Genomic DNA, 110259 nt, shown 5'->3' with positions numbered 1-110259 from the left:
AGGGCACGAAGGGCCCGTCGATCACGGTCTCGCGCACCCACCCGGCCCTCGTCCGCAAGCTCTTCGCCCTCGAGGTGCCAGAGATCGCGAACGGCGTCGTCGAGATCGTCTCGCTCGCCCGTGAGGCCGGCCACCGCACGAAGATCGCGGTGCGCGCCAACCAGCCCGGCGTGAACGCCAAGGGCGCCGCGATCGGCGAGCTCGGTCAGCGCGTGCGCGCGGTGACTGCCGAGCTCGGCGCGGAGAAGATCGACATCGTCGACTGGTCCGACGACCTGGCGACGTTCGTCGCGAGCGCGCTGAGCCCTGCGAAGGTGACGAGCGCGTACGTGATCGACGAGGCGACGCGCGCAGTGCGCGCACTCGTGCCCGATTACCAGCTCTCGCTCGCGATCGGCAAGGAGGGTCAGAACGCGCGTCTGGCCGCCAAGCTGACCGGGGCGAAGATCGACATCCAGCCCGACTCGATCCTCGAGCAGGGCTGATCCGCCGAGGGTCGTCCGCGCGACGTCCGCCCGCCGCGTCGGCGGGCCTGAGCGCAGAGTGTAAGATGGAAGCTGTCAGAACGTGCATCGGATGCCGTTCGCGTGCCCCACGATCCTCACTTCTGAGGGTCGTCTCCCAGAACTCCCACGTCGTGGCCGATGTCACGGCTGTGCTTCCGGGGCGGGGTGCGTGGTTGCATCCGACACCCGAGTGCTACCGCCTCGCCGTTCGGAAGCGCGCCTTCGGGCGTGCGCTCCGTCTGCAGGGCGAGGTGGACACCGGCAACGTAGAGAACAGGCTGAACCCACAAGTGATGACCAATGAGTGACAACTAATGAGCGGCTCGAAATGAGTCCCGTCCGCCATTGATGGTCTGCCCCTGTCCGGGCGCAGGCCCGGAACAGGAGAGAAGTGGCTGCCAAACCACGCGTACACGAGATCGCATCCGAACTCGGTGTCGACAGCAAGATCGCCCTTGAGAAGCTCAAGGAGATGGGCGAGTACGTCAAGGGACCCTCGTCGTCCATCGAACCCCCCGTCGCACGTCGCCTGAAGGCGGCGCTCGAGGCCTCCGCGCAGGCCGCGCCCGCTGCGGCGACGCCCGCCGCGCCGGCCAAGCCGACCGCGGCCAAGCCCGGTGCGAAGCCCGGCCCCAAGCCGGCTCCGAAGCCGGCCGCCGCGCCGGCTCCGGCTGCGCCCGCCCCGGCTGCGCCCGCAGCCCCGGCCGCCCCGCAGGCCGACGCACCGCTGACGGTCGCCGAGCGCCAGGCCCAGGCAGAGGAGAAGGCGGCGCAGGCCGCTGCCGCGAAGGCCGCCGAGGCTCCGGCCGAGGCGCCCGCCGCAGGCGACGCCGTCAAGCCCGGTGCCTCCGCCCCGAAGCCCGGCGGCGCGGCCCCGCGCCCCGGCGCCCCGAAGCCCGGCGCCCCGCGCCCCGGCAACAACCCGTTCTCGAGCTCGCAGGGCATGGGCTCGCGCCCCGCCCAGCCGCGCCCGGGCAACAACCCGTTCTCGAGCTCGCAGGGCATGGGCCAGCGCCCGAGCCCCGGCAACATCCCGCGTCCCCAGGCTCCGCGCCCGGGTTCGCCCCGTCCCGGCGCTCCGCGTCCGGCGGGTGCAGGCGGTCGTCCCGGCGGCGGCTTCCAGCGTCCCGGCGGCGCCCCCGGCGCACGTCCCGGCGGCGCAGGCGGCGGCTTCCAGCGTCCCGGTGGCGGTGCCCCCGGCGGCGGCTTCGGCGGCCCGCGTCCCGCGGGCGGCGGCGGCCGTGGTCGCGGCCCCGGCGGCGGCACGGCCGGTGCCTTTGGTCGCGGTGGCGGCAAGTCGAAGGCCCGCAAGTCGAAGCGGACGAAGCGCGCCGAATTCGAGATGCGGGAGGCCCCGTCGCTCGGCGGCGTGAGCGTTCCCCGCGGCGACGGCAACACCGTCATCCGACTGCGTCGCGGTTCGTCGATCTCCGACTTCGCCGACAAGATCGACGCGAACCCCGGTTCGCTCGTCACGGTGCTGTTCCACCTCGGTGAGATGGCGACCGCGACCGAGTCGCTCGACGAGGCCACCTTCGAGGTGCTCGGCGCAGAGCTCGGCTACAAGATCCAGGTCGTCTCCCCTGAAGACGAAGACCGCGAGCTCCTCGAGGGCTTCGACATCGACCTCGAGCAGGAGCTCGAGGACGAGACCGACGAAGATCTCGCGCAGCGGCCCCCGGTCGTCACCGTCATGGGCCACGTCGACCACGGTAAGACCCGACTCCTCGACGCGATCCGCAATGCGAACGTCGTCGCAGGCGAGGCCGGCGGCATCACGCAGCACATCGGTGCGTACCAGGTGCACACCGAGCACGAGGGCATCGACCGTGCGATCACCTTCATCGACACCCCGGGTCACGAGGCGTTCACCGCCATGCGTGCCCGTGGTGCGCAGGTGACCGACATCGCGATCCTCGTGGTCGCGGCCGACGACGGCATCATGCCCCAGACGATCGAGGCGCTGAACCACGCCCAGTCGGCGAACGTGCCGATCGTGGTCGCGGTCAACAAGATCGACAAGGAAGACGCGAACCCGGCCAAGGTGCGCCAGCAGCTCACCGAGTTCGGCCTCGTCGCCGAGGAGTACGGCGGCGACGTCATGTTCGTCGACGTCTCGGCCCGTCAGGGCATCGGCATCCAGGAGCTGCTCGACGCGGTCCTCCTCACCGCCGACGCCGGTCTCGACCTGCGTGCGAACCCGAACAAGGCCGCTCGCGGTGTCGCGATCGAAGCGAAGCTCGACAAGGGCCGTGGCGCCGTGGCGACCGTGCTCATCCAGTCGGGCACGCTGAAGGTCGGCGACGCGATCGTCGCGGGCACCGCCTACGGCCGCGTCCGTGCGATGGCCGACGAGAACGGCGACCCCGTGACCGCCGCGACTCCGTCGCGTCCGGTGCAGGTGCAGGGCCTCTCGAGCGTCCCGCGCGCCGGCGACACGTTCCTCGTCACCGACGAAGACCGCACCGCCCGTCAGATCGCCGAGAAGCGCGAGGCCGCCGAGCGCAACGCGCAGCTGGCGAAGGCCCGCAAGCGCATCTCGCTGGAAGACTTCACGCGTGCGCTCGAAGAGGGCAAGGTCGAGTCGCTCAACCTCATCATCAAGGGTGACGTGTCGGGTGCCGTCGAGGCGCTCGAAGAGTCGCTCATGAAGATCGAGGTCGACGACTCGGTGCAGCTGCGCATCCTCCACCGCGGTGTGGGTGCCATCACCGAGAGCGACGTCAACCTGGCGACGATCGACAACGCGATCATCGTGGGCTTCAACGTGCGTCCCGACACGAAGGCGCGCGAGCGCGCCGCTCGCGAGGGCGTCGACATCCGCTTCTACTCGGTCATCTACAACGCGATCGACGAGATCGAGGACTCCCTCAAGGGCATGCTCAAGCCCGAGTACGAAGAGGTCCAGTCGGGTGTCGCCGAGATCCGCGAGGTGTTCCGCTCCTCGAAGTTCGGCAACATCGCCGGTGTCATCGTGCGTTCGGGCACGATCACGCGCAACGCCAAGGCTCGTGTCATCCGCGAGGGCGTCGTCGTGGGCGACAACCTGGCGATCGAGTCGCTGCGTCGCTTCAAGGACGATGTCACCGAGGTCCGCACGGACTTCGAGGCGGGCATCGGCCTCGGCAAGTTCAACGACATCCAGGTCGGCGACGAGATCGAGACCATCGAGATGCGCGAGAAGCCTCGCGCGTAGCCGGAATCGGGGGCGGCGGCACGGCCGTCGCCCCCTTCTCCGTCCGTACGGAAGGGAATACCCATGGCTGATCCGGCACGCGCCAGGAAGATGGCCGACCGCATCAAGGAGATCGTCGCCCGCCGCCTCGACAAGGGTCTGCGCGACCCGCGTCTCGGCTTCGTGACGATCACCGACGTGCGCGTCACGGGCGACCTGCAGCACGCGAGCATCTTCTACACGGTGTACGGCACCGACGAGGAGCGCCGCGACTCGGCGCTCGCGCTGAAGGCCGCCACCGGGATGCTTCGCAGCGAGGTGGGACGCAACATCACGGCCCGACTCACGCCCACCCTCGAGTTCATCGCGGACGCGGTGCCCGAGAACGCGCAGCACATCGCCGAACTGCTCAACGAGGCTCGCACCCGCGACGCCGAGACGGTGGCGGCTGCGGCGAACGCGCAGTACGCGGGCGACCCCGACCCGTATGTGAAGCCCCGTGAGATCGAGGACGACGACGAGTTCGACGACGACGAGGCCGACGCCCGCTGAGGCTCGACCGCTGAACTCGCGGACGGTTCTTCGAGATCGACTGCGCACTGCCCGAGGCTTCAGGCCTCGGGCAGTGTCATTCCCTCGGGGGTCACGGCGGCCAGCCCGTCGGCGATGAGCCCGGCGATCGCACGGTCGAGCTGCGCGGCGTCGGCCCAGACCGGGTCGAGCTCCTGCCGCCCCACGGGTCGATGCGCGGCACGGAGTTCGCGCATCACGAGCCCCCGCACCTGTCGGTCCGAACCCTCGAACCGCGCCTGCTTCGCCTTGCGCGGGCCGTCGTAGGCGGGTGACCCCGCGGCGAGCCAGGCGCAGCGCTCCCGGATCGGGCACTCGTCGCAGCGCGGCGCGCGGGCGGTGCAGACGATCGCGCCGAGCTCCATCGCTGCGGCGTTGAAGGTGCGCGCCGCGACGGGCGCGTCGGGCAGCAGCGCCGACATCGCCGCGAGGTCGCGGGTGGTCGACGGGGGAGCGGGCTCCGCCTGACCGTCGACGGCGCGCGCGATCACGCGACGCGTGTTCGTGTCGACGACCGGCACGCGGACGCCGAACGCGAAGGCGGCGACGGCTCGTGCCGTGTAGGGGCCGACGCCCTGGAGTGCGAGCAGCTCGTCGACGGAGTTCGGAACCTCGCCGCCGTGGCGCTCGACGATCTCGACCGCGGCCCGGTGCAGCCAGAGCGCCCGACGGGGGTAGCCAAGGCGGTCCCAGGCGCGCACCGCCTCGGCGGCGGGTTCGGCGGCGAGGCTCGCGGGGGTGGGCCACCGGGCGATCCACGCCTCCCACCGGGGGATCACGCGGTCGACCTGCGTCTGCTGCAGCATGAACTCGCTCACGAGGACCGCCCACGGCGACACCTCGGCGGCGCGCCAGGGGAGCGGGCGCGCGGCGCCCTCGAACCACTCGTTGACGAGGGCGGCGATGGGGGCGGCGGCCGGGCGGGGCATCCGACCAGCCTATGCCGGGCCGGTTGGCCCGGGGTTATGCTCGCAGCATGCGCCTCGTCACGACGCCCCGGGTCACGTTCCTGCGCGATCTCGCGCGCGAGATCGCCGCGCACTTCGGGCGTGGGCGCATGATCGTCGCAGTCGACGGCCCCGTGCAGAGCGGCAAGACGGCGTTCGCCGACGACCTCGGGTCGGTGCTCCGCGAGCAGGGCCACTCGGTGTTCCGCGCGAGCATGGAGGGGTTCCACCGTTCGCGTGCCGCGCAGGCCGACTTCGGTGACGACACCGCCGAGCGCTACTCCCGCTACGGCTTCGACGAGTCGGCGCTGCGGCGGGTGCTCGTCGAGCCCTTCCGGCTGGGTGGGTCGACGGCGTTCGTGACGCGCGTGCTCGACCCCGCGCGCGACGCGTGGGTCGAGCCGAAGTGGATCACCGGGCCGGCCGACGCGATCCTCCTGCTCGACGGGCGGTTCGTGCTGCGCGAGCGGCTCGACGAGCTGTGGGACTTCCGCATCGCGATCGGCGGCGATCCCGTCGACCCCGCCGACCGTCTCGTGTACGCCGAACGGGATCCGCGGCTCGTCGCCGACGTGGTCGTCGATCTCGAGGATCCCTCGGAGCCTCGCCTCATCTGAGGATTTGTACCCCGGTTCGTCGCCCCATTCCGGGGGTCTTTTTGTACCCCGATCAGCGGAATCGATCGAACGACGTCGGCGCGCGCGGACATACTGGGCGGATTGCCAGCCCCCGGCAGCGCAGAACCCGACACAGCCGTCCGGAGCATCCGGAGCCGGAATCGACTGTGCGCCGACCCAGCCCAGGAGATACCAACCCGATGAGGAACACCCGTGCACTCCGTGTCGCGGCGACCGTCGTGGGCGCGCTCGCGCTGACGCTCGGCGCCGCCGCGATGCCCGCGCAGGCGGCGCAGCCGTCGTTCATCTGCGAACCGCTCGACTCCGGAAAGATCGACACGGTCGGCAGCCCGGCCACCGTCACGGCGACGGCGCCCGACGGAAAGCTGATCGACGGCTACTGCGTCAAGGCCGGCACGACCAAGTACTTCGTGCCCGTCGAGCCGCCGCAGAAGACCGTCGAGATCGACCACCCCGACAAGGACTCGGTCAGCCACTACTCGGTGAGCTACACCGACCTGCCCGGCGAGCCCGAGCCCGGCAAGCTGCCGATCCCGGCCGAACCCGCCTGGGTCGACGAATGCGGTACCGAGAGCGACGGCTACGCGAAGCTCACCGACTCCGCCGAGGTCGTGTGGACGACGTCGGAGATCGGTGAGGACGGCGAGCAGACCGTCACCGCGACCGCGCAGGGCGGCAAGGTGTTCACCGACGGCCGGACGAAGGTCGAGTTCTCGCACGTGTTCACCGACGAGGAGTGCGAGACCCCGCCGCTGCCGCAGTGCGCGGCCTTCTCGAAGCAGCACTCGACCGACCTCACGAAGTGGGACCTCTCGCAGACGCGTGCCACGGGGCACAACGAGATCGTCGCGAACGGCCTCCGCATCTGGACCGAGGGCGCGACCTCGACCGACAAGGCCGCGGGCTACTTCGACACGAAGTTCCCGCTGAGCGGCGTCGGCGCCACCTCGATCGCCGACGCGCTCGACTACACCGCGACGGTCGGCATCGAACCGGGACTGCAGCTCGTGATCGACGCCGACGGCGACGGCACGAACGACGGCATCCTCGTGGGCGAGGCCGTCTACGGCGAGAACTGGTGGCTCTCGAACAGTGCCGCGGACGTCGTGAAGGCCGGCGCCCCGAACACCGGCGGCGGCTACGGCTCCGAGTGGTTCGGCACCGCCGCCGAGTGGGTCGAGGCGTTCCCCGACGCGATCGTCGAGTCGATCGGCTACTCGCTCGGTTCGGGCGTGCACGGCGACGGCGTCATCACGAAGATCAGCCTCGGCTGCGTCGAGTACACCTTCGGGCTGAAGCCTCGCGAATCGGTCGATCCGAGCCTCGACGGCACGATCGCGGCGGGCATCTGCATCGCCGACGCTCCGTGGATCTTCTTCCACGTCGTGCTCGACGACCCCGAGGGAATCGTCGAGAGCCGCACGGTCTCGCTCGTGCTGAGCGACGGCGAGCACACCGAGACGATCGAACTCGGCGAACTCGACGAGGACGGCGTGCTCGAGGACCAGGTCCTCTGGCCGGGTGCCGACATCGACGACGAGGGCAACGCGACCGCGTGGCCCGGCTGGAAGCAGGAGGCCGACGGCACCTGGGTCGAGACCGACGGCAACTTCGCCTGGACCCGCGCGCTGACGAGTGCGAAGTTCGTGGTGAACCCCGAGGTCGAGGTCGAGCTCGCGTACCCGCCGGCCACGCCCGACTGCATCGCCGCACCGCCCGCGCCCCCCGGTGGTGAGACCCCGTCGACTCCGGCCGGCGGCACCGGAGACGGCCTCGCCGACACCGGTTTCGCGGGCGCCCCGCCGGCGATCGTCGCGGGTGCGGTGGTCGTCGCGGGTGTCGGGTTCCTCGTGATCGCGCGCCTCCGCCGCAAGCAGGCCTGATCCGCCGCAGCAGGTGAAGGGGGCCCGGTTCGCCGGGTCCCCTTCGTCGTTTTCGGGCGAGGATGCCACGTTTCACGTCCCCAATTCAGGGGACATCTGGTACCTGGTGCAGAAAGGGGTGGCGCGTCCCCCAAACGGACGACATAATGGGGGACATTGCCAAGCCCCCGGCAGTCGTGAAACCCGAAGCTCCACCCGCACCATCTGAACCCGATTTCGATCGTCGCGATCCCGAGTCCGCGATGATCGTCGCCGTGGGTTCGCCCCCTCCACACGTGTGCGCCCGTCGGCGCAGGCGCGCGGCGGAGGCGAGCACACCCCGCGATGCATGCCGATCCGCGCTGCTCGCCGCCATTCGGATTCTCCGGTTTCACCGCCGCGCCGGGCCGATCCTGGAGAACCCGAATGAGCAAGCCTCGCGCCGCCCAGGCGCACGCTGCCGACGGTGACAGCCGTCAGCGCAAGCGATTCCCGATGCCCGCCCTCCGCAAGGTCGCGGCGGCCGTCACGGCCCTCGTGCTCGGCGCCGGCCTCGCCGTCGTCGGCGTCGCCGCGCCCGCCTCGGCGCACCACAACACGATCAAGGCCACCGCGGTGTGCTCGACCGACGGCAAGACCGCCGACGTCACGTGGTCGGTGGAGAACTCCGAGAAGATCACCGAAAAGATCACGTGGTCGTCCGACGAATCCGTCGTCCCGAAGGGCACGACGCTGGACTCGCGTGAGACGAAGACCTTCGTGCAGAAGAGCGTGAAGCTCGGCACGACGGTGACGCTGAAGCTCGACGCCAAGTGGGAGAACAACCAGAAGGCGTCGAACGAGGGCAAGTTCACCGTCGGCTCGGCGGTCTGCGACGACGACAGCGGCCAGAAGAAGATCGAATTCTGCCACTCGGGCAACGGCAAGAAGTACGAGCTGATCGAGACTGCTGTCGACGCGTTCTACACTTCGGGTCACATCAAGCACGACGATGACATCTGGCCCGCGTTCAGCTTCTGGAAGCACGGCGAGCTGATCGAGGTGCCCGCGCAGGGCGACCAGTCCAGACTGCTGACGGGCGACTGCTCGAAGCCCGAGCAGATCTCGGTCGAGGGCGCACCGGCGTTCAACGACAGGTGCGGCCCCGACAACGAGGTGCTGACCGTCCCCAAGGACACGAAGAAGATCGACTGGAACTCGAGCGAGTCGAGCGGCGTCATCACGGTCACCGCGACCGCGAAGCAGGGCTACGTCTTCAAGCCCGGCCAGCAGACGGTCTGGACGTTCACGATCGACGACAAGCCGTGCCCGCCGACGGAGATTCCGGTCGGCGGCAAGCCGTCGTACACCGACACGTGCGGTCCTGACAACGAGAAGCTCGTCGTGCCGAAGAGCACCGATCGCGTCACGTGGAAGTCCGTCGAGGTCGACGGCAGGCACGTCGTCACCGCGACCGCAGCAGAGGGCTATGCCTTCCCGGTCGGTGCGAAGACCGAATGGGTCTTCCCGATCGATGACAGCGACTGCGTCATCCCCGTGATCGGTGCGCCGACGTTCCAGGACACCTGCGGCGCCGACAACGAGAAGCTCACCGTCCCCACCGACAGCGCCACGATCGACTGGGAGCACGTCGAGGTCGACGGGGTCATCACCGTCACGGCGAAGCCGCTGGGTCACAACGTGTTCCCGGCCGATGCGCAGACCGTGTGGAAGTTCGAGATCGACGACAAGCCGTGCGTGATCGAGGTCGTCGGCGCCCCGACGTTCGACGACACCTGCGGACCCCAGAACGAGGACCTCTTCGTTCCCGAAGACACCGACGCGATCGACTGGGAGTCGGTTCGTGAAGGCGACCTCATCACGGTCACCGCGACCGCCAAGGGCGGCTCCGTGTTCCCCGAGGGCGCTCAGGCGAAGTGGACCTTCACCGTCGACGACAAGCCCTGCCTCATCGAGCTGAATGGCGAGCCGACGTTCAGCGACGTCTGCGGCCCCGACAACGAGGAGTTCTCGTACCCCGAGGACACCGCGCTCATCACCTGGAGCCACGCCGAGGTCGACGGCGAGTTCGTCGTCACGGCGAAGGCCGCCGAAGGCAACACCTTCCCGCAGGGTCCGATCGCGATCTGGTCGTACCCGCTCGACGACGAGCCCTGCGTCGCCCCGACGCTCGACGGCTCGGTCGCGACGGGAATCTGCGAGGCCGACGCTCCGTGGATCTCGTACAAGGTGACGCTCACCGACCCCGACGCCCAGGTCGCGCCCGACCACCGCACCGTCTGGCTCGAGCTGAGCGACGGCGAGCACGTCGAGAAGATCGAGCTCGGCAAGCTGAACGAGGAGGGCGTCCTCGACGGGCGCACGCTCTGGCCGGGTGCGTCGGTCGACGCCGAGGGCAACGCGACCGGGTGGCCGGGCTGGAAGCAGCTCGACAACGGCACCTGGGTCCAGACGGACGACAACTTCGCATGGACCCGTGACCTCACGAGCGCGAGGTTCATCGTGAACCCCGAGTTCGACGTCGTGCTCGCGTATCCGCCCGCCACGCCCGACTGCATCGCGGCACCGACCGTGACCCCGGGCGGCGACGGTGCGACGCCGTCGACGCCGGCCGGCACCGGCCTCGCCTCGACCGGCTTCGCCGGCACGACGATCGCGATCGTCGCGGGCGTCATCGTGATCGCCGGCATCGCGTTCCTCGTGATCGCGCGCCTGCGTCGCAAGCAGTCCTGACCTCACGGTCCTGACACAGCAGAAGGGGGTCCGGTTCGCCGGGCCCCCTTCGTCGTTCCCGTGAACCTCACGGGTCGGATGCCTCGGGCAGCGAGTGCGGGCGGTCAGGAGCCGTTCAGCCCCGTGGCATCCGGCTGAGGAACCTCAGACCGGAACGGCCGCGAGCACCCGCTCGGCGGGCAGCGACGCGCCCGTGCGCTCGACCTCGTGGACGAGGGCCGTGAGCGCCCGGCTGACGGGGGCATCGAGCCCGGCCGCCTCGGCCTCGCGCACGACGGCGCCGTTCAGGAAGTCGACCTCGGTCGGCTGCCTGCGGCGAAGGCTCTGCTGCGTCGAGCCGAGGTTCGGGACCGTGCCCATGCGCACCCCCATGAGCCAGGGCAGGAGCTGGCCGACGCCGAGCGGCATCCGCGCGAAGAGCCGCAGCCGCCGGTCGCCGAGGCCCTGCAGCGCCCCGAAGCGCACGCCGCGGGCGATGCCCGTGCGCACCGCCTCGCGCATGGAGGCGGCGACGACGAGGCGCAGTCGCCGGTCGGCGAGCACCTCCTGCACGCTGCGACCGACGATCGCGGGCACGGCGTTCAGCATGTTGACGATGAGCTTCGTCCACTGCGCGCCGCGGAAACCGGGGATCGCGACGACCGGCACCGCGTCGGAGAGGATCGCCGCGAGGCGCTTCGACTCGGCGTCGGGCTCGCCGTCGCCGCGGCCGAGGTAGCTCGTCGCGGGTGTCGTCACGCGGACGACGCCGGGTTCGGTGTAGTTCGCGGCGATGATCGAGAGCAGCCCGACGACGCTCGAGCGGGGGAGCAGCCGTTCGGCGGTCGCGACGCCGTCGAGGCCGTTCTGCACGACGACGACGGGCACGCCGTCGAGGAGTGCGGCGTGCGCCGCGATCGCCGCCTCGGCGTCCTGCGCCTTGGTGGCGACGAGCACGAGCTCGGGGCGTTCGGCGAGCAGCGGGCCCGCGGCGACGTGCGCGTGGGCGTCGCCGTAGCCGCCGCTCAGCCGGATGCCCTCTGCCCTGATCGCGTCGAGCCCTGCGCCGCGCGCCGTGACCTCGAGCTCGTGCCCTGCCCGCGCGAGCAGCGCAGCGAACGTCCCGCCCAGCGCTCCGGCGCCGATGATGCCGATCTTCACCGCTCCAGCGTAGGGCCGGGCGGGCGGGCCGGGCGCCGCCGGGGGCGCCGCCCGGCTGTTAGCCTGATGGGCGTGAACAGCGGCATCCTCCTCGTCGACAAGCCGCAGGGCATCACCAGCCATGACGTCGTCGCCCGCATGCGGCGCCTCGCCGGCACGCGCAAGATCGGCCACGCCGGCACGCTCGACCCGATGGCGACGGGCCTGCTCGTGCTCGGCGTCGGCAGCGCGACGCGCCTCCTGCACTATCTCGTCGGCCTCGACAAGGAGTACTTCGCGACGATCCGGCTCGGCTGGGGCACGACGAGCGACGACGCCGAGGGCGAGCCCCTGCCGCACACCCCCGAGACGACCGCGGCGGCGCTCGCCCAGACCGAGGCGTCGCTCCGCGAGGCGATGCTCGCGTTCACGGGCGAGATCGACCAGGTGCCGAGTGCGGTGAGCGCGGTGAAGATCGACGGCAAGCGGGCCTACCAGCGGGTGCGCGACGGTGAGACCGTCGAGATCGCGCCGCGTCGGGTGACGATCTCCGCGTACGAACTGCTCGCGGTGCGTCGCCTCGAGCACGACGGATGCCTCGAGCTCGACGTGCGCGTCGAATGCTCCTCCGGCACGTACATCCGCGCGCTCGCGCGCGACCTGGGCACGGCGCTCGGCACGGCCGGGCACCTGACCGCGCTCCGCCGCAGCCGCATCGGCCGCTTCGGCGTCGACGAGGCGGGCGAGCTCGAGGGCTACGACGTGGCCGCAGAGGCCATGAGCGCGACCGCCGCCGCACGTCGTGCGCTGCCGGTCGTCGAGATCACCGAGGAGGAGGCCGTCGACCTCGGCCACGGCAAGCGCGTGGCGGTGAACGGCGACGGCGCCGTGGCATCCGCAGAGCGTCGCGGCGAACCGTTCGCGGCCGTCGCACCGGGCGAGCGTCTCGTCGCGATCGTCGAACGGCGCGCCGACAACTGGAAGGTCGTCACCGGGTTCCCGCAGGAGGGCAGCGCATGATCGAGTGGTTCGCCTGGGTGCAGTTGGCGGTCGCCGTCGCGGCCGGGCTCCTGTGCCTCGTGCTCGGCTTCGCCGGGCGCGTGCCGAGCGATCTCACGCTCGGGGCGCTCGCCGTCGTCGAGCTGCTCATCATCGTGCAGGTCGTGGTCGCGCTCCTCGCGCCCGCCTTCGGCAACGAACCGACGGGCAGCCTGCTCGAGTTCTGGGTCTACCTCGTCTCGGCGGCGCTGCTGCCGCCGGCGGCCGCGTTCTGGGCGCTGCTCGAACGCAACCGCTGGTCGACGGTCGTGCTCGGCGTCGCCGCGCTCTCGGTGGGCGTCATGGTGTACCGGATGCTCCAGATCTGGACCGTGCAGTCGGCCTGAGGCCGGTACCGCCTGAGCACCGTACTTCTGAGAGAATCGAACGACATGGAACGACTGCAGAGCGCCCCGGCCGAGACTCGCGGGCCGACGAAGATGAGCGGCATCGGGCGCGTGCTCGTCGCCGTCTACGGCGTGCTTGCGCTCGCGGCGCTCGGGCGCTCCTTCGTGCAGATCGTCTCGAAGTTCGACGAGGCGCCGCTCGCGTACGCGCTGTCGGCGCTCGCCGCGGCGGTCTACGTCGTCGCGACGATCGCCCTCGTGAAGCGGGGGCTCGTCTGGTACCGCATCGCGTGGGCGACGATCGTGTTCGAGTTCACCGGGGTCCTCGTGATCGGCACGCTGAGCATCGTCGATCCGGCCCTGTTCCCGCACGACACGGTGTGGTCGTGGTTCGGCCGCGGGTATCTGTTCATCCCGCTCGTGCTGCCCGTGCTCGGCATGTGGTGGCTCGCGAAGCACAAGCCCGAGCCGCACCGCCCCGAGGCGGGTGACGCGTGAAGACGTTCAAGGGTCTCGCCGCGGTGCCCGGGGGCTTCGGCCCCGCCGCGGTCACGATCGGCAAGTTCGACGGCGTGCATCGGGGGCACCGCGAGGTCATCGCGCGGCTCCGTGAGATCGCCGAGGCGCAGAAGCTCGCGACGACGGTCGTGACCTTCGACCGCAACCCGCTCGCGCTGCTCGCGCCCGACAAGTGCCCCGAGTCGCTCGTGAGCGTTCGGCAGAAGCTCGAACTGCTCGCGACGACGGGGGTGGACGCCACGGTGCTGCTGCCGTTCGATCGCGCCCTCGCCTCGGTGCCGGCCACCGAGTTCGTCGAGCGGGTGCTCGTCGACACCCTGCAGGCGAAGGCCGTGCTCGTCGGCAGCGACTTCCGCTACGGGGCGCGCGGTGCGGGCGATGTGGCGCTGCTCATCGATCTCGGCGCACACTTCGGGTTCACCGTCGAGGTCGTCGACGACGTCGCCGAGGGCGGCGAACGCCGGGTGTCGTCGACGTGGGTGCGCGAACTCCTCGCCGAGGGCGAGGTGCGCCGGGCGACCGAACTGCTCGGGCACACGCCGACCGTGTCGGGCATCGTCGTGCACGGTGCGGCGCGCGGCCGTGAGCTCGGGTACCCGACGGCGAACCTCACGCCCGAGTCCGAGGGGCTCATTCCCGCCGACGGCGTGTACGCGGGCTGGCTGACCGATGCGGGCACCCGGTACCCTGCGGCGATCTCGGTCGGCGACAACCCGACCTTCGAGGGCGTGCCGAAGAAGCAGGTCGAGGCGTACGTGCTCGACCGCGAGCTCGACCTGTACGACCACGTCGTCGACGTCGAGTTCGTCGAGCGCATCCGCGGCATGGTCGCGTTCACCTCGATCCCCGACCTCATCGACACGATCCGCGACGACGTCGAGCGCACGCGCGGCATCCTCGGGGTCTGATCGGGCACCCGCCCGACGCGACCCCGCCCCGCGCATGACGCCGACTCCCGTTCGACCGCTGTGGGCCGGGCGCGCCCTCGCGCTCGTCGGCATCGTGCTCGTCGCGTTCAACCTGCGCACGGCGGTCGCCTCCCTCTCGCCGGTGCTCGGCCGCATCGAGGCCGAGATCGAGTTGGCGCCCGTCGTCGTCGGGTTCCTCGGCATGCTGCCGCCGCTCTGCTACGCCGTGTTCGGCATCGCGACGCCGCGCTTCGCGAAGCGGTTCGGGCTCGAGCGCACCCTCGTCGTCGCGCTCGCGGCACTCGCGCTCGGCCTCGCGGGGCGCGGGTTCGCGGGTTCAGCGCTCGCGCTGGTCGGGGCGAGCGCACTGGCGTTCGCGGCGATCGGCGTCGGCAACGTCCTGCTGCCGCCGCTCGTGAAGCGGTACTTCCCCGACCGCATCGGGCTCGTCACGACGCTGTACGTCACCGCCATGTCGGTGAGCACCTTCATTCCCCCGCTCATCGCGGTGCCGGTGGCGGATGCCGCGGGGTGGCGCGTCTCGATCGGCGAGTGGGCGATCGTGGCGGGCCTGGCGCTCGTGCCGTGGCTCGTGATGCTCGTGCGCCCGGCAGGGGATCGGGGCGCGTCGGCGTCGGCGCCGTCGCCCGAGGAGCCGGCCGCCGCCGGCTTCGGGCGGATGCTGCGCTCCCTGCTCGCGTGGGCGCTCGTCGTGGTGTTCGGCGTCGGCAGCTTCAACGCCTACGCGGCGTTCGCGTGGATGCCGCAGATCGTGCAGGACACGGCCGGGACGACGGCCGCTGAAGCTGGGGCGATGCTCGCGCTGCTCGCCGCGGTCGGGTTGCCCATCGGCGTCGTCGTGCCGATGGTCGCGGCCCGCTACGGGCGGATCCGTCTGCTCATCGGCATCTCGACGGTGTCGTTCGTCGCGGGCTACCTCGGGCTGCTGCTCGCTCCCGCGGCCGCCGTCTGGCTGTGGATGGTGCTCATCGGCACCGGGCAGATCATCTTCCCGCTCGCCCTCGTGCTCATCAACCTGCGGTCGCGGACGCACGCGGGTGCGGTGTCGCTCTCGGGTTTCGTGCAGTCGTTCGGCTACGTGCTCGCCGCTCTCGGGCCGATCGCGGTCGCAGGTCTCCACGAGGCGACCGGCGCATGGACGGCGCCGCTCGTGCTGCTGCTCGTCTCGGTGGTGCCCGCGGCGGTCGCCGGCGTCGTCGTGGCCCGGCCGCGCTACGTCGAGGACGACGCGACCGGGCGCTGAGCTCCGCCGGTCAGACGACGAGTTCGGGGCGGTGCACGAGCGCGGCCGCGCCGATGAGCGGGCCCTCGTCGGAGAGCCCCGACGGCACGATCTCGACGCGGGTGGCGAAGGCGAAGCCGGTGCGCTCGGCGACGGCCGCACGCGCATGGTCGAAGAGCGCGGGGGAGACCCGCGAGAACCCGCCGCCGATCGCGACGAGGTCGAGGTCGAGGAGGTTCGTCGCCGAGGCGATCGCCTGCCCGATCGCGGTGCCCGAACGTTCGACGGCGGCGAGGGCGACGGGGTCGCCCGCGGCGTGCGCGCGGGCGAGGTCTTCACCGGTCGTGCCGGTGAAGCCCTGCGTGCGGGCCCATGCGACCGTGCGGGGGCCGGAGGCGATCGCCTCGAGGCATCCGCGACCGCCGCAGCTGCAGCGATCGTCGAAGCCGCCGACCTCGATGTGGCCGATGTGGCCGCCGTTGCCCGTGGGGCTCGCGACGGCGCGGCCGCCGATGACGAGGCCGCCGCCGACGCCCGTCGAGACGACCATGCCCATGAGGTTCTCGCCGCGGGTGCCCGCGGCGGCGCCGACCCAGTGCTCGGCGAGGGCGATGCAGAGGCCGTCGATCCGGAGCACCACGGGCACGCCGGGCACGAGGTCGACGAGTCGGTCGCGGAGCGGATGGCCGCGCCATGCGGGCACGTTCAGCGGAGACACACGACCCGTCGCAACGTCGATGGGGCCGGCGACACCGGCGCCGAGCCCTGCGAGCTCCGCGTCGTCGGGCAGGGAGGCGCGAGTCGCGCCGACCACCTCGGCGACGGCGGCGTCGAGGTCGTCGGTCGTGGCGGTCGGACCGGTCGGGCGGCGGTGGCGCGTGCCGGGCACGACACGGCCCTCCACGTCGACGAGGGCGGCTTCGACCTTGGTGCCGCCGAAGTCGACGGCGAGCGCGAGCGGGGTGGGCATTGCCCCAGCATAGGCGCGCAGCATCCCCGCGTGCTTTGCTCATATGAGCAGGATCGCCTGCGAGTGTTGCCGATGAGCATGAGCGTGCCTACGCTGGAAGTCGAGGCGGACGGAGGCACATGGACGAGATCGACGAACTGCTCTCGATCAGGGCGGCTGAGCTCTATTACGAAGAGAACAAGACGCAGGACGAGATCGGCCAGGCGCTGAACCTCACCCGGTGGAAGGTCGGGCGACTCCTCGCCCAGGCGAAGAACCGCGGCTTCATCCGCATCGAGATCCTGCACCCGCGCGCTCGTCGCCTGCCGATCGAGCGACGCCTCCGCGACGAGTTCGGGCTCACCGACGCCATCGTCGTCTCCTCCGCGGGCGTCGCCTCGCCCGAAGAGCTGCAGGAGCGCACCGCGCAGGCCGCCGCCGACTACCTCACCGCACTGCGGCCCGTGCCGCGCACCCTCGGCGTCAGCTGGGGCCGCACCCTCTTCGAGATCTCACAGCACCTCCGCAACGGCTGGGCCACGGGCGTCAACGTCGTGCAGATCAACGGCGGCGTGAGCCTCAACCGCCGCGCAGGCACCGCCGCGGCCACCGCCGTCGCGATCTCCCAGAAGGGCGGCGGGCAGGCGACGCTGCTGCCGAGCCCCGCCATCCTCGAACGTCTCGAGACGAAGCACGCCATCGAGTCCGATCGCGTCGTCGCCGGCGTCATCGACCTCGCCCGCTCGGCCGACGCCTACCTCTTCAGCGCAGGCGCCGCCGACCACAACTCGGTGCACGTCGAGAGCGGCTACCTCTCGCCCGGCGACGTCGACCTCCTCGTCGCGAAGGGCGCCGTCGGCGACGTCGTCGGCCGCTACATCGACTCCGACGGCAACATCGTCGACCCCGCCCTCGACGCCCGCACCGTCGGGCTCACCCTCGACGAGATCCGCAGCGCACCGCTCGCGATCGCCGTCGTCGCGGGCCCCGCCAAGCACGCCGTGGCCGACGCGGTCGTGCGCAGCCGACTCTGCACGGTGCTCGTCACCGACGAGTCGACCGCCCTCCACCTCCTCGACGGCTGAACACGCAGCCTCCTTCGACCACACACGAAAGCCAGGTCCACCCCATGTCAGCACCGGTCAACGCCGGCACCGCCCTCGCCACGGCACGCGAGCGCGCGCTCGCCGTGCTCGGCGGCGAGCCCGACGACCAGACCCTCGGTCGCTACCTCCACGGCATCGCCGGGGTCGACGCCGTCGGCCTCGAGCAGCGCGCCGCCGCCCTCGGCACCCGTTCGATCAAGACGAGCTCGAAGGCATGGGCCCTCGACCGCATCATCGAGCTCATCGACCTGACCACCCTCGAGGGCGCCGACACGCCGGGCAAGGTGCGCTCGCTCGTCGCGAAGGCCATGAACCCCGACCCCGCCGACCCGACGACGCCCCGCGTCGCCGCCGTCTGCGTCTACGGCGACATGGTGCCGTTCGCGGTCGAGGCGCTCGGCGCCGCGCACGGCGACCCCGACGACGGCCTCATCTCCGTCGCCGCGGTCGCGACGGCGTTCCCGAGCGGGCGCTCCTCGCTCGCCATCAAGCTCGCCGACACGGCAGAGGCGGTCGCGGCGGGTGCCGACGAGATCGACATGGTGATCGACCGCGGCGCGTTCCTCGCGGGCCGCTACGGCGAGGTCTTCGACCAGATCGTCGCCGTCAAAGAGGCCTGCCGCCGCCCCGACGGCACGAGCGCGAGCCTCAAGGTGATCCTCGAGACGGGCGAGCTCGTGACGTACGACAACGTGCGTCGCGCCTCGTGGCTCTCGATCCTCGCCGGCGGCGACTTCATCAAGACCTCGACCGGCAAGGTGTCGCCCGCGGCGACCCTGCCCGTGACGCTCCTGATGCTCGAGGTCGTGCGCGACTGGCACCGCCTCACCGGGCACAAGGTCGGCGTGAAGCCGGCCGGCGGCATCCGCTCCTCGAAGGACGCGATCAAGTATCTCGTGACCGTCGCCGAGACCGTCGGCGAGGAGTGGCTCGTGCCGCACCTGTTCCGCTTCGGCGCGTCGAGCCTCCTCAACGACGTGCTGCTCCAGCGGCAGAAACTGACCAGCGGGCACTACTCGGGTGCCGACTACGTGACGATCGACTGACCGGAACGGAAAAGACATCATGAGCTTCCTCGACTACGCACCCGCCCCCGAGTCGCGGGCGATCCTCTCGCTCCGCGACCAGTACGGCCTCTTCATCGACGGCGAGTTCGTCGACGGCCGCGGCACCCCGTTCCAGACGATCTCGCCCGCCTCCGAAGAGCGCATCGCGATGATCGCGAACGCGAACGAGGCCGACATCGACGACGCCGTCGCGGCGGCACGTCGCGCCTACGACCGCGTCTGGTCGAAGATGAGCGGCCGCGACCGCGGCAAGTACCTCTTCCGCATCGCCCGTCTCGTGCAGGAGCGCGCCCGTGAGCTCGCCGTCGCCGAGTCGCTCGACAACGGCAAGCCCATCAAGGAGTCGCGCGACGTCGACGTGCCGCTCGTCGCGGCCTGGTTCTTCTACTACGCCGGATGGGCCGACAAGCTCGACCACGCAGGCCTCGGCGCCGACCCGCGCTCGCTCGGCGTCGCCGCCCAGGTGATCCCGTGGAACTTCCCGCTGCTCATGCTCGCGTGGAAGATCGCCCCGGCGCTCGCCGCGGGCAACACGGTCGTGCTGAAGCCCGCCGAGACGACGCCGCTCACGGCGCTCATCTTCGCCGAGATCCTGCAGCAGGCCGAGCTTCCCGCCGGTGTCGTGAACATCGTGACGGGGGCAGGCGACACGGGTGCGGCGCTCGTCGGCCACTCGGGGGTCGACAAGGTCGCCTTCACGGGATCGACGGCCGTCGGCCGTGCGATCGCGAAGCAGATCGCCGGCACCGACAAGAAGGCGACGCTCGAGCTCGGCGGCAAGGCCGCGAACATCGTCTTCGACGACGCGCCCATCGACCAGGCGATCGAGGGCATCGTCAACGGCATCTTCTTCAACCAGGGTCACGTGTGCTGCGCGGGTTCGCGCCTCCTCGTCCAGGAGAACATCCACGACGAGGTCGTCGACCGGCTGAAGTCGCGGCTGTCGACGCTGCGTCTCGGCGACCCCCTCGACAAGAACACCGACATCGGCGCCATCAACTCGCGCGAGCAGCTCGACCGGATCCGCGAGCTCTCCGCCGCCGGTGAGGCCGAGGGCGCCGAACGCTGGAGTGCGCCGTGCGAGATCCCCGAGAACGGGTTCTGGTTCGCACCGACGATCTTCACGGGCGTGCAGACCTCGAACCGCATCGCGCGCGAAGAGGTCTTCGGCCCGGTGCTCTCGGTGCTGACGTTCCGCACTCCGCAAGAGGCGATCGCGAAGGCGAACAACACGCCGTACGGCCTCTCGGCCGGCATCTGGAGCGACAAGGGCAGCCGCATCCTCGCGGTCGCCGACAAGCTGCGCGCCGGCGTCATCTGGGCGAACACGTTCAACCGGTTCGACCCGGCGTCGCCGTTCGGCGGCTTCAAGGAGTCGGGCTACGGCCGCGAGGGCGGCCGCCACGGGCTCGCCGCGTACCTCTCGCCGGCGCCCATCGGGCAGCAGTCCGGTCGCCCGGCGGTTGCACGGGGGGCATCGAAGGCGGCCATCGAGGCGGATGCCACGGGGTCGACCCCGACCGAAGCGAAGAAGCCCACCCGTCGAACGCAGAAGGCCACCACGAAGGGATCGAAGCGATGACCCGCCTCGCCGTGCCGAAGACGTACAAGCTCTACATCGGCGGCAAGTTCCCCCGCAGCGAGTCGGGGCGCACCTACGAGGTCGCGGCCTCCGACGGTCGGTTCCTCGCGAACGCCGCGCTGGCCTCCCGGAAGGATGCCCGCGACGCGGTCGTCGCCGCGCGCGCCGCGGTCTCGGGCTGGGCGGGCGCGACCGCGTACAACCGCGGCCAGGTGCTGTACCGCATCGCCGAGCTCCTCGAGGGGCGCAGGGCGCAGTTCGTCGCCGAGATCGAAGACGGCGAGGGCGTCTCGCGGGCCGTCGCACAGGCGCAGGTCGACGAGGCGATCGACCGCTGGGTCTGGTACGCGGGGTGGGCCGACAAGTTCGCCCAGGTCGCGGGGAACGCGAACCCGGTCGCGGGCCCGTACTTCAACCTCTCGGTGCCCGAGCCGACCGGCGTGGTCGCGATCGTCGCTCCGCAGGACTCCTCGCTCCTCGGCATCGTCTCGGCGGTCGCGCCGGCGCTCGTCGCGGGCAATTCGGTCGTCGTCGTGGCGAGCGAGCGGTTCCCGCTGTCGGCGATCAGCCTCGCCGAGGTGCTCGCGACGAGCGACGTGCCCGGCGGCGTCGTGAACGTGCTGACGGGTTCGCCCGCCGAGATCGCGCCGTGGCTCGCGAGCCACGCCGACGTCAACGCGGTCGACCTCGTGGGTGCGGGGGGTCTCGACTGGATCTCGCTCGAGGTCGCGGCGGCCGACACGCTGAAGCGCGTGCTGCGCCCCGAGAACGGCCCCGATGCGGCGGCGCCCGCGCTCGGCCGCATCTCGGCGTTCACCGAGACGAAGACGGTCTGGCACACGAAGAGCCTGCTCTAGGCCGAAGCAGCGACAACAGCACGACGCGAGGGAGCGGGGGAGCGGTGGCGGGACGCAGCGGTGCATCCGATGAGCGCGGGCGCCTCGTCACCGACCCCTTCGACTACCGCCTCGCGAAAGACGGCGCGGTGCTCGTCTCTCGGGGCGGCCGGGTCGTGGTGACGGTCGGCGGGCGCGATGCGGCGCGGCTCGCGGCGGCGCTGCAGACGGCCGATGAGGAGCGCGCGCAGCACCTGCTCGCGCGCGCGACGGGCAACTACCGGCGGGGCAACGAACGGCACTGAGCGTGCAGTTGGCCGCCGCAGGAAGATCACCGAGAATTTCGGTAACGAAACGGTAACGGTGTTGCTAGAGTGGCGTGCACCGGTCGGGCAACGAGGCTCGGGCGGTGGAAAGGCCCGAACCCGTGAAGCACGCCTTCCGCACGGTCGAACCCGAGACCGTGCGCCGGCGGCCCAGTGCCGTCGCCCCCGCTCCGTCCGCCCGTTCCCGTTCGCTCCTCTCGTTCACGAGCCCGCCCGGTCGCACCGTGCGTGCGAGTCTCGCGGCCGTCGCGGTCGCGGTCGTGGCATCCGCCATCTTCATCGCCCAGACGCCGCCGACCGTGTACGCGATCGACGTGTTCGGTGCGCTCCGCCAGCCCGGTGAGCCCGCCTTCACGGTCGGCCATCGCGGCGACCGCGCCGCGGCCCCCGAGAACACGATGCCCTCGCTCGAGCTCGCGATGGACGAACTCGCCTTCGTCGAGACCGACGTGCAACTCACCCGTGACGGCGTGCCCGTGCTCGCGCACGACGTGACCCTCGAGCGCGTCGCGGGCGACCCGCGCACGATCGGCGAGCTCGATCTCGACGAGGTGCGCCGGCTCGACGCGGGCGCCTGGTACGCGGACGAGTTCGCGGGCACCCGCATCCCGACGCTCGAGGAGTTCTTCACGGCGCTCGCCGAGCGCGACGAGGCGCGTGCGCTCGTCGAGCTCAAGGCCGACTGGACGAAGCAGGAGGTGCGCCTGGTCACCGACCTCGTCGACCGGCACGGTCTGCGCGGTCGCGTCGTGCTGCAGAGCTTCAGCCTCGAGACGCTCGAGTCGCTGCAGGCGGTCGCCCCGACGCTGCCGCGCATCATGCTCATCCGCGAGCTGCCGGCCGACCCGGTGCCGCTCGCCGAACGCCTCGGGCTCATCGGCTTCGGCACGACGGTCGCCTCGGTGACGGCGCAGCCGGGCGCGCTCGTGCTCGCGCACGAGGCGGGCATCGCGGTGCTCTGCTACACGCTCAACACGCACGAGCACTGGGAGGCGGTGAACGCGCTCGGCGTCGACGGCATCATCACCGACGAGCCCAGCGAGCTCGACGCGTGGCTCGCGGCGACGGCGCCCGGCACCTGACCGCGGCGGCCGGTGCTCGGCGCGGAGGTCGTCAGCTGCGGTTGTTCGACAGCTCGAAGATGCGCACGAGTTCGGCGACGGCCTCGTCGCGCTGCTCGCCGCCCTGTTCGTACATGTGCGAGACGTGCGTTCGCAGGTGGTTCTCGACGAGCAGCTTGTTGAGGGAGCCGAGCGACTTCTGCACGGCGAGCGACAGGGTGATGATGTCGACGCAGTAGTCCTCGTTCTCGATCATCTTCTCGATGCCGCGCAGCTGGCCCTCGATGATCTTCGTGCGGTGCAGTGCGCGCTTCTTGATGTCCTCGATCACCCTCACAGGATACCCCGCTTGCACCGAATACCCCTAGGGGGTACTCTCGAACCCATGACGACGCTCGACACGCCCCCGATCCGCACGATCGATCTCGACATCGAGGGCATGACGTGCGCAAGCTGCGTCGCCCGCGTCGAGAAGCGCCTCGGCCGCCTCGACGGCGTCGACGCCGCCGTCAACCTCGCCACCGAACGAGCGCGCGTCACCTTCCCGCAGTCCACCTCGATCGACGCGCTCGTCGAGGCGGTGAAGCAGGCGGGCTACACCGCGACGCCGGTCGAGAAGGCGCTCGAGGCGGATGCCACGGCCCCCGCCCCGCACGCGGCGGCCGTGCCGTCCGTCGAGGTCGAGCCGACGGAGCCCGCCCGCCCCGAGGCATCCGACCCGCTCATGACCCGGCTCATCGTCTCGACCGTGCTCACCGTGCCGGTCGTCGCGATCGCGATGATCCCGGCGCTGCAGTTCACGTACTGGCAGTGGCTCTCGCTCACGCTCGCCGCGCCCGTGGTGGTGTGGGGCGGCTGGCCGTTCCACCGGGCGGCGTGGCAGAACCTGCGGCACGGCGCGCTCACGATGGACACGCTCGTCTCGCTCGGCACCCTCACCGCGTTCGTCTGGTCGCTGTGGGCGCTGTTCTTCGGACATGCGGGCATGCCGGGCATGACGCACGAGTGGACCTTCGGCGTGCGCGGCACCCCCGGCGGCGACATCTACCTCGAGGTCGCGGCGGGCGTCATCACGATCCTGCTGCTCGGGCGCGTGCTCGAGGCGAAGTCGAAGCGGCGGGCGGGCAAGTCGCTGCGCACCCTGCTCGAGCTCGCACCGCGCGAGGTGTCGGTGCTGCGCGGCGCCGACGGCTCGGCCGAGGCCGACGCCGAGGTTCGCGTGCCGATCGCCGCGCTGCGCCCCGGCGACCGCTTCGTCGTGCGACCCGGCGAGCGGATCGCCGCCGACGGCGTCGTCGCCGAGGGCGAGGCGAGCGTCGACGAGTCGATGCTGACGGGGGAGCCCGCCCCCGTCGACGTGGCCGCGGGCAGCCCGGTCACCGCGGCGACGATCGTGCACGGCGGCAGCCTCGTCGTCACCGCGAGCCGCGTCGGCGCCGACACGCGCCTCGCGCAGATCGCCCGACTCGTCGAGGACGCGCAGCTCGGCAAGTCGCGCGCACAGCGCCTCGCCGATCGCATCTCGGCCGTGTTCGTGCCGATCGTCATCGCGATCGCCGTGGGTACCGCGATCGTGTGGGTCGCGACGGGCAGCCCGATCGAGCAGGCGATCACCGCCGCGGTCGCCGTGCTCGTCATCGCCTGCCCGTGCGCGCTCGGGCTCGCGACGCCCATGGCGATCCTCGTCGGCACGGGGCGCGGCGCCGAGCGCGGCATCCTCATCACCGGCCCCGAGACCCTCGACCGCACGGCGGGCATCGACACGATCCTGCTCGACAAGACGGGCACCCTCACGACCGGGCGCATGCGCCTCGGCGAGGTCACCGCGGCGCCCGGCACCGACGGGGCGGTCGCGCTCGGCGTCGCCGCCGCGCTCGAGCTCCGCAGCGAGCACCCCATCGCCAGGGCCGTCGTCGACGGCGCCGCCGAGCGCGGCGCGGCCCGGCCCGAGGCGCACGGGTTCCGAGCGCACGCCGGCCTCGGCGTGACCGCGACGGTCGACGGGCACGAGGCCGTCGTCGGGCGGCCCGCGTTCGTCGAGGGCCTCGGGCTGCGGATGCCGCGCGAGCTCGCCGCCCGCGTCGCCGACTCCGATGCGACCGCCGTGGCGGTCGGGTGGGGCGGCGAGGTGCGCGCGATCCTCGAGGTGGGCGACACGCTCCGCCCCGGAGCCCGCGAGGCGGTCGACCGCTTGCGCGCACAGGGCCTCGAACCGATCCTCCTCACGGGCGATGCGCGACGGCCCGCGGAACGCGTCGCCGCCTCGCTCGGCATCGAGCGCGTGCACGCCGAGGTCAGCCCCGAGGGCAAGCTCGCCGCCGTCACCGAGTTGCAGGCCGCCGGCCGCAAGACTGCGATGGTCGGCGACGGCGTCAACGACGCGGCCGCGCTCGCCGCGGCCGACCTCGGAATCGCGATGGGCGGCGGCACCGACGCGGCGGCGAGCGCGAGCGACCTCGCCCTGACCCGCGACGAGCCGGGGGCGATCCCCGACGCGATCGCCCTCGCCCGGGCGACCCTCGGCACGATCCGCGGCAACCTGTTCTGGGCGTTCGCGTACAACGTCGCGGCGATCCCGCTCGCGGCGGCCGGGTTCCTCAACCCGATGATCGCGGGGGCGGCGATGGCGTTCTCGAGCATCTTCGTGGTGCTCAACAGCCTGCGGCTGCGTCGGGCCTGAGCCGGCACCGCAGCGGGCGGGCGGCGGGCCGGCGGGCGGCGTGCGCCGGCGCCGGGCGCTAGCGTTGGGGCATGCCACGTCGCACCGCCCGTCGCCCGCTCGTGCGCCTCGCCGCCGCGTTCGCCGTCGCCCTGCCCGCACTGCTCGTGGCGGGCGCCGCCGGCGCGACGCAGGCGGTCGCGGCCGAGCGCGCGGCATCCGCGTCGATCGCGGCCGCCGCACCGCAGGCGGTCGCGCTCCTCGCCGACGAGCCCGACACGAACGCCTTCGTGTTCGACTCCTTCGACGCGGTCTACGAGCTCTCGCTCGACGACGAGGGTCGCTCGGTGATGGAGGTCACCGAGACCCTCGTCGCCGTCTTCCCCGAGATCGACCAGAACCACGGCATCCGTCGGGCGCTTCCGCTCGGCTACGACGGCCACCCGGTCGACCTCGCGGTCGAATCGGTGACGGATGCCACGGGCGCGCCCCGACCGTTCGACACCGAGGCCGACGAGGACGGCGAGTTCCTGCTCGTCACGAGCCGAGCCGACGAGTTCCTGCACGGCGAGCAGACGTACGTCATCACCTACCGCATGCACAACGTCACCCACGTGCCCGACGACGCCGCGATCGACGAGATCTACTGGGACGTCAACGGCACCGGATGGGCGCAGCCCTTCGGCGTCGTGCGCAGCGAGCTGCGGCTCTCACCCGAGCTCGCGGGGGCGATGACGGGCGACATGGCCTGCTACCGCGGCTGGTCGGGGTCGACGACGCCGTGCGACGCGATGACGGTCGACGAGGTCGACGGCGGCGCGGTCGTCGGAGCCTCGGCCGCAGAGCTCGGCCCGTTCGAGAACCTCAGCTTCGCGGTCGCCTTCGAGCCGGGCACGGTGGTGCCGCGCGACGACGCGTTCTGGTCGTCGCCCGCGGCGATCGGCAGCGCCGTCGGCGCGGTGCTGGCGCTCGTGGCCGCGGGCGTCGCCCTCGTCCTCCGTCTCGGTCGCTGGCGCAGCCACCCCGGGCGGGGCACGATCATCGCGCAGTACGAGCCGGCCGAGGGGGTCTCGGCGTTCGTCGCCGCCGAACTCGTCGGCAGCCTGTCGCGCGGCGTCACTGCGACGGTGCTCGAGCGCGCCGTCGCCCGCGAACTCCAGGTCGTCGAACTGGGCTCGCGCAGCTACGGCGTCCGGTACACGGGCGAGGGGCCGGCCGGCGACGAGCACGCGCGTGCCGTCGTGGTCGCGCTGTTCGGCGATCCGCCGCGCCCCGGCGCGCTCCGCGAGATGAAGTCGAGCGACACCGCGCTCGGCAAGCAGCTGCTCGCCGTCCGGCAGCGGGTGTCGAGCGGGGTCGTCGCGTCGGGGCTCCGACGCAGCCCCGACGTCGGCCTCCGGATCGTGCTCGCGATCGGCGCCGGCCTCGCCGCCATCGCGAGTTTCGTGATGGGCATCATCGCGCTCGACTCGGCGATGGGTGCCGGCTGGCCCGCGCTCTGCTTCATCGTCGCGATCCTTGCCGCGCTCGGCACGATCGCCCTCGTCGTGTGGGTGCGCCCCCTCACTGAACGAGGTCGCGAACTGCGCGACCACCTCGAAGGGCTGCGCCTCTACATCCGCCTCGCCGAGGCCGACCGCATCCGGGTGCTGCAGAGCCCGAGCGGCGCCCTGCGGGTCGACGTGAACGACCTCGGGCAGGTGCTGAAGCTCAACGAACGGCTGCTGCCGTACGCGGTGCTGTTCGGCTTCGAACGCGACTGGAGCCGCGAGCTCGCGGCCCTCTACGAGCGGCTCGGGGTCGAACCCGACTGGTACTCGGGCAGCCACGGCTTCAACGTGGCGTACTTCTCGGCGGGCGTCGCGTCGTTCTCGAGCTCGTCGAACTCGTCGTGGTCGGGGTCGAGCGCGAGCTCGTCGTCGAGTGGCTCGGGCGGTGGCGGCTCCTCGGGCGGCGGTGGCGGCGGCGGAGGCGGCGGCGGCGTCTGAGGCCGGCGCTACTCGCCGTCGTCGGCCGCGGCCGAGCGCTCGTCGCCGAGATCGACCCGCCGTTCGGCGTCGACGCCGGGGGGCTCGTCGCCCGCCTCGTCGAGCGGGCGATCCTCGTCGCCGTGCACCTCGTCGGGCTCGTCGAACTCGGTGTCCTGCGAGACCGTGAAATCCTCGTCGTCGGGCGCGAACTCCGCACCCGCCCCCGCGTGCTCGTCCATGTTCCAAGGGTAGGCGCGTCCGTGACGAACGGGTAGTCCCGGCGGCCCTATGCTCGGCAGCATGGCCGACTGGATCCTGGCCGGCATCGCCGGACTCCTCGCGGGCGGGGCGCTCCTGGTGGGGGCGGTGATCGCCTGGTACGTCCGGGTGCCGCCGCGGCTCGTGGCATCCATCATGGCCTTCGGCTCGGGGGTGCTCGTCTCGGCGCTCGCCTTCGACCTCGTGCTCGAGGCGCAGGAGGAGGGCGGCTTCTGGCCGACGGTCGGCGGCTTCGCCGCCGGTGCGGTCGTCTACGTCTTCGCGAACCAGTTGCTCGACCGTTTCGACAAGCGCAACCCTCGCGGCAGCGGCGAGGACCCCGGCACCGGGACGGGCATCGCGGTGGGCGCCCTCCTCGACGGCATCCCCGAATCGGCGGTGCTCGGGCTGAGCATGGTCGGCGGCGGGGGAGTGAGCGTGCCCGTGTTCGTCGCCATCCTCATCTCGAACATCCCCGAGGGGCTCTCGTCGACGGCGTCGCTCAAGGAGAGCGGCCGTTCGCGCACGTACGTGTTCGTGCTGTGGGCGGGCATCGCGCTCGCGAGCGCGCTCGCCTCGCTCGCCGGGTACGTGCTGCTCGACGATGCTCCCGGCGAGCTGACCGCATTCATCACGGCGATCGCGGCGGGCGCGATCCTCGCGATGATCTGCGACACGATGATCCCCGAGGCGTTCCGGACCACGCACGCGTTCACGGGGCTGCTCGCGACCGCGGGATTCCTCTTGAGCTACGCCGTGCACGTCGTCGGGTGACACGCCGTTTCGCGGCTCAGGGCGCACGCCCGCTAGAATAGGGGGAGCGCCCGACGAATCCGTTCTTCGGCCGACCGTGCGAGCTCCGCTCGCCGCTGCTCGGTTCGGGATTCGGCGTACCGCGCAGCGCGGCATCCGAGCCGCAGCGTGCGGGCTCGACCACCGCGTGGTGCCGAGGGGGCGTGCCGGTCACGGCACGAAGGAAACGGGAGGACCATTGGCCCAGACGAGGCAGCGGCAGCGTACGCGTTCGCGCGACGACGAAGCCCCCATCATCCCGATCCTCGCCCGCAAGGTGCGAGAGGTCGAGCAGAAGGCGCAGAAGGGCAAGCTCGGCCCGACGAACCGCACCAAGTTCCAGGTCATCGCGCTGCTCATGCGCGAGGAGCGCGCCCGCGTGAAGGCCGACGCCGCGATCGGCGACGCGGCACGCGGCGAGCTGCTCAAGCGCCTCGACGGCATCGCGCAGATCCTCGCGAAGACGGCGGCCCGCGACACGAGCCTCATCCAGCTGCTCGAGCCCGATGCCTCGATCTCGACCGTCGCGCAGCGGTTCCGCCGCGACTGGCTGCTCGAGTCGGGCGCCGAGCTCAGCCCCGACGAGCTCATCATCACGCGCGAGCCCGAGGTGAAGCTCGAGGTCTCCGAGAACCAGGTCATCCCGGCCTCGGTGAAGTCCCGCCAGCTCGCGAACCCGTTCCTCGCACCCGACTTCTCGAAGCCCGCCGCGCCGCTCGTGCCGGTGCGCCGCCTCGCCAACTGGGAGCTGCTCGGCCCCCTCTTCAAGTCGTTCGAGCAGGGCTCGGGCGGTCAGGCCGCGTCGATGCCGCTGCCCGAGGCGCCGAAGATCGACCGGCTCGCGCCGCGCGGACTCGAACTCATGAAGCACCAGGCCCGCTTCATCGAGAGCGCCCGCGAGGGTCACCGCACGTTCCTGCTCGCCGACGAGCCCGGCCTCGGCAAGACGGCCCAGTCGGTGCTCGCGGCGTCCGTCGCGAACGCGTACCCGCTGCTGGCCGTCGTGCCCAACGTCGTGAAGATGAACTGGGCGCGCGAGGTCGAACGCTGGACCCCGCACCGCCGCGCCACCGTCATCCACGGCGACGGCGACACCCTCGACGCCTTCGCCGACGTCGTCATCGTCAACTACGACGTGCTCGACCGGCACATGGCGTGGCTGTCGACCCTCGGGTTCCGCGGCATGGTCGTCGACGAGGCGCACTTCATCAAGAACCTGCAGTCGCAGCGCTCGAAGAACGTGCTCGCGCTGGCCGAACGCATCCGCAGGGCGACGCCCGGCGGCGACCCGCTGCTGCTCGCCCTCACCGGGACGCCGCTCATCAACGACGTCGACGACTTCCGCGCCATCTGGAAGTTCCTCGGCTGGATCGACGGCGACAAGCCCGCACCCGAACTGCTCGCGAAGCTCGAGGAGACGGGGCTCACCCCCGCCGAGCCCGGCTTCTACGCCGAGGCGCGGCGCTCGGTCATCGACCTCGGCATCGTGCGCCGTCGCAAGGTGGATGTCGCGGCCGACCTGCCGGCCAAGCGCATCGCCGACCTCCCGGTCGAACTCGACGACGAGCTCGGCCGCTCGGTGCGTGCAGCCGAACGCGAGCTCGGCAACCGCCTCGCCTCGCGCTTCCGGGCGCTCGTCGAGGCGCGCCACCTCAAGGTCGGCGACCTCGACGAGGACACCCGCGACCAGTTCATCCGCGCGGTCGCGAGCGCCGAGCTCGAAGACTCGAAGTCGGCGAAGTCGGGCGAGAACGTCTTCACGATGGTGCGCCGCATCGGCCAGGCGAAGGCCGGCCTCGCCGCGGACTACGCCGCGCAGCTGGCCCGCTCGGTCGGCAAGGTCGTCTTCTTCGCGAAGCACATCGACGTCATGGATCAGGCCGAGGCGGCGTTCGCCTCGCGGGAGCTCCGCAGCGTCTCGCTCCGCGGCGACCAGACCGCGCTGGCGCGCCAGGCCGCGATCGACGCGTTCAACAACGACCCCGAGGTCTCGGTCGCGGTGTGCTCGCTCACCGCGGCGGGTGTCGGCGTCAACCTGCAGGCCGCGTCGAACGTCGTGCTCGCCGAGCTCAGCTGGACGGCCGCCGAGCAGACGCAGGCCATCGACCGCGTGCACCGGATCGGCCAGGAGGAGCCCGTGACCGCGTGGCGCATCATCGCCGCGCACACGATCGACGCCCGGATCGCCGAGCTCATCGACTCGAAGCAGGGGCTCGCCGCCCGTGCCCTCGACGGGCAGGACGTCGAGCCCGGCTCGGCCGACTCGGTGCAGCTCGACGCGCTCCAGCACCTGCTGCGGCAGGCGCTGGACGGGGCGCTGTAGGCGAACCCCTCGATCCGTCGATCTTCGCCCTTCCCGGCTGCGGGACGGGCGAAGATCGACGGATCTTCCGTCGGCGTATCCGGCCCGGAATTGCCTGGCGAGATGCTTGCGGTGATTGGCGAACTTGCCTCGAATCCCGTGGTCCGAGAAGCGAGTTTCGCTAGACTTCCCGGAGTCGTGCCCCGATGAAGCGGCTCCAGCGACGATTTCCCACCTGCAAGGAGTCTCACGCGTCATGAAGATCGGAATGCTCACCTCCGGTGGGGACTGCCCCGGCCTCAACGCCGTCATCCGCGGTGCCGTCCTCCGAGGCGTCATCTCGTACGACACCGAGTTCGTCGGGTTCCGCAACGGCTGGCGCGGCGTCGTCGAAGAGGACCTCGTTCCGATCGTGCGCCACGACGTGCGCGGTCTCGCCAAGCAGGGCGGCACGATCCTCGGCTCGAGCCGCACCAACCCCTTCGAGGGCGAGGGCGGCGGCCCCGAGAACATCCAGCGCATGCTCGACCGGCACGGCATCGACGCCATCATCGCGATCGGCGGCGAGGGCACGCTCACGGCCGCGCGGCGGCTCCGCGACGAGGGCGGCATCAACGTCGTCGGCGTGCCGAAGACGATCGACAACGACCTCGCCGCCACCGACTACTCCTTCGGCTTCGACACCGCCGTCGAGATCGCGACCGAGGCGATCGACCGCCTGCGCACGACCGCCGACTCGCACGGGCGCTGCATGGTGCTCGAGGTCATGGGCCGCCACGTCGGCTGGATCGCCCTGCACTCGGGCATGGCCGGGGGAGCGCACGCGATCCTCATCCCCGAGCAGCCGCAGTCGATCGAGCAGATCTGCGAGTGGGTCGAGTCGGTGCGCGACCGCGGCCGCGCCCCGCTCGTCGTGGTCGCCGAGGGCTTCACGCTCGAGGGCATGGACGAGGCGCACTCGCACAAGGGCCTCGACGCGTTCAACCGCCCGCGGCTCGGCGGCATCGCCGACATCCTCGCCCCGATGATCGAGGAGCGCACCGGCATCGAGTCGCGCGCGACCGTGCTCGGTCACATCCAGCGCGGCGGCGCGCCCTCGGCCTACGACCGGGTGCTCGCCACCCGCCTCGGCATGGCCGCGATCGACGCCGTCTACGACCACGCGTGGGGCTCGATGGTCACGCTCCGCGGCACCGACATCAAGACCGTCTCGATCGCCGAGGCGGTCGGCACGCTCAACAGCGTGCCGCAGTCGCGCTACGACGAGGCGCGCGTCCTCTTCGGCTGAGGCTGCGGCACGCAGCACAATGGGGAGCATGTACCAGGTCTGCGTCTGCTACGTGCTGCGCGAGCGCGCCGGCCGCACCGAGGTGCTGCTCGGCCGCAAGAAGCACGGCCTCGGCGAGGGCTACTACGTCGGGCTCGGCGGCAAGCTCGAGCCCGGTGAACGGGCAGTGGATGCCGCGGTGCGCGAGGTCTTCGAGGAGTCGGGTCTCGTCGTGGTCGCCGACGAGCTCGATCCGAGGGGCGTCCTCAGCTACCACTTCCCGCACCGCGAGTCGTGGAGCCAGGAGTCGAGCGTCTTCGTCACCCGCCGGTTCGAGGGCGACCCCGTGGCATCCGACGAGCTCGACCCCGAGTGGTTCGCCCTCGACGAGGTGCCGTACGCGCAGATGTGGGACGACGCGAAGCGATGGCTGCCCGCGGTGCTCGCGGGTGGCACCGCACACCGTACCTTCGTGTTCGGCGAGGATCTCGCGACGGTGGTGTCGGAGCGCCCATCGGTCGCGTAGGATCGACGGGTCCCTGAACTCCAGGTGAACACTTCCCTCTCGCAAGAAAGACGCCGGTGGATCTCACCCTCATCGTCGTGCTGGTCATCGCGCTGGCGCTCTTCTTCGATTTCACGAACGGCTTCCACGACACGGCGAACGCCATGGCGACGCCGATCGCCACCGGGGCCCTCAAGCCCAAGACCGCGGTCACCCTCGCGGCACTGCTGAACCTCGTCGGCGCGTTCCTCTCGACCGAGGTGGCGAAGACCATCTCCGGCGGCATCATCAAGGAGGGCGACGGGGGAGTGCTCATCACCCCCGAGCTGATCTTCGCCGGCCTCATCGGCGCGATCGTGTGGAACATGATCACCTGGCTGCTCGGCCTGCCCTCCTCGTCGAGCCACGCCCTCTTCGGCGGCCTCATCGGTGCCGCCCTCGTGGGCTTCGGCGTCGGCGCGATCGACTTCGGCGTCCTGCTCTCGAAGGTGATCCTCCCGGCGCTGCTCGCCCCGCTCACCGCGGGCCTCATCGCCTACGCCGCGACGAAGCTCGCCTACGCGATCACCCGCCGCTACGACGGCAAGCCCGACGGCCGCGACCGGTTCCGCCACGCGCAGATCTTCTCCTCCTCGCTCGTCGCGCTCGCGCACGGCACGAACGACGCGCAGAAGACGATGGGCGTCATCACGCTCACCCTCGTCGCGGCCGGCATCCAGACGGCCGACAGCGACGTGCAGCCCTGGGTCATCGTCACCTGCGCCATCGCGATCGCCCTCGGCACGTACATGGGCGGCTGGCGCATCATCAAGACGCTCGGCACCGGCCTCACCGACGTGAAGCCCGCGCAGGGCTTCGCCGCCGAGACCGCGACCGCCGCGACGATCCTCGCGTCGAGCCACGTCGGCTTCGCGCTCTCGACGACGCAGGTCGCGTCGGGCTCGGTCATCGGCTCGGGGCTCGGCCGCCGCGGCTCGAAGGTGCGCTGGCGCACCGCCGGCCGCATCGGCGTCGGCTGGCTGCTCACCCTCCCCGCCGCGGGCGCCGTCGGCGCGCTCGCCGCGCTCGTCGCCCACATGGGCGTCGTCGGCATCATCATCGACACGGTCGTCGGCGTCGGCGTCATCGTCGGCATCTTCCTGTGGTCGCGTCGCAGCGAGATCTCGCACCACAACGTGGTCAGCGAGGTCGCCGACTCGGGTCGTGCGGTGAAGATCAAGCGCAACCCCAAGCCGAAGAAGAAGGTCAAGTCGTGATCGACTGGTTCGCGTTCCTCCTCGTGTTCGTCGCGGCGCTCATCGGCACCGTCACCGTGGTGTCGGCCTATTCGCTCGGCGTGCGACTGCTCACCGTGTCGGGCCGCACCCCCATCGTGACGCCCGCCGAGTTCACCGACGCGATCACGATCCTCACGCCCGCCGAGATCAAGCAGGCCGAGAAGCGGGCGAAGAAGGCGGCGAAGAAGAACCCCCTCACCGACGGTCAGAAGCGCGCCGCGTTCGTCGGCGCCTGGGTGTGCTTCGCGGTGAGCGGCCTCGCGGTGCTCGTCGGCCTCTACCTCATCGTCGGCGACCACATCATCAAGCTCTTCAGCTGAGCGCTTCCGCGCCGCCAGGCTGAGCGGGCCGCGCCCGATCCCCTCACCCCAACTCAAGATTCGACAGTCCACCCGTCGCACGACCCGCGTGCGTCCCTCATCGAAGGTTCCCGGATGACCACTGCAACCACCCCGACGACCGACCCGGCCGACCCGACCGATTCGCGCGACACGAAGCCCGCCGGCGCCGTCGACCGCTTCTTCGAGATCACGAAACGCGGCTCCAACTACGCCACCGAGGTGCGCGGCGGCATCGTCACCTTCGTGACGATGGCCTACATCGTCATCCTGAACCCGATCATCCTGTCGACGCCCGACGTCGACGGCAACACGCTGAACGGCGCCGCGGTCGCCGCGGCCACCGCGCTGACCGCGGGCGTCATGACGGTGCTCTTCGGCGTCGTCACCCGCCTGCCGTTCGCGTTCGCCGCCGGTCTCGGCATCAACGCCTTCATCGCGTTCTCGGTCGTCGGCTCGGTCACCTGGCCCGAGGCGATGGCGCTCGTCGTGATCAACGGAATCGTCATCGTGCTGCTGGCGGCCACGGGGCTCCGGAAGATGATCTTCGACGCCGTCCCGGTGCAGCTGAAGCTCGCGATCACCGTCGGTATCGGACTGTTCATCGCGTTCATCGGCTTCGTGAACGCGGGCTTCGTCACGGCCACCGGCAACCCGTCGCCGCCGGTCGACCTCGGCGTCGGCGGCTCGATCGCGACGCTGCCCACCCTGCTCTTCGTCATCACGCTCCTCGCGGGCGGCGTCCTGATCGCCCTGCGCGTGAAGGGTGCGATCCTCATCGCCCTCGTCGGCGGCACGGTGCTGGCCGCGATCATCAACCTCATCTGGCCCTTCGGGCTCGACTTCGGCTTCGCGGGCGGCATCGTCAGCCTGCCGGACCTCAGCCTCATCGGCGCCGTCGACTTCAGCTTCGATCTCTCCAAGGTCGGTGGCCTGGCGCTCGTCATGATCGTCTTCACCCTCGTCTTCTCGAACTTCTTCGACGCGATGGGCACGATGACCGGCCTCGCGAAGGAGGCCGACCTCGCCGACGAGAAGGGCGACTTCCCCCGCATCAAGTCGGCGCTCGTCGTCGAAGGCGTCGGCGCGATCGTCGGCGGTGGCACCTCGTCGTCGTCCGCGACGGTGTTCGTCGAGTCCGGCGCCGGCATCGGCGAGGGCGCACGCACGGGCTTCGCCACGGTCATCACCGGCGGCCTGTTCCTGCTCGCGATGTTCTTCACGCCGCTCACCTCGCTCGTTCCCGGAGCGATCGCCGGTGCCGCCCTCGTGCTCGTCGGCGCGATGATGCTCTCGCAGATAAAGCACATCGACTTCAGCGACTACCGAGTCCTGCTGCCGGTGTTCCTCACCATCACGGTGATGCCGATGACGTACTCGATCGCCAACGGCATCGGCGCGGGCTTCGTGAGCTGGATCGTCGTGAACGCGCTGTCCGGCAAGGCCAAGACCATCCACCCGCTCCTGTGGATCGTCGGCGCCGGCTTCGTGCTGTACTTCGCACGCGGACCGATCGAGGCGCTCTTCGTCTGATCCTCCCGTGAACGACGGATGCCCCGGGCTGCATGCAGCCCGGGGCATCCGTCGTTCCTCGGAGGCGTCAGCTGGTGCCGCGCGCCTTCGCGATGCCGTTCATGACGTGGTAGATCACGATGGCGGCGATCGTGCCGAGGGCGATGCCGTTGAAGGAGACGCCGCCGATCGCGAAGGTGAAGTCGGCGATGCCGATGATGAGCGCCGTGGCCGCCGTGAACTGGTTCACGGGCTTCGAGAAGTCGACCTTGTTGTCGAGCCAGATCTTGACGCCGATGATGCCGATGAGGCCGTACAGCGCCGTGGTGACGCCACCGAGCACGCCCGCCGGGATCGTGTTGATGACCTCGCCGAACTTGGGGGAGAGGCCGAGCAGCACTGCGACGATGCCGGCGACCCAGTACGCGGCCGTCGAGTAGACGCGCGTCGCGGCCATGACGCCGATGTTCTCGCCGTAGGTGGTCGTGCCCGATCCGCCGAAGAGGCCGGCGACGGTCGTGGCGAGGCCGTCGGCGAAGAGCGCGCGGCCGGTCGACTTGTTGACGGAGGCGTCGGTCATCTGCGCGACGCCCTTGATGTGGCCGACGTTCTCGGCGATGAGTACCAGCACGACGGGCAGGAACGCCGGGAGGAAGCCCCACACGGCCGAGTCGGCGAACGGGTTCGACGCCAGGTGGAAGGTCGGCAGGCCGATCCACGCGGCCTCCTCGATGCGGGTGAAGTCGATCTCGCCCTGGATCGCTGCGGCGACGTAGCCGATCACGACGCCGAGGAGGATCGACATGCGCCCGAGGATGCCGCGGAACGCGACGCTCGCGATGATCACGGCGGAGAGCGTGATGAGCGCGGTCAGGGGGGCGAGCATGAAGTTGTTCTTCGCGGCCGGCGCCAGGTTGAAGCCGATGAGCGCGACGATCGCACCCGCGACGACGGGAGGCATGAGCGCGTCGATCCACCGGGTGCCGACCCACTGCACGAGGAGGCCGACGAGGGCGAGCAGCACGCCGACGACGACGATGCCGAAGAGCGCCGCGCCCATGGGGTCGGCGATGCCCTTCGCCCCCATCGCCGCGCTGATGGGCGCGATGAACGCGAAGGAGGAGCCGAGGTAGCTCGGCACACGGTTCTTCGTGATCACGAGGAAGAGGATCGTGCCGAGGCCCGAGAAGAACAGGGTCGTCGCGGGCGGGAATCCCGTGAGGATCGGCACCAGGAAGGTCGCGCCGAACATGGCGACGACGTGCTGGGCGCCGAGACCGATCGTGCGGGGCCAGCTGAGGCGCTCGCCGGGGGCGACGACCTCGCCCGGGTTGACGTTCTTGCCGTCGCCGTGGAGGGTCCAGGGCAGAGTCATGCTGCTCCGTTTCGGGGGAGTCGAGGGGTGGGATCCATCAGATCGTACCGGGGGGATAGCCCCATGTCGGCGGCAGCCCGTCGACCGTAGCGTGGAGTCATGCCCACGAACCGGGCGACCACCGACAGGAGCAACTCATGACCACCGTCACCGACACCGCAACCCAGGCGCCGTTCGCGGAGCCGCACCCCGCCGCCGCGTCCGTCGCCGAGTCGCGCGGTTTCAGCATCGCGAGCCTCGTGCTCGGCATCGTCTCGATCGTCGCCGGCTACAGCTTCGTCGTCCCGATCGCGGGCCTCGTGCTCGGCATCCTGGCGCTGAAGCGCGAACCGGCCGCGCGCACGATGGCGATCTGGGGCATCGTGCTCAACTCGGTCATGCTCGCGGGCGCCGTGCTCTTCGGTATCGCGGCTGCCGTCTTCGGCCTCGTGATGCTGCCGTTCGCGTTCATCTGAGCGGCAGCCGGCGGCGCGCAGCGGCGGCCGGCAGCCCGCAGCCGGCGGCCGGCGGCTCAGGCGAAGAAGCCGCGCAGCAGCGCCTCGGTCCCCTCGAGATGCTCGGCCATCGCGGTCGCGGCCTCCTCGGGGCTGCCGCGCAGGATCGCCTCGACGATCGCCCGGTGCTGCTCGTCGGAGTGCGAGATGTTCGGCGCGAGCAGCGGGATGCCGTCGAGCAGTTCGTTGACCCGCATGCGCACGTCGGCGACGAGCGGGATGACGGCGGGAGCGCCGAGGACCTCGGCGATCACGAGGTGCAGTCGCGAGTCGGCCACCCGGTACTGGTCGTCGGATGCCCCGCAGCACGCCTCGTACGCCTGCCACAGCCGCTCGCGGTCGGTCGCGGTGAGGTCGCGTTCGGCGGCCCGCCTCGCGACGCCGACCTCGATCACGGCGCGCAGCGCGAGGGTGTCCTCGAGGTGGGCGCGGGCCTCGTCGTCGATGGGGGCGGCGTCGGACGCCGCGGCCGGCGTCGGCAGCACCTCGCAGACGAAGGTGCCGCCGTATCGCCCGCGACGGGACACCACCCAGCCGGCGTCGACGAGCGAGCCGATCGCCTCGCGGAGCGTGTCGCGGCTCACCTCGAGCATCGCGGCGAGCTCGCGCTCGGCCGGCAGCCGCTCGCCGGGGCCGATGAGGCCGAGCCTGATCGACTGCAGCAGGCGCTGCACCGTCTCCTCGAAGGCGTTCGCGGGGCGCGCTGGCGTGAGCAGCAGACCCGCCGGCAGCACCTCGCCGGGGGCCGAGCCGGGCGCTGCGGCGGGGCCGGGCGCGGGGTCGGCGGGCGTCGTCGGCACCGACTGCATCGGTGCCGACGTTCCGCCCGCCGTCTCGCTCATGGGTTCAGCCTAGAGCGGGGTGACGTACGCCGAGCTGATGCCGCCGTCGACGAGGAACGTCGAGCCGGTGATGAACGAGGCGTCGTCGCTCGCGAGGAACGCGACCGCGGCGGCGAGCTCCTCGGGTTCGGCGAAACGCCCGACGGGGATGTGCACGAGGCGGCGCTGCGCCCGCTCGGGGTCCTTCGCGAAGAGCTCCTGCAGGAGGGGCGTGTTCACGGGGCCCGGGCACAGGGCGTTCACGCGCACGCCCTGGCGGGCGAACTGCACGCCGAGCTCGCGGCTCATCGCGAGCACGCCGCCCTTCGAGGCCGTGTACGAGATCTGCGAGGTCGCCGAGCCGAGCACGGCGACGAACGAGGCCGTGTTGATGATCGATCCGCGACCCTGCGCGACCATGTGCCGCAGCGCCGCGCGCGAGCACAGGTAGACCGACTTCAGGTTGACGTCCTGCACCTTCTGCCAGGCGGGCAGCTCGGTCGTCTCGATCGAGTCGTCGTCGGGCGGCGAGATGCCGGCGTTGTTGAAGGCGATGTCGACCGAGCCGTACACCCGGGCGGCCTCGTCGAAGAGGTGGTTCACCTGGGCCTCGTCGGTGACGTCGACGGGCACGAAGAGTCCGCCGACGAGTTCGGCTGCGGCGGGGCCCGCCGTGGCATCCATGTCGCCGATGACGACGGTGGCGCCCTCGGCGGCGAGGCGCTTCGCGGTCGCGAGGCCGATGCCCGAGGCGCCGCCGGTGATGACGGCGACGCGGCCGGCGAGACGCTGGGTGAGGTCGATGCGGGGGAGTTCTGGCATGTCTGCTCCTTCGGTGATGGGTCCGGGTCTCGATACGTTGCGCTACTCGACCGGCGAGGGGTCGACGGCGATGAAGACGTTCTTGGTCTCGGTGAAGGCGAGGGGGGCGTCGGGGCCGAGCTCACGGCCGAGGCCCGACTGCTTGAACCCGCCGAACGGGGTCGTGTACCGCACCGAGGAGTGCGAGTTCACGGAGAGGTTGCCCGACTCGACGGCCCGCGACACCCGGATGCCGCGGCTGAGGTCGCGGGTCCAGATCGAGCCCGAGAGGCCGTACTCGCTCGCGTTCGCGAAGCCGATCGCGTCGGCCTCGTCGTCGAAGGGGAACACCGAGACGACGGGGCCGAAGATCTCCTCGCGGGCGGTGCGCGCGTCGCGGGCGGGCGTGAGCACCGTCGGCGGGAACCAGAACCCTGCGCCGCCGGGCGCGCTGCCGCGGAAGGCGACGTCCGTGTCGTCGGGCACGAAGGAACGCACCCGCTCGAGGTGGGCGGCGGCGACGAGCGGGCCCATCTCGGTCGACTCGTCGGCCGGGTCGCCGACCCTCACCCCCTGCACGGCGGGTTCGAGGAGCTCCATGAAGCGCTCGTAGACGCTCCGCTCGACGAGGATCCGGCTGCGCGCGCAGCAGTCCTGCCCGGCGTTCTCGAACACGCCGTACGGTGCGGTCGCGGCGGCCTTCTCGAGGTCCGCGTCGGCGAACACGATGTTCGCGCTCTTGCCGCCGAGTTCGAGGGTGACGCGCTTCACCTGCTCGGCGCAGCCCGCCATGATGCGCTTGCCGACCTCGGTCGAACCGGTGAAGACGACCTTGCGCACGGTCTCGTTGGTGACGAAGCGCTCGCCGACGACGGAGCCGCGCCCCGGGATCACCTGGAAGAGCCCCTCGGGCAGCCCCGACTCGAGGCCGAGCTCGGCGAGGCGGAGGCTCGTGAGCGGGGTCCACTCGGCGGGCTTCAGCACCACCGCGTTGCCGGCGGCGAGGGCGGGGGCGAAGCCCCACGCGGCGATCGTCATCGGGAAGTTCCACGGGGTGATCACGCCGACGACGCCGAGCGGCTCGTGGAAGGTCGTGTCGAGGCCGCCCGCGACGGGGATCTGCCGGCCGAAGAGCCGCTCGGGCGCGGCCGAGTAGTACTCGAGCACGTCGCGCACGTGCGCCGCCTCCCAGCGGGCCTGCGAGATCGGGTGCCCCGAGTTCTGCACCTCGAGCGCCGCGAGCTCCTCGACCGCGCCATCCACGGCGTCGGCGAAGCGTCGCAGCGCGCGGGCGCGGTCGGCCGGGGCGAGGGCCGCCCAGCCGCGCTGCGCGTGCGCGGCGCGGGCGATCGCGACGTCGGTCTCGTCGACCGTCGCTGCGGCGACGGTCGTGACGGGCAGCCCGTCGGCGGGGTTCACGATGGTGTGGGTCATGCTCCGGTCCTTCTCAGACGGTGGTCGCGGGCGGCGTCGACGAGTCCGGCGAACAGTCGCCGGTCGGCCGCGTTCTCCTCGGGATGCCACTGCACGCCGAGCCCGAACGGCACTCGGGCGAGCTCGACGGCCTCGATGACGCCGTCGCCGGTGCGGGCGGTGACGGTGAGGCCGGGGGCGAGCCGGTCGAGGGCCTGGTGGTGGTAGACGTGCACGGGCAGCTCGTCGTGCGCCCCTCCGAGCGTCGCCTCGAGGAGCGACCCCGGTTCGACGGCAACGGTCGTCTCGCCGAAGACGGCGGGCGCAGGCTGGTACGCCTCGTTGCCGACGACGTCGGGCAGGTGCTGCACGAGGGTGCCGCCGAGGGCGACGTTGAGCATCTGCGCGCCGCGGCAGATGCCGAGGAAGGGCAGCTCGGTCTCGATCGCGGCGGTGAGCAGCGCATCCTCCCACTCGTCGCGGTCGCGGCGCGGCGCCCCGGTGCGCGGGTGCGCGGCCTGCCCGTAGCGGGCGGGGTCGACGTCGGCGCCGCCCGCGACGATGAGTCCGTCGAGGCTCGCGAGCACGCGTCGGGCGATCTCGGGCGTGGTGGGCTGCGGCGGCAGCAGCACGGCGATGCCGCCCGCGTCGGTCACGGCGTCGAGGTACACCTTCGGCAGGAAGGAGGCGGGCACGTCCCACACCCCGGTCTGCGCCTGCTCGAGGTAGGTGGTCACGCCGATGATCGGGGCGGATGCCACGTGCCCGGCGTCGTCCGAGGCCCGCCGGACGTCGTCGGGGAGCCGCTCAGAGTCGTTCGAAGCCACGGACCCGCTCCCAGTCGGTGATGGCCGCGTCGTAGGCCGCCTGCTCGACGCGCGCGTTGTTGAGGTAGTGCGCGACGACCTCCTCGCCGAAGGCCTCGAGCGCGACGGTCGAACCGGCGAACAGCTCGGCGGCGTCGCGCAACGTCGCGGGCACCCGCGCCACGTCGCTCTCGTACGCGTTGCCCTCGAACAGCGCCTCGGGCTCGAGCTCGTTCTCGATGCCGTGGAGGCCGGCCGCGATGAGGGCGGCGACGGCCAGGTACTGGTTGACGTCGCCGCCGGGCACCCGGTTCTCGACGCGCATGCCGTGGCCGTGGCCGACGACCCGCAGCGCGCAGGTGCGGTTGTCGAGGCCCCAGGCGATCGCGGTCGGGGCGAAGCTGCCGGCGACGTAGCGCTTGTACGAGTTGATGTTCGGCGCCGAGAAGAGGGTGAGCTCGCGCATCGCGGCGAGCTGCCCCGCGAGGAAGTGGCGGAACAGCTTCGACATGCCGTGCGGTTCGTCGGCGTCGGCGAAGACCGCCTCGCCGCCCTCGCCGCGCAGGCTGATGTGGATGTGGCAGCTGTTGCCCTCGCGCTCGTTGAACTTCGCCATGAAGGTGAGCGACTTGCCGTGCTTGTCGGCGATCTCCTTCGCGGCGTTCTTGTAGATCGAGTGGTTGTCGCAGGTGCCGAGCGCGTCGGTGTAGCGGAACGCGATCTCCTGCTGGCCGAGGTTGCACTCGCCCTTCACGCCCTCGCAGTACATGCCGGCGGCGTCCATCGAGTTGCGGATGTCGCGCAGCAGCGGCTCCATGCGGGTCGAGGCGAGGAGCGCGTAGTCGATGTTGTAGTCGCTCGCGGGGGTGAGGTCGCGGTAGCCCTTGCGCCACGCCTCGCGGTAGCCGTCGTCGAAGACGATGAACTCGAGCTCGGTGCCGACGAACGCGGTCAGCCCGCGTTCGGCGAGGCGTTCGAGCTGGCGCTGCAGGATGCGACGGGGCGAGGCCTCGACGGGCGCGCCGTCGAGCCAGCGCAGGTCGGCGGTGACGAGCGCGGTCGCCTCGAGCCAGGGAGCGGCGCGCAGCGTCGTGAAGTCGGGGGCGAGCACCATGTCGCCGTAGCCGCGCTCCCAGCTCGACATCGCGTAGCCGTCGACGGTGTTCATCTCGACGTCGACCGCGAGCAGGTAGTTGCACGCCTCGGCGCCGTGCGCCGCGACATCCTCGAGGAAGAGCCTCGCGGAGACCCGTTTGCCGACGAGCCGGCCCTGCATGTCGGTGAAGGCGACGATGACGGTGTCGATCGCGCCCTCGCCGATCGCGTCGCGCAGCTGGTCGAGGCTGAGGTATCCGGTCGGTGCCGTCATTCGCGGTCTCCTCGTCGAGTCGATGAATGGTCGCTTGTGCCGACCATTACACCACAGTGACTCACCGACTCGAACCACGTTTCATCCGGATTCCCGTCGGCTGTTCGCGAACGTCACCCGAAAAAGGTCTGTACAAGCGACCATTGCGGGTCGTAGATTCCTCACCAACGCATCGCATCCCGCGCCCGCCCCCTGCGTGCGCGATGAGAGCAAGGGAGCCCAGTGATGGCGAAAGACACCCTGAAGGTCTCGGGCGTGAAGTACACGACCGCGGACTCGGGATACTTCGAGAAACGCAAGCTCACCCGCACCGCCGGGGTGTGGGGCCTCTGGGGTCTCGCCGTCGCGGCCGTCATCTCGGGCGACTTCTCGGGGTGGAACTTCGGCATCGACTTCGCCGGCTTCGGCGGCATGGTGATCGCCTTCGCGATCCTCGTGGTCATGTACTACGGCCTCATCTTCTCGATCGGGGAGATGAGCTCGGCGATGCCGCACACCGGCGGCGCCTACTCGTTCTCGCGTGCCGCGATGGGCCCGTGGGGCGGCTTCGTGACGGGCCTCGCCGAGACGATCGAGTACGTCGCGACGACCGCCGTCATCGTCTTCTTCTCGGCCTCCTACGCCGACGCGATCACGAGCGAGCTGCTCGGCTTCTCGATGCCGCAGTGGGTGTGGTGGCTCATCCTCTACGTCGTCTTCATCGGCATCAACGCGGCAGGCGCCAACATCTCCTTCAAGTTCGCCATCGTCGTCTCGATCATCTCGATCGCGATCCTCCTCGTGTTCAGCGCGATGGCGATCTTCTCGGGCCAGTTCTCGTGGGACAAGCTCTTCGACATCGCCCCCGACCCCGGTCAGACGGCGTTCCTCCCGCACGGCGTGCTGCCGATCCTCTTCGCCCTGCCGTTCGCGATGTGGTTCTTCCTCGGCATCGAGGAGCTGCCGCTCGCGGCCGAGGAGTCGCACGACCCCGTCCGCGACATCCCGCGGGCCGGCCTCATCGCCCGTGCGACGCTCATCGTCACCGGCCTCCTCGTGCTGTTCCTCAACACGGGCGTCGTCGGCGCCGAGGCGACGGGCACGGCGGGCGAGCCGCTCCTCGACGGCTTCCGCGCCATCGTCGGCGACGAGCTCGCCGCCGTCCTGGCGCTGTTCGCGCTCATCGGTCTGCTCGCCTCGCTCCAGGGCATCATGTTCGCCTACGGGCGCAACATGTACTCGCTCTCGCGTGCCGGGTACTACCCGAAGTTCCTCTCGCTGACGGGCAAACGCCAGACGCCGTGGGTCGCGCTCGTCGCGGGCGCCCTGATCGGCTTCGTCGCGCTCCTCGTGCTCGGCGTGCTCGCGCAGGTCGATGCGGAGGGCGCGGGCGAGGTCGCAGGCGCGATCGTGCTGAACATCGCCGTCTGGGGCGCCGTGCTCGCCTACCTCCTGCAGATGGTCGCGTTCGTCATCCTCCGCAGGAAGTACCCGAACGCGAAGCGCCCCTACCGCAGCCCGTGGGGCGTGCCGGGCGCGGTCGTCGCGGCGATCATCGCGGCGCTCATCTTCATCGGGTTCCTCCTCAACCCGACCTTCGTGCCGGCGATCATCGCGATCGCGGTGGTCTACGCGGTGATGCTCGCGATCTTCGCCGTCTGGGGCCGGCACCGGCTCGTGCTCTCGCCCGAGGAGGAGTACGCGGTCTCGGGCGGCCTCCACGGCGACCCGCAGGCCGAGGGCTACGGCGGCACGGTCGAGAGCGAACTGCTCGCGGCCGACGGCGTCGACGAGGGCAGCGCCGCCAAGTAGCGCGCGCGAGAGAACCGGGCGGCGGTGTGAGCGTGGGGGCGCTCCGCCGCCGTTCCGTCTGCCTGACTCCGTGCAGTACGTCCCGTCGGCGCCCAGGCTCCGGACGCAGCGGCCGTGCCGCGACCCGGCCGGGCCGCACCTCGGGCGGTAGGCTCGAGGTGACGATTGCGCGGCGATCCCGCGCGAAACAGGCGATGGAGCCGGCTCCGGACGCGTCAAGACACGATGCGTCCGCACGGCCCCGTGGAGGACGACATGCAGGAGCCCGAGCTCATCGAAGCGACCCGGACGGAGACCGATTCACTCGGTTCGGTGGAGGTGCCGGCCGACGCCTATTGGGGTGTGCACACGAAGCGGGCGCTCGAGAACTTCCCGATCTCGAAGCGACCCATCTCGGTCTACCCCGAACTCGTCGTGGCGCTCGCCTCGGTGAAGCAGGCCGCGGCCCGCGCGAATCGCGAGGTCGGCGTGCTCACCCCGCAGAAGGCCGCATGGATCGACGAGGCGTGCCAGCGCATCATCGACGGCGAACTGCACGACCAGTTCATCGTCGGCGTCATCCAGGGCGGCGCGGGCACCTCGACGAACATGAACGCGAACGAGGTCATCGCGAACCTCTCGCTCGAGATCGCGGGCTACCCGAAGGGCCGCTACGACGTCATCCACCCGATCGACGACGTGAACCGCAGCCAGTCGACGAACGACACGTACCCGACCGCGGTGAAGGTCGCGATGGCGTTCTCGCTGCGCACGATGCTCGTCGAGCTCGACCTGCTGCGCATCGCGTTCAGCAAGAAGGGGCGCGAGTTCCACGAGATCCTGAAGGTCGGCCGCACCCAGCTGCAGGACGCGGTGCCGATGACCCTCGGCCAGGAGTTCCACGGCTACGCGACGACCCTCGGCGAGGACATCGACCGTCTCCGCGAGACGATCAAGCTCCTCGGCGAGGTGAACCTCGGGGCGACCGCGATCGGCACCGGCATCACGGCCGACCCGGGCTACGCGGCATCCGTCGTGCGGCACCTCAGCAGCATCACCGAGTTGCGCCTCGAGACCGCACCCGACCTCATCGAGGCGACGAGCGACACGGGCGTGTTCATGACGTTCTCGAGCGCGCTCAAGCGCAGTGCGATCAAGCTGTCGAAGATCTGCAACGACCTGCGTCTGCTCTCGTCGGGCCCGCAGGCGGGTCTCGGCGAGATCAACCTGCCGCCCAAGCAGGCGGGCTCCTCGATCATGCCGGGCAAGGTCAACCCGGTCATCCCCGAGGCGGTCAGCCAGGTCGCCTACGCCGTCGCGGGCGCCGACGTGACCGTCATGATGGCGGCCGAGAGCGGGCAGCTGCAGCTCAACGCCTTCGAGCCGGTCATCGCGCACTCGCTCCTGCAGTCCATCACGTGGATGCGTCAGGCCTGCTGGACCCTCCGCGTCAACTGCGTCGACGGCATCACCGCGAACGTCGAGCACCTCGAGCAGCAGGTCGCGTCGAGCGTCGGCGTGATCACGGCGCTCATCCCGTTCATCGGGTACACCGAGGCGGCGAAGCTCGCGAAGCTCGCGCTCGCGACCGGACGGCCGGTCGCCGACCTCGTGGTCGAGGCGGGGCTCATGAGCCGCGAGGACGTCATGGCGCAGCTCCAGCCCTCGAAGCTGTCGGGCATCCGGCCGATCACCACGGTGATCCCGGTGCAGCAGCTGCAGGCCGAACCGCACGAGTAGTCGGGCGGATGCCTCGGGGTGCCGCGTGCGCGGCGCCCCGGGGTGCGGCGGCGCCCGGGCTCAGATGACGCGGCAGTGCGTGGTGAGCGAGCCGATGCCCTCGATCGTGACGGTGACCGTCGAGCCGTCGCGGAGGAAGACCTGCGGGTTGCGGGAGTAGCCCGCGCCGCCGGGGCTGCCGGTCGAGATGAGGGTGCCGGCGGGCACGGTCGCGGAGCGCGACAGATACTCGATGATGTCGGCGACGCTGCGCACCATCTCGTTGGTCGACGCGTCCTGGAGGATGCGGCCGTCGAGGTTGGTGGTGAGCCAGAGGTCCTGCGGGTCGGCGATCTCGTCGGCGGTGACGACGACGGGGCCGGTCGGGGTGAAGCCGTCGAACGACTTGCAGCGCGACCACTGCGCTTCGCTGAACTGGATGTCACGGGCGGTGATGTCGTTGACCACGGTGTAGCCCCACACGTGGTCGAGGGCGTCGCGGGCGTGCACGCCGCGCGCCGGCTTGCCGATGATGACGCCGAGTTCGGCCTCGTAGTCGACCTGGGTCGCCAGGTCGCCCACCCACGTGGTCGTCGCACCGTGACCGGCGAGCGAGTTCGGCCAGAGCGAGAAGATCGTCATCGCCGTCTCGGAGCGGAGCTTCAGCTCGGAGGCGTGCGCCGCGTAGTTCGCGCCGATCGCGATGACCTGCGCGGGGCGCAGCACCGCGGAGGAGTGGCGGAGCTCGGAGACCGGGGTGAGTTCGGCGCCGGCGGCGAGCGCGACGTCGACGGCCTCGCGCACGGCGGCGAGCCCGTCGTCGCCCTGCTCGATGAGGTCCTGGAGGTCGCGCGGGGCGATGGGCATGATCTCGTCGAGGAAGAGCGCTGCTTCAGCGACGACCACCGCGAGTCGAGGGGTTGATTGGCCTTCGGCTCTCAGGTGCGCGAACTTCACCTCACCACGCTATCGCTCGACCGGCCGCGATCGTTTGTCGAGATGTACAACTCGACGGCCCCGACCTTCCACGATGGCGACAGTTGAATTCCATCAGGCGAAAGGATCTCGCCTCGCGGGCCGCTCCGGAGCGGGGGCCCCTGGCCGGGCCGGGCTCCGGAGCGCGGTGGAGGGCCGGCTCAGGCCGGGCGCAGCCGAAGCTCCTGCATTCCGCCGTCGACCGCGAGCGAGACGCCCGTCGTCGACCCGGAGGCCGGGCTCGCGAGGTAGGCGACGGCGCCGGCGACCTCGTCGGGATCGACGAGGCGACCGTGCGGCTGGCGTGCCTCGAGCGCGGCGCGCTCGGCGGCCGGGTCGTCGGCCGAGTCGAGCAGCCGTCCGACCCAGGGGGTGTCGGCGGTGCCGGGGTTCACGGCGTTCACGCGGATGCCCTCGCGCAGGTGATCGGCGGCCATCGCCCGCGTCAGGGCCGAGATCGCGCCCTTGCTCGCGCTGTAGAGGGCACGCTGGGGCAGGCCCGCCGTCGCGGCGATCGAGGAGGTGTTCACGATCGCGGCGGCGGGGGAGACCCGCAGGTGCGGCAGCGCGGCCCGCGCCACGCGCACGGTGCCGAGCACGTTGACGTCGAGCACGCGGCGCCACTCGTCGTCGTCGTTCGCGGAGATGTCGCCCTGCGCGCCGATGCCGGCGTTGTTCACGACGATGTCGAGCCGGCCGAACTCCGCGACGACGCGCTCGACGCCTGCGCGGACGCTCGCGTCGTCGGCGATGTCGACGGCCACGGCCAGGTCGGCGTGCGGTGCCGAGTCCGGCGTGAGGTCGAAGACGGCGACGCGGGCTCCGCCGCGGCGGAGCCGCGCGGCGATCGCGGCACCGATGCCCGACGCCCCGCCCGTGACGACGGCGACGAGCCCGTCGAACTCGGCGGTTCCGCTGGGGTCCTGGCTCATGGTGTTCCTCTCGTTCGTGGGGTCAGGCGTCGACGTAGCGCTGGCGCTGGCGGCCGAGCCCGTCGATCTCGATCTCGACGACGTCGCCGGCGCCGAGGTAGGGGAAGCGGCCCGAGAGGGCGACGCCCTCGGGGGTGCCCGTGAGCACGAGGTCGCCGGGGTCGAGGGCGAGGTACTGGCTCAGCTGCCAGACGATCGTGTCGATGCCGAAGATGAGGTCGGCGGTGCGCGAGTCCTGGCGGGGCTCGCCGTTGACGAAGCTGCGCAGGCGCACGTCGTCGGCGTCGAGCTCGTCGGGCGTCGCGAGCCAGGGCCCGGTGGGGCAGAAGCCCGGTGCGCTCTTGCCCTTCGACCATTGGCCGCCCGACACCGCGAGCTGCCAGTCGCGCTCCGAGAGGTCGTTGGCGGTGACGAAGCCGGCGATGTGCGAGCGGGCGTCCGCGGGGGAGGCGAGCGCGCTCGCACGGCGGCCGATCACGATGCCGAGCTCGACCTCCCAGTCGGTCTTGGTGCTGCCGTGGGGGATCGTGACGTCGTCGTTCGGGCCGATCACCGTGTTGGGCGACTTCATGAACATCACGAGGTGCTCGGGCGGTGCCGACCCCGACTCGGCGGCGTGCGCGGCGTAGTTCATGCCGATGCAGTAGACGGCGCCGGGGCGTGCGATGGGGGCGCCGATCCGCAGTTCCCCGCTCCCGGGCAGCTCGGGGAGCGTGCCGGCCTCGAGGGCCGCGCGCGCCCGCTCCCAGCCGTCGTCGCCGAGGAACTCCGCGTCGATGTCGCGGGTCACGCCTCGGAGGTCGAGGGTGCGGGCTCCGTCGAGGAGGACGGGGATCTCGGAGCCGGGATCGCCGAGCCTGGCGAATCTCATCGCTGGTCCTTCCGCTCACGGCACTGCGTGAACATCTGAAGTATCCACGGGGAGCAGGCCGGATTCAGGGAGATTCTTGCACATATATCGGTGGTTGACAGTCGAGACATCCGATGTTTATGCTCATCACGCCCCACGAAAGGACGTCATGAGCACGATCGTCAGCGTTGATACCCGGGACATCCGGTTCCCGACCTCCCTCGAACTCGACGGGTCGGATGCGATGAACCCCGACCCCGACTACTCGGCGGCGTACCTCGTGATCCGCACCGACGCCGCCGACGGACTCGCCGGTCACGCCTTCGTGTTCACCATCGGCCGTGGCAACGACGTGCAGGTCGCCGCACTCGACGCGCTGCGCGCGCACCTCGTCGGCCGCGACGTCGAGGAGCTCCTGGGCGACATGGGCGGGGCGTGGCGCCTGCTCGCGCACGACTCGCAGCTGCGCTGGCTCGGCCCCGAGAAGGGCGTCATGCACATGGCGATCGGCGCGGCGCTCAATGCGCTGTGGGACCTCAAGGCCAAGCGCGCCGGGCTGCCGCTCTGGCAGCTGCTCTCGCGGCTCAGCCCCGAAGAGCTCGTCTCGCTCGTCGACTTCCGCTACATCTCCGACGCCGTGACCCCGGCCGAGGCGCTCGAGCTCTTCCGTGCCGCAGAGCCGGGCCGCGCCGAGCGCACCGCGAAGCTGCTCGAGGTCGGCTACCCCGCGTACACGACGACGCCGGGCTGGCTCGGCTACTCCGACGAGAAGCTCGATCGGCTCTGCCGCGAGGCCGTCGCCGACGGCTACCCGCAGATCAAGCTCAAGGTGGGCGCCTCGCTCGACGACGACGTGCGCCGGCTCGGCATCGCCCGGGCGGCCGTCGGTGCGGGCTTCCCGATCGCGATCGACGCGAACCAGCGCTGGGGCGTCGACGAGGCGATCGAGTGGGTGCGTGCGCTCGCCGGGTTCGACCTCGCCTGGATCGAGGAGCCGACGAGCCCCGATGACATCCTCGGCCACGCGGCCATCGCGCGCGGCGTCGCACCCGTGCGCGTCGCGACCGGCGAGCACGTGCAGAATCGCATCGTGTTCAAGCAGCTCCTGCAGGCCGGCGGCATGGCGGTCATGCAGATCGACGCCGCACGCGTCGGCGGTGTCAACGAGAACCTCGCGAACCTGCTGCTCGCCGCCAAGTACGGCGTGCCCGTCTGCCCCCACGCGGGCGGCGTCGGCCTCTGCGAGGCGGTGCAGCACCTCTCGATGTTCGACTTCGTCGCCCTCTCGGGCACGATGGACGGACGCATGATCGAGTTCGTCGACCATCTCCACGAGCACTTCGTCACCCCGGCGGTCGTCGAGCGCGGGCGCTACGTCACGCCGACCGCGCCCGGGGCAGGCACCGAGATGCACGAGGCCTCGATCGACCGCTACACCTGGCGCGGCGCGCACGTGACCGAGGTGCCCGCGTGAGCGCTGACGCACGCTCCTTCGGGTCGGCCGAACTCGGCCGGCTCGGCTTCGGCGCCGCCTCCATCGGCAACCTCTACCGCGAGGTCTCGGATGCCGACGCCGAGGCCGCGCTCGCTGCGGCATGGGCCGGAGGCATCCGCTACTACGACACCGCGCCCCACTACGGGCTCGGGCTCTCCGAGCGACGCCTCGGCGAGTTCCTCCGCACCCGTCCCCGCGACGAGTTCCTCGTGTCGACCAAGGTCGGCCGGGTCCTCGAGCCGAACCCCGACTTCTCGGGCGGAGACGACCTCGCCTTCGAGTACGCGGTGCCGAACCGCTTCGTGCGCCGCTTCGACCCGAGCGAGGCCGGCGTGCGCCGGAGCCTCGAGGACTCGCTCGAGCGGCTCGGCCTCGACCGCGTCGACATCGCCTACCTCCACGACCCCGACGCGTACGACCTCGACCGGGGTCTCGCCGAGGGGCTCCCCGCGCTCGCGAAGCTCCGCGACGAGGGCGTCGTCGGCGCCATCGGCATCGGCACGAACAGCGCGGATGCCGCGGCGCGCGCCGTCCGTGAGGGCGACCTCGACCTCGTCATGATCGCGGGCCGCTACACCCTCCTCGAGCAGCCGGCGCTCGACGAACTGCTGCCGTTGTGCGAGGAGCGGGGCGTCGGCGTCGTCGCGGTCGGGGTGTTCAACTCGGGCCTGCTCGCGACCGCCTCGCCCGACGCGGGGGCGCGCTACGACTATGCAGCGGTGCCGGCGGACGTGCTCGCCCGCGCCCGGAGCCTCGCCGAGGCGTGCGCGGCCGAGGGCGTCGAGCTCCCAGTCGCCGCGATCCAGTACCCGCTCCGGCACCCCGCGGTGCGGTCGGTCGCCGTGGGCTCGGCCCGCGCGGCGAGCGTCGAGCAGAACCTCGCCCGCATGGCCGAGCCGCTGCCCGCGGCGTTCTGGGCGAGGCTCGCCGAACAGGGGCTCCTCCCGTGACCGGCCGGCCCCGCACGATCGACGCGCACCTCCACCTCTGGGACCGCGAGGTGAGCGAGTACCGCTGGATCACTCCCGAGCTCGGGCCGCTCCACGCCGACTTCGGCCCCGAGCAGGCGCGCGCAGAGCTCGACGCGGCCGGCATCGACGGGGCGATCCTCGTGCAGGCCGAGGACTCCGCGACCGACACCCGGTACATGCTCGACGTCGCCAGGGCGCACGACTGGGTGCTCGGCGTCGTCGGCTGGGTGCCGCTCGACGAGACGACGGCGGCGCTCGCCGCGCTCGACGCGCTCGCGGGCGAACGTCGGTTCCGCGGCATCCGCCACCTCGTCCACGACGATCCGCGCGACGAGTTCCTCGAGCTGGCGGCCGTTCGCGCCTCGCTCGCCGAGGTCGCGGCGCGGGGCCTCGCCTTCGACGTCCCCGACGCGTGGCCGCGCCACCTCGGTGCCGCGCGGCGGCTCGCCGAGGCGCTGCCCGAGCTGACGGTCGTGATCGACCACCTCGCCAAGCCGCCCGTCGGCGGCGACGACTTCGCGGCGTGGGCGCGCGAGTTCACCGCGGTCGCGGCACTGCCGAACACGGTCGTGAAGTTCTCGGGACTCCACCTGCCCGGCGTGCCGTTCGAGGCCGCCACGGTGCGACCGCTCTGGGAACTGGCGATCGAGCGATTCACGCCGGAACGGGTGATGTACGGTGGCGACTGGCCGATGACGGTGCCGTACGGGGGCTATCAGCCCACCTGGCGCGTCATGCGCGAATGCCTCGACGAGCTCGATCCCGCCGAGCGCGACGCGGTACTCGGCGGCACCGCGGAGCGGGTGTATCGCCTTGAATAATCGGATGTATCGGCGTGAATTACGCCGGAATCTTCACCATCGCGCCTGACAAGGGCTGAAACATCGGATGAGTAGTACACTCATTCACATCTCAAGGAAGAGAGGCACCACGTGCTCACCGGCATCCACCCGATTCTCCACGGCGAGCTGCTCGCCGCGCTCGATCGGCTCGGGCACGGCGACGAGCTCGTCGTCGCCGATGCGAACTTCCCGGCGCACCGGCTCGGCCAGGCCGTGGTCGAGCTTCCGGGCCTCGACGCCGCGAGCGTCGTCGAGGCCATCCGCACTGTCGTGCCCGCCGACCGCCACGAGGGCGCCTCGGTGCTGCTCATGACCGCCGAGGGCGGCGAGCGGCTTCCGGTCCAGCACGAGCTGGTCGCGGCGTCGGCGGTGCCGGCCGATCGCATCGAGGAGCTCGAGCGCTTCGTCTTCTACGACCGCGCAGGCCTCGCACGGCTGGTCGTGCGCAGCGGAGAGCTGCGTCCCTACGGCAACGTGATCCTCCGCAAGGGCGTCGTGAACGAGTACGAACCGCGCGAGGCCGCCCGATGACCGCCGCCGCCACGGCGCTCTTGCAGGTCGAGGGCGTCAGCAAGGGGTTCCCGGGCGTGCAGGCGCTCGCCGACGTGCAGCTCGAGCTGCGTCACGGCGAGGTACTCGCGCTCGTCGGCGAGAACGGCGCCGGCAAGTCGACGCTCATGAAGCTGCTCGCCGGCATCTACACACCCGACTCGGGCACCTTCCGCCTCAACGGTCGCGAACTGTCGATCGAGGGCCCGCGTCACGCGCAGGAGCTCGGCATCTCGATCATCCACCAGGAGTTCAACCTGATGCCCGACCTCACGGTCGCGCAGAACATCTTCATCGGCCGCGAACACCGCCAGGCCGGCCTCTTCCTCGACGACCGGGCGCTCAACCGTCGGGCGCAGGAGCTCTTCGACCGCCTCGGTCTCGCGCTCGACCCGGCCGAGCGGGTCGAGCGGCTGACGGTCGCCCGCCAGCAGATGGTCGAGATCGCGAAGGCGCTGTCCTTCGACGCCAAGGTGCTCATCATGGACGAGCCGACCGCCGCGCTGAACGACGCCGAGGTCGACGTGCTGTTCGAGCTGATCGAGCGGTTCCGCACCCCCGACACCGGCGTCATCTACATCTCGCACCGCATGGAGGAGCTCGCCCGCATCTCCGACCGCATCAGCGTGCTGCGCGACGGCCGCTACGTCGGCACCCGGGTGACGGCCGAGACCGCACCGAGCGAGATCATCTCGCTCATGGTCGGGCGCGAGATCTCGGGCGAGCAGCGCCCCGCGCCCCGCACGCCCGAGGGCGAACCGGTGCTCTCGGTGCGCGGCCTCTCGACCAGGCACCTGCTGCGCGACGTGAGCTTCGACGTCCACGCCGGCGAGATCCTCGGCTTCGCCGGCCTGATGGGCGCCGGTCGCACCGAGGTCGCCCGGGCGATCGTCGGCGCCGACCGCCGGGAGGCGGGCGAGGTCCGCGTGCGCGGGCGCGCCGTCTCGATCTCGAGCCCCGCCGAGGCGGCCGGGCTCGGCATCGGCTACCTCTCGGAGGACCGCAAGCAGCTCGGCGTGCTGCTCGAACGCAGCGTGCGCGAGAACATCGTGCTCTCCTCGCTGCGCGACTACGCGTCCCGATCCGGGTTCGTCCGCGACGGGCGCATCGAGGCGACGGGCCGCGAGTACGTCGAGAAGCTCCGCATCAAGACGCCCTCGACCGCGCAGCTCGTGCGCAACCTCTCCGGCGGCAACCAGCAGAAGGTCGTCATCGCGAAGTGGCTCGTGAAGGACTGCGACGTCCTCATCTTCGACGAGCCGACCCGCGGCATCGACGTCGGAGCGAAGGAGGAGATCTACGCGCTCCTCCGCCGGCTCGCCGACGAGGGCAAGGCGATCGTCATGATCTCGTCCGAACTGCCCGAGGTGCTGCGACTCTCCGATCGCATCGCCGTCATGGCCGAGGGGCGACTCACCGCCGTGCTCGACAACGCCGAGGCCACCCAGGAGAACCTCATGGACTACGCAACCCGATTCTCAAGCGAAGGAACGATCGCACGATGAGCCCGACAACGACGAAGCCGGCATCCGGCAGCTCCGACGCCGCGACGACGCCGTCGACGAGCGCCTACGCGGCGATCGAAGCAGGCACGCCTCGCCTCGCCTGGCTGCGCGGCTCGCTGCAGCAGCTGCTCGCCTTCGCGAGCCTCATCGTCATCGTGGCGGTGTTCTCGTTCGCGAGCCCGCATTTCTTCACCGCGAACAACCTCGTCTCCATCCTGACGGCGGCGACCGTGACCGGCATCCTCGCGCTCGGCACCACGTTCGTCATCATCACGGGGGGCATCGACCTCTCGATCGGCACGGGCATGGTGCTCTGCGGGGTCATGGCGGGCGTCTTCCTCACCTACCTCGGATGGCCGCTCTGGCTCGGCGTGACCGCGACGATCCTCTTCGGCGCGCTCATCGGCCTCATCAACGGCGTCAACGTCTCGGTGCTCGGCATCCCGCCGTTCATCGCGACCCTCGGCATGATGCTGATCGCCGCCGGCCTCTCGCTCGTGATCTCGGGCACGAAGCCGATCTACTTCACCGAGACGCCCGACTTCCAGTCGATCATGAACCTCTCGATCATCCCGGGCATGCGGTTCCCGCTCGGCGTGGCCATCTTCATCGTCATGATCATCGTCGCCGCGGTGCTCCTCTCGAAGACGATCCTCGGCCGCTACACCTTCTCGATCGGCTCGAACGAGGCGGCCACGGCGCTCTCCGGCGTGAACGTGCGTCGCTGGAAGATCACGATCTACACCCTGGCCGGGCTCTTCGTCGGCCTCGCGGGCGTGCTGAGCGCCTCGCGGCTCTCCTCGGCCCAGCCGACGGGCGGCATGGGCCTCGAGCTCGAGGCGATCGCCGCGGTCGTGATCGGCGGCACCTCCCTCCAGGGCGGCAAGGGCTCGATCGTCGGCACCGTGATCGGCGCCCTCATCATGGCCGTGCTGACGAACGGGCTGCGCATCATCTCGGTGCCGCAGGAGTGGCAGTCCGTCGCGGTCGGCGTCGTCATCCTGGTCGCCGTCTACCTCGACATGCTCCGGCGCCGTCGCGGCTGACCGGCGTTCCGGCGCGGCATCCATGCCACCGCTGCGCCCCGCCCAGCACCACATCGACCCAGCACCACCCCGTCCCCAACCAGCACCACCGCACCACCAACACCAAGGAGTGAGCATGTTCAAGAAGCGCACGATGGGCGCCGTCGTCGGCGCCGTCGCCGCGGCCCTCATCCTCGCCGGCTGCGCCAGCGACGGCGGAGACCAGGGCGCGGGCGGCGACTCGGGCGGCGACAAGCCGTACGTCGCCCTCGTCTCGAAGGGGTTCCAGCACCAGTTCTGGCAGGCCGTGAAGACGGGCGCCGAGCAGGCGGCCGAGGAGTTCGACGTCGAGATCACCTTCGAGGGCCCCGACACCGAGGCCGACGTCGACCAGCAGATCCAGATGCTGCAGACCGCGCTCGACAAGAGCCCGGCGGCGATCGGCTTCGCCGCGCTCGACAGCCAGGCCGCGGGCCCGCTGCTGCAGCAGGCGAAGGACGCGAACATCCCGGTGATCGCGTTCGACTCGGGCGTCGACAGCGACATCCCGCTGACGACCGCGGCGACCGACAACCTCGCCGCCGCCGCCGAGGCCGCGAAGCACATGGCCGACGCCGTGGGCCACGAGGGCAAGGTCGCCCTCGTCGTGCACGACCAGACCTCGGTGACCGGCCAGCAGCGTCGTGACGGCTTCGTCGACTACATGGAGGAGAACGAGCCGAACATCGAGATCGTCGACATCCAGTACGGCGGCGGCGACCAGGCGAAGTCGGCCGACCTCGCCAAGGCGATCCTCGCGGCGCACCCCGACCTCAAGGGCATCTACGGCTCGAACGAGGGCTCGGCGATCGGCGTCGTCCAGGCCGTCAAGGAGCTCGGCATGGACGCCTCGACGCTCGCCGTCGTCGGCTTCGACTCGGGCAAGGCCCAGATGGACGCGATCCGCGACGGGCTCATGACGGGCGCGATCACCCAGAACCCGATCGGCATCGGTTACGAGACGGTCAAGGCCGCGGTCGAGGCGATCGACGGCAAGAAGCTGCCGAAGACGATCGACACCGGCTTCTACTGGTACGACGCGACGAACATCGACGACGAGGAGATCCAGGCCGTCCTCTACGAGTGACGATCGGAGGTCTCGGGGGCGTCGGCTTCGGCCGGCGCCCCTTCGCCGTACCCGCCGACGGTGCCGCGGGCGGGTGCGGTCGGCGGTTCTGCGGTCAGCGGTTCAGAGCGCGGAACGCAGCCATTGCTCGACGCCGCTGACGTGCACGACGGTGAGCGCCGACGCGAGCTCGGCGTCGCCGGCCGCGATCGCGTCGAGGATGGCGTGATGCTCTTGGAGTGTGCGCTCGACCGCGCTCTCCTGCGTGATGCCGCGCCAGATGCGGGCACGCACCGTGTCGCTCGAGAGCGAGTCGATGAGGCTCGCGAGGTACCCGTTGCCGGTGGCGTCCGCGATGCCGCGGTGGAACTCGAGGTCGTGGTCGACGAGGCTCTCGACGTCGGCGGCATGGTCGACGCCCGCGACCGACTCGCGGAGGCGCTCGAGCTCGGCCTCGCCTGCATGGCGCGCCGCGAGCGATGCTGCGGCGGGCTCGAGGATGCGGCGGACGGCGAAGATCTCGAGCACCGACTGGTCGTCGTGCAGGTCGACGACGAATGACATGGCCTCGAGCAGCAGGCGCGGCTCGAGGCTCGTGACGTACGTGCCGTCGCCGCGCCGCACGTCGAGCACTCGGATGACTTCGAGCGCTTTGACCGCCTCGCGCAGCGAGGAGCGCGAGAGGCCCAGCCGCTCGCTCAGCTCCTTCTCGGGCGGGAGCCGGTCGCCCGGCGCCAGCTCGCCCGAGAGGATCATCTCTTTGATGCGCAGGATCGCTTCGTCGGTGACGGCCATTCCGGAATCGTATCGCGCGCCGGCCGAGACATCAGATCTTTGCGGCGGCGGCGCGCCAGAGGTGCATCGAGGCGTAGCTGCGCCACGGTGCCCAACGGGTGCCGAGCTCGTCGAGGGCGCGGGCGGCGCCCGGCAGCCCCGACCGTTCGGCGCCGATGCGCAGCGCGAGGTCGCCGGTGAGCAGCACGTCGGGGGCACGCGTGACCCGCATGGCGACGTACCCGGCCGTCCACGGGCCGATGCCCGGAACCGCGAGGAGTTCGCCGTGCAGCTCGTCGCGGTCGCGGTCGGCCGAGACGACGAGTTCGCCCGCCGCGAGCCGGCCCGCGACGTCGACGATCGTGCGGATGCGCGCGGCCGGGCCGCGGAGCGCCTCGTCGCCGCGTTCGGCGATCGCGGCGGCGGTCGGGAACAGGCGGAGGAGACCGCCGGCTGCGGCGCCGTGGCCCGCGGTCGGGCCCTGGCTCGCGCCGACGCCTGCGCCCGCGAGCGGTTCGCCGAGCTCGGCCGCGAGCCGCATGAGCGCGGTGCGCGCCGCCTTCACCGAGATCTGCTGCCCGATGAGCGCCCTGAACACGAGTTCGTGCGGGTCGAGCGCGCCGGGCACGCGGATGCCGGGGGTCGCCGCGACCGAGGCGGCGAGCGCCGGGTCGGCGCCGAGCAGCTCGTCGATCGCGACGGCGTCGGCGTCGAGGTCGAAGAGGCGTCGCACGCGCGCGACGAGCGGGGGGAGGTCGGCGAGGCTCGCGAGGCGCGCCTCGACGTCGATCGCGGGGGAGCGCGCATCGCCCGCGGGCGAGAACGCGACGACGGCGGGGCCCGACGGCAGTCGCAGCGTGCGGGCGTAGCGGGTGGGCGCGGCCTGTTCGACCCCGTCGATCGCGCGGGTGGCGAGCCAGTCGAACACCCCGGCCGCATCGAACGGGGCTCGGGCGGGCAGCCGCAGCCGCACGAGCCCGTCGCCCGCACCGGCGGCCGCGCCGTCTCCCGCGCCCGCCTGATCGCGTCGCTCGCGGTGTCGAGCCGCCGCCCGGAGTTCGAGCGGGCTGCGCTCGTACACCTCGCGGATCGTCTCGTTGAACTGGCGGATGCTGCCGAACCCCGAGGCGAAGGCGACGTCGGCCGCGGGCATCGCCGTGGAGGTGAGCAGGGCGCGCGCCGTCTGCGCCCGGTGCGCACGGGCGAGGGCGAGGGGGCCCGCCCCGAGCTCGGCGGTGAGCACGCGGGTGAGGTGGCGCGGCGTGTAGCCGAGGTGCGCCGCGAGCCCTGGCACGCCCTCGCGCTCGACGACGCCGTCGGCGATGAGCCGCATGGCGCGGGCGGCGAGGTCGTCGCGGAGGTCCCATTGGGGGGAGCCGGGCACCGCGTCGGGCAGGCAGCGCTTGCAGGCGCGGAGCCCCGCCTCGTGCGCGGCGGCCGCCGTGAGGTAGAAGCTCACGTTCGACGGCTTCGGCGACACCGCGGGGCAGCTCGGGCGGCAGTAGATGCCGGTCGAGTGCACGCCCGTGATGAACTGCCCGTCGAAGCGGGCGTCGCGGGCGCGCATGGCCCGGTAGCGCTCGGCGAACACGGGGTCGTCGAGCGGATCGGTTCGGAGCGTCGCGGTGGGCATGCCCTCAGCCTCGCACGCGCCGCCGACATCGACTAGCGGAAATCGGACGCGGCCCGCGTGGCTAGGGTGGAGGGATGTCGCACGATGTCGTCGCCCAACTGCACGCCGCCCTCGGGGCCTCCGTCTCGCTCGATGCCGAGACCCTCGAGGCGACCCGGGAAGACCGCTCGGGCTGGCGCAGCGCAACCCCGCCGCTCACGGTCGTGCACGCCGCCTCGGTCGAGGAGGTGCAGGCCGTCATGCGCATCGCCCACGCGAGCGGCACCCCGGTCGTGCCGCGCGGCGCCGGCACGGGCCTCGCGGGCGGCGCGATCGCGAGCCCGGGTTCGATCGTGCTCGACCTCTCGCGCATGAACCGCATCCTCGAGATCTCCGACGCCGACGAGCTCGCGGTCGTCGAGCCGGGCGTCATCAACGGCGACCTCAACGACGCGCTCGCCCCGCTCGGCCTCTGGTTCGCGCCCGACCCGGCGAGCCGGGCGATCGCCTCGGTCGGCGGCAACATCGCGACGAACGCCGGGGGGCTCCTCTGCGCGAAGTACGGCGTCACCCGCGAGGCGGTGCTCGGCGTCGCCGTCGTGCTCGCCGACGGGCGCCTGCTGCGCCTCGGCCACCGCACCGTCAAGGGCGTCACCGGCTACGACCTCACCGCGCTGTTCACGGGCTCGGAGGGCACGCTCGGCATCATCGTCGAGGCGACGGTGCGGGTGCGCCCGATCACCGCGGGCGCGCCCGTCACCGTCGCGGCATCCTTCGCCGACGTGACCGCCGCTGCGGCCGCGTGCGCCGCGGTCACCGCCGCGCGCATCCGACCCGCCATCCTCGAGCTCATGGACGCCGGCGTGGTCGCCCGCATCACCGCCTACCTCGGCGAGGAGGCGCTCGCCGGCACCCCGCTCGAGCAGGCGCAGCCCGGCGAGACCTTCCTCCTCGCGCAGACCGACGACGCCGGCGCCGCGGGCGAGGCGGCGAGCATCGCCGAGCTCTTCGCCGCGGCGGGCGGCCGCGTCACGCTCTCGACCGACGAGGCGACCGGCGAGCGGCTGCTCGACCTGCGTCGGGCGATGCACCCGGCGCTCGCCGCGAGCGGCCAGGTGCTCATCGAGGATGTCGCGGTGCCGCGCTCGAAGCTGCCCGAGATGTTCCACGCCATCGACGAGATCGCCGCGCGGCACGGCGTCGAGATCCCGACGATCGCGCACGCCGGCGACGGCAACCTGCACCCGAACTTCGTGTTCACGGGCGACGAGGTGCCGGCGTACATCTGGCAGGCCGCCGACGAGATGTTCCGCGCGGCGGTCGCCCTCGGCGGCACCCTCACGGGCGAGCACGGCGTGGGCGTGCTCAAGCGCCGCTGGCTCGCCGAGGAGCTCGGCGACGACGTGTTCGAGCTGCAGCGCGGCATCAAGGCGGTCTTCGACCCCACCGGGATCCTCAACCCCGGCGTGATGTTCGAGGCATCCGACGCGGCCGCTCGCTAGGCTGCACGCGTGAGCCACCTCGCCCCTGGGCCCTCCCCGTACCCGGTCGCCCCGCAGCCCGTCGCCGCCGCACCCGCCTGGGCCGCCCCCGTGCGCGCCCGCAGCGGCGGCAGCGTGTTCGCGATCGTCGGCATCGTCATCGGCGGTCTGGTGGGCCTCCTCGTCGTCGCGTACCTCGCGCTCGCGCTCGGCGCCTCGGTGCTCGTGATCGGCTCGATCCTCGCGTTCGTGCCGCTCGCGGGGGTGCTCCTCGCGGTGCGCTGGGTCGACCGGTGGGAGCCCGAGCCGCGCGGCGCGCTCTGGTTCGCGTTCCTCTGGGGCGCCGCGGTGTCGGTTGCGATCGCGCTCATCGTCGACCTCGGGGTCGAGCTCGCAGTGGCCTACTCGCAGCCCGGCGGCGCGACCGACGAGTTCGTGCGCACCGTCGTGCAGGCGCCCATCGTCGAAGAGACCGCGAAGGGCCTCGGCGTCCTGCTCATCTACACCTTCGCGCGCTGGCAGTTCGACGGCCCCCTCGACGGGCTCGTGTACGCGGCGGTCGTCGCCGCGGGCTTCGCGTTCACCGAGAACATCATCTACTTCGGCTCCTCGCTCATCGAGGGCGGCGCCGAGAGCCTCGGGGCGACGTTCGTGATCCGCGGCATCTTCTCGCCGTTCGCGCACGTGCTGTTCACGGCGTGCACCGGTCTCGCGATCGGGCTCGGCGCCCGTCGCGGCGGCGGCGGGGGAGTGATCGGCTGGTTCTTCCTCGGCCTCGCGGGCGCGATCGCGCTGCACGCGCTGTGGAACGGCTCGCTCGGCTTCGGCGAGGACGCGATCGGGCTCTACGTCACCGTGCAGGTGCCGATCTTCGTCGCCGCGATCCTGCTCACCCTCTATCTGCGCCGTGAAGAGGTGCGGGTCACCCGCCGACGGCTCGCCGAGTACGCGGGGGCCGGCTGGTTCAGCCACGCCGAGGTCGAACTGCTCGCGACGCCCGCGGGTCGCCGCCAGGCGAAGGCGTGGGCGCGCATGCAGGCACCCCCGCGCACGGCGCTCATGAAGCGATTGATCGCGGATGCCACGCACCTGGCCTTCATCCGCCAGCGCATCGCGACCGGGCAGGGCGGCGCGCTCGCCGCCGCCGACGAGCAGGCGCTGCTCGCGTCGATCGTCGCCGAGCGCCACGCGCTGCTCGGCTGACCTGCCGCGTTCACGCGGCGGACAGGAAGAAATCCGCCGCCCTGTGGTGTGGCACTGCCGACATCTCTACGGGGCGACGGATCTCTTAGATCTCCAGCGTGCAACGTGTTCGCCTGTAGCGCAAGACCACCGTGGACATCCGTCCGCGATTGCGACGACGGCGTCGGTTCTGCTCAACTGGAGGCATGACCGATACGAACAGCAAGCCCGAGATCGACGCCCCCGAGGGCCCCGCTCCCGCCGACCTCATCATCGAGGACATCGTCGTGGGCGACGGCGCCGAGGCGACCGCCGGCTCCACGGTCGACGTGCACTACCTCGGTGTCGAGTACGACAGCGGCGAGGAGTTCGACTCCTCGTGGGGTCGCGGCCAGTCGATCAACTTCCCGCTCGCGGCGCTCATCTCCGGTTGGCAGGAGGGCATCCCCGGCATGAAGGTCGGCGGCCGCCGCAAGCTCACCGTGCCCCCGCACAAGGCCTACGGCCCCGCGGGCGGCGGACACCAGCTCTCGGGCAAGACCCTGATCTTCGTGATCGACCTGCTCGGCGTCAGCTGACCCGACCCCGATTCACCGAGAAGGCCGGTGGGCGTGCGCCCGCCGGCCTTCGTCGTACCCGGCCGCTCGTACCCGGCCGCTCGTGCCCGGCGGCGCCTCGTACCCGGCGCCGGGCGCACGCGCTGGGCTACGATTCGGGGGTGCTGCCCGCCTTCGCCCCGTACCTCCTCGTCTCGCTGCTCCACCTCGTGCTGCAGTACCTCGGCCCCGCGTGGAGCGTCACCGCGACGAAGGCGATGCTCATGCCGCTCCTCGCACTCGCGGTGCTGCTCGCGGTGAGGCCCGCGCGCTCGCAGCCCGCCGCGGTTCCGGGCCGGCTCCTCGCCCTGCTCCTCGGCGGCATCGCCTTCTCCTGGGGCGGGGACGTGCTGCTCACCTTCCCGGGCGACGGCTGGTTCGCGGCCGGGCTGGTCTCCTTCCTCGTCGCGCACGTCGTCTACCTCGTGCTGTTCCTCCGGATGCCCCGTGCCCGCCGCCGGCCGCCGGCCTGGTCGTACGTCTACTGGGCCTGGATGATCGTCGTGCTCGGCCTGCTGCTGCCGCACGCCGGCGTGCTCGCAGCACCCATCGTGCTCTACGGCGTCGCGATCGCGCTGATGGCGACGGGCGCCTCGATGCACGGCGGACTGGTCGCGCTCGGCGGCGCGTTCTTCATCGCCTCCGACTCGGTGCTCGCGCTCGGCAAGTTCCTGCCTGGCTACGAGTTCGCCGCGCACGACTTCGCGGTCATGTCGACCTATCTCGCGGCGCAGGGCCTCATCGCGTGGGGCGTCGTGGTGAAGCTGCGGGCGGCCCGGTCGGTCGAGGCGGGCTCCGATGCGGATCGGTCGTCTCCTGCACCCGCTCGACGAGCTGACGCCACGGGCCGGTGAGCTGACGCTCGGCGAGGGTCGCCTCGTTCGGCGGGCACTCGATGCGGTAGACGAAGCGGTCGGGCTCGGGCGGCGCGGGCGGCAGTTCGCCCCACGGGATCTCTTCGATGAGGAGGTACCACTCGTCGGGGTCGGGTTGCTCGTCGACCCGCACCTCCCAGATGAGGCGCAAGCCGGCGAGACCGCCGCTGCGCTGCACGATGACTTCCATCGCGGCAGATGCTACTCCGCTGCGGCGCCGCCCGCCTGCCCGCCGGTCTCTTCGCCGAGCACGCCGACCTCGCGCCAGCCGTTCACGACGGCCCGCGCTTCGCGGGAGCCGGCCCCGAACCGCGCCTCGGCGCTCTGCACGGTGTCGGCCGCGAACTCGGCGAAGGTGGCGTCGCGGCTGAGCCGCCCCGAGGTGAGCGTGTCGTACCAGATGCGGCCCACGCCCTCCCAGGCGAATCCGTCGAGCTCGCGTGCGGCGAGTGCGAACGCCCGGTTCGGGATGCCCGAGTTGAGGTGCACGCCGCCGTTGTCGTCGGTCGTGTCGATGTAGTCGCGCATGTGCCCGGGCTGCGGGTCGCGGCCGAGCACGTCGTCGTCGTAGGCGGTGCCGGGCTCGATCATCGAGCGGAGCGCCCGCCCCTCGACCTCGTCGGTGAAGATGCCCTCGCCGATGAGCCAGGTCGCGGCCCCGGCGTCCTGCCCCAACGCGTACTGCTCGACGAGTGCGCCGAACGCGTCGGAGACGTGCTCGTTCAGCGCACCCGACTGCCCCTGGTAGCGGAGACCTGCGGTGTGCTCGGTGACGCCGTGCGCGAGCTCGTGCCCGATGACGCTCAGCGACCCGGTGAACCCGCGGAAGACCTCGCCGTCGCCGTCGCCGAAGACCATGCGCTCGCCGTCCCAGAAAGCGTTGTCGTAGCGCCTGCCGAAGTGCACGGTCGCTTCGAGCGGCATGCCGGCGCCGTCGATCGAGTCGCGGCCGAAGACGCGATCGAAGAGGCGGTGCGTGTCGCCCAGGCCGTCGTAGGCCTCGTCGACCGACTCGTCGCCCGTCGCCGGTTCGCCCTCACGGCGCACGAGGCGCCCGGGCAGGGTCTCGCGGCCGCCGGCGTCGGAGATGCGGCGGTCGGGCGTCGACGGCGCGTCGGGCAGCACTGTCGGGAGGTCGTCGTCGAACGGCGCGGGCACCACGGGCGGTGCACCGCGGAGCGCCCGCCGCGGGGCGTCGTGCAGCAGCGAGCGCCGGGCCGCGGCGGCGGCGAGGGGGAAGCGATCGGCGCCGGCGTCGGCGATGCGATCGAGCAGGTAGGGCGGGACGATCTGCGACATGCCTCGATGGTGGCACCTGCCGACGACATCGTCGAGACCCCGCCCGCGCGTCGGGCCGAGCGTGCCGTGCCGGTCTGCCCGATTAGGCTGTTCGCGTGACCGCCGCGCCCTTCCTCGCCCTCCTGCTCGACGTCGACGGCCCCATCGCGAGCCCGATCACCCGATCGATCGCGATCCCGTCGATCGCCCGCGACCTCGTCGCGCTCGCGAACGCCGGCAACCCCGTCGTCTTCAACACCGGTCGCTCAGACGCGTTCATCGCCGCCGAGGTCGTGCCGCCGCTCGTCGCCGCGGGGCTTGCGCCGGGCGCACCCGTCTGGGCGATCTGCGAGAAGGGCGCCGTCTGGGCCGAGGTCACGACCGAGGGGCTCGGCGAGGTCTTCGTCGACCTCGAGCTCGCCATGCCCGCCGACTTCGCGGCCGACATGCGCGCCTACGTCGAGGCGCACTTCGACGAGTTCGCGTTCTTCGACGACACGAAGCGGGCCATGGTCTCCGTCGAGCAGCACGTGCACGTGGCATCCGACGCGTACCTCGCGGCGCAGCCGCGCTTCGACGCGCACGCGCACGACGCGCTCGGTGCGCGCGGCTTCGGCACGGTGCGCGAGGGCGACGAGCGGCCGGATGCCGCGGGGCTCGTGCAGTGGCGCATCGACCCGACCATCATCTCGACCGACGTCGAATCGGTCAGGCTCGGCAAAGACCTGGGGGCGGCGCGCGCCGTCGAGCTGCTCGAGGCCCGTGGCATCCGGCCGATGCACTGGCGCACGATGGGCGACTCGCGCGGCGACTACCGCATGGCCGACTGGCTGCACGAGCGCGGCGAGCGGGTGCGGCACGTCGACGTGCGCCCGGCCGAGGGCATCCCCGTGACGGCGTACCCGGTGCTCACCGCGGGCGAGCTCATCCACGACGAGGCGGGCGCCGTGTTCCTCGATCGCTGGGTGCGCGCGGCCGAGCGCGGCGAACTCGGCGACGACGAGTAGCCCATGGACGACGGGGTCGCGACGGACGACGGAGCCGCGCTGCGGAGGCATCCGATCGCCCTGCTCCCGGCGCTGCTCGTCTGCGGCGCCGCGGTGCTCTTCTTCGGCTTCATGGTGCCGATCGCGGGCTACGCGATGCTCGCCGCCGGGCTCGTCATCGCCTGGCTGTGCGACCGCTCCGGACGCACCGAGCGACTGCTCGCCGACCTCGCGCTCATCGCGATCGGGCAGCTCATCATCTCGACGGCGCCGCTCAAGGCCGACCTCAGCGACGCCGGCATGCTGCGCTTCACGGTCGTGCTCGGGCTCGCGGTGCTCGTGCCGTTCCTCATCTCGCGATTCGTGTACCGCGAGCGGACGATCCGCTTCCCGTGGCGAACCCGCAAGCGGTGGACCAGGACGCAGTGGCTCTACCTGATCTTCGTGACCCTCGCGGGCTGGCTCATCCTGCCGTACTACTTCATCAGCTCGGGCGTCTACCAGAACTGGCCCACCGTCACCGAGCCCGACACGATCGCCCGGCTCTTCGTCGGGGTCGCCGCGGTCGGAACGTGGGACGAACTGTTCTTCATCTGCACCGTGTTCGTGCTGCTGCGCCGCCACTTCCCGTCGTGGCAGGCGAACCTGCTGCAGTCGATCGTGTTCGTCTCGTTCCTCTGGGAGCTCGGCTACCAGTCGTGGGGTCCGTTGCTCACGATCCCGTTCGCGCTCATCCAGGGATACACGTTCAAGCTCACGAAGTCGCTCGGCTACGTGTTCACGGTGCACATGCTCTTCGACGCGGTGGTGTTCGCCGTCATCGTGTACGCCCACACGGGGTGGCCGGCGATCTTCCTGCTCGCGCCGTAGGGTCTCGGGACGCTTCGCTACTCGACCGGCGGGGCGGTGGCGGCGACGGATGCCCCGTGCTCGCCGAGCCAGGCGAGCAGCACGGCGGCGTGGTTGCTGTGCTCGTCGCGGGCGCCGTAGAGGAGCGTCACCCGGTCGTGCTCCCTGCCGAGCGCGAGGAGCGCCTCGGCCGCAGGACTCTCGTCGAGCTCGGCGCGGTAGCGGGCGGCGAACCCGTCGAAGGCAGCCGCACGGTCGGCGGCATGGTGCCATTCGGTGCGGAGCTCGGGGGAGGGGGCGACCTCCTTGTCCCAGAGGTCGAGCTCGGCGCGCTCCCGGCTCACGCCGCGCGGCCACAGCCGGTCGACGAGCACCCGGAATCCGTCGCCCGCCTCGGCGGGCTCGTACACGCGTTTGATGACGAAGGGCATGGCTCCAGTCTTGCGGGCGCCGGGCGATGAAACAACGGATGCCCCGTGCGCGGGGAACACGCACGGGGCATCCGGTCATCGATCGATGACCTTCGCGATGATCACGACGATCAGATCGCCGACCACCCGCCGTCGGAGGCGAGCACGACGCCCGACACGTTCGCCGAGTCGTCGGAGAGGAGCCACGTGATCGCGGCCGCGAGCTGCTCGGGCTCGGCGGGCGTGAGCCCGAACGCGCCGAGCAGCGGGCCGAGCACCTGGCCTGCGTGCTGCGACTTGAACGGGGCCTCGATGTTCGTCTTCACGCCGCCGGGGGCGACGGCGTTCACGCGGATGCCGGAGCCCGCGTACATCACCGAGGTGTTCTTCGTGAAGCCGACGACGGCGTGCTTCGAGGTCGTGTACGCCGCGCCCGCCGAGGCGCCGCGCAGGCCCGCCTCGCTCGTCACGTTGACGATCGAGCCCGAGCCCTGCTCGAGCATCTTCGGCAGCGCCGCGCGGGTGAGGCGCATGACGGCGGTGACGTTGACGTTCAGGACACGCTCCCAGGTGGCGTCGTCGACCTCGGCGGCGGGCAGGAAGCCGTCCATGATGCCGGCGACGTTCGCGAGCACGTCGATCCGGTCGCCCGCGGCGGCGACGAGCGCCTGCACGTTCTCCTCGACGGTGATGTCGCCGGCGACGGCGACGAGGTCGAGCTCGGGGTGGGCGGCGACGAGCGCGTCGAGGCGTTCAGCCGAGACGTCCGCGGCGATGACGCGGGCGCCTTCGGAGGCGAGGCGCACGGCGGTCGCGAGGCCGATGCCCGAGCCGGCGCCCGTCACGATCGCGGTCTTGCCGTCGAAGCGTCCGGGGGTGATGGAGGTGTTCATTGCTGCTCCTCAGGGTTGGATGATTCAGTTATAACACTGAGTGCCATAAAATCTGCCGAGAGTTCTCGCGAGCGCGCTCGCGAGAGAATGGAGGGGTGAACATGGATGCCTCGGAGCCGACCCGTCGGCCGAGCGCGCCGCGCGGACGACCGGTCGAAGTCGACCCCGAGCAACTCGCCGCGATCGCCCTCGCACTCTTCGACGAACGCGGCTTCGACCTCGTGACCATGGCTGACATCGCCGAGGCCGCCGGGGTGAGCCGGCGCACGCTGTTCCGCTACTACCCGTCGAAGCCAGACCTCGTCTGGGGCGGATTCGACGAGGCCATCGCCCGGTTCGAGGCGTCGCTCGCGGCGGGCGCGGACTCGGGGATCCGAGACGATTCGGCGCCGCGCATCGCCGAACTGCACCGCGCCTACGTCGCGATCGCCGAGTTCCCGCCCGAGCTCCTCGAGGTCACCCGCCGGCGTCTGCGCATCATCGACGAATACCCCGCGGTGCTCGCGCACGGTCTCGCGAAGTTCGGCGCCGTGCACGAACTGCTCGAGCCCTTCCTCGGCGAACCCGGCTCGCTCGAGGCGCACCTCCTCGCCGACCTCTACGTCACCACCGGCTTCAGCGCGATGCGCTGGTGGGCGCGCAGCGGCACCGGAACGCCGGCCGCGGCGGTCGACGGCGCGCTCGCGGTGCTCGAGGGGGAGTTCGGCTGAGGCCGAACGCCCTCCGGTTGGTCTGGTAGAGTATTCAGGTTGCCGTGAATCGGCCGCGCATCAAGAGAGCCCAGGCATTCTGCCCCGGGCAGCGCGCAACAAGAAGAAAGGGGATCCCATCTATGGCACTCGAAGCAGACGTCAAGAAGGCGATCATCGAAGAGTACGCGACGCACCCCGGTGACACTGGATCCCCCGAGGTTCAGATCGCGCTCCTCACGAAGCGAATCAAGGACCTCACCGAGCACCTGAAGGCGCACAAGCACGACCACCACTCGCGTCGTGGCCTGCTGCTCCTCGTCGGTCAGCGTCGTCGTCTCCTCGGCTACCTCGCCGATGTCGACATCGCGCGCTACCGCTCGCTCATCGAGCGTCTCGGGCTGCGCCGCTAAGCGGAGTAGTCTCGCGCGGCTCTCGAAGACACCGCGAACTTCTTGCGAAGGCCCCCACCGACTCGGTGGGGGCCTTCGTCATGTCCGGATGCCGCGGGGCGGGGGCCCGAGCGCACCGGCGGGTGCGGCTCAGCTCGCCCGCGCCCGGTGCGCGCGAGCCGCCATGCGGTTGCCGCAGCGGGTGCTGCAGTAGCGGCGCGAGGCGTTCTTCGAGAGATCGACGTAGACGCCCTCGCAGTCGTCGGCGTCGCAGACGTGCAGGCGCCGCGTCTCGTCGGCGCGCACGACGTCGACGAGCGCCATCGCCGCCTCGACGAGCATGCGTTCGGCGAGCGGCGCATCGAGCGAGGTGGCGTGGATGTGCCAGTCGGCGGTGTCGTGCCGGACGAGGCGGGGGAGTGCGTTCGCCACTTCGAGGATGTCGTTCACGGCGCCCGCGAGCTCATCGCGGGGAAGTGACCAGACGGCGCGCATGCGCGCCCGGGCCTCGCGCACCTCGGCGAGCTCGGCGGCGTCGCCGTCGCGTCGGCCCGAGTAGTTCCAGCGGTCGATGAAGTCGGTCAGCTGCCCGCGCGTGACGAGTTCGTCGTCGCCCGATTCGGAGGCTTCGGCGACGGTGTCGGCGAGTGCGGCCATGAACTCGAGCGCGGCGACCGTGTCATCGGTGAAAATCATTTGACTCCTGACGGCTTCGGGAGGTACTGTCACGAGCATAACGGTGTTCGCTCATGACGCCGGGAGAATCCCCAGACATTCGGAAAGCGCAGGAGGCGATCATGGCGGCACGACGCGGCGGGGTGCTCGGCATCACCCTCGGGCTCGCGGCAGGGCTCGCGTTCGGCATCGGCGGCGTCTTCGTGAAACCGCTGCTCGAGAGCGGCTGGACCCCCGGCGCCGCCGTGCTCGCGCGCATCTCGATCGCCGCCGTCCTCCTCGCGATCCCCGGCGTCGTCGCCCTCCGCGGCGACTTCGGCCGGCTCTGGCGTGCGAAGTGGACGATCCTGCTCTACGGCCTCGTCGCCGTCGCGGGCGTGCAGTTCTTCTTCTACGCCTCCCTCCAGCGCATCCCCGTGTCGATGACGCTCCTCATCGAGTACCTCGCACCGATCGCGCTCGTGCTCTTCGCCTGGGCGCGCACGCGCCGCGTGCCGCAGCCGGTCGTCATCGGCGGCTCGGTGCTCGCGCTCGCCGGCCTCGTGCTCGTCATCGGTCCCGGCGGCGGCGACCTCGACGTGCTCGGCATCGCCTTCGCCGCGCTCGCGATGATCGGCGTCTGCGTCTACTACGCGATCGGCGAGTCGGCCGCGGCCCAGCTGCCGCCCGTCTCCCTGATCGCGGCGGGCTTCGTGGTCGGCGCGATCGCCCTGGCGCTCGCGGGGCTCACCGGGCTCCTGCCGATGCACGTCGCGCTCGGCGAGGTCGCCTTCCTCGGCTCGGATGTCCCGTGGTTCGTGCCGCTCATCGCGGTGGGCCTCGTCTCGACCGCGTTCGCGTACACCGCGGGCATCGCCTCGATCCGACTCCTCGGGGCGCGGCTCTCCTCCTTCCTCGGGCTCTCCGAGGTCGTGTTCGCCGCGATCGCCGGCTGGATCCTGCTCGGCGAGGTGCTCGGCCCGCTGCAGATCCTCGGCGGCGTGCTCATCCTCGCGGGCATCGTGTGCGTGAAGCTCGAGCGGCCCAGGGCGGCGACGGCCGAGGTGCCGGGCGGAGTGCCCGAGGCATCCGAACCAGCCTTCCCGGCACCGCTCGGTGCCGAACCGGTGCCGATCACCGCCTCGATCCCGCTCGTCGCCGACCCGGCCCCCGAACCTCCGCTGCCCGACCCCTCACGAGCGGCATAGGCTACGGGAATGCGCTTCGGCATCGTCATCCTGCCCCAGTTCGACTGGCCCGAGGCCGCGCGCTACTGGCGCGCGGCCGAGGAGTACGGCTTCGACCACGCATGGACGTACGACCACCTCGCGTGGCGCACCCTCGCGGGGGAGCGCTGGCACGCGACCATCCCGACGCTCACCGCGGCCGCGATGGTGACGAGCCGCATCGGCCTCGGCACCTTCGTCTCGCACCCGAACTACCGGCACCCCGTGCCGTTCGCGAAGGACGTCGCCACCCTCGACCAGATCTCGGGCGGCCGGGTGCTGCTCGGCGTCGGCTCGGGCGGCACCGGTTTCGACGCGACCGTGCTCGGCGAGCCGCTGCTCAGCCCGCGCCGGCGTCACGACCGCTTCGACGAGTTCGTGCGCGAGCTCGACACGCTGCTGCGCTTCGAAGAGCCCGGATCCGACGGCATCTCGTTCGCCGGCGAGTGGTTCACGGCCGACGGCGCACGCATGGTCGGCGAGCCCGCGCAGCGGCCCCGCACCCCGTTGCACCTCGCGGCGAACGGCCCGCGCGGGCTCGCGCTCGTCGCCGAGCTCGCCGAGGGGTGGATCACCACGGGCAGCGACGACGACGACACCGAGGTGTGGTGGCGGGCGTCCGCCGAGCTCTCGTCTCGGCTCGACGACGCCTGCCTGGCCGCAGGCCGCGCGCCCGGCGAGATCACGCGCACCCTCTCGCTCGACTCGGGGTCGCGGACGACGCTCGCGAGCATCGACGCATTCGAGGACGCCGTGGGCCGGGCCCGCGAGATCGGCTTCACCGACGTGGTCGTGCACTGGCCCCGCACCGAGGGGGTCTACGCCGCCGACGAACGGGTGCTCGACGAGGTCGCCGCGCGGCTCGACGCCCTGCGCTGACGGCGACGCCGTGGCATCCGTGCCGTGGCCGTCTCGCCGTGCGAGGGGCACCCTCGCCGCCGCGATAATCTGAAGAGATGTCCGCGCCCCGCCGAAAGCCCCTCCTTCGCTGGGAGCCGCTGCCGTTCCTCGTCGTCCTCGTGCTGCTCATCGCAACCGGCGGGGTGCGCCCCGACTCGCCGCCGTGGCTGTTCTGGCCGTTCAACGTGGTGCTCGTGGCGTCGCTCGTGTGGCTCGTCGCCGTGCTCGTGCGCGGGCGTCGCCGCACGAACCCCGATCAGTGGGGCGACCTGCGGACGCTCGACGGGCTGGAGCTCGTCGAGGCGCAGGCGTTCGAGCGCGCCGTGCGGCAGGTCGCGCCCGTCGCCGACAGCTACCGGCACCAACCCGCGATCGACCTCGCCCTGCTGCACGGCGGCGCCGACCAGCACGCCGTGCTCGTGCCGCGCGCGAGCCGCTGGCTGTCGATGCGGTACCGCGTCGGGGTGCAGCTCGTCGGCGGCGGCACGCCCCGGCACGCCGGGTTCCTCCCCGAGAAGGTGGATGGCACGTGGCGCGAGCTCCTCGACGGGCTCGCCCTCGACGGGCGCTACGTTCGGGTGCCCGCCCGCATCACGGGCGACGCGCGACCGCACGGCGTCGAACTCGATCTCGGCGGGCTCGAAGCGCTCGCCCGACCGGCCGACACCGTCTGATCGCGCGGCTCAGGCGCCGGCGACCTGCTGGGCCTCGTCGGCGTCGGCCGCTTCCTGCGCGGCGAGCTGCGCGCGCACGTCGTTCATGTCGAGGGCGCGCACCTGCGAGACGAGCTCGTCGAGCATCGGGCGCGGGAGGGCGCCGGCCTGCGCGAACACGCCGATGCCGTCCTTGAAGGCCATGATCGTCGGGATCGAGGTGATGTTCATCGCCGCGGCCAGCTGCTGCTGGTCTTCGGTGTCGACCTTCGCGAAGACGAGGTCGGGGTTCGCCTCGGCGGCGGCCTCGTAGTTCGGCGCGAACTGGCGGCAGGGGCCGCACCACTCGGCCCAGAAGTCGACGAAGACGGTGCCCCCCTCGAGGATCGTCTGCTCGAAGGTCTCAAGGGTGAGTGCGACGGTAGCCATCGTGCCAGCCTAGGCGACGCCGCTGAACGGGCGCCGGGTGTTCGCTGTGGGCGGGCCGATGGCGGGCCGCATGGCGGCTCCGATGGGTGGGGCGGTCCGGGGCGTCCCGTCCGACCGAACGGTCGGCGACGTACCCCGCCGCGGGGGCTATTGCGGGCGGCCATCTCGACATAGGCTCTCGATCGGCGGGGCCTCGACGAGGAGACCCCGGAATGGAAGGGAACACGATGTACCCATCTGCACCACTTTCAACCAGGGCGAAAGGCGCGGCGGTCGCGACCGTCGCGATCGCGGCTCTGGCGTTCACCCCCGTGGCCACCGCGCAGGCGGCACCGACCGTCGCGTGCGACACCCGCAACAACAACACGGTCGCGAAGCTGCTCGAGTGCGTCGACGCCGACGCAGTGATCGACCACCTCGAGGAGCTGCAGTCGATCGCCGACGCGAACGGCGGCAACCGCGCCGCGGGCCTGCCCGGCTACGACGCGAGCGTCGAGTACGCGAAGGGCGTCCTGACGGCCGCGGGCTGGTCGGTGACGACGCAGACCTTCGACTTCACGTTCGTCGGTGCGTCGAAGCTGCAGCAGGGAGCGAACGACTACCAGACGGCGCCGATGACCGGCAGCGGCTCGGGCGACGTCACCGCGACGGCGACGCCGATCGACCTGCAGCTCGGCCTCGGCAACACGAGCACGAGCGGTTGCGAGCCCGGTGACTTCGCGGGCTTCACCGCGGGCAACATCGCGCTCATCCAGCGCGGCGGCTGCACCTTCGGCGTCAAGGCGTTGAACGCCGAGGCGGCCGGCGCGGCCGGCGTCGTCATCTTCAACCAGGGCAACACCGCTGCAGAAGACCGCTCGGGCTTCTTCACCGGCACCCTCGGCGGGAACGACATCGTCGACATCCCGACGGTGAGCGCGAGCTACGCCGACGGCGTGCAGATCTCGACCACGGCGGTCCCGACGCGCGTCTTCGTGCCGGCGCCCGAGCAGCGCCCGCAGCAGAACATCATCGCGGAGCTGCCCGGTCGCACGAGCGACAACGTCGTCATGGCGGGTGCGCACCTCGACTCGGTGCAGCGCGGCCCCGGCATCAACGACAACGGCAGCGGCAGTGCGTCGCTGCTCGCGGTCGCCGAGAAGCTGTCGAAGCTGAAGCCCGAGAACACGATCCGGTTCGCGTTCTGGGGTGCAGAGGAGAGCGGCCTGATCGGGTCGACGCAGTACGTCGCGTCGCTCAGCCAGGCGCAGAAGGACGACATCGCCCTCTACCTCAACTTCGACATGGTCGGTTCGCCGAACTACATCCAGATGGTGTACGACGCCGACCAGTCGAGCTGGCCGGCGCCCGTCACGGTTCCGCCCGGGTCCGAGGCGATCGAGGACCTCTTCGAGAGCTTCTACACGGGGCGCACCATCGCCTACGACGACGCCGAGTTCAGCGGCCGCAGCGACTACCAGGCGTTCATCGTGGCAGGCATCCCCTCGGGCGGCCTGTTCACGGGCGCCGAGGTCGTGAAGACGGCCGAGCAGGCGGCGATCTGGGGCGGCACGGCCGGTGAGTCGTACGACCAGTGCTACCACCAGGCGTGCGACACGATCGACAACGTCAACCGCACGGCGCTCGACCAGAACGTCGACGCCATCGCTACCGCGGTGCTCGCGTACGCGTACTCGACGCAGTCGGTGAACGGTGTCGCAGGGAAGAACGTGCCCGGCGGCCTCACGCTGCCGGCGCCCGCCGGCCCCGAGCAGACGGTCAACAACCCCGGTGGTGGCGGGCTCGCCCACGACCACGGCCACGGCGACGTGGACTGATCGCCGTCGATCGACCGAGCGGGGCCCGTCGCGTCTGCGGCGGGCCCCGCTCCGTGCGCGCGGACGCCGTGTCGCGGCATCCGCGAAAAGCCCGGAACGAAAGCGGGAATAGTGTGGCTGGGACATCCGTTGGAGTCGATGTATGCAAACGCATATAATTGCGGAACAGAACGGACCACCCAGGAGGGGCGCCATGCAATTCGGAATCTTCACGGTCAGTGACATCACCGCCGACCCGACCACCGGGCGCACGCCGACCGAGGCCGAGCGCATCCAGGCGACCCTGACGATCGCCAAGCACGCCGAAGAGGTCGGCCTCGACGTCTTCGCACTCGGCGAGCACCACAACCCGCCGTTCTGGTCGTCGTCGCCGACCACGACCCTCGCCTACATCGCCGGGCAGACCTCCACGCTGCAGCTCTCCACCGCGACCACGCTCATCACCACGAACGACCCGGTGAAGATCGCGGAGGACTACGCGATGCTGCAGCACGTCTCGGGCGGACGCGCCGACCTCATGCTCGGCCGCGGCAACACCGGCCCCGTCTATCCGTGGTTCGGCAAGGACATCCGTCAGGGCCTGCCCCTCGCGGTCGAGAACTACGAGCTGCTGCACCGCCTGTGGCGCGAGGACGTCGTCGACTGGTCGGGCAAGTTCCGCACCCCGCTGCAGGGCTTCACCGCGACGCCGCGCCCCCTCGACGGCGTGCCGCCGTTCGTCTGGCACGGTTCGATCCGCACCCCCGAGGTCGCCGAGCAGGCCGCCTTCTACGGCGACGGCTTCTTCGCGAACCACGTGTTCTGGCCCGCCTCGCACACCCAGCGCATGGTCGCCCTCTACCGTCAGCGCTACGAGCACCACGGCCACGGCACCGCGGCGCAGGCGATCGTCGGCCTCGGCGGCCAGGCGTTCATGCGCAAGAACTCGCAGGACGCGATCAACGAGTTCCGCCCCTACTTCGACAACGCGCCCGTGTACGGCCACGGCCCGAGCCTCGAGGACTTCATGCAGCAGACGCCGCTCATCGTCGGCAGCCCGCAGCAGGTCATCGACCGCACGCTGAGCTTCCGCGACTACGTCGGCGACTACCAGCGCCAGCTGTGGCTCCTGGATCACGCCGGCCTGCCGCTCAAGACCGTGCTCGAGCAGCTCGACCACCTCGGCGAGGTCGTCGCAGTGCTCCGCGAGGAGTTCGCGAAGGACCGCCCGGCCGAGGTGCCGGATGCCCCGACGCACGCCTCGCTCGTCGCCGCGAAGTACGGCGACGCGGCCCCCCGACAGGCGACCCCGAAGGCCAACCGCGGCGACAACCTCGCCGGCCCCTCGCCCTACCAGGACGCGGCAGCCGTCGAGGCGAAGCCCGCCGGCTCCGCGTTCGGACCCGCGGCGACCCGTCAGGGGGTCGCCCGATGACCGCGAAGAAGATCGTCGTCGTCTCGGCGGGGCTCTCGACGCCGAGCTCGACCCGGCAGCTCGCCGACCGGCTCGCCGCCGACGCGGTCTCGGTGCTCGCCGAGCGCGGCGTCGCCGCCGAGGTGCAGACGTTCGAGCTGCGCGAGCTCGCGCACGACATCACCAACCACCTGCTGCTCGGCTTCGCGCCGCCGAAGCTCGAGGCCGCGCTCGACGCGGTCGCCTCGGCCGACGGGCTCATCGCCGTGACGCCCATCTTCACGACGAGCTACGCGGGGCTGTTCAAGTCGTTCGTCGACGTGATCGACCCGCAGGCGCTCACCGACCTGCCGGTGCTGCTCGGTGCGACCGGCGGCACGCCGCGCCACTCGCTCGCGATCGACTACGCGATGCGTCCGCTGTTCACCTACCTGCACGCCGTCCCGGTCACGACCGGCGTGTTCGCGGCGACCGGCGACTGGGGCGGGGCCGAGGGCGACGGGGTGCGTTCGCTGCCCGACCGCATCTACCGCGGCGCGAAGGAGTTCGCCGAGCTCGTCGAACGGACCGACCGCTCGGAGCTCGTGAACGACCCGTTCCAGCTCGACCGGCCGATGGGGCACCTCATCGGCGGGCTCGCGGGGGAGTAGCCGGCGAAGGGAGGGCGGGCGGGCCGAGAAGGCCCGCCCGCCCTTCGCGGTGCATCCGACCCGAGCGGGTTCAGACTGGGTCGCGGTGCTCGCCGCCCCCTCGACCGCCTCCGACGAGCCGATCGACGACGAGCCCGAGCGCGATCGCGAGCGGCACCGAGATGGCGATCGCGAGGAGCGGCGAATCGCCCACCACCCGGCCCACCGCTGCGCCGATGGCGACGTTGTACCCGGCCCACGCGAGCCCCGCGGCGGCCGAGAGCGGAAGATACCGGCGCAGCGGCACGCCGCCGGCACCTGCCGCGAGGTTCACGGCGATCCGGGCGAACGGCACGTACCGCGCCGTGAAGACGAGCACCGCCGTGCGGCGATGCACCGAGGCGCGCGCCGCCGCGAGCGCCGCAGCGACCCGGCCGCGCCGCTGCCAGCCCCACCGATCGAGCCCGACCCGCCGACCGATCAGGTAGCAGAGCCCGTCGCCGATCATCGCGCCCGCGGCCGCGACCGGGATGACGAGTGCGGGCGACGGCTCGCCCGTCGTCGCGGCGAGCGCGCCGAGGGCGACCACGAGCGTCTCGCTCGGCAGCACGACGAGGAACGCGTCGCCGACGACGAGTGCGAAGAGCATGGCCAGGATCCACGGCGACGCCGCGAGCTGCCCGATCCACGCGTCATCCACGCAGCCCTTCTACCGGGCGACGGTGAACGCGAGGCGACCGCCGGGCGACGCGAACGCGACAGCGCGCGCGGCGACGGCCGCGACGGCGCGCGGCCGCCACGGTCGCCCCGCGGTCGCCCCTCGGCCGTCAGTCGTCGAGCACGAAGGTCACCTCGAGGGTGACCGACCAGGCGGTGATCCGCCCGTCGCTCGCCTCGACCTTCTGCTCCTTCACCCAGGCGCCGCTCACGTTGCGGAGCGTCTCCGACGCGCGGGCGACGCCCGCGGCGACGGCGTCGTCGAAACTCGTCTCCGAACGGACGGTGATGGTCGTGACACGTGCGACGGAAGCCATGGCATTCCTCCTCGAATCCGGTGCTGCGTCGTTGCCTCCCGCCCATCATGCGCCCGACGGGCGTCGAGCGCGAGGGGTTGCCTGCAGGTGCACGGCGGCGAACACCCGTCGACCGCCGGGTGAACCCTTCGCGATCGGGCCCGTTCCGGCGTGCCGGCGGCCCCGGCGGGCCTCACGCTGGAGGCGTGAAGGTCGTCCTCCTCGCCGAATCGTTCCTCCCGCACATGAACGGCGTGACGCACTCGCTGCTGCAGGTGCTGCGCCACCTCGAACGGCGCGGCCACGAGGCGCTCGTCGTCGCACCCCGCTCGGGCCCCGTCGACCGCACCCTGTACGGCGACGCCCGCACGGTCCTGCTGCCCTCGGTGCCGTTGCCGAGCTACCCGGAGGTGCGGGTGACGCTCGCCGGGGCGGCGAAGCTCACCGCGATCATCCGCGAGCACCGCGCCGACGTGGTGCACCTCGCCTCGCCGTTCGTGCTCGGCTGGCGCGGCGTGCTCGCCGCCGAGGCGGCCGGGGTGCCGTCGGTCGCGGTCTATCAGACCGACGTGCCCGCCTACGCCGAACGTTACGGGGTGCCCGCTGCGGAGCCCGCGCTCACCCGCCACCTCGCGAAGCTGCATCGGCGTGCGAGCCTGACCCTCGCGCCGTCGAGCTCGGCGCATGAGCGCCTCGCCTCGCTCGGCGTCGAACGCCTGCGGATCTGGCGTCGCGGCATCGACACCGAACGCTTCACTCCCTCACGGCGCGACGAGGCGTGGCGCCGCCGCGTCGCGCCCGGCGGCGAGACGATCGTCGGGTACGTGGGCCGCCTCGCCGCCGAGAAACAGGTCGACGACCTCGCCGCGCTCGCCGGGATGCCGGGGGTGCGGCTGGTGATCATCGGCGACGGGCCGGCGCGCGCGGCGCTCGAGCGGAGCCTGCCGCAGGCGGTGTTCCTCGGGTTCCTCGGCGGCGACGAGCTCGCACGGGCGACCGCGAGCCTCGACGTCTTCGTGCACCCCGGCGAGCACGAGACCTTCTGCCAGACCGTGCAGGAGTCGCTCGCGAGCGGCGTGCCCGTCGTGGCCACCGGCCGCGGCGGCCCCCTCGACCTCGTCGAGCAGAGCCGAAACGGCTGGCTGTACCGACCAGGCGATCTCGCCGAGATGCGGTCGCGCGTGCAGGACCTCGCTGGCGACGCCGCGAAGCGGCGCGCCTTCGGCGAGCACGCGCGCGCCTCGGTGCTCGGGCGCGGTTGGGATCGTCTCGGCGACGAGCTCATCGGGCACTACGAGGATGCCGCGGGGGCAGCCGCGACCACGGTGGACCGCCCCACGGGGCGTGCGGCGGGCCCCGTGGGGGAGCGGCGCGGCGCCGTGACATCCGATCCGACCGTACCGCTCCGCCCTCGCCGCTACGTCGCCGTCGGCGACTCGCTCACCGAGGGCCTCTGCGACACCTCGCGCACGCCCGACGGCGGGTACCGCGGCTGGGCCGACCGACTCGCGATGCTGCTCGCGCTCGCCGCGCCGCAGGGTGCACCGCCGGTCGCCTACGCGAACCTCGCCGTGCGCAGCCGCAAGGTGCGCGACGTCGTCGACGACCAGCTGCCGCGCGCGCTCGAGCTCCGCGCCGACCTCGTCTCGGTGCTCGTCGGCGGCAACGACCTCGTCGGGCGACGGGTCGACCCGGAAGGGCTCGCCCTCGAGCTCGGCGAGGCCGTCGGCCGCGTGCGCATGAGCGGTTGCGAGGTGCTGCTCGTGACCCCGTTCCTGCCGCCGCGGCCCGAGGCGCGCGTGCTCGCCGCCCGCTTCGATCGCTTCAACGCCGTGCTGCGCAAGGTCGCTGCACGCCACGGCGCACGGGTCGTGGACCTCGCCGCCGAGCCGTCGCTCATCGCCCGCGACCGCTGGGCCGAGGACCGCGTGCACCTCAACTCAGCCGGACACCGGGGGCTCGCGTACGCCGCGGCGCGCGTCGTCGGCATCCCCGACGCCGAAGCGCTCGGCGCGCTCGAACTCGCCCTGCACGCCGAACCGGGGGATCCGCGCGAACTCGGCGGACTGGCCTGGCTGCGGCATCACGTCGCGCCGTGGGTGCTGCGCCGGCTGCGGGGTCGCGCCGCGGGCGACGGCATGCAGGCCAAGCGCCTCGCGCTCGAACCCGTCGCGGTGCCGCCGCGGGTGCGCGCACGCTGAACGGGCCCGGCCTCGCCGGGCCTCGGGCCTCCGGACCGGGTCGGCTCAGCCGCTCTTCCGGCGGAACTCCCGCTTGTGGTCGGCGGGGCCCTGCGTGTGGTTCGCCGCGCCCGAGCCGTCGAGGTGCGCCTCGCCGCCGCGGCGCTTGGACGCCTGGTTCTTGCGCTCGAGCGCCTCGCGGAACTTGCGCTTCGTCTCCTCGGAGGCGCTCGGCGTGCTGTTCGGCGTGCTGTGCTCGTCGGAAGTCATGGGTTCGAGTCTGGCACGGATGCCGCGGGGCGGGGGCCGGCGAACACGCCGACCACGCGACATCCGCTGTTCAGAGGCCGGAAACCGCCCCTCTGCTAGCATTGATGCGGTTGCCCGTGCATTCTGTGCGGGTGATCTCTGGAGCAGGCCGGCAGGAAGCTGGTCCCCTGTGGTGGATCACCGACTCGATCGGTGGACTTCTACTGGTGGCCAGCGTGAACGCAAGCTCTTGCGATTCGTAATGCCTGTTCCTGCTCCTTCGTAGGAGTCGCGCCCATACGGGGTGCGACGTTAAACAAAGGAGAGGCCTCTTGGAAGGTCCTGAAATCACGTTCGCCGAGACCGTCATCGACAACGGCAAGTTCGGCACGCGTACCATCCGCTTCGAGACCGGCCGCCTCGCGCAGCAGGCGCAGGGCTCGGCGGTCGCCTACATCGACGAAGAGACGATGCTGCTGTCGGCGACCTCCGTCTCGAAGCAGCCGAAGGAGCACTTCGACTTCTTCCCGCTGACGATCGACGTCGAAGAGCGCATGTACGCCGCGGGTCGCATCCCGGGCTCGTTCTTCCGTCGCGAGGGCCGCCCCTCGACCGAGGCGATCCTCACCTGCCGTCTCATCGACCGCCCCCTGCGCCCCTCGTTCGTCGAGGGCCTCCGCAACGAGGTGCAGGTCGTCGTCACCGTGCTCGCGATCGAGCCCGACGAGCTCTACGACGTGCTCGCGATCAACGCGGCCTCGCTCTCGACCCAGCTCTCGGGCCTCCCGTTCTCGGGCCCCGTCGCCGGTGTCCGCGTCGCCCTCATCGACGGCCAGTGGGTCGCCTTCCCGAAGCACTCGCAGCTCGAGGACGCCGTGTTCAGCATGGTCGTCGCCGGTCGCGTCGTGACCGAGGCCGACGGCTCGCAGGACGTCGCGATCATGATGATCGAGGCCGAGGCGACCGACAACGCGTGGAACCTCATCCAGGGCGGCGCCGTCAAGCCGAACGAAGAGGTCATCGCGCAGGGCATCGAGTCGTCGAAGCCCTTCATCAAGCAGCTCGTCGAGGCGCAGGTCCAGGTCGCGAAGACCGCCGCGAAGCCCGTCGCCGACTACCCGACGTTCCCGCCGTACCAGGCCGAGGTCAAGGAGGCCGTCGAGGCCTTCGCCGCCGCCGAGCTCAAGGACGTCTACCAGATCGCCGGCAAGGTCGAGCGCCAGGACGCCGACGACGCGCTCAAGGCGCGCACCAAGGAGCACATCGCGGCCAAGGTCGACGCGGGCGAGCTGCCCGAGTCGGCCAACGCCGAGGTGTCGGCCGCGTACAAGTCGGTCACCAAGAAGGTCATGCGCACGCGCGTCCTCGAGGAGGGCGTCCGCATCGACGGCCGCGGCCTCGCCGACATCCGTCCGCTCGACGCCGAGGTGCAGGTCGTGCCCCGCGTGCACGGTTCGGCCATCTTCCAGCGCGGCGAGACCCAGATCCTGGGCATCACCACGCTGAACATGCTGAAGCTCGAGCAGCAGATCGACTCGCTGAGCCCGGTCACCAAGAAGCGCTACATGCACAACTACAACTTCCCGCCCTACTCGACCGGTGAGACCGGTCGCGTCGGGTCGCCGAAGCGTCGCGAGATCGGGCACGGCGCACTCGCCGAGCGCGCCCTCGTGCCGGTGCTGCCCACGCGCGAGGAGTTCCCCTACGCGATCCGTCAGGTCTCCGAGGCGCTCGGCTCGAACGGCTCGACCTCGATGGGTTCGGTCTGCGCCTCGACGCTGTCGCTCCTCAACGCGGGTGTGCCGCTGCGCGCCCCCGTCGCGGGTATCGCGATGGGCCTCATCTCCGACACTGTGAACGGCGAGACCCGCTACGCGGCGCTCACCGACATCCTCGGCGCCGAAGACGCCCTCGGCGACATGGACTTCAAGGTCGCGGGCACTTCCGAGTTCGTCACTGCGATCCAGCTCGACACGAAGCTCGACGGCATCCCCGCCTCGGTCCTCGCCGGCGCGCTGACGCAGGCGAAGGACGCCCGCACGACGATCCTCGCCGTGCTCAACGCCGCGATCGACGCGCCCGACGAGATGGCGCCCACCGCGCCTCGCGTCATCAGCGTGCAGATCCCCGTCGACAAGATCGGCGAGCTGATCGGCCCCAAGGGCAAGACGATCAACGCGATCCAGGACGAGACCGGCGCCGACATCTCCATCGAGGAGGACGGCACCGTCTACATCGGCGCCGTCGACGGCCCGTCGGCCGAGGCCGCCCGCGCCCAGGTCAACGCGATCGCCAACCCGACGAACCCCGAGGTCGGCGAGCAGTTCCTCGGCACCGTCGTGAAGATCGCCGCGTTCGGCGCCTTCGTCTCGCTGCTGCCCGGCAAGGACGGCCTCCTCCACATCTCGGAGGTGCGCAAGCTCGCCGGCGGCAAGCGCGTCGAGAACGTCGAAGACGTGCTCGGCGTCGGCCAGAAGATCCTCGTCGAGATCACGAAGATCGACGACCGCGGCAAGCTCTCGCTCGCCCCGGTCCTGCAGGAGGACGCGGACTCCGAGGGTCGCGGCGCGACCGGTGAGCACGCCGAGGCTCCCGCTGAGGGCGCCGACGACTGATCGTCCCCTTCGCAACGACGGATGCCCCGCCCGAGTCTCTCGGGCGGGGCATCCGTCGTTCTGCCCGGTACCTGGCCCGCCGCGACTTCGGGGACCACCACGCTTTCGGATCGATCTGGCGGCATCGCTCCGAATCAGTGGCGATCCCCGAAGTCGCGGTGCGGACGGGACCTCGGTCCGGGCTCAGAGCAGGCGGGTGTTCGCCCGGCCGAGCAGCGCGTCGCGCTCGGCGAGCGCCTGACGGGCGGCGGCTCGCGCCTCCACCCGGCCGAGCTGGCGGTCGCGGTCGTTGCGGCGGCTCGCGAGCCTCAGCCCCCAGCCCGCGAGGCCGAGGCCGCCGCGCACCGCGAGGGCGGCGAGCGGGCCGGCGCCGGGGGAGAGGGGTGAGAGGGTGGCGTTCGTCATGATCGCTCCTTCGAAGTCGTGTCCTCGGTGACCTGCCCGCGCACGAGCGGGAAGGCGTTGAGGTGGATCTGCACCGGGCGCGAGCCCGGCGACGGGGTGTGCTTGTAGAGCGCGCCGTATTTCTGGAAGACCACGTCGATGTCGGCGACGAGCGCGTGGAGTTGCTCGGGGGTCAGACGGAGGTTGACGGTGTCGCTCGTCGCGACGTCGAGCCACTCCGGTCCGAACACCTGGTCGCCTTCACGCAGGAAGTCGCGGGCGTTCTGCTCGCGCGCGCGGAACCACTCGTCCTCCACCAGCTTCGCCGCGAGTCGCTCGGCGCTGCCTGGCGGCAGCGTGCGGACATCGGGCACGGCGACCGAGCCGGGCACCCGCTCCCACCAGCGCTCGCGGCCCTTGCCGCGCGAGGTGTTCTCGCGCACGAGGCCGGATCGTTCGAGCTCGCGCAGGTGATAGCTCATCGAGCCGCTCGACTCGCCGAGCCGCTCGGCGAGCCCGCTGGCGGTGAGCGGCCCGTACGCGGAGAGCTCGTCGTAGATGCTGACCCGCAGTGGGTGGGCGAGCGACTTCAGCGCTTTCGTCGACAGCACATGGTCGATGCCCGGGTGCTGGGTGCTGCTGGGCCGGTCTGTGAAGTCCTCTGGCGTCTCGGTCATGTTGCAAAGATAGCGTTGCAAAGAAGTCTTTGCAAGCATTTGTTTGCAAATGTTCCTTTGCGTGATTCAGCGGCCGGCGATGCGTGTGATCGTCGCGTCGGCGAGGCGCCGGGCGCTGCCCGGCGCGAGGTCGAGGTACAGCATCGGCTCGATGAGCTCGAGCTCCAGGATTCGGAGGCGTCCCTCGAAGCGCACCACGTCGAAGCGGGCGTAGAGCAGATCGAACGGCAGCAGCCGGCGCATCGCCTCGACCTCCGCGGCATCCGCCGGGCGGGGGTCGACGCGCCCGATCGTCCCGCCGTAGATCCCATGGGCGCGGAAGTCGCCCGGCGCCGGGCGCTTGCGAAGCACGTGGCTCGGCGCACCGCCGAGGAACACGAACGAGAACTCGCCCTCCGAGGCGATCGACTGCGCGAAGGGCTGCACCATCACCTCGGAGCCCTCGGGCAGCGCCTCGATCGCCCGGGCGAGGCCGGCGGTGGAGGTGCGCGTGACCCCGGACCCGCCGACGCCGATCGCAGGCTTCAGGACGAGCTCGTCCCACCCGGCCGCGCGGACGGCGGCGAGCACGGGTTCGGCGTCGCCCCGACCGCCGCGCACGACGGGCACGATCGGGACGCCGAGGCGGTCGAGATCGTCGAGGTAGTGCTTGTCGGCGTTCCATCGCACCGCGTCGGGCGGGTTCAGCAGAAGGCAGCCCGAACGTGCGATCGCGGCCGTCGTCGCGAGGAACGCCTCGAGATGGTCGACGTAGTCCCAGGTGCTGCGCAGCACGGCGGCGTCGAACCGGCTCCAGTCGACCGCCGGATCGTTCCACGCGACCGCCTCGGCGTCGACCCGCTGCTCTCGGAGCGCTTCGAGCAGGCGGCGATCGTCGGCGAAGAGCGCCTCGACATCGGGGATCGGCCAGGTCACGAAGCTCGGGAGCCTCGCGCACCGCACCACCGCCACGCGCATCGTCGGACCTCAGCGCTCGAGCAAGGGCCCCAGGCGATAGGGGATCAGCTCGCCCATCGCGAGCGAGGTCTCGGTCCGTTCCACCCCGTCGATCGCGAGGATCACCCCGTCGATGCGGAAGAGGTCGTGCGCGTCGCGGCAGACCACGCGCACGAGCAGGTCGATCGAGCCCGAGAGTCCGTGGGCCTGGATCACCTCGGGGATCTCGGCGATCCGGTCGACCACCTCGCCGAGCAGCTTCTGCCGCACGTGCACCGAGACGAACGCCTCCAGCGGGTAGCCGAGCGGGGCCGGGTCGATGCTGCGTTCGAACGAGAGGAAGGCGCCGGATGTCTCGAGCCGCGCCATCCTCGCCTGCACCGTGTTGCGCGACAGGCCGAGACGATCGGCCAGGGCGACCACCGTCGCGCGGGGGTCGGGGGAGAGGGCCGCGAGCAGGGCTCGGTCGACGGCGTCGTAACCGGTCATAGTGCCAGACGATAGCACCGTGCGACGCCGGGTGTCTTGGCAACATGCTCAATGCGATCGAGGATGCTTGAGCTGTGTGACCGATCGACGTACGCTCGCGGTATCCGGCAGAGTCGCCGGTGCGGGCAGCCCACGAAGCACGCCCGCCGAGAGCGAGGATCGACGATGACCCCATCCGACCGAGACGCCACCGGCCTTCTCACACGCCCCGACCCGTTCGTGCAGCTCATCACGCCGACGGGCGATCGGGTGCGTAACGCCGAGTACGACCCGTGGGTCGCCGACGTCGGCCTCGACGTGCTCGGCCGGCTGTACCGCGACATGGTCGTGGTGCGCCGCATCGACGCCGAGGCCACCGCGCTGCAGCGCCAGGGCGAGCTCGGCCTGTGGCCGCCGCTCCACGGCCAGGAGGCGGCGCAGATCGGTTCGGCGCATGCGCTCCGCGACGACGACTTCGTGTTCTCGAGCTACCGCGAGCACGCGCTCGCCTGGCACCGGAAGGTCGCTCCCGCCGAACTCCTGAGCGTCTGGCGCGGCACCGCCTCGTCGGGCTGGAACCCGTACGAGCACAACATGGCCGTGCCGCAGATCATCATCGGCGCGCAGGCGCTGCACGCCACGGGCTACGCGATGGGCCTGCGCTGGGAGGGCTCCGACGCAGCCTCGATCGCCTACTTCGGCGACGGCGCGACGAGCGAGGGCGATGTCAACGAGGCCCTCGTGTTCGCCTCGAGCTTCGACGCGCCCGTCGTGTTCTTCTGCCAGAACAACCAGTGGGCGATCTCCGAGCCCGTCGGCCTGCAGTCGAAGCAGCCGATCGCCCGCCGCGCCGACGGCTTCGGCATGCCGGGCATCCGCGTCGACGGCAACGACGTGCTCGCCGTGCTCGCCGCGACCCGGTTCGCCCTCGACCGCGCCCGCCGCGGCGACGGCCCGAGCTTCATCGAGGCGGTCACCTACCGGCTCGGCCCGCACACGACCGCCGACGATCCGAAGCGGTACCGCGACGACGCCGAGCTTGCCGAATGGCGCGAGCGCGACCCGATCTCGCGGGTGCTCGCCTACCTCGAGGGCTCGGGCGTCGACGTCGCGGGCCTCGAGCGCGAGGCGACCGCCGAGGCCGACCGCGTCGCCGCCGAGCTCCGCGCCGCGATCACGACCCTCGCCGATCCCGAGCCGCTCACCGTGTTCGACCACGTGTACGCCGAACCGAACAGTCACATCGAGCGCCAGCGCGACCACTACGCCCGGTACCTCGCGATGTTCGACGCGCCCGCGGCATCCGGCCCCGACGCATCCGCCCCCGCGACCGAAGGAGGCGCGCGATGACGCAGCTCACCCTCGCGAAGTCCCTCAACGCGGCGCTGCGCCGCGCCCTCGCCGACGACGAGAAGGTCGTGCTCATGGGCGAGGACATCGGCACCCTCGGCGGCGTGTTCCGCGTCACCGACGGACTCAAGGCCGAGTTCGGCGGGCACCGCGTCGTCGACTCGCCGCTGTCGGAGGCCGGCATCATCGGCACCGCCGTCGGGCTCGCGTACCGCGGGTTCCGGCCGGTCGTCGAGATTCAGTTCGACGGATTCATCTACCCGGGCTTCGACCAGATCGTCGCGCAGGTCGCGAAGCTGCACTACCGCTCGCGCGGCACCGTGAAGATGCCGATCACGATCCGGGTGCCGTTCGGCGGCGGCATCGGCGCGGCCGAGCACCACTCCGAGTCGCCCGAGGCGTACTTCGCGCACACGGCTGGCCTCCGGGTCGTCGCCTGCTCGAATCCGGCCGACGCGTACGTCATGCTGCGGCAGGCGATCGCGAGCGACGACCCCGTGCTGTTCTTCGAGCCGAAGCGCCGCTATCACGTCAAGGGCGAGGTCGACGAGACGGCGAGCCTCGCCGACGCGCCGCCGATGGGCGTCGCTGCGACGCTCGCGCGCGGCACCGACGTCACGCTCGTCACCTACGGCGCGCTCGTGCAGACGGCGAAGGATGCCGCGACCGCCGCCGCGGAGGAGGGCGTGTCGATCGAGGTCATCGACCTGCGCTCGCTCGCACCGATCGACTACGCGCCCATCGAGGCCTCGGTGCGGCGCACCGGGCGCCTCGTCATCGCGCACGAGGCGGGGCAGCAGGGCGGCATGGGCGCCGAGCTCGCCGCGTCGATCACCGAGCGCTGCTTCGAGTTCCTCGAGGCGGCGCCCGTGCGGGTCACCGGGCACGACATCCCGTACCCGCCGGCGAAGCTCGAACGGCACCACCTGCCCGATCTCGACCGCATCCTCGACGGGGTCGATCGCGCGCTCGGCCGCCCGAACTCGCTGAGCGGGGTGGAGGCGTGAGCACGATGATCCGCGACTTCCCGCTGCCCGACCTCGGCGAGGGGCTCACCGAGTCCGAGATCGTCGCCTGGCGCGTCGCCGTCGGCGATCGCGTCGAACTCAACCAGATCGTCGCCGACATCGAGACGGCGAAGGCCGTCGTCGAGCTGCCCTCGCCGTACGCGGGCGTCATCACGGCGCTGCACGCCGCCGAGGGCGAGACGATCGACGTCGGCGCGCCGCTCTTCTCCTGCGACACGGGCGAGCCGTCGGGTGAGCCGTCGGGCGCGTCGGATGCCACGGGGCAGGCGCCCGCCGCGGCTGCCGCGCCCGCCGCAACAGGCGAGGCCGCCGTGCAGTCCGATGCCGCACCGGAGCCGAACCTCGTGGGCTACGGCGCGCGCGACGAGGGCGGGCCGAAGCGGCGCGCCCGCAGCGTCGCGGCGCCGGCCGCCGCGGCCGCTCCGGTCGCTCCTGCTCCGGTCGCGCTGGAGCACGATCCGGCCGACGCCGCGGGTCTCGCCGAGCGCCCGCGTTCGACGCCGCCTGTGCGCAAGCTCGCCCGCGACCTCGGCCTCGACCTCGCGCTGATCGCGGGCACGGGCCCGCGCGGCCTCATCACGCGCGACGACGTCGAGCACGCGGCATCCGCGACGGGTCTGAAGCCGGCGTCGCCGGCCGAGCCTGCCGGGCCCACCGGCCTCGCCGCCGCGCCCGAACCGCTGGCGACGGCCCCCGCTTCGCGCCCGGCCGAGACCCGCATCCCGATCAAGGGCGTGCGCAAGCACACCGCCGCGGCGATGGTGCGGAGCGCATTCACGGCGCCGCACGTGACCGAGTTCCTCACGGTCGACGTGACCGAGACGATGGACCTCGTGCGCAGCCTCCGCGAGGACCGCGCGCTCGCCGCCCACCGGGTGACCCCGCTCGCCGTCGTCGCGAAGGCGCTCTGTCTCGCCGCCCGCCGCACGCCCGAGGTCAACGCCCGCTGGGACGAGGACGCGCAGGAGATCGTGCACTACGCCGGGGTGAACCTCGGCATCGCCGCCGCCACCGAACGCGGACTCGTGGTCCCGAACATCCCCGGCGCCGACGCGATGACGCTGCTCGAGCTCGCCGACGCGATCACCGCGCTCGCCGAGACCGCACGGGCCGGGCGCACGAGCCCGGCGTCGCTGTCGGGCGGCACGATCTCGATCACGAACATCGGCGTCTTCGGCATCGACGCGGGCACGCCGATCCTGAACCCGGGGGAGGCGGCGATCCTCGCGATGGGCGCCGTGCGGCGCCAGCCCTGGGAGTACCGCGGCGAGATCGCGCTCCGAGAGTTGATGACGCTGAGCCTCTCGTTCGACCACCGCCTGGTCGACGGCCAGCAGGGCTCGCGCTTCCTCGCCGACATCGGCGCCGTGCTCCGCGAGCCGGGGCGCGCCCTCACCATGATGTGATCGCGCGTCGCGAGTCGCCGAGACGTGTGCTTCATCCGTTCACGGACGGCACTGCTCGGCGACTCGCGAGCCGGGGAGCCCGACGACCGGCCCGGCCGGGCTATCGGCCCGGCGCCGCTCGGAGGATGATGGCGGTATGGGCGATCCGCGGCGCATCCTCACCCCGGCCGAGACGGCAGACGAGCTCACCGGCACGGCGTTCGTGCACACCGGCGACCGACTCGACGCGGCGTACCGCACCGCCGACTTCGCCGCCGCCGTGCGCCTGCTCGACGCCGTCGCGATCGAGGCCGAAGCCGCGGGGCACCACCCCGACGTGCAGCTCGGGTGGGGGCGCATCGCCTTCGAGCTCAGCTCGCACGACGTCGGCGGGGTGACCTCGCGCGACCTCGCGCTCGCGCGGCGCATCGACGCACTCGCCGACGAGCACGGCGCCCGCCCCGGCAACTGAGCCCAGGCGCCCGGCTCAGGCGAGCCGGTACACCCGCTCCTCGACGTCGGCCTCGCGGGCGTTCGCGAACCCGGTCTCGGTGCCGATGTGCTCGAAGCCGAGCTTCTCGAGCACGGCGATCGAGCCGGCGTTGTCGGCGGCGACGCGGGCGCGCACCGGGTGCTCGTCGAGCGCATCGAGGAAGAGCCGCATCGCGCGCGTCGCGATCCCGCGGCGCCAGTGCGCGCGGTCGATCCAGTAGGTGATCTCGGCGGTGCCGTCGTTGAACCAGCGGGCGACGCTGCCCACCACCTCGCCGTCGGCGCGCACGGTGCGGGCGTCGACGCCCGGGTCGCCGAGGAGCCTGCGCCAGTGGGCGTCGAACGCGGCCCGGTCGCTCGGGTCGGGCGGCGTGAACGCCGCCATGCGGACCGCAACCGGGTCCTGCTCGATCAGGAACAGTGCATCGAGATCGCCGTCGCGGGTCGCGCGCAGCGTCACGACATGAGGCTCGCCCATGCCATTTCCTCCAGGATGCCGCGGACGGTGCCGTCGGCCGGTCGGCGCCCGGGGATGCGGGCGCTGTGCGGTGTGGAGTTCAGGAGGCCGAAGGCGGCGTGTGCCCTGACCCTGAGCTCCGTCTCGGCCCGATCGGGCCGGAGTCGTGCGAGCACGTCGACCCAGAGTTCGACGTAGCGGCGTTGGAGGAGGCGCACCTCGTGGCGGGGTGCGGTGTCGAGCTGTTCGAGTTCGCGGTCCTGCACGAGGATGACGTCGGCGTCGCCGAGGGCGAAGTCGACGTGGTGCGCGATGAGGGCGCGCAGCGAGATCTCGGGTTCGGATGCCTCGTGGAGCACCCGTTCGGCGCCGTCGAGCAGTGCCCGGCTCGCGCCTTCGAGGATCGCGGCGAGCACCGCGGCCTTGCCGGGGAAGTGCCGGTAGACGGCCGGCCCCGAGACGCCGACCGCGGTGCCGAGGTCTTCGATGGTGACGCCCGCGTAGCCGCGTTCGGCGAAGAGCGTCGCGGCGGCGGTGAGGATCGCGGCGCGACGGTCGGCCTTCTGGCGCCCGCGCTCGGTGAGCGCGGCGGGTGCCGGTACCGGGGTCGGTGCGGGGACTGCGGGGCTGCTTGCCATCTCGGTTAACGCTCGCTAACATCGGGAATCGAGTTAGTGCACACTAACCGAAATCAGGTGCCCGCGGCAAGGGGGCGCACCGTCGAGGACGACGGACCGAGCGAGACGGGCGGAGCGCCATGGGCATCCTGCACACGCACATCGACCCCGACGGCGAGACGGGGCGCGCGAACGCCGCCGCGCACGCCGCACTGGCGGGTGAGCTGCGCGAGCGGCTCGCCGCGGCCGCGCTCGGCGGGCCGGAGGCATCCAGGGACCGTCATGTCGCGCGCGGCAAACTGCTGCCCCGCGACCGCGTCGACCGCCTGCTCGACGAGGGCAGCCCCTTCCTCGAGGTGGCGCCGCTCGCCGCCGACGGCCTCTACGGCGGCGACTCGCCCGGCGCCGGCATCATCACCGGTGTGGGGCTCGTGCACGGCCGGCCGGTCATGGTCGTCTGCAACGACGCCACGGTGAAGGGCGGCACCTACTACCCGATGACGGTCAAGAAGCACTTGCGCGCGCAGGAGGTCGCGAAGGAGCAGCGCCTGCCGTGCGTCTACCTCGTCGACTCGGGCGGGGCGTTCCTGCCACTGCAGGACGAGGTGTTCCCCGACCGCGAGCACTTCGGCCGCATCTTCTACAACCAGGCGCAGCTCTCGTCGCTCCGCATCCCGCAGCTCGCGGCCGTGCTCGGCTCGTGCACCGCGGGCGGCGCCTACGTGCCGGCGATGAGCGACGAGACCGTGATCGTGCGGAACCAGGGCACCATCTTCCTCGGCGGGCCGCCGCTCGTGAAGGCCGCGATCGGCGAGGTCGTCACGCCCGAGGAGCTCGGCGGCGGCGAACTGCACGCCCGAACCTCGGGCGTCGTCGACCACCTCGCCGAGAACGACGAGCACGCCCTCGAACTCGTGCGCGACATGGTCGCGACGCTGCCCGGGCAGGCGCCGCGCGCCTGGGAGGTGCGGGAGCCCCGCGACCCCGCCGTCGACCCCGCCGGCCTCACCGCCGCCGTCCCGGTCGACGTGCAGCAGCCGTACGACGTGCGCGAGGTCATCGCCCGGCTCGTCGACGGCAGCGAGTTCGCCGAGTTCAAGCCCGACTACGGCGACACGCTCGTCACAGGTTTCGCCCACCTCGACGGGCACCCGATCGGCATCGTCGCGAACAACGGGGTGCTGTTCAGCGAGTCGGCCATGAAGGGCGCCCACTTCATCGAACTGTGCGACCAGCGAGGCATCCCGCTCGTGTTCCTCCAGAACATCTCGGGCTTCATGGTGGGCCGCGACGCCGAGGCGGGCGGCATCGCCAAGCACGGCGCGAAGATGGTCACCGCGGTCGCGACGACCCGGGTGCCGAAGTTCACCGTCGTCGTCGGCGGCTCCTTCGGCGCCGGCAACTACTCGATGTGCGGTCGCGCGTACTCGCCCCGGTTCCTCTGGATGTGGCCGAACGCGCGCATCTCGGTCATGGGCGGCGAGCAGGCCGCGTCGGTGCTCGCGACGGTCAAGCGCGACCAGCTCGCGGTGAGCGGCGAGACCTGGTCGGATGACGCGGAGCAGGCGTTCAAGGCGCCGATCCGCGCGCAGTACGACGACCAGGGCAGCCCGTACCACTCGACGGCCCGGCTCTGGGACGACGGGATCATCGAACCGGGGGACACCCGCACGGTGCTCGCCCTCGCGCTCGAGCTCGCGAGCCGCACGCCGCTGCCCGAGCCGCGCTTCGGGTTGTTCCGCATGTGAGCGTCTGTGGAGAACGGTCATCGGGGGACGGGGATCCCTGCTAGTTTTTCCCCCGGGAAGGGGGACGATGTCTGAATCAGCGGCGAACACCATCACCATCGACGATGAGGTGCTGGCGAACCAGGTGCGGGTGCTCGAGGGGGTGGCCTCGCGGATCAAGGGCCTCACCGGCCCCGCCGCGACGACGCTCGGCTCGACGTCGTTCGGCGTGATCAACTCGTACCTCGTGGGGCCGATCAACCACTGGGCCGCACGGTCGGGCGAGTGCGTCGAGACCGCAGGCGAGTTCACCACCCGCATGGCCGGCGGCGTCGACGACGCGCGCCGTCTCTTCGCCGAGTGCGAGGAGAACGCCATCGCGCTGCTGAAGAAGCTCGACCTCGGGGGCGAGCAGTGAGCCTCGCGGTCGCCGCGCCGATCCGGAGCGGCGAGTGGTGCGGCTCTGCGCCCCGCAGCGGGCACGACGCGTGCGGCTCCATCCCCGGCATCGCCGGCTGGGCCCTCGAGTACATCCAGCCCCTCCGCGAGTGGTTCGACGACCTGCTCGGCGATCCCGCCGAGGTCGCGGGCGCCGCGGCGAAGTGGGGCGACGTCGAGACCGCGCTCCGCGAGGTCGCCGTCGACCTCGAACGAGCCGAGCGCGAACTCGCTCCGCTCGAGGGGCGCACGATCCGCCTGCTCGAACGGCGCTACGCCGATCTCGTGCCCGTCGCGAACGACGCGGCCGAGTGGTCGGGCGCGGTCGCCGCCGGGGTGCGGCTCGCCTCGAGCGTGGTCGTCGCCGTGCGTTCGTTCATCTGCGACTTCCTCACCCAGCTCGGCCGCTTGGTCGACGCGCTGTTCGGCTTCACGCTCAACCCCTTCGACAAGATCGACCAGCTGAAAGAGCTCGCCGACGCGGCGGGCGAGCTGATCGAATCGGGCGGCCGGCTCGTGCAGCAGATGTTCGACGCCTTCTCGCGGCTCATCGAGCTCATCGGTGCGCTCGGCCCGGTCATCGACGAGGCCCTCACGAAGCTGCGCGAGGGGATCGCCGACATGCTGCCCGCGATCGGGTTCGGGCTCGGCGCGGGGCTCGCGAGCGGTCTGGGTCCGTTCGGCCCGCTGCTCGGCGGACTGCTCGGCACCACCCTCTTCGGTGCGGGCGCCGACATGCTGAAGGACGGCGCGGACGTCGAGCGGTACGACGGCGATGCGTTGAAAGCGGCGTACGCGGCGAATCCCGACGACGAAGCACTCGAGAAGAAAGTCGCTGCTTGGGACGAGGCGCACGGCGTCAGGACGCTCAGGAACCTCGGGGACCTCGTCGACGTGAACGGCACGACCGACGGGATGGGCGGCGCCGACTCGACCGCGATCGATGTCAAGCTCGTCCGGGCACCCGACGGAACCGAGCACTGGGTCGTGTCGCTGCCGTCGACGCAGGAGTGGCTCGACACGACCGGCACCGGTGCGATGAACGACCGCAACACGAACGTCGCCTTGATGCTGATGGAGAACCCCGCGCTGAAGACGCAGTACGAACGCGCGGTGCTGCGAGCCATGGAGGAGGCCGGCATGGCCCCCGGAGACCCGGTCGTCTTCACAGGCTTCAGCCAGGGCGGCATCATGGCGGCGAACCTCGCGAGCGATCCGAAGCTGCCCTACACGCCCATCGGCGTCGTGACCAACGGGTCGCCGATCGACACCTTCGACGTGCCGAGCCACATCCCGGTGATCTCGTTCCAGCACGCCTCCGACCCGGTGGCGAAGCTCGACCTCAACGACATGGGGGCGACGCCGCCCAATGTGCACCGCGTCGTGCTGCCCGACCCCGACGGGAACCCGCTGCCGACCGCGACGCACCACAATGGCAATTACGTCACGTCGATCGACGATCACGCCTCGGCCATCTCCGAGGAGTACGCGTGGATGGGAGGCAAGGTTGTCGACCATCAGGTCTTCATCTCCGGGCAGCGCTAAGCGGCTCACCATCCGTGTCCTTCGAGCTGCGGCCGTGGGAGCAGTCGCGCTCGGGCTCGGCGTGAGTCTCGCGGGGTGCGCGGCGCTCCTGCCCGACACCGGCAGCTACCTCGAAACGGTGCCTGAGGCGATTGAGCAGTCCGATCTCGGTGTCACTCGCGTCACGGCCAGCTCCTCGCCCGACGGCTTCGGCCGGAACGTCTATGTGGGCGTGCATCTCGATCGCGCCACCGTCACTACCGCCGAGATCGAGCAGGTCCTCGGTCTCATCGCCGGAAAGCTTGATCAGCCCGGGGCGAGCCGTGTCGAGGTGACCTTCTGGGACGGTGCGACCTCGACGATCGACTCCGAAGCGGCATGCGAGGCGATCGGATCCCCGAGCATCCGTTGCGACTACAACACGACGTCGATCGACCTCGACGACCTCAGCCGGGAGTTCGGCGGATGAACATCAGAAGGAGCACCCATGTCGACCACCGATGACGCCCTCGCCGGAGTCGAAGCCGCGCGCGCCCGGGTCGCCGGGCAGATTGCGCAGGCCGAGGCCCGCCGTGCGGGCATCCACGCCCTCGCCGACGAGATCCGCGCGCTGAGCGCGACCGTGCGCTCGAGCCGCGGCGAGGTGCAGGTCACGGCGATGCCGGGCGGGCAGGTCACCGCCGTCACCTTCAGCTCGATCGCCGAGCAACTCGACGCCGCGTCGCTGTCGGCCATCGCGACCCGCACGGTCGCCGAGGCGCAGCAGCGGGCCGCCGAACTGGCGGTCGAGCTCGCCTCCGAGAAGCTCGGAGCGGAGTCGCCGTTCGTGGCGCAGCTGCGCGGCGACGTCGCCGGATTCGGACGATAGGGGGCGGGCACGATGGAACGACTCCACGTCGAGCCCTCGGGTATGACGGCGCTCGCCGAGGTGCTCGAGAAGGCTGCGACCGGCATCTCCTCCGATCTCGATGCCCTCGCCGACGCGAGCGATCAGCTTCGTCTGGAGTGGGAGGGTGAGGCGCAGGAGGCGTTCGACGACGCCCAGACCCGGTTCCGCTTCGACGCCGAGCAGCGCCGGCTGGCGCTGGTCGCGTTGGCCGGCGCCGCCCGCAAGATCGCGAGCGACTACGGCACGACCGACCGCGAAGCATCCCTTGGGCTGGGCGGCCAGTAGCGTCAGCGCTCGGTAGCGTCGTCGGCCGGACGGCGGCGAGCCTCAGCGGTCGGATGCCGCGGTGCCCGACTCGATCGCGGCGATCAGTGCGGGCACGCCGTCGCGCCAGGGCGTGCCGTGGCCGGGGAGCACCCAGCTCGCGTCGATGCCGCCGAGCTGGTGGAGCGACGCGAGGGCCTCAGCGGGATCGTCGGTGAACGGGGCAGGCTGTGCGCCGTGCTCGCCGGTCAGCACGTGGCGGGTGGTCAGCGCATCGCCGACGAAGAGCGCGTCGACCGAGGGCGCGTGGATCGCGATGCTGCCGGGGGAGTGACCGGGCATCCCGATGACGCGCGGCGAGCCCGGAAGGTCGAGCACCTCGCCGTCGTGCACGGTCACGACCTCACGGGGGTGCTCGGTGCGGAGCCCGCCGTGCGTCGCCGCATACCAGAGGAACCCGGCCGTGGCGCCGAGACGCATCGTGCCCCACTCAGGCTTCGTCGAGACCTCGCCCCGTGCCCTGGCCGCATCGGCTTCGTGCACGTGGACTGGGACGCCGTGGTCGCGCCGCAGGCGTTCGGCGAAGCCGAGGTGGTCGGTGTCGCCGTGGGTCAGCACCACTCCGCGCACGTCGTCGACGCTGCGGCCCATGTTCGCGAGCTCAGCGAGGAGTTCGCGCCAATGACCGGCGAGGCCTGCGTCGATGACGGTCACGCCCTCGGGGGTGGCGATGAGGTAGGCGGCGACGAGGTCGTTGCCGATGCGGTGGAGTCCGTGGTCGAGTTGCATGATGGCTATGTTACGTAGCCTTCATGGCTAAATGCAATAGCCTAGAGTCGAATGGCACGTCCGACTTTGGAGAGGAACCGTCGATGCCGGCACCCGAACGCACCTCGCTCGAGGCGATCCTCGCCGCGGGCACTGAACTCCTCGAGGCCGACGGGCCCGCGGGCCTGACGATGCAGGCGGTCGCCGGGCGGGTGGGCGTGCGCGCGCCCTCGCTGTACAAGCGCGTGCGCAACCGCCGCGCACTCATCGCGCTCGTCGCCGCGTCCGCGCTCGACGAACTCGAGATGCGACTGCGCGAAGGTCGACCCGTCGCGGGCAGTGGTGGCGGCGACGAGGAGACCGTGATCGAGCCGATCGCCGAGCTCGCCCGGCTCGCTCACACGTTGCGCGCGTTCGCGCACGAGCGGCCCGCGGCGTATCGACTCGTCTTCGCGCCCGGCGAGGAGTCGGGGCTCGAGGTCGAGCGGCTGCGCGCGGCGAGCGCGCCGCTCATCGAGGTCGCCGCCGCGCTCGCGGGCCCGGATCGCGCGCTCGATGCGGCGCGCACGCTCACCGCATGGGCGACGGGCTTCATCGGAATGGAGCTCGCGGGGGCGTTCCGCCTCGGCGGTGACGTCGATCGCGCTTTCGCGTTCGGCATCGAACGGCTCGGCGCGGCGATCGCGAGCTGAACCCGCGCCGGCCGCGCCTGCGGATCCGAGGAGATCTGCGCTCTTGAGGGCCAGTGCGTGCGACGGGCACCTCGGAACAGCAGATCTCCTCGGAATCGCCACAGCTCCGGGCGGGGCGGAACGCTCCACGGGGGGAGTCCGGCGGGTGCGACTCGTCCTCAGCAGCGACGCATGGGGGCGTTGCGTCCACAGGTTCGTGTGCCGGCCGAGGCCCGGCGACGGCATCGGTCAGTCTGCATCCCATGTCCGAAGCTGCACTGCTCGTGCCCGGAGTGCCCGACGCGCCGGGACTTCCGTTCGAGACGCCGGGGCGTGCTCCCGACCCGGTCGTCGTCGCGCTCGCCAACGGCGGGGTGGTGCGAACGCGGCGGCTGGCGCATGAGGGTGTCAGTCGGCACCGTATCCAGCGGGCGGTGGCGACAGGGCGCCTCCTGCGCGTCCGCAAGGGGTGGCTCGCGGCCCCTGGCGCCGACGCCTACCTGATCGCCGCCGCTCGCGCGGGCGTCGTCGTGTCGTGCGTCACCCAGGCGAGGCGACTCGGGTTGTGGGTGCTCGACGAGGATCGGCCGCACGTCGCCGCACCCGCGCATTCGGGCTGCGTCTCGCCGCGCGGTGCGACCGTGCACTGGGCGGCGCCGCTCCTACCGAGGCACCCTGACGCGCTGGTCGACCCGATCGAGAACGTGCTGGCGCTCGTCGCGGTGTGCCAGCCGTTCGAGTCGGCCCTCGCGATCTGGGAGTCGGCGTTGCGGCAGGGTCTCGTCGAGCGGCCCGCGCTCGCTCGACTTCCGCTGTCGACCGCCGCACGGCGGGTGCTCGACACGGCCGTGCCGTTCTCCGATTCGGGACTCGAATCGTTCATCGCGCCGCGCCTGCGCTGGCTCGGCATCGCGATCGTGCCGCAGCTGTGGATCGCCGGGCACCGGGTCGACTTCCTGATCGGCGAGCGACTCGTGCTCCAGATCGACGGCGGGCACCACGTCGGGGCGCAGCGCGAATCCGACGTCGAGCACGACGCAGAGCTCGCGCTGCTCGGGTATCACGTCATCCGGGTGGGCTACACGCAGGTGGTCGACCGTTGGGAGCGTGTGCATGAACTGATCATCCGTGCGGTCGCGCAGGGGCTGCATCGTGGGTGACCACCCGATGGGTGCGGCGATTTCGAGGCGATCTGCGATTTCGAGGAGCAAGGTGCTCCGAGACGCCCTCGGAATCGCAGATCTCCTCGACGTCGGGCCGGGGCGGGCCGCGCCTGCGCTTGTGATTTCAGTTAGCGGCCACTAACATCGGATCCAGTTAGTGCGCGTTAACTGATGTGAGCGCACCTCGAGCGCAGGGAGGCGCGGATGGGCACGGGCGACGCCGTCGACGAAGCACGATCCACCCGGCCGTCGCGCCCGTTCGACCGGGTGCTCGTCGCGAACCGCGGCGAGATCGCCGTACGCGTCATCCGCACATTGCGCCGCCTCGGCATCCGCTCGATCGCCGTCTACTCCGACGCCGATGCCGACGCGCCCCACGTGCGCCTCGCCGACGAGGCCGTGCGCATCGGTCCGGCACCCGCGGCCGAGAGCTACCTCGACCCCGCCCGCATCATCGCCGCCGCCCGCGAGACGGGCGCCGAGGCGATCCACCCGGGCTACGGCTTCCTCTCCGAGCACGCCGGCTTCGCCGAGGCCTGCCGCCGGGCGGGCATCGTCTTCGTCGGCCCCGGTGTCGATGCGCTCGACGTCATGGGCGACAAGATCCGTGCGAAGCGCCACGTCGAGGCATCCGGGGTGCCGACGGTGCCCGGGGTCTCCGACCCGACGCTCGACGACACCGCGCTCGCCGCGGCCGGCGACGCCGTCGGGTATCCGCTGCTCGTGAAGCCGAGCGCCGGCGGCGGCGGCAAGGGCATGCAGATCGCCCGCGACGCCCGCGAACTGGCGGCCGCGATCCCCGCGGCCCGACGCATCGCGCTCGCCGCCTTCGGCGACGACACGCTGCTGCTCGAACGTCTCATCGAGCGGCCTCGGCACATCGAGGTGCAGGTGCTCGCCGACGAGTTCGGCGAGGTGATCCACCTCGGCGAACGCGAGTGCTCGCTGCAGCGCCGCCACCAGAAGGTGATCGAGGAGGCGCCGTCGCCGCTCCTCGACGCCGAGACCCGCGACCGCATCGGCCGGGCCGCCTGCGACGCGGCGCGCAGCGTCGACTACCGCGGCGCGGGCACGGTCGAGTTCCTGGTGTCGGATGTCTCGCCGGAGGAGTTCTTCTTCATCGAGATGAACACCCGCCTGCAGGTCGAGCACCCCGTCACCGAGCTCGTGACGGGCGTCGATCTCGTCGAGCAGCAGCTGCGCGTCGCCGCGGGCCAGCCGCTCGCACTGCGGCAGGAGGACGTTCGCCTCACGGGTCACGCGATCGAGGCGCGCCTCTACGCCGAGAGCCCCGAGCGCGGGTTCCTGCCCTCGACGGGCGAACTGCTCGAGTGGCGCGCACCGGTCGGCGAGGGCGTGCGCGTCGACGCCGGCATCCGCTCGGGGCAGCGCATCACCGCCGACTACGACCCCATGATCGCCAAGGTGATCGCCGTCGGTGCCGACCGTGCCGAGGCGCTCGCCCGGCTCGACGCGGCGCTCGCCGACACGATCGTGCTCGGTGTCGACACGAACGCGGCGTTCCTCCGTCGCCTCATCGCCGATCCCGCCGTGCAGCGCGGCGACCTCGACACCGGGCTCATCGACCGCCTGCCCGAGCCCGAGGGCGATGACGTGCCCGATGCGGTGCGAACCGCGGCCCGTGCGGTGCGCGACGCCGAAGCGGTCGAGGCGGCGCTCGTCGACGGCGCGCACGCGTGGCAGCTCGCCCGCGGATGGCGGGGCGGTCGGGCCCCGAGCGCAGGCCCGGCGCCGAGCGACGGCCCCGAGGCCGGTGCCGCAGCGGTCCCCGTCGACGCCTCCGCGACCGACGCCGACGGGGCGCTCTGGCTGCACACGCCGCTCGGCACCTGGCGGGTGCCAGCGGTCGACCGTCGAGCCGCGCTCGACGCCGAGCTCGCGCTCCTCGAACGCGGCGGTGCAGCCGACCCCGAGCTGCGCGCGCCGATGCCGGGCACCGTCACCGCGGTGCTCGTCGCCGACGGCGACCGGGTCGCCGAGGGTGACGCCGTCGTCGCGATCGAGGCGATGAAGATGGAGCACCGGGTGACCGCACCCGTGGCCGGCGTCGTGCGGCTCGCGGTCGCGCAGGGCGAGCAGGTCTCGCGAGACCAGCCGGTCGCGAGGGTCGAGCCCGATCCCGTGGCATCCGACGGCGAAGAACGCCTCGAAGAACGCGGCGAGGAACGCAGCGAAGAACGCGTCGAAGAACGCAGCGCGCCCACCCCATAGACCACCCCACCGGGGCGCACCCCACGAGGGCGCGCACCCGACCGCACTCCACCGACAACGAGGAACGAGGAGCACGACGTGAGCACCGAGCTGAGCGCCGAGGAACAGCAGCTGTACGACATGGTCTGCGAGTTCGCCGACACCGTCGTCGCACCGCAGTCGTACGAGGCCGACCGCACCCACACCCTCTCGATGGACGTCGTCGCGCAGATGGGCGAGCTCGGGCTGTTCGGCCTGCCCTTCCCCGAGGAGGTCGGCGGCCAGGGCGGCGACTACCTCGCGCTGTGCCTCGCGATCGAGGCCCTCGCTCGCGTCGACCAGTCGATCGCGATCACCCTCGAGGCCGGCGTCGGCCTCGGCGCGATGCCGATCTTCCGCCACGGCACCGAGGAGCAGAAGGCCGAGTTCCTGCCCGACCTCGTCGCGGGGCGCGCGCTCGGCGGCTTCGGCCTGACCGAGCCCGAGGCCGGCTCCGACGCGGGCGCCACCCGCACCACCGCGGTGCTCGACGGCGACGAGTGGGTCATCAACGGCTCGAAGCAGTTCATCACCAACTCGGGCACGCCGATCACGAAGTTCGTCACGGTGACCGCGGTGACCGGCGAGCGCACACGCCCCGACGGCTCGGTCACGAAGGAGCTGTCGACGATCATCGTGCCGAACGGCACCCCCGGCTTCACGGTCGCGCCCGGTTACGACAAGGCGGGCTGGCGCGCGAGCGACACCCACCCGCTCACCTTCGACGACGTGCGGGTGCCCGCAGCGAACCTGCTCGGAGTGCGGGGGCGCGGCTTCGCGAACTTCCTGCAGACGCTCGACGAGGGCCGCATCGCGATCGCGGCGCTCGCGACCGGTGCGGCGCAGGGATGCCTCGACGAGGCCATCGCCTACGCGAAGACCCGCAACGTGTTCGGCGTGCCGATCGCCTCGCACCAGTACATCGCCTTCACGATCGCCCAGATGCAGGCCCGGGTGTACACCGCGCGCCTCGCGTGGCACGATGCGGCCCGCCGCGCCGACGCCGGCCTCCCGTTCAAGAAGGAGGCGGCGATGGCCAAGCTCGTCTCGAGCGACGCCGCCATGGCGAACTCGCGCGACGCGACGCAGATCTTCGGCGGCATGGGCTTCATGAATGAGACCCTCGTCGCCCGCCACTACCGCGACTCGAAGATCCTCGAGATCGGCGAGGGCACCAACGAGGTGCAGCTCATGGTCATCGCGCGCGAACTGGGTCTCGCGGGGTAGCGTTCGAACAGGATGCCGCGGGGTGCGCCCCGCGGCGGAGGGGAGCCGCAGATGGCCGGCGATACGCACGAACCCGAAGTGCACCGCGAGGTGCTGCAGCGGGGGCTCTGGTTCGAGGAGTTCGAACCCGGCACCCGCTACCTGCACCGCCCGGGCCGCACGGTCACCGAGGCCGACAACGTGCTGTTCACGACACTGACGATGAACACGCAGTCGTTGCACCTCGACGCGGCGTGGGCCGAGACGCAGCCGTTCGGCGAGCGCCTGATGAACTCGATGTTCACGCTCGCGACGATCGTCGGCGCCTCGGTCGCGCAGCTCACGCAGGGCACGATCGTCGCGAACCTCGGGTTCACCGAGGTGGCGTTCCCGGCGCCGCTGTACCACGGCGACACGCTCTACAGCGAGACCGTCGTGGTCGGCGTGCGCGAGTCGGCCTCGCGACCGGGGCAGGGCATCGTGACGCTCCGGCACGTGGGCCGCAACCAGGACGGCGTCGAGGTGGCCAGGGCGACCCGCTCGGTGCTCATGTGGCTCCGCGAGGCGGGGGAGCGCCAGGCGCTTGCAGCCGCGGGCTCGGGCTCCGCCCGCCCTGCGTCGAGTGGGCGGCGCGCCGCCGAGGAGGAGGAGTGATGTCGGTGCATCCGGCCTTCCGCTTCGGCCCGGCCATCCTGTTCTGCCCGGCCGACCGGCCCGAGCGCTATGCGAAGGCGCTCGACCGGGCCGACGCCGTGATCCTCGACCTGGAGGACGCGGTCGCGCCCGACGCGAAGCATGCCGCGCGCCTCGCGCTCGTGTCGACCCCGCTCGACCCCGAACGGGTGATCGTCCGGGTGAACCCCGCGAGCACCGAGGCCTTCGCCGCCGATCTCGGGGCGCTCGCCGCGACCGACTACCGCACCGTGATGCTCGCGAAGTGCGAGGGGACGGCCGATCTCGTCGAGCTCGCCGAGTTCGAGGTGATCGCACTGTGCGAGACCGCCCGCGGGGTGCTGGCCGCGCCCGAGATCGCGGCGATCCCGAACGTGTCGGCGCTCATGTGGGGCGCCGAGGACCTCGTCGCCTCGCTCGGCGGCTCCTCGAGCCGCGCGGCCGACGGCGGGTACCGCGAGGTCGCCCGCCACGCGCGCTCCCGGGTGCTGCTCTCAGCCGGAGCGCACGGCATCGCCGCGATCGACGCCGTGCACCTCGACATCGCCGACCTCGACGGCCTCCGGGCCGAGGCCGAGGACGCCGCGGCGGTCGGGTTCGCCGCGACCGCGTGCATCCACCCCTCGCAGGCGGGCGTGGTGCGCGAGGCGTACCTGCCCGATGCCGAGCGGCTCGAGTGGGCGCACGCGGTGCTCGAGGCGGCTGCGGGCGAGCGCGGGGTGTTCGCGTTCCGGGGGGCGATGGTCGACGCGCCGCTCCTCGCCCAGGCGGCCGCCGTGCTGCGTCGCGCCCGCGACTGACCCCCGATCAGGGCGCGGATCCGGCCCGGCTCCAAACGATTCGATAACGGTTCGCCCGTTGTCGCGTCGTCGGTGCCGGAAACGGGGGACACCCTGCGTATTCTCGAAGCCAATTCCTGGGGAGGAGGGGCGGCGATGGCACGGCGACACAGCTACCGGCCTGGCGAGGCGAGCGCTGCGGGGGCAGCGGTGGTCGATCGCGAACGCGACGGGCTCGCGAGCGGCGAGCACGCCGAGGCATCCGACGCCCTCGTGACTGCCGAAGCGGCGCGCTCGCGGGTCGAGACGATCGCGTCGAACCCGCTCTCGGGGCCGATCGTGGTGCCCGCCCGCATCGCCGTCGGCGAGACCGGGATCACCGCGCACCCCGTGGTGCTCGGGGCGAGCACCTTCGGGTGGACCCTCGGCGCCGAGCAGGCGTTCGCCGTCCTCGACCGCTTCGTCGCCGTCGGCGGCTCGCTCATCGACACGGCCGACAGCTACGCCGCCGGCCGGAGCGAGTCGATCATCGGCATGTGGATGGACTCGCGCGGCGCCCGCGACCGGGTGCGCGTCATGACGAAGATCGGCCGCCACCCCGACATCGCCGGTCTCGCGCCCGCGCAGATCAACGCCGCCGTCGACGCCTCGCTCATGCGGCTCGGCGTCGAACGGCTCGACCTCGTGCACTTCCACGGCGAAGACCCCGAGGTTCCGCTGGAGGAGAGCCTCGGCGCGATCGACGCCCTCATCTCCGCCGGCAAGGTCGCCGCGATCGGCGCCTCCGACTTCAGCCCCGAACGGCTCATCGAGGCGCGGGTCCTCGCCGCGAACGGGCTGCCCCGCTTCCAGACCCTGACGACGCGCTACAACCTGATGGAGCGGCGGCCCTTCGAGGGGGCGCCCGAACTCGTCGCCCACGCGCAGGGCCTCGCCGTGCTGCCGTACTTCGCGCTCGCGAACGGGTTCCTCGGCGGGCAGGTGCGCCGTCGCGCCGAGGTGCGCCACGACGCGCGGGGCGCCAGGCAGGCGCGTCATCTCGGGCGGCGCGGGCATCGGGTGCTCGCGGCGCTCGATGCGGTGGCGTTCGCGCACGGGGTGCAGCCGGCCACGATCGCGCTGGCGTGGCTCCTCGCGAAGCCGACCGTCGCGGCACCCGTCGCGAGCGCGACGAAACCCGAGCAGGTCGATGCGCTCGTGAGCGCCGCGGCCGTCGAGCTCACCCGCTCCGAGCTCGTCGAGCTCGATCGCGCCTCCGCCTGAACTCGCTCGGCGTTCGACGCGCGGGTGGCATAGGCTGTTCAGGATGAACGGCGCCGTCGACCTCCCTCTCGGCCAGGCCGAGCTCTCCTTCGAGGCGACGGGCGGCTCGCGCGTGCGGCGATCGGTGCTCCCCTCGGGGGTGCGGGTGCTGAGCGAGCAGGTTCCGGGCAGTCGCAGCGTCACGATCGGCTTCTGGGTCGCGGTCGGCTCGCGCGACGAGCAGCACGCGGATGCCGCGGGGCCGGCCAGCCTCGGGTCCACCCACTTCCTCGAGCACCTCCTCTTCAAGGGCACCCCGAGCCGCACCGCGCTCGACATCGCCATCTCCTTCGACGCGGTCGGCGGCGAGCACAACGCGCTCACCGCGAAGGAGTACACCTGCTACTACGCCAAGGTGCAAGACAAAGACCTCCCGATGGCGGTGTCGGTGCTCGCCGACATGTTCACCTCCTCGCTCCTCGACCCCGGCGAGTTCGAGACCGAGCGCGGGGTGATCCTCGAGGAGCTCTCCATGGCGGGCGACGACCCCGCCGACGTGGCGAACGAGCGCTTCTTCCAGGCCGTGCTCGGCGGTCACCCGCTCGGCCGCCCGATCGGCGGCAACACCGGCACCATCGAGGCTGCGACCCGCGACGCCGTCGTGGAGCACTACCGGGCCAACTACCGGCCGCAAGACCTCGTCGTGAGCGTGGCCGGCGCGGTCGACCACGACGAACTCATCGCGCTGCTGAACGCGTCGCTCACCGCGGGCGGGTGGCGCCTCGACGAACCCGGCACGCCGGTCGAGCGGCGCGCGACCGCACCCGCGGCGCTCGCCCCGGGGCATCCGATCACCGTCGTCGAACGCCCCACCGAACAGGTGAACCTCCTGCTCGGCGCGCCCGCGCTCGTCGCGACCGACGAACGCCGCGCGACGATGAGCGTGCTCAACGCGATCTTCGGCTCGGGCATGTCGTCGCGGCTGTTCCAGCAGATCCGCGAACGCCGCGGGCTCGCGTACGCCGTCTACTCCTTCGCGCCGGCGTACTCCGACGCGGGCCTCTTCGGCATGTACGCGGGGTGCGCGCCGGCCAAGGCGGGCACCGTCGCCGAACTCATGCGCGAAGAGCTCGAACGCCTCGCGCAGGCGGGCGTCACCCCCGAAGAGCTCGCCCGCGCGGCCGGGCAGCTCGGCGGCGCCTCTGCGCTCGCCCTCGAGGACTCCGACACCCGGATGAGCCGGCTCGGGCGCTCCGAACTGACCCTCGGCGAATTCGTCGACCTCGACGAGGCGCTCCGGCGCGTCGCACGCGTCACCGCCGACGACGTGCAGGCGCTCGCGAGCGACCTCGCCGCCCAGCCGTTCTCGCTCGTCGCCGTCGGCGCGATCGAGGAGTCGGCGTTCACCGGCGCAGTCGACCAGCTCGCGCCGAGCACCGACGTCGCCTGAGCGCGACGCGACCCCCTACAGGAAGCAGTACTGTGGCCCACCACCTCTACCTCGTGCGACACGGCGAGCAGATCGACGCCGAACACGGCCTCCCCGACGGGCCGCTGTCGCCCCGCGGGCGCCGCCAGGCCGAACTCCTCGCCGAACGCCTCGGCGGGATCCCGTTCGACCACGCCTGGCACTCGCCGCTGCAGCGTGCGACCGAGACGGCCGAGATCATCGCGGCGAAGATGCCGGCGCTCGACCCCGAACCCTCGGCGCTCCTCTTCGACTGCATCCCGTCGGGGCCCGCGCCCGAGACCCCGAAGGTCTACGACCCCTTCTTCGGTTCCGTCACCGAGGAGGAGATCGAGGCCGGCAGCGCCCAGATGGCCGACGCCGTCGCCGAGTTCCTGCGTTCGCACCGAGAAGACCGCCACGAACTCCTGATCACCCACAACTTCGTCATCGCCTGGTTCGTGCGCGAGGTGCTCGGCGCACCCGACTGGCGTTGGGTGTCGATCAACCAGGCCAACTGCGGCCTCACCGTGCTCACCCAGAAGCCCGGCCGCCCGTGGAGCCTCGTCACCCACAACGACCTCGCGCACCTCCCGCCCGAGCTGCGCACGGGTCTGCCCGAGCCCTACGTGATCTGACGCGGGACGCTCAGACCCGCTTGCCGAACCAGTCGGTCGCGTTCGGGTTCGCGTTGTACGGCTCGATGGGGGAGTAGCCCGCCGAACGGTACAGGCCGCCCGCCGCCTCGAGGTTCGCGTTCGTGTCGAGCACCAGCTCCCGCGCGCCGAACTCGAGTGCGCGGCGCTCGAGCTCCTCGAGCAGGCGCCGCCCTTCGCCGCGACCGCGGGCGGTCGGGGCGAGCCACAGGTGCTTCACCTCGAACCGCACCTCGTTCGTCTCGGGCCGGCGCTGGATGCGACGCACACCGCCGCAGCCGACGAGCGCGCCGCCCTGCTCGTCGTCGACCACGACGACGAAGACGCCCGCGGGCGGGGTGAACTGCGCAGCATCCGGGAACGTCGGCCGGTACTCGCCCTGCTCGGCCGGGAAGCCGAGCGCACGCTCGGCGAAGTACGCCTCGAGGAGGGCGTGGGCGTCGGGATCGGTGACGTCGGCGTCGCGGAATCGCAGCATGCCTCGAGCATATTCGCCGCTTGCTAGGCTGGCCCGGTGACGATCAAGGTCGCCGTGGCCGGAGCCACGGGCAAGATGGGGCAGCTGGCGATCCGACTCATCGAGGCGTCCGACGACCTCGAACTGCACGCCGCACTCGACTCGCGTTCGAGCCTCGAGGAGCTGCGCGGCGCCGACGTCGCCTTCGACGTCACGCACCCCGCGGCGAGCCCGGCGATCGTCGAGTTCGCCGTCGAGGCGGGCATCCCGATCGTCGTCGGCACCTCGGGCTGGTCGGCCGACCGCATCGCCGAGGTCGCGCGCTCGGTGCGGGCCAAGAGCGACGCCCGCGGCGTGCTGTTCGTGCCGAACTTCTCGATCGGCAGCGTCCTTGCGACCGCGTTCGCCGCGCTCGCCGCCCCCTACTTCGACTCCATCGAGATCATCGAGGCGCACCACGCCGGCAAGGTCGACTCGCCCTCGGGCACCGCGGTGCGCACCGCCGAACTCATCGGCGAGGGCCGCGGCGCGGCCGGGCCCGTCGCCGCCCCCCACGCCGACCAGCGCGCCCGCGGGCAGCTCGTCTCGGGGGTGCCCGTTCACAGCCTCCGCATGCAGGGGCTCCTCGCCGAGCAGCGCGTCATCATGGGCGGCGACGGCGAGACGCTGAGCTTCACCCACACGACCCTGTCGCCGAGCTCCTACGAAGCGGGCATCCTGCTCGCGCTGCGGCGTGCGCCCGAGGCATCCGGGGTCACCGTCGGCCTCGACGCGCTGCTCGACCTCGGGCTGGCGCGCGCGGGCGCAGGCGCGGGCGACGGCGCGGGCACCGCCCGATGACGACGAAGCTCGGCGCGCTCCTCATGGCCGCGCTGCTCGCGCTCTACCTCGCCCTCGTCGGCTGGCGCGCGGTGCAGTTCATCGGCACCGGCGAACCCGTCGCGATCGTGATGGGCGTCGCGCTCCTCGTGCTGCCCCTCATCGCGGTGTGGGCGATCTGGCGCGAACTCGCGTTCGGCATCCGCTCGCAGCGGCTCGTGCAGCGCCTCGAGACCGAGGGCGGCCTCGACCTCGAACTCCCGGTTCGCGAGAGCGGCCGCGTCGACAAGTCGGCCGCGCAGGCCGAGTTCGCCCGATTCGCGGCCGAGGCCGAGGCCGAACCCGAATCGTGGCGCGCATGGCTGCGCCTCGGGCTCGCGTACGACGCGGCCGGTGATCGCCGCCGTGCGCGGCACGCGGTGCGCCGCGCTATCGAACTGGATCGGGCTTCGCGCTGAGCATCGCCTCGAGTGCCGACTCGACCGTCGGGTGCACGAAGCGGTAGCCGTCGTCGATGAGCCGCTGCGGTCGCACCTTCTGGCTCGAGAGCAGCAGCTCGTCGGCCGCGCGGCCGAGGGCGAGCTCGAGCATGCGCTCAGGCACCCCAAGCACGTACGGGCGCTTCATGCGTTCGGCCATCGCCCCCATCACGCGGTCGGCCGTCGCGGGGGTGGGGCCGGTGAAGTTGACCGGCCCGTGCACGTGCGAGTCGAGGAGGTGCACGAGTGCGCCCACCTCGTCGTCGAGCGCCACCCACGGCCAGTGCTGGCCGCCCGTGCCGAGTCGCCCCGAGACGCCGAGGCGGGTCAGCGTGCCGACGCGCTGCATGGCCCCTCCGTGCCCGATGACGAGCCCGGTGCGCACGTTCACGGTGCGGGTCTCCTCAGGGGCGAGGGCGGCCGCCTGCTCCCACTTCGCGACGACTTCGGGGAGGAACCCCGCTCCCGCGCTCGAGTACTCGGTGAGGAGTTCGCCCGGCCGGTCGCCGTAGTACCCGACGGCCGAGGCGCTGAGGAACACGGCCGGCGGGCGGCGGGCCTTGCGCATCGCGTCGGCGAGGGTGCGGGTCGCGCCGACGCGGGAGTCGAGGATCTCGCCCCGGTAGCGGCGGGTCCACGGCAGCCGCGCGAGCGAGGCACCCGCGAGGTTCACGACCGCGTCGACGCGATCCATCACGGTGAAGTCGATGATGCCCGCCGCGGGTGACCACGACACCTCGTCATCGGCCTGCGCCCTCCGCCGCACGAGTCGCAGCACCTCGTGCCCCTCGGCACGCAACCGCTCGGAGAGCGGCGAGCCGATGAAGCCCGAAGCACCGGCGATCAGAACCCGCATGGGTCAGGCGAGTTCGGCTTCGATCGTGATCGGGATGCCGGCGAGCGCCTGCGAGATCGGGCAGCCCGCCTTCGCGTCGTTCGCGAAGGCCTCGAACTCGGCCTCGCTGAGCCCGGGCACGCGTGCGCTCACGAGCAGGTGGCTGCCGAGCACGCCCTTGCCGGCCTCGAAGGTGACGGCCGCCGTCGTCTGGATGCTCTCGGCGGGCGAGCCCGCCTGGGCGAGCGCGAGCGAGAGCGCCATCGAGAAGCAGGAGGAGTGCGCGGCGGCGAGCAGCTCCTCGGGGTTCGTCGTGTTCGCGACGCCCTCTGCACGGGCCTTCCAGTTGACGGGGAAGCTCGCGAGACCCGAGGAGTCGAGACCCACCTGGCCTGAACCCTCGAACAGCGTGCCCTTCCAGACGGTGGTCGCTTCACTCGTGATTGCCATCGGAATCCTCCACTTCGAGCCGGGCTCTCAGCCTAGCGGCGGTGCGGTCGCGGGCGTCGGGCGAGTCATCGAGGATGCCTCGGCTCATGCCGTGCGGATCACCCGTGCCCGCACGAGCAGCAGGTACAGCTGGCACCCGAGGCAGAAATCGAACACCGCGTTGAGGAACGCCGCGAAGAACGCCGCCCCGGCTGCGATCGGCACGGCGAACGGCACCCCGAGGAGGGCGAGCACGACGCCCGCGAGCGTCACCGCGAAGCCGACGCCCTGCGCGAAGGTCGGCGGGCGCGGGTCCTCGAGCTCGGTCGGTGGCGCGAGCCGCGGCCGCACCAGCTTCGCGAACAGCAGGCCGAACGGATGGCGCCGAACCCCCGCGAACGCGCCCCATGCGAAGAGCGCGGTGAGGGCGACGAGCAGCCAGAACGCCGCCGCCGCGGCACCGGCGACCGCGAGCAGGACGGTCACGAGCAGCAGGGTTGCGGTGATCGCCGCACTGAACCGCGGGCCGCGCGGGTCGATGCCGGTGCGGGCGGCGACGCCGGCGCGCTCAGCTGACACTGACATGGTTCCTCCGGATGATCTGGTCGAGCTCGGCCCGCACCGTCTCGGCGCGGGGCGCACCGCCGATGCGCGCATGCACCACACCGTCGCCGTCGACGACGAGCGTGGTCGGGGTCTGGGTGACGTCGAAGCGCGACGCGAGATCGGCGCGACGGGTGAGGTCGACCTCGACGTGGCGGATCCCGGGGGTCTCCGCGGCGATCGCCCCGAGGAGTCTCGCCGTCGCGGGGCAGCGGCTGCAGAACTCGGTGGAGAACTGCACGAGGGTCGCGTCGGCGCCGAACGCGTCGCCGGCGAGTCCCAGCTCGGCCGCCAGCACCGGCGTCGAGGCATCGCGACGACCTCGCCCCGCACCGGCGCCGCGCACCGCACGGCCCTGCCGGGCCCGCCACACGAGCCCGGCCGCGGTCGCCACGCCGACGAGCGCGGCGGCGGTCGCGAGGGCGGGCAGGAGGTCCATGAGGCGAGCGTAGGCAGCGTCGGCCGCGCCACGGCGACTGTGACGACGAATGACGCCCGCACCGCGGCATCCGCGGGTTAGCCTTGATGCGATGTCCGAGACGATCGCAACCCCGTACGAAGACCTCCTGCGCGACGTGCTCGAGCACGGCACGCCGAAGACCGACCGCACCGGCACCGGCACGCGCAGCGTGTTCGGGCGCCAGCTGCGCTTCGATCTCGCCGAGGGGTTCCCGCTCATCACCACCAAGCGGGTGCACTTCAAGTCGATCGCGTACGAGTTGCTGTGGTTCCTGCAGGGCTCGTCGAACGTCGCCTGGCTGCGCGAGCACGGCGTCACCATCTGGGACGAATGGGCCGACGCCGACGGCGAGCTCGGCCCCGTCTACGGGGTGCAGTGGCGCTCCTGGCCGACGCCGTCGGGTGAGGTCATCGACCAGATCGCCGACGTCGTCGCGCAGATCCGCGAGAACCCCGACTCGCGCCGCCTCATCGTCTCCGCGTGGAACCCGGCCGACATCCCCGACATGGCACTGGCCCCCTGCCATGCCCTGTTCCAGTTCTACGTCGCCGACGGCAAGCTCTCGTGCCAGCTCTACCAGCGCAGCGCCGACCTCTTCCTCGGCGTGCCGTTCAACATCGCCTCCTACGCGCTCCTCACCCACATGGTCGCCGCGCAGACCGGCCTCGAGGTGGGCGACTTCG

At 71.7% G+C, this 110259-nt stretch carries 112 protein-coding genes (2 of these 112 running past the window's edge); 75 read left to right on the top strand and 37 right to left on the bottom strand.

Annotated elements, in window-relative coordinates:
• The 4 genes from nusA to rbfA all read left to right on the top strand — a co-directional run.
• A protein-coding gene (gene nusA / locus ACFVTX_RS13005; RefSeq protein WP_386900726.1) for a transcription termination factor NusA crosses the window boundary here: on the top strand, positions 1 to 485 show its final stretch. 514 nt of this gene lie to the left of the window's left edge; only the last 485 of its 999 coding nucleotides appear in the window; the start codon falls outside the window, past its left edge; it ends in the stop codon at positions 483 to 485.
• 65 nt (positions 486 to 550) lie between these two features.
• Positions 551 to 814 carry a YlxR family protein gene (locus ACFVTX_RS13000; RefSeq protein WP_386900724.1) on the top strand — a complete coding sequence of 88 codons (264 nt, stop codon included), beginning with the start codon at positions 551 to 553 and terminating at the stop codon, positions 812 to 814.
• Between the two features lie 83 nt (positions 815 to 897).
• Entirely contained in the window at positions 898 to 3702 is a 2805-nt protein-coding gene (gene infB, locus ACFVTX_RS12995) for a translation initiation factor IF-2 (protein WP_386900722.1), read from the top strand.
• 63 nt (positions 3703 to 3765) lie between these two features.
• Positions 3766 to 4233, top strand: a complete 468-nt coding sequence (gene rbfA, locus ACFVTX_RS12990) for a 30S ribosome-binding factor RbfA (RefSeq protein ID WP_386900720.1) — start codon at positions 3766 to 3768, stop codon at positions 4231 to 4233.
• Between the two features lie 59 nt (positions 4234 to 4292).
• Here rbfA and ACFVTX_RS12985 read toward each other — a convergent pair whose 3' ends face one another.
• Positions 4293 to 5180 (bottom strand): A/G-specific adenine glycosylase, encoded by an 888-nt coding sequence (locus tag ACFVTX_RS12985; RefSeq protein WP_386900718.1) that lies wholly within the window; start codon positions 5178 to 5180, stop codon positions 4293 to 4295.
• Between the two features lie 47 nt (positions 5181 to 5227).
• On the opposite strand from ACFVTX_RS12985, the gene ACFVTX_RS12980 reads away from it, so the two are divergent.
• The 3 genes from ACFVTX_RS12980 (at position 5228) to ACFVTX_RS12970 (ending at position 10431) form a co-directional block, all read left to right on the top strand.
• Positions 5228 to 5815, top strand: coding sequence for a hypothetical protein (locus ACFVTX_RS12980; RefSeq protein WP_386900716.1), 588 nt, complete (start codon positions 5228 to 5230; stop codon positions 5813 to 5815).
• A gap of 200 nt (positions 5816 to 6015) precedes the next feature.
• Positions 6016 to 7719, top strand: coding sequence for a hypothetical protein (locus tag ACFVTX_RS12975; RefSeq protein ID WP_386900714.1), 1704 nt, complete (start codon positions 6016 to 6018; stop codon positions 7717 to 7719).
• A 405-nt stretch (positions 7720 to 8124) separates the two neighbouring features.
• Positions 8125 to 10431, top strand: coding sequence for a hypothetical protein (locus ACFVTX_RS12970; RefSeq protein ID WP_386900712.1), 2307 nt, complete (start codon positions 8125 to 8127; stop codon positions 10429 to 10431).
• A gap of 144 nt (positions 10432 to 10575) precedes the next feature.
• Here ACFVTX_RS12970 and ACFVTX_RS12965 read toward each other — a convergent pair whose 3' ends face one another.
• Positions 10576 to 11571 (bottom strand): ketopantoate reductase family protein, encoded by a 996-nt coding sequence (locus ACFVTX_RS12965; RefSeq protein WP_386900710.1) that lies wholly within the window; start codon positions 11569 to 11571, stop codon positions 10576 to 10578.
• A 66-nt stretch (positions 11572 to 11637) separates the two neighbouring features.
• Between ACFVTX_RS12965 and truB the strand changes: the two genes are divergently transcribed.
• From truB to ACFVTX_RS12940, 5 genes are read left to right on the top strand one after another with little or no spacing between them, the layout of a single operon-like run.
• Positions 11638 to 12570: a tRNA pseudouridine(55) synthase TruB gene (gene truB, locus ACFVTX_RS12960; protein WP_386900708.1), complete on the top strand. Its 933-nt coding sequence runs from the start codon at positions 11638 to 11640 to the stop codon at positions 12568 to 12570.
• Complete coding sequence (locus tag ACFVTX_RS12955; protein ID WP_386900706.1) at positions 12567 to 12935, top strand: hypothetical protein; 369 nt, start codon at positions 12567 to 12569, stop codon at positions 12933 to 12935. Before truB ends, ACFVTX_RS12955 begins: the two co-directional genes overlap by 4 nt.
• Before the next feature lie 45 nt (positions 12936 to 12980).
• Positions 12981 to 13433 carry a hypothetical protein gene (locus ACFVTX_RS12950; protein ID WP_386900704.1) on the top strand — a complete coding sequence of 151 codons (453 nt, stop codon included), beginning with the start codon at positions 12981 to 12983 and terminating at the stop codon, positions 13431 to 13433.
• Entirely contained in the window at positions 13430 to 14362 is a 933-nt protein-coding gene (locus tag ACFVTX_RS12945) for a bifunctional riboflavin kinase/FAD synthetase (RefSeq protein WP_386900702.1), read from the top strand. The genes ACFVTX_RS12950 and ACFVTX_RS12945 overlap by 4 nt, the downstream gene beginning before the upstream one ends.
• 34 nt (positions 14363 to 14396) lie before the next feature.
• Positions 14397 to 15626 (top strand): MFS transporter, encoded by a 1230-nt coding sequence (locus tag ACFVTX_RS12940; RefSeq protein ID WP_386900700.1) that lies wholly within the window; start codon positions 14397 to 14399, stop codon positions 15624 to 15626.
• A 10-nt stretch (positions 15627 to 15636) separates the two neighbouring features.
• On the opposite strand, the gene ACFVTX_RS12935 is transcribed toward ACFVTX_RS12940, so the two are convergent.
• Positions 15637 to 16575, bottom strand: a complete 939-nt coding sequence (locus tag ACFVTX_RS12935) for an ROK family protein (RefSeq protein ID WP_386900698.1) — start codon at positions 16573 to 16575, stop codon at positions 15637 to 15639.
• 119 nt (positions 16576 to 16694) lie between these two features.
• Here ACFVTX_RS12935 and ACFVTX_RS12930 point away from each other — a divergent pair, with 119 nt between their 5' ends.
• From ACFVTX_RS12930 to ACFVTX_RS12905, 6 genes are all read left to right on the top strand, one after another.
• A complete protein-coding gene (locus tag ACFVTX_RS12930) occupies positions 16695 to 17639 on the top strand; it encodes a sugar-binding transcriptional regulator (protein WP_386900696.1) in 945 nt (314 codons plus the stop codon).
• Positions 17640 to 17683: 44 nt separating this feature from the next.
• Positions 17684 to 18706, top strand: a complete 1023-nt coding sequence (gene deoC, locus ACFVTX_RS12925) for a deoxyribose-phosphate aldolase (RefSeq protein ID WP_386900694.1) — start codon at positions 17684 to 17686, stop codon at positions 18704 to 18706.
• Positions 18707 to 18725: 19 nt separating this feature from the next.
• A complete protein-coding gene (locus ACFVTX_RS12920) occupies positions 18726 to 20309 on the top strand; it encodes an aldehyde dehydrogenase family protein (RefSeq protein ID WP_386900692.1) in 1584 nt (527 codons plus the stop codon).
• Positions 20306 to 21166 (top strand): aldehyde dehydrogenase family protein, encoded by an 861-nt coding sequence (locus ACFVTX_RS12915; protein WP_386900690.1) that lies wholly within the window; start codon positions 20306 to 20308, stop codon positions 21164 to 21166. Before ACFVTX_RS12920 ends, ACFVTX_RS12915 begins: the two co-directional genes overlap by 4 nt.
• Positions 21167 to 21210: 44 nt before the next feature.
• A complete protein-coding gene (locus ACFVTX_RS12910; protein ID WP_386900688.1) occupies positions 21211 to 21450 on the top strand; it encodes a hypothetical protein in 240 nt (79 codons plus the stop codon).
• 104 nt (positions 21451 to 21554) lie between these two features.
• Entirely contained in the window at positions 21555 to 22553 is a 999-nt protein-coding gene (locus ACFVTX_RS12905) for a glycerophosphodiester phosphodiesterase (RefSeq protein ID WP_386900686.1), read from the top strand.
• A gap of 31 nt (positions 22554 to 22584) precedes the next feature.
• Here the strand turns inward: ACFVTX_RS12905 and ACFVTX_RS12900 are convergent, their stop codons facing one another.
• The gene (locus ACFVTX_RS12900) at positions 22585 to 22863 is read right to left on the bottom strand and encodes a metal-sensitive transcriptional regulator (RefSeq protein WP_157422625.1); all 279 of its coding nucleotides are present in this window, start codon (positions 22861 to 22863) and stop codon (positions 22585 to 22587) included.
• Between the two features lie 54 nt (positions 22864 to 22917).
• Between ACFVTX_RS12900 and ACFVTX_RS12895 the strand changes: the two genes are divergently transcribed.
• Both ACFVTX_RS12895 and ACFVTX_RS12890 read left to right on the top strand, forming a co-directional pair.
• Positions 22918 to 25212, top strand: a complete 2295-nt coding sequence (locus tag ACFVTX_RS12895) for a heavy metal translocating P-type ATPase (protein ID WP_386900683.1) — start codon at positions 22918 to 22920, stop codon at positions 25210 to 25212.
• Positions 25213 to 25283: 71 nt separating this feature from the next.
• Positions 25284 to 27179, top strand: coding sequence for a DUF2207 family protein (locus ACFVTX_RS12890; protein WP_386900681.1), 1896 nt, complete (start codon positions 25284 to 25286; stop codon positions 27177 to 27179).
• Between the two features lie 8 nt (positions 27180 to 27187).
• On the opposite strand, the gene ACFVTX_RS12885 is transcribed toward ACFVTX_RS12890, so the two are convergent.
• Positions 27188 to 27400, bottom strand: a complete 213-nt coding sequence (locus tag ACFVTX_RS12885) for a hypothetical protein (protein WP_386900679.1) — start codon at positions 27398 to 27400, stop codon at positions 27188 to 27190.
• 61 nt (positions 27401 to 27461) lie between these two features.
• Here ACFVTX_RS12885 and ACFVTX_RS12880 point away from each other — a divergent pair, with 61 nt between their 5' ends.
• The 7 genes from ACFVTX_RS12880 (at position 27462) to ACFVTX_RS12850 (ending at position 35433) form a co-directional block, all read left to right on the top strand.
• Positions 27462 to 28193: a ZIP family metal transporter gene (locus ACFVTX_RS12880; RefSeq protein WP_386900677.1), complete on the top strand. Its 732-nt coding sequence runs from the start codon at positions 27462 to 27464 to the stop codon at positions 28191 to 28193.
• Between the two features lie 217 nt (positions 28194 to 28410).
• Positions 28411 to 30534, top strand: a complete 2124-nt coding sequence (locus ACFVTX_RS12875) for a DEAD/DEAH box helicase (protein WP_386900675.1) — start codon at positions 28411 to 28413, stop codon at positions 30532 to 30534.
• 235 nt (positions 30535 to 30769) lie between these two features.
• Entirely contained in the window at positions 30770 to 31801 is a 1032-nt protein-coding gene (locus ACFVTX_RS12870; RefSeq protein ID WP_386900673.1) for a 6-phosphofructokinase, read from the top strand.
• 28 nt (positions 31802 to 31829) lie between these two features.
• Positions 31830 to 32306: an 8-oxo-dGTP diphosphatase gene (locus ACFVTX_RS12865; RefSeq protein ID WP_386900671.1), complete on the top strand. Its 477-nt coding sequence runs from the start codon at positions 31830 to 31832 to the stop codon at positions 32304 to 32306.
• Between the two features lie 56 nt (positions 32307 to 32362).
• Entirely contained in the window at positions 32363 to 33541 is a 1179-nt protein-coding gene (locus tag ACFVTX_RS12860; RefSeq protein ID WP_386900669.1) for an anion permease, read from the top strand.
• Positions 33538 to 33882 carry a peptidase gene (locus tag ACFVTX_RS12855; protein ID WP_386900667.1) on the top strand — a complete coding sequence of 115 codons (345 nt, stop codon included), beginning with the start codon at positions 33538 to 33540 and terminating at the stop codon, positions 33880 to 33882. The genes ACFVTX_RS12860 and ACFVTX_RS12855 overlap by 4 nt, the downstream gene beginning before the upstream one ends.
• A gap of 114 nt (positions 33883 to 33996) precedes the next feature.
• Positions 33997 to 35433 (top strand): NCS2 family permease, encoded by a 1437-nt coding sequence (locus ACFVTX_RS12850; protein ID WP_386900665.1) that lies wholly within the window; start codon positions 33997 to 33999, stop codon positions 35431 to 35433.
• A gap of 67 nt (positions 35434 to 35500) precedes the next feature.
• Here ACFVTX_RS12850 and ACFVTX_RS12845 read toward each other — a convergent pair whose 3' ends face one another.
• Positions 35501 to 36787 (bottom strand): uracil-xanthine permease family protein, encoded by a 1287-nt coding sequence (locus ACFVTX_RS12845; RefSeq protein WP_386900663.1) that lies wholly within the window; start codon positions 36785 to 36787, stop codon positions 35501 to 35503.
• Positions 36788 to 36924: 137 nt separating this feature from the next.
• On the opposite strand from ACFVTX_RS12845, the gene ACFVTX_RS12840 reads away from it, so the two are divergent.
• Positions 36925 to 37242: a DUF4190 domain-containing protein gene (locus ACFVTX_RS12840; RefSeq protein ID WP_386900661.1), complete on the top strand. Its 318-nt coding sequence runs from the start codon at positions 36925 to 36927 to the stop codon at positions 37240 to 37242.
• A gap of 56 nt (positions 37243 to 37298) precedes the next feature.
• Here the strand turns inward: ACFVTX_RS12840 and ACFVTX_RS12835 are convergent, their stop codons facing one another.
• From ACFVTX_RS12835 to ACFVTX_RS12815, 5 genes are read right to left on the bottom strand one after another with little or no spacing between them, the layout of a single operon-like run.
• The gene (locus ACFVTX_RS12835) at positions 37299 to 38123 is read right to left on the bottom strand and encodes a FadR/GntR family transcriptional regulator (RefSeq protein WP_386900659.1); all 825 of its coding nucleotides are present in this window, start codon (positions 38121 to 38123) and stop codon (positions 37299 to 37301) included.
• Between the two features lie 9 nt (positions 38124 to 38132).
• Positions 38133 to 38924, bottom strand: coding sequence for a 3-oxoacyl-ACP reductase (locus tag ACFVTX_RS12830; RefSeq protein ID WP_386900657.1), 792 nt, complete (start codon positions 38922 to 38924; stop codon positions 38133 to 38135).
• Between the two features lie 42 nt (positions 38925 to 38966).
• A complete protein-coding gene (locus ACFVTX_RS12825; protein WP_386900655.1) occupies positions 38967 to 40337 on the bottom strand; it encodes an aldehyde dehydrogenase family protein in 1371 nt (456 codons plus the stop codon).
• Positions 40334 to 41143, bottom strand: a complete 810-nt coding sequence (locus ACFVTX_RS12820) for a gamma-glutamyl-gamma-aminobutyrate hydrolase family protein (RefSeq protein ID WP_386900654.1) — start codon at positions 41141 to 41143, stop codon at positions 40334 to 40336. Before ACFVTX_RS12820 ends, ACFVTX_RS12825 begins: the two co-directional genes overlap by 4 nt.
• Positions 41124 to 42491 carry a glutamine synthetase family protein gene (locus ACFVTX_RS12815; protein WP_386900652.1) on the bottom strand — a complete coding sequence of 456 codons (1368 nt, stop codon included), beginning with the start codon at positions 42489 to 42491 and terminating at the stop codon, positions 41124 to 41126. Before ACFVTX_RS12815 ends, ACFVTX_RS12820 begins: the two co-directional genes overlap by 20 nt.
• Positions 42492 to 42716: 225 nt before the next feature.
• On the opposite strand from ACFVTX_RS12815, the gene ACFVTX_RS12810 reads away from it, so the two are divergent.
• Both ACFVTX_RS12810 and ACFVTX_RS12805 read left to right on the top strand, forming a co-directional pair.
• Positions 42717 to 44282, top strand: a complete 1566-nt coding sequence (locus ACFVTX_RS12810) for an amino acid permease (protein ID WP_386900650.1) — start codon at positions 42717 to 42719, stop codon at positions 44280 to 44282.
• 255 nt (positions 44283 to 44537) lie between these two features.
• Positions 44538 to 46001 carry an aspartate ammonia-lyase gene (locus tag ACFVTX_RS12805; RefSeq protein ID WP_386900648.1) on the top strand — a complete coding sequence of 488 codons (1464 nt, stop codon included), beginning with the start codon at positions 44538 to 44540 and terminating at the stop codon, positions 45999 to 46001.
• A 60-nt stretch (positions 46002 to 46061) separates the two neighbouring features.
• On the opposite strand, the gene ACFVTX_RS12800 is transcribed toward ACFVTX_RS12805, so the two are convergent.
• From ACFVTX_RS12800 to ACFVTX_RS12790, 3 genes are all read right to left on the bottom strand, one after another.
• On the bottom strand, positions 46062 to 46937 hold the full coding sequence (locus tag ACFVTX_RS12800) for a fumarylacetoacetate hydrolase family protein (RefSeq protein WP_386900646.1): 876 nt from the start codon (positions 46935 to 46937) through the stop codon (positions 46062 to 46064).
• Between the two features lie 179 nt (positions 46938 to 47116).
• Positions 47117 to 47887, bottom strand: a complete 771-nt coding sequence (locus ACFVTX_RS12795; RefSeq protein ID WP_386900644.1) for an SDR family NAD(P)-dependent oxidoreductase — start codon at positions 47885 to 47887, stop codon at positions 47117 to 47119.
• Positions 47888 to 47909: 22 nt separating this feature from the next.
• The gene (locus tag ACFVTX_RS12790; protein WP_386900642.1) at positions 47910 to 48758 is read right to left on the bottom strand and encodes a fumarylacetoacetate hydrolase family protein; all 849 of its coding nucleotides are present in this window, start codon (positions 48756 to 48758) and stop codon (positions 47910 to 47912) included.
• A gap of 148 nt (positions 48759 to 48906) precedes the next feature.
• Here ACFVTX_RS12790 and ACFVTX_RS12785 point away from each other — a divergent pair, with 148 nt between their 5' ends.
• From ACFVTX_RS12785 to ACFVTX_RS12755, 7 genes are all read left to right on the top strand, one after another.
• Positions 48907 to 50211 carry an L-fuconate dehydratase gene (locus ACFVTX_RS12785; protein WP_386900640.1) on the top strand — a complete coding sequence of 435 codons (1305 nt, stop codon included), beginning with the start codon at positions 48907 to 48909 and terminating at the stop codon, positions 50209 to 50211.
• Positions 50208 to 51182, top strand: coding sequence for an aldo/keto reductase (locus ACFVTX_RS12780; protein WP_386900638.1), 975 nt, complete (start codon positions 50208 to 50210; stop codon positions 51180 to 51182). Before ACFVTX_RS12785 ends, ACFVTX_RS12780 begins: the two co-directional genes overlap by 4 nt.
• Positions 51179 to 52024, top strand: a complete 846-nt coding sequence (locus tag ACFVTX_RS12775) for an amidohydrolase family protein (RefSeq protein ID WP_386900637.1) — start codon at positions 51179 to 51181, stop codon at positions 52022 to 52024. The genes ACFVTX_RS12780 and ACFVTX_RS12775 overlap by 4 nt, the downstream gene beginning before the upstream one ends.
• A 111-nt stretch (positions 52025 to 52135) precedes the next feature.
• Positions 52136 to 52576 carry an RbsD/FucU family protein gene (locus ACFVTX_RS12770; RefSeq protein ID WP_386900635.1) on the top strand — a complete coding sequence of 147 codons (441 nt, stop codon included), beginning with the start codon at positions 52136 to 52138 and terminating at the stop codon, positions 52574 to 52576.
• The gene (locus tag ACFVTX_RS12765) at positions 52573 to 54099 is read left to right on the top strand and encodes a sugar ABC transporter ATP-binding protein (protein WP_386900633.1); all 1527 of its coding nucleotides are present in this window, start codon (positions 52573 to 52575) and stop codon (positions 54097 to 54099) included. Before ACFVTX_RS12770 ends, ACFVTX_RS12765 begins: the two co-directional genes overlap by 4 nt.
• Positions 54096 to 55145: an ABC transporter permease gene (locus ACFVTX_RS12760; protein WP_386900631.1), complete on the top strand. Its 1050-nt coding sequence runs from the start codon at positions 54096 to 54098 to the stop codon at positions 55143 to 55145. Before ACFVTX_RS12765 ends, ACFVTX_RS12760 begins: the two co-directional genes overlap by 4 nt.
• Before the next feature lie 115 nt (positions 55146 to 55260).
• Entirely contained in the window at positions 55261 to 56250 is a 990-nt protein-coding gene (locus ACFVTX_RS12755; RefSeq protein ID WP_386900629.1) for an ABC transporter substrate-binding protein, read from the top strand.
• A gap of 102 nt (positions 56251 to 56352) precedes the next feature.
• On the opposite strand, the gene ACFVTX_RS12750 is transcribed toward ACFVTX_RS12755, so the two are convergent.
• Both ACFVTX_RS12750 and ACFVTX_RS12745 read right to left on the bottom strand, forming a co-directional pair.
• Positions 56353 to 57024 (bottom strand): FadR/GntR family transcriptional regulator, encoded by a 672-nt coding sequence (locus ACFVTX_RS12750; RefSeq protein ID WP_386900628.1) that lies wholly within the window; start codon positions 57022 to 57024, stop codon positions 56353 to 56355.
• A gap of 31 nt (positions 57025 to 57055) precedes the next feature.
• Positions 57056 to 58636, bottom strand: coding sequence for a DNA-3-methyladenine glycosylase 2 family protein (locus tag ACFVTX_RS12745; RefSeq protein WP_386900626.1), 1581 nt, complete (start codon positions 58634 to 58636; stop codon positions 57056 to 57058).
• 74 nt (positions 58637 to 58710) lie between these two features.
• Here ACFVTX_RS12745 and ACFVTX_RS12740 point away from each other — a divergent pair, with 74 nt between their 5' ends.
• The 4 genes from ACFVTX_RS12740 (at position 58711) to ACFVTX_RS12725 (ending at position 62728) form a co-directional block, all read left to right on the top strand.
• The gene (locus ACFVTX_RS12740) at positions 58711 to 60117 is read left to right on the top strand and encodes an FAD-binding oxidoreductase (RefSeq protein WP_386900624.1); all 1407 of its coding nucleotides are present in this window, start codon (positions 58711 to 58713) and stop codon (positions 60115 to 60117) included.
• 9 nt (positions 60118 to 60126) lie between these two features.
• A complete protein-coding gene (locus ACFVTX_RS12735; RefSeq protein WP_386900622.1) occupies positions 60127 to 61299 on the top strand; it encodes a PrsW family intramembrane metalloprotease in 1173 nt (390 codons plus the stop codon).
• Between the two features lie 185 nt (positions 61300 to 61484).
• Positions 61485 to 61856 (top strand): FKBP-type peptidyl-prolyl cis-trans isomerase, encoded by a 372-nt coding sequence (locus ACFVTX_RS12730; protein WP_157422654.1) that lies wholly within the window; start codon positions 61485 to 61487, stop codon positions 61854 to 61856.
• A gap of 140 nt (positions 61857 to 61996) precedes the next feature.
• Positions 61997 to 62728: a lysoplasmalogenase gene (locus tag ACFVTX_RS12725; RefSeq protein ID WP_386900620.1), complete on the top strand. Its 732-nt coding sequence runs from the start codon at positions 61997 to 61999 to the stop codon at positions 62726 to 62728.
• On the opposite strand, the gene ACFVTX_RS12720 is transcribed toward ACFVTX_RS12725, so the two are convergent.
• Positions 62613 to 62939 carry a protealysin inhibitor emfourin gene (locus ACFVTX_RS12720; protein ID WP_386900618.1) on the bottom strand — a complete coding sequence of 109 codons (327 nt, stop codon included), beginning with the start codon at positions 62937 to 62939 and terminating at the stop codon, positions 62613 to 62615. The two genes, ACFVTX_RS12725 and ACFVTX_RS12720, sit on opposite strands and share 116 nt — an antisense overlap.
• Positions 62940 to 62950: 11 nt before the next feature.
• Entirely contained in the window at positions 62951 to 64048 is a 1098-nt protein-coding gene (locus ACFVTX_RS12715; RefSeq protein WP_386900616.1) for a M4 family metallopeptidase, read from the bottom strand.
• Positions 64049 to 64143: 95 nt separating this feature from the next.
• Here ACFVTX_RS12715 and ACFVTX_RS12710 point away from each other — a divergent pair, with 95 nt between their 5' ends.
• On the top strand, positions 64144 to 65034 hold the full coding sequence (locus ACFVTX_RS12710; protein WP_386900614.1) for a hypothetical protein: 891 nt from the start codon (positions 64144 to 64146) through the stop codon (positions 65032 to 65034).
• Positions 65035 to 65037: 3 nt separating this feature from the next.
• Positions 65038 to 65883 carry a CPBP family intramembrane glutamic endopeptidase gene (locus tag ACFVTX_RS12705; protein ID WP_386900612.1) on the top strand — a complete coding sequence of 282 codons (846 nt, stop codon included), beginning with the start codon at positions 65038 to 65040 and terminating at the stop codon, positions 65881 to 65883.
• 17 nt (positions 65884 to 65900) lie between these two features.
• Here ACFVTX_RS12705 and ACFVTX_RS12700 read toward each other — a convergent pair whose 3' ends face one another.
• Together ACFVTX_RS12700 and ACFVTX_RS12695 are read right to left on the bottom strand one after the other, a co-directional pair.
• Positions 65901 to 66293, bottom strand: a complete 393-nt coding sequence (locus ACFVTX_RS12700; RefSeq protein ID WP_386900610.1) for a DUF488 domain-containing protein — start codon at positions 66291 to 66293, stop codon at positions 65901 to 65903.
• Positions 66294 to 66403: 110 nt separating this feature from the next.
• Positions 66404 to 67165, bottom strand: coding sequence for an SDR family NAD(P)-dependent oxidoreductase (locus ACFVTX_RS12695; RefSeq protein ID WP_386900608.1), 762 nt, complete (start codon positions 67163 to 67165; stop codon positions 66404 to 66406).
• A 101-nt stretch (positions 67166 to 67266) separates the two neighbouring features.
• Between ACFVTX_RS12695 and ACFVTX_RS12690 the strand changes: the two genes are divergently transcribed.
• Both ACFVTX_RS12690 and rpsO read left to right on the top strand, forming a co-directional pair.
• The gene (locus ACFVTX_RS12690) at positions 67267 to 67875 is read left to right on the top strand and encodes a TetR family transcriptional regulator (RefSeq protein ID WP_386900606.1); all 609 of its coding nucleotides are present in this window, start codon (positions 67267 to 67269) and stop codon (positions 67873 to 67875) included.
• 122 nt (positions 67876 to 67997) lie between these two features.
• Positions 67998 to 68267 carry a 30S ribosomal protein S15 gene (gene rpsO / locus ACFVTX_RS12685; protein ID WP_022890935.1) on the top strand — a complete coding sequence of 90 codons (270 nt, stop codon included), beginning with the start codon at positions 67998 to 68000 and terminating at the stop codon, positions 68265 to 68267.
• Positions 68268 to 68396: 129 nt separating this feature from the next.
• On the opposite strand, the gene ACFVTX_RS12680 is transcribed toward rpsO, so the two are convergent.
• A complete protein-coding gene (locus ACFVTX_RS12680; protein WP_386900604.1) occupies positions 68397 to 68942 on the bottom strand; it encodes a CGNR zinc finger domain-containing protein in 546 nt (181 codons plus the stop codon).
• A gap of 101 nt (positions 68943 to 69043) precedes the next feature.
• Between ACFVTX_RS12680 and ACFVTX_RS12675 the strand changes: the two genes are divergently transcribed.
• The 3 genes from ACFVTX_RS12675 (at position 69044) to ACFVTX_RS12665 (ending at position 71700) form a co-directional block, all read left to right on the top strand.
• Positions 69044 to 70108, top strand: a complete 1065-nt coding sequence (locus ACFVTX_RS12675; protein ID WP_386900603.1) for a DMT family transporter — start codon at positions 69044 to 69046, stop codon at positions 70106 to 70108.
• Positions 70109 to 70117: 9 nt separating this feature from the next.
• Positions 70118 to 71005 carry an LLM class flavin-dependent oxidoreductase gene (locus tag ACFVTX_RS12670; protein WP_386900601.1) on the top strand — a complete coding sequence of 296 codons (888 nt, stop codon included), beginning with the start codon at positions 70118 to 70120 and terminating at the stop codon, positions 71003 to 71005.
• Between the two features lie 77 nt (positions 71006 to 71082).
• Positions 71083 to 71700, top strand: coding sequence for a hypothetical protein (locus ACFVTX_RS12665; protein WP_386900599.1), 618 nt, complete (start codon positions 71083 to 71085; stop codon positions 71698 to 71700).
• Positions 71701 to 71709: 9 nt separating this feature from the next.
• Here the strand turns inward: ACFVTX_RS12665 and trxA are convergent, their stop codons facing one another.
• Positions 71710 to 72108: a thioredoxin gene (trxA, locus tag ACFVTX_RS12660; RefSeq protein ID WP_386900597.1), complete on the bottom strand. Its 399-nt coding sequence runs from the start codon at positions 72106 to 72108 to the stop codon at positions 71710 to 71712.
• Positions 72109 to 72419: 311 nt separating this feature from the next.
• On the opposite strand from trxA, the gene ACFVTX_RS12655 reads away from it, so the two are divergent.
• The 3 genes from ACFVTX_RS12655 to ACFVTX_RS12645 all read left to right on the top strand — a co-directional run bounded on the left by ACFVTX_RS12655 (position 72420) and on the right by ACFVTX_RS12645 (position 75968).
• Complete coding sequence (locus ACFVTX_RS12655; protein ID WP_386900595.1) at positions 72420 to 73925, top strand: M28 family metallopeptidase; 1506 nt, start codon at positions 72420 to 72422, stop codon at positions 73923 to 73925.
• Between the two features lie 193 nt (positions 73926 to 74118).
• Positions 74119 to 75339 carry an LLM class flavin-dependent oxidoreductase gene (locus ACFVTX_RS12650; protein WP_386900593.1) on the top strand — a complete coding sequence of 407 codons (1221 nt, stop codon included), beginning with the start codon at positions 74119 to 74121 and terminating at the stop codon, positions 75337 to 75339.
• Positions 75336 to 75968, top strand: a complete 633-nt coding sequence (locus tag ACFVTX_RS12645) for an FMN reductase (RefSeq protein ID WP_386900591.1) — start codon at positions 75336 to 75338, stop codon at positions 75966 to 75968. The genes ACFVTX_RS12650 and ACFVTX_RS12645 overlap by 4 nt, the downstream gene beginning before the upstream one ends.
• A gap of 70 nt (positions 75969 to 76038) precedes the next feature.
• Here ACFVTX_RS12645 and ACFVTX_RS12640 read toward each other — a convergent pair whose 3' ends face one another.
• Together ACFVTX_RS12640 and ACFVTX_RS12635 are read right to left on the bottom strand one after the other, a co-directional pair.
• Positions 76039 to 76647 (bottom strand): DedA family protein, encoded by a 609-nt coding sequence (locus ACFVTX_RS12640; protein ID WP_386900590.1) that lies wholly within the window; start codon positions 76645 to 76647, stop codon positions 76039 to 76041.
• A 127-nt stretch (positions 76648 to 76774) separates the two neighbouring features.
• On the bottom strand, positions 76775 to 76981 hold the full coding sequence (locus ACFVTX_RS12635; protein WP_386900588.1) for a dodecin family protein: 207 nt from the start codon (positions 76979 to 76981) through the stop codon (positions 76775 to 76777).
• A gap of 185 nt (positions 76982 to 77166) precedes the next feature.
• Between ACFVTX_RS12635 and ACFVTX_RS12630 the strand changes: the two genes are divergently transcribed.
• Positions 77167 to 79161: a GDSL-type esterase/lipase family protein gene (locus ACFVTX_RS12630; protein WP_386900586.1), complete on the top strand. Its 1995-nt coding sequence runs from the start codon at positions 77167 to 77169 to the stop codon at positions 79159 to 79161.
• A 45-nt stretch (positions 79162 to 79206) separates the two neighbouring features.
• Here the strand turns inward: ACFVTX_RS12630 and ACFVTX_RS12625 are convergent, their stop codons facing one another.
• Entirely contained in the window at positions 79207 to 79410 is a 204-nt protein-coding gene (locus tag ACFVTX_RS12625; protein WP_386900584.1) for a DUF5302 domain-containing protein, read from the bottom strand.
• Between the two features lie 311 nt (positions 79411 to 79721).
• On the opposite strand from ACFVTX_RS12625, the gene ACFVTX_RS12620 reads away from it, so the two are divergent.
• Entirely contained in the window at positions 79722 to 82004 is a 2283-nt protein-coding gene (locus ACFVTX_RS12620) for a polyribonucleotide nucleotidyltransferase (protein WP_386900582.1), read from the top strand.
• A gap of 183 nt (positions 82005 to 82187) precedes the next feature.
• Here ACFVTX_RS12620 and ACFVTX_RS12615 read toward each other — a convergent pair whose 3' ends face one another.
• The 4 genes from ACFVTX_RS12615 to ACFVTX_RS12600 all read right to left on the bottom strand — a co-directional run bounded on the left by ACFVTX_RS12615 (position 82188) and on the right by ACFVTX_RS12600 (position 84490).
• The gene (locus ACFVTX_RS12615; protein WP_386900581.1) at positions 82188 to 82409 is read right to left on the bottom strand and encodes a hypothetical protein; all 222 of its coding nucleotides are present in this window, start codon (positions 82407 to 82409) and stop codon (positions 82188 to 82190) included.
• A complete protein-coding gene (locus ACFVTX_RS12610; RefSeq protein WP_386900579.1) occupies positions 82406 to 83065 on the bottom strand; it encodes an ArsR/SmtB family transcription factor in 660 nt (219 codons plus the stop codon). The genes ACFVTX_RS12615 and ACFVTX_RS12610 overlap by 4 nt, the downstream gene beginning before the upstream one ends.
• Positions 83066 to 83131: 66 nt before the next feature.
• On the bottom strand, positions 83132 to 83980 hold the full coding sequence (locus ACFVTX_RS12605) for a RimK family alpha-L-glutamate ligase (protein WP_386900577.1): 849 nt from the start codon (positions 83978 to 83980) through the stop codon (positions 83132 to 83134).
• A gap of 51 nt (positions 83981 to 84031) precedes the next feature.
• Positions 84032 to 84490: an Lrp/AsnC family transcriptional regulator gene (locus ACFVTX_RS12600; RefSeq protein WP_386900575.1), complete on the bottom strand. Its 459-nt coding sequence runs from the start codon at positions 84488 to 84490 to the stop codon at positions 84032 to 84034.
• A gap of 165 nt (positions 84491 to 84655) precedes the next feature.
• On the opposite strand from ACFVTX_RS12600, the gene pdhA reads away from it, so the two are divergent.
• From pdhA to ACFVTX_RS12580, 4 genes are all read left to right on the top strand, one after another.
• The gene (pdhA, locus tag ACFVTX_RS12595) at positions 84656 to 85819 is read left to right on the top strand and encodes a pyruvate dehydrogenase (acetyl-transferring) E1 component subunit alpha (protein ID WP_386900573.1); all 1164 of its coding nucleotides are present in this window, start codon (positions 84656 to 84658) and stop codon (positions 85817 to 85819) included.
• Entirely contained in the window at positions 85816 to 86826 is a 1011-nt protein-coding gene (locus ACFVTX_RS12590; RefSeq protein WP_386900571.1) for an alpha-ketoacid dehydrogenase subunit beta, read from the top strand. The genes pdhA and ACFVTX_RS12590 overlap by 4 nt, the downstream gene beginning before the upstream one ends.
• A gap of 5 nt (positions 86827 to 86831) precedes the next feature.
• Complete coding sequence (locus ACFVTX_RS12585) at positions 86832 to 88253, top strand: dihydrolipoamide acetyltransferase family protein (protein ID WP_386901142.1); 1422 nt, start codon at positions 86832 to 86834, stop codon at positions 88251 to 88253.
• Positions 88254 to 88389: 136 nt separating this feature from the next.
• Complete coding sequence (locus ACFVTX_RS12580; RefSeq protein ID WP_386900569.1) at positions 88390 to 88704, top strand: 4a-hydroxytetrahydrobiopterin dehydratase; 315 nt, start codon at positions 88390 to 88392, stop codon at positions 88702 to 88704.
• 15 nt (positions 88705 to 88719) lie between these two features.
• Here ACFVTX_RS12580 and ACFVTX_RS12575 read toward each other — a convergent pair whose 3' ends face one another.
• Together ACFVTX_RS12575 and ACFVTX_RS12570 are read right to left on the bottom strand one after the other, a co-directional pair.
• Positions 88720 to 89202: a GNAT family N-acetyltransferase gene (locus tag ACFVTX_RS12575; RefSeq protein WP_386900567.1), complete on the bottom strand. Its 483-nt coding sequence runs from the start codon at positions 89200 to 89202 to the stop codon at positions 88720 to 88722.
• Positions 89181 to 89819 (bottom strand): TetR/AcrR family transcriptional regulator, encoded by a 639-nt coding sequence (locus ACFVTX_RS12570; protein WP_386900565.1) that lies wholly within the window; start codon positions 89817 to 89819, stop codon positions 89181 to 89183. The genes ACFVTX_RS12575 and ACFVTX_RS12570 overlap by 22 nt, the downstream gene beginning before the upstream one ends.
• Before the next feature lie 119 nt (positions 89820 to 89938).
• Between ACFVTX_RS12570 and ACFVTX_RS12565 the strand changes: the two genes are divergently transcribed.
• The 6 genes from ACFVTX_RS12565 to ACFVTX_RS12540 all read left to right on the top strand — a co-directional run bounded on the left by ACFVTX_RS12565 (position 89939) and on the right by ACFVTX_RS12540 (position 94661).
• Positions 89939 to 91546: a carboxyl transferase domain-containing protein gene (locus tag ACFVTX_RS12565; protein ID WP_386900564.1), complete on the top strand. Its 1608-nt coding sequence runs from the start codon at positions 89939 to 89941 to the stop codon at positions 91544 to 91546.
• Between the two features lie 67 nt (positions 91547 to 91613).
• Positions 91614 to 91943, top strand: a complete 330-nt coding sequence (locus ACFVTX_RS12560) for a hypothetical protein (RefSeq protein WP_386900562.1) — start codon at positions 91614 to 91616, stop codon at positions 91941 to 91943.
• A complete protein-coding gene (locus tag ACFVTX_RS12555; protein ID WP_386900560.1) occupies positions 91940 to 93508 on the top strand; it encodes a hypothetical protein in 1569 nt (522 codons plus the stop codon). The genes ACFVTX_RS12560 and ACFVTX_RS12555 overlap by 4 nt, the downstream gene beginning before the upstream one ends.
• On the top strand, positions 93471 to 93956 hold the full coding sequence (locus tag ACFVTX_RS12550; protein ID WP_386900558.1) for a hypothetical protein: 486 nt from the start codon (positions 93471 to 93473) through the stop codon (positions 93954 to 93956). The genes ACFVTX_RS12555 and ACFVTX_RS12550 overlap by 38 nt, the downstream gene beginning before the upstream one ends.
• A gap of 18 nt (positions 93957 to 93974) precedes the next feature.
• Entirely contained in the window at positions 93975 to 94355 is a 381-nt protein-coding gene (locus tag ACFVTX_RS12545; protein ID WP_386900557.1) for a YbaB/EbfC family nucleoid-associated protein, read from the top strand.
• A 12-nt stretch (positions 94356 to 94367) separates the two neighbouring features.
• On the top strand, positions 94368 to 94661 hold the full coding sequence (locus ACFVTX_RS12540) for a WXG100 family type VII secretion target (protein WP_386900555.1): 294 nt from the start codon (positions 94368 to 94370) through the stop codon (positions 94659 to 94661).
• 42 nt (positions 94662 to 94703) lie between these two features.
• Here the strand turns inward: ACFVTX_RS12540 and ACFVTX_RS12535 are convergent, their stop codons facing one another.
• Complete coding sequence (locus ACFVTX_RS12535; RefSeq protein ID WP_386900553.1) at positions 94704 to 95429, bottom strand: MBL fold metallo-hydrolase; 726 nt, start codon at positions 95427 to 95429, stop codon at positions 94704 to 94706.
• 83 nt (positions 95430 to 95512) lie between these two features.
• Here ACFVTX_RS12535 and ACFVTX_RS12530 point away from each other — a divergent pair, with 83 nt between their 5' ends.
• The 9 genes from ACFVTX_RS12530 to ACFVTX_RS12490 all read left to right on the top strand — a co-directional run bounded on the left by ACFVTX_RS12530 (position 95513) and on the right by ACFVTX_RS12490 (position 105476).
• Positions 95513 to 96100 (top strand): TetR/AcrR family transcriptional regulator, encoded by a 588-nt coding sequence (locus tag ACFVTX_RS12530; protein WP_386900551.1) that lies wholly within the window; start codon positions 95513 to 95515, stop codon positions 96098 to 96100.
• 242 nt (positions 96101 to 96342) lie between these two features.
• Complete coding sequence (locus ACFVTX_RS12525; protein WP_386900549.1) at positions 96343 to 97239, top strand: DUF559 domain-containing protein; 897 nt, start codon at positions 96343 to 96345, stop codon at positions 97237 to 97239.
• 207 nt (positions 97240 to 97446) lie between these two features.
• Complete coding sequence (locus ACFVTX_RS12520) at positions 97447 to 99474, top strand: acetyl-CoA carboxylase biotin carboxylase subunit (protein ID WP_386900547.1); 2028 nt, start codon at positions 97447 to 97449, stop codon at positions 99472 to 99474.
• A 78-nt stretch (positions 99475 to 99552) separates the two neighbouring features.
• Complete coding sequence (locus ACFVTX_RS12515; protein ID WP_386900545.1) at positions 99553 to 100719, top strand: acyl-CoA dehydrogenase family protein; 1167 nt, start codon at positions 99553 to 99555, stop codon at positions 100717 to 100719.
• 51 nt (positions 100720 to 100770) lie between these two features.
• Positions 100771 to 101352 (top strand): MaoC family dehydratase, encoded by a 582-nt coding sequence (locus ACFVTX_RS12510; protein ID WP_386900544.1) that lies wholly within the window; start codon positions 100771 to 100773, stop codon positions 101350 to 101352.
• Positions 101352 to 102170 (top strand): HpcH/HpaI aldolase/citrate lyase family protein, encoded by an 819-nt coding sequence (locus ACFVTX_RS12505; protein ID WP_386900542.1) that lies wholly within the window; start codon positions 101352 to 101354, stop codon positions 102168 to 102170. The genes ACFVTX_RS12510 and ACFVTX_RS12505 overlap by 1 nt, the downstream gene beginning before the upstream one ends.
• Positions 102171 to 102305: 135 nt before the next feature.
• Positions 102306 to 103412 (top strand): aldo/keto reductase, encoded by a 1107-nt coding sequence (locus ACFVTX_RS12500; RefSeq protein ID WP_386900540.1) that lies wholly within the window; start codon positions 102306 to 102308, stop codon positions 103410 to 103412.
• 43 nt (positions 103413 to 103455) lie between these two features.
• Entirely contained in the window at positions 103456 to 104841 is a 1386-nt protein-coding gene (locus tag ACFVTX_RS12495; RefSeq protein ID WP_386900538.1) for a M16 family metallopeptidase, read from the top strand.
• A 32-nt stretch (positions 104842 to 104873) separates the two neighbouring features.
• Entirely contained in the window at positions 104874 to 105476 is a 603-nt protein-coding gene (locus ACFVTX_RS12490) for a histidine phosphatase family protein (protein ID WP_386900536.1), read from the top strand.
• Between the two features lie 10 nt (positions 105477 to 105486).
• Here ACFVTX_RS12490 and ACFVTX_RS12485 read toward each other — a convergent pair whose 3' ends face one another.
• Positions 105487 to 105972, bottom strand: coding sequence for a GNAT family N-acetyltransferase (locus tag ACFVTX_RS12485; protein ID WP_386900534.1), 486 nt, complete (start codon positions 105970 to 105972; stop codon positions 105487 to 105489).
• Between the two features lie 36 nt (positions 105973 to 106008).
• Here ACFVTX_RS12485 and dapB point away from each other — a divergent pair, with 36 nt between their 5' ends.
• On the top strand, positions 106009 to 106791 hold the full coding sequence (gene dapB, locus ACFVTX_RS12480) for a 4-hydroxy-tetrahydrodipicolinate reductase (protein ID WP_386900532.1): 783 nt from the start codon (positions 106009 to 106011) through the stop codon (positions 106789 to 106791).
• A complete protein-coding gene (locus tag ACFVTX_RS12475; RefSeq protein WP_386900530.1) occupies positions 106788 to 107228 on the top strand; it encodes a hypothetical protein in 441 nt (146 codons plus the stop codon). The genes dapB and ACFVTX_RS12475 overlap by 4 nt, the downstream gene beginning before the upstream one ends.
• Here the strand turns inward: ACFVTX_RS12475 and ACFVTX_RS12470 are convergent.
• From ACFVTX_RS12470 to ACFVTX_RS12455, 4 genes are all read right to left on the bottom strand, one after another.
• Positions 107200 to 108105: a TIGR01777 family oxidoreductase gene (locus tag ACFVTX_RS12470; protein WP_386900528.1), complete on the bottom strand. Its 906-nt coding sequence runs from the start codon at positions 108103 to 108105 to the stop codon at positions 107200 to 107202. The genes ACFVTX_RS12475 and ACFVTX_RS12470 overlap by 29 nt on opposite strands.
• Positions 108106 to 108108: 3 nt before the next feature.
• Positions 108109 to 108534, bottom strand: coding sequence for an OsmC family peroxiredoxin (locus ACFVTX_RS12465; protein WP_386900526.1), 426 nt, complete (start codon positions 108532 to 108534; stop codon positions 108109 to 108111).
• Positions 108535 to 108618: 84 nt separating this feature from the next.
• On the bottom strand, positions 108619 to 109098 hold the full coding sequence (locus ACFVTX_RS12460) for a DUF4395 domain-containing protein (protein WP_386900524.1): 480 nt from the start codon (positions 109096 to 109098) through the stop codon (positions 108619 to 108621).
• Positions 109082 to 109555 carry a TlpA family protein disulfide reductase gene (locus ACFVTX_RS12455; protein ID WP_386900522.1) on the bottom strand — a complete coding sequence of 158 codons (474 nt, stop codon included), beginning with the start codon at positions 109553 to 109555 and terminating at the stop codon, positions 109082 to 109084. Before ACFVTX_RS12455 ends, ACFVTX_RS12460 begins: the two co-directional genes overlap by 17 nt.
• A gap of 91 nt (positions 109556 to 109646) precedes the next feature.
• On the opposite strand from ACFVTX_RS12455, the gene ACFVTX_RS12450 reads away from it, so the two are divergent.
• Positions 109647 to 110259 carry the 5' portion of a thymidylate synthase gene (locus tag ACFVTX_RS12450; protein WP_386900521.1) on the top strand. It continues 197 nt past the right edge of the window, so 613 of the gene's 810 nt are visible here — the first part of the coding sequence; its start codon is at positions 109647 to 109649; the stop codon falls past the right edge of the window.

It is taken from the genome of Agromyces sp. NPDC058136 (genome assembly GCF_042884375.1).
GTDB lineage: Bacteria > Actinomycetota > Actinomycetes > Actinomycetales > Microbacteriaceae > Agromyces.
This window is presented reverse-complemented; position numbering and strand designations above follow the sequence as displayed.

Bases quoted from the DNA above. Each gene is read 5' to 3' on its own strand.
- ACFVTX_RS13000 (WP_386900724.1), top strand. From the start codon at position 551: ATGGAAGCTGTCAGAACGTGCATCGGATGCCGTTCGCGTGCCCCACGA.
- ACFVTX_RS12575 (WP_386900567.1), bottom strand. From the start codon at position 89,202: ATGGGCGAGCCTCATGTCGTGACGCTGCGCGCGACCCGCGACGGCGAT.
- ACFVTX_RS12840 (WP_386900661.1), top strand. From the start codon at position 36,925: ATGACCACCGTCACCGACACCGCAACCCAGGCGCCGTTCGCGGAGCCG.
- ACFVTX_RS12730 (WP_157422654.1), top strand. From the start codon at position 61,485: ATGACCGATACGAACAGCAAGCCCGAGATCGACGCCCCCGAGGGCCCC.
- ACFVTX_RS12755 (WP_386900629.1), top strand. From the start codon at position 55,261: ATGTTCAAGAAGCGCACGATGGGCGCCGTCGTCGGCGCCGTCGCCGCG.
- ACFVTX_RS12785 (WP_386900640.1), top strand. From the start codon at position 48,907: ATGAGCACGATCGTCAGCGTTGATACCCGGGACATCCGGTTCCCGACC.
- ACFVTX_RS12650 (WP_386900593.1), top strand. From the start codon at position 74,119: ATGCAATTCGGAATCTTCACGGTCAGTGACATCACCGCCGACCCGACC.
- ACFVTX_RS12540 (WP_386900555.1), top strand. From the start codon at position 94,368: ATGGAACGACTCCACGTCGAGCCCTCGGGTATGACGGCGCTCGCCGAG.
- ACFVTX_RS12845 (WP_386900663.1), bottom strand. From the start codon at position 36,787: ATGACTCTGCCCTGGACCCTCCACGGCGACGGCAAGAACGTCAACCCG.
- ACFVTX_RS12880 (WP_386900677.1), top strand. From the start codon at position 27,462: ATGGCCGACTGGATCCTGGCCGGCATCGCCGGACTCCTCGCGGGCGGG.
- ACFVTX_RS12720 (WP_386900618.1), bottom strand. From the start codon at position 62,939: ATGGAAGTCATCGTGCAGCGCAGCGGCGGTCTCGCCGGCTTGCGCCTC.
- ACFVTX_RS12955 (WP_386900706.1), top strand. From the start codon at position 12,567: ATGATCGAGTGGTTCGCCTGGGTGCAGTTGGCGGTCGCCGTCGCGGCC.
- ACFVTX_RS12495 (WP_386900538.1), top strand. From the start codon at position 103,456: ATGAACGGCGCCGTCGACCTCCCTCTCGGCCAGGCCGAGCTCTCCTTC.
- ACFVTX_RS12570 (WP_386900565.1), bottom strand. From the start codon at position 89,819: ATGGCAAGCAGCCCCGCAGTCCCCGCACCGACCCCGGTACCGGCACCC.
- ACFVTX_RS12520 (WP_386900547.1), top strand. From the start codon at position 97,447: ATGGGCACGGGCGACGCCGTCGACGAAGCACGATCCACCCGGCCGTCG.
- ACFVTX_RS12635 (WP_386900588.1), bottom strand. From the start codon at position 76,981: ATGGCTTCCGTCGCACGTGTCACGACCATCACCGTCCGTTCGGAGACG.
- ACFVTX_RS12700 (WP_386900610.1), bottom strand. From the start codon at position 66,293: ATGCCCTTCGTCATCAAACGCGTGTACGAGCCCGCCGAGGCGGGCGAC.
- ACFVTX_RS12475 (WP_386900530.1), top strand. From the start codon at position 106,788: ATGACGACGAAGCTCGGCGCGCTCCTCATGGCCGCGCTGCTCGCGCTC.
- ACFVTX_RS12625 (WP_386900584.1), bottom strand. From the start codon at position 79,410: ATGACTTCCGACGAGCACAGCACGCCGAACAGCACGCCGAGCGCCTCC.
- ACFVTX_RS12585 (WP_386901142.1), top strand. From the start codon at position 86,832: ATGATCCGCGACTTCCCGCTGCCCGACCTCGGCGAGGGGCTCACCGAG.
- ACFVTX_RS12940 (WP_386900700.1), top strand. From the start codon at position 14,397: ATGACGCCGACTCCCGTTCGACCGCTGTGGGCCGGGCGCGCCCTCGCG.
- ACFVTX_RS12675 (WP_386900603.1), top strand. From the start codon at position 69,044: ATGGCGGCACGACGCGGCGGGGTGCTCGGCATCACCCTCGGGCTCGCG.
- ACFVTX_RS12970 (WP_386900712.1), top strand. From the start codon at position 8,125: ATGAGCAAGCCTCGCGCCGCCCAGGCGCACGCTGCCGACGGTGACAGC.
- ACFVTX_RS12765 (WP_386900633.1), top strand. From the start codon at position 52,573: ATGACCGCCGCCGCCACGGCGCTCTTGCAGGTCGAGGGCGTCAGCAAG.
- ACFVTX_RS12980 (WP_386900716.1), top strand. From the start codon at position 5,228: ATGCGCCTCGTCACGACGCCCCGGGTCACGTTCCTGCGCGATCTCGCG.
- ACFVTX_RS12830 (WP_386900657.1), bottom strand. From the start codon at position 38,924: ATGCCAGAACTCCCCCGCATCGACCTCACCCAGCGTCTCGCCGGCCGC.
- ACFVTX_RS12870 (WP_386900673.1), top strand. From the start codon at position 30,770: ATGAAGATCGGAATGCTCACCTCCGGTGGGGACTGCCCCGGCCTCAAC.
- ACFVTX_RS12850 (WP_386900665.1), top strand. From the start codon at position 33,997: ATGACCACTGCAACCACCCCGACGACCGACCCGGCCGACCCGACCGAT.
- ACFVTX_RS12935 (WP_386900698.1), bottom strand. From the start codon at position 16,575: ATGCCCACCCCGCTCGCGCTCGCCGTCGACTTCGGCGGCACCAAGGTC.
- ACFVTX_RS12690 (WP_386900606.1), top strand. From the start codon at position 67,267: ATGGATGCCTCGGAGCCGACCCGTCGGCCGAGCGCGCCGCGCGGACGA.
- ACFVTX_RS12600 (WP_386900575.1), bottom strand. From the start codon at position 84,490: ATGACCGGTTACGACGCCGTCGACCGAGCCCTGCTCGCGGCCCTCTCC.
- rpsO (WP_022890935.1), top strand. From the start codon at position 67,998: ATGGCACTCGAAGCAGACGTCAAGAAGGCGATCATCGAAGAGTACGCG.
- ACFVTX_RS12825 (WP_386900655.1), bottom strand. From the start codon at position 40,337: ATGACCCACACCATCGTGAACCCCGCCGACGGGCTGCCCGTCACGACC.
- ACFVTX_RS12740 (WP_386900624.1), top strand. From the start codon at position 58,711: ATGTCGCACGATGTCGTCGCCCAACTGCACGCCGCCCTCGGGGCCTCC.
- ACFVTX_RS12915 (WP_386900690.1), top strand. From the start codon at position 20,306: ATGACCCGCCTCGCCGTGCCGAAGACGTACAAGCTCTACATCGGCGGC.
- ACFVTX_RS12460 (WP_386900524.1), bottom strand. From the start codon at position 109,098: ATGTCAGTGTCAGCTGAGCGCGCCGGCGTCGCCGCCCGCACCGGCATC.
- pdhA (WP_386900573.1), top strand. From the start codon at position 84,656: ATGACCCCATCCGACCGAGACGCCACCGGCCTTCTCACACGCCCCGAC.
- ACFVTX_RS12455 (WP_386900522.1), bottom strand. From the start codon at position 109,555: ATGGACCTCCTGCCCGCCCTCGCGACCGCCGCCGCGCTCGTCGGCGTG.
- ACFVTX_RS12835 (WP_386900659.1), bottom strand. From the start codon at position 38,123: ATGAGCGAGACGGCGGGCGGAACGTCGGCACCGATGCAGTCGGTGCCG.
- ACFVTX_RS12525 (WP_386900549.1), top strand. From the start codon at position 96,343: ATGTCCGAAGCTGCACTGCTCGTGCCCGGAGTGCCCGACGCGCCGGGA.
- ACFVTX_RS12895 (WP_386900683.1), top strand. From the start codon at position 22,918: ATGACGACGCTCGACACGCCCCCGATCCGCACGATCGATCTCGACATC.
- ACFVTX_RS12950 (WP_386900704.1), top strand. From the start codon at position 12,981: ATGGAACGACTGCAGAGCGCCCCGGCCGAGACTCGCGGGCCGACGAAG.
- deoC (WP_386900694.1), top strand. From the start codon at position 17,684: ATGTCAGCACCGGTCAACGCCGGCACCGCCCTCGCCACGGCACGCGAG.
- ACFVTX_RS12545 (WP_386900557.1), top strand. From the start codon at position 93,975: ATGTCGACCACCGATGACGCCCTCGCCGGAGTCGAAGCCGCGCGCGCC.
- truB (WP_386900708.1), top strand. From the start codon at position 11,638: ATGGGCGTGAACAGCGGCATCCTCCTCGTCGACAAGCCGCAGGGCATC.
- ACFVTX_RS12760 (WP_386900631.1), top strand. From the start codon at position 54,096: ATGAGCCCGACAACGACGAAGCCGGCATCCGGCAGCTCCGACGCCGCG.
- ACFVTX_RS12795 (WP_386900644.1), bottom strand. From the start codon at position 47,887: ATGAGCCAGGACCCCAGCGGAACCGCCGAGTTCGACGGGCTCGTCGCC.
- ACFVTX_RS12665 (WP_386900599.1), top strand. From the start codon at position 71,083: ATGTCCGCGCCCCGCCGAAAGCCCCTCCTTCGCTGGGAGCCGCTGCCG.
- ACFVTX_RS12465 (WP_386900526.1), bottom strand. From the start codon at position 108,534: ATGGCAATCACGAGTGAAGCGACCACCGTCTGGAAGGGCACGCTGTTC.
- ACFVTX_RS12695 (WP_386900608.1), bottom strand. From the start codon at position 67,165: ATGAACACCTCCATCACCCCCGGACGCTTCGACGGCAAGACCGCGATC.
- ACFVTX_RS12530 (WP_386900551.1), top strand. From the start codon at position 95,513: ATGCCGGCACCCGAACGCACCTCGCTCGAGGCGATCCTCGCCGCGGGC.
- ACFVTX_RS12715 (WP_386900616.1), bottom strand. From the start codon at position 64,048: ATGTCGCAGATCGTCCCGCCCTACCTGCTCGATCGCATCGCCGACGCC.
- ACFVTX_RS12975 (WP_386900714.1), top strand. From the start codon at position 6,016: ATGAGGAACACCCGTGCACTCCGTGTCGCGGCGACCGTCGTGGGCGCG.
- ACFVTX_RS12580 (WP_386900569.1), top strand. From the start codon at position 88,390: ATGGGCGATCCGCGGCGCATCCTCACCCCGGCCGAGACGGCAGACGAG.
- ACFVTX_RS12920 (WP_386900692.1), top strand. From the start codon at position 18,726: ATGAGCTTCCTCGACTACGCACCCGCCCCCGAGTCGCGGGCGATCCTC.
- ACFVTX_RS12805 (WP_386900648.1), top strand. From the start codon at position 44,538: ATGCAGGAGCCCGAGCTCATCGAAGCGACCCGGACGGAGACCGATTCA.
- ACFVTX_RS12865 (WP_386900671.1), top strand. From the start codon at position 31,830: ATGTACCAGGTCTGCGTCTGCTACGTGCTGCGCGAGCGCGCCGGCCGC.
- ACFVTX_RS12645 (WP_386900591.1), top strand. From the start codon at position 75,336: ATGACCGCGAAGAAGATCGTCGTCGTCTCGGCGGGGCTCTCGACGCCG.
- ACFVTX_RS12790 (WP_386900642.1), bottom strand. From the start codon at position 48,758: ATGAGATTCGCCAGGCTCGGCGATCCCGGCTCCGAGATCCCCGTCCTC.
- ACFVTX_RS12560 (WP_386900562.1), top strand. From the start codon at position 91,614: ATGTCTGAATCAGCGGCGAACACCATCACCATCGACGATGAGGTGCTG.
- ACFVTX_RS12565 (WP_386900564.1), top strand. From the start codon at position 89,939: ATGGGCATCCTGCACACGCACATCGACCCCGACGGCGAGACGGGGCGC.
- ACFVTX_RS12680 (WP_386900604.1), bottom strand. From the start codon at position 68,942: ATGATTTTCACCGATGACACGGTCGCCGCGCTCGAGTTCATGGCCGCA.
- ACFVTX_RS12985 (WP_386900718.1), bottom strand. From the start codon at position 5,180: ATGCCCCGCCCGGCCGCCGCCCCCATCGCCGCCCTCGTCAACGAGTGG.
- ACFVTX_RS12930 (WP_386900696.1), top strand. From the start codon at position 16,695: ATGGACGAGATCGACGAACTGCTCTCGATCAGGGCGGCTGAGCTCTAT.
- trxA (WP_386900597.1), bottom strand. From the start codon at position 72,108: ATGGCTACCGTCGCACTCACCCTTGAGACCTTCGAGCAGACGATCCTC.
- ACFVTX_RS12485 (WP_386900534.1), bottom strand. From the start codon at position 105,972: ATGCTGCGATTCCGCGACGCCGACGTCACCGATCCCGACGCCCACGCC.
- ACFVTX_RS12705 (WP_386900612.1), top strand. From the start codon at position 65,038: ATGGACGACGGGGTCGCGACGGACGACGGAGCCGCGCTGCGGAGGCAT.
- ACFVTX_RS12505 (WP_386900542.1), top strand. From the start codon at position 101,352: ATGTCGGTGCATCCGGCCTTCCGCTTCGGCCCGGCCATCCTGTTCTGC.
- ACFVTX_RS12890 (WP_386900681.1), top strand. From the start codon at position 25,284: ATGCCACGTCGCACCGCCCGTCGCCCGCTCGTGCGCCTCGCCGCCGCG.
- ACFVTX_RS12590 (WP_386900571.1), top strand. From the start codon at position 85,816: ATGACGCAGCTCACCCTCGCGAAGTCCCTCAACGCGGCGCTGCGCCGC.
- rbfA (WP_386900720.1), top strand. From the start codon at position 3,766: ATGGCTGATCCGGCACGCGCCAGGAAGATGGCCGACCGCATCAAGGAG.
- ACFVTX_RS12810 (WP_386900650.1), top strand. From the start codon at position 42,717: ATGGCGAAAGACACCCTGAAGGTCTCGGGCGTGAAGTACACGACCGCG.
- ACFVTX_RS12885 (WP_386900679.1), bottom strand. From the start codon at position 27,400: ATGGACGAGCACGCGGGGGCGGGTGCGGAGTTCGCGCCCGACGACGAG.
- ACFVTX_RS12670 (WP_386900601.1), top strand. From the start codon at position 70,118: ATGCGCTTCGGCATCGTCATCCTGCCCCAGTTCGACTGGCCCGAGGCC.
- ACFVTX_RS12470 (WP_386900528.1), bottom strand. From the start codon at position 108,105: ATGCGGGTTCTGATCGCCGGTGCTTCGGGCTTCATCGGCTCGCCGCTC.
- ACFVTX_RS12500 (WP_386900540.1), top strand. From the start codon at position 102,306: ATGGCACGGCGACACAGCTACCGGCCTGGCGAGGCGAGCGCTGCGGGG.
- ACFVTX_RS12610 (WP_386900579.1), bottom strand. From the start codon at position 83,065: ATGACCGAGACGCCAGAGGACTTCACAGACCGGCCCAGCAGCACCCAG.
- ACFVTX_RS12510 (WP_386900544.1), top strand. From the start codon at position 100,771: ATGGCCGGCGATACGCACGAACCCGAAGTGCACCGCGAGGTGCTGCAG.
- ACFVTX_RS12745 (WP_386900626.1), bottom strand. From the start codon at position 58,636: ATGCCCACCGCGACGCTCCGAACCGATCCGCTCGACGACCCCGTGTTC.
- ACFVTX_RS12750 (WP_386900628.1), bottom strand. From the start codon at position 57,024: ATGGCCGTCACCGACGAAGCGATCCTGCGCATCAAAGAGATGATCCTC.
- ACFVTX_RS12535 (WP_386900553.1), bottom strand. From the start codon at position 95,429: ATGCAACTCGACCACGGACTCCACCGCATCGGCAACGACCTCGTCGCC.
- ACFVTX_RS12815 (WP_386900652.1), bottom strand. From the start codon at position 42,491: ATGACGGCACCGACCGGATACCTCAGCCTCGACCAGCTGCGCGACGCG.
- ACFVTX_RS12615 (WP_386900581.1), bottom strand. From the start codon at position 82,409: ATGACGAACGCCACCCTCTCACCCCTCTCCCCCGGCGCCGGCCCGCTC.